This window comes from Paenibacillus endophyticus (assembly GCF_014192395.1).
Classification (GTDB): Bacteria; Bacillota; Bacilli; order Paenibacillales; family Paenibacillaceae; genus Pristimantibacillus; species Pristimantibacillus endophyticus.
This window is the reverse complement of sequence record NZ_JACHXW010000003.1, coordinates 354,397-469,739: the sequence shown is the minus strand read 5'-3', so window position 1 is coordinate 469,739 and position 115,343 is coordinate 354,397. Positions and strand designations below refer to the sequence as shown.

The window sequence follows — 115,343 nt, the reverse complement described above, 5'->3', positions numbered from 1 at the left end:
TGCTTGGGGAAAGCCGTTTTGTGCTATAATGGAACGTATGAAAGCTACATAAAGAAGGTGTGATTCCTTATGGAAAAATGGATGCTCATTGATGGAAACAGCATCATATACCGCGCGTTTTTCGCGATCCCGCCGCTGACGAATTCGTCCGGCAGCCATACGAACGCGATATTCGGATTTACGACGATGCTGCTCAAGCTGCTTGAGCAAGAAAAACCGACGCATGTGCTGGTTGCGTTCGATGCCGGGAAGGTTACGTTTCGCCACGAAGGCTACGCAGAATACAAAGGCGGAAGGCAGAAGACGCCGCCAGAGCTGTCGGAGCAATTCCCCGTGCTAAAAGAGCTGCTGGGTGCTTTTAATATTTCGCAGTACGAACTGGCTGGTTATGAGGCGGATGACATTATCGGCACGCTTACGAAGGCAGCTGACGACAAAGGCGTCGAGACATTCGTCGTAACCGGGGACAAGGATATGCTTCAGCTTGCTTCCGAAAAGGTGACGATTGCGGTTACACGCAAGGGTGTCAGCGAGGTTGATCTGTACACGCCAGAAGCAATCCAAGAAAAATACGGACTGGTGCCGATGCAGATTATTGATCTGAAGGGTCTGATGGGCGATGTCTCCGATAATATCCCTGGCGTTCCGGGCGTTGGAGAAAAAACGGCGCTGAAGCTGCTGCACGAGCACGGCACAGTCGAGAACGTCCTTGCCAACCTGGACAAGCTGAAGGGCAAGTTGAAGGAAAACATCGAGACGCATAAGGACGATGCGGAGATGAGCAAGAAGCTGGCGACGATCTTTCGCGAGGTGCCGTTCGAGAAAAGCATAGACGAGCTCAGCTATGCGGGTTATGACGGGCCAAAGCTGGCTGAAGCGTTCCGCAAGCTCGAATTCAAGTCATTGATTGAACGGCTGCAGCTTGGCGCGGAAGCAGGCGATATGGAAGAAGAAGCTCAGGCTGCAGCGGCTGATCTGTCGATTCACGTGATCGAATCCGAGCAGCATAAGGAAGCGCTTGACCGACTCGTGGACATACTCGGCAAAACAGATAAAAACGGCCTATACATCGAAGCGATTGGCGAAAACCCGCATCATGCCGAGCTGATCGGTCTCGCGATTGCAGCAGAAGATGCCGTATTCGCGATGCCTTACTCGGTAATTAAGCAGCCTTTTGCCGCTAAGCTGCGCGACTGGCTTGAGCAAGCGGATAAGCCGAAATACGGCTTTGACCTGCATAAGGTTGAGCTTGCGCTCAAGTGGAGCGGGATTGGCTTCGAAGGCTCAGCGTTCGACGTTCAGCTCGCCGCATACCTGCTTGATCCAACCGAAGCAAGCCAGACGCTGAGCGGCATCAACGAGAAGCAAGGACTGTCCCTGCTGCCGCCGGATGAAGCGGTATACGGGAAGGGCGCGAAGTTCAAAGTACCGGATGCGGATACGCTATATCGGCACTTGTCACTGAAGGCGGAAGCGGTTCGAAAGCTGGTGCCGCTGTTAACCGAAGAGCTGAGCAATACGGGGATGAGCAAGCTTTATTTTGACATGGAGCATCCATTGTCCCGTATCCTAGCAGGTATGGAATTTCAGGGGATTAAGGTGAAATCCGAGGAGCTGGAAGCGCTTGGCCGCAACCTGGAGGGGCAGCTTACGACGATCATTAGCAACGTGTACAAGCTCGCCGGGATGGAATTCAACATTGGTTCACCAAAGCAGCTTGGCGAGGTCCTGTTCGAGAAGCTGGGACTGCCCGCCAAGAAAAAGACGAAAACAGGTTATTCTACGGATGCTGAGGTACTAGAGGAGCTCGCGCCTTATCATGACATTATTCCGCTCATCCTGCATTACCGCCAGCTCTCCAAGCTGCAGTCCACTTATGTAGAAGGGCTGCTGAAGGAGGTACGCAAGGAAACGGGCAAGATCCATACCTATTACCGCCAGACGATTGCAGCAACGGGCCGTCTAAGCAGTCAGTTCCCGAACCTGCAGAATATCCCGATCCGCTTGGAGGAAGGACGCCAAATCCGCAAGGCATTCGTGCCGTCTGAGCCTGGCTGGTCCATTGTCGCAGCCGACTATTCGCAGATTGAGCTGCGCGTGCTTGCGCATATTGCAGATGACGAGAACATGAAGGAAGCTTTCATACATGATATGGATATTCATACGAAGACGGCGATGGACGTGTTCGGAGTTACAGCCGAAGAGGTCGATTCCAATATGCGCCGCTCAGCGAAGGCGGTTAACTTCGGTATCGTATATGGCATCAGCGATTTCGGTTTGTCGCAGAATCTTGGCATCACGCGTAATGAGGCCGGAAAGTTTATCTCGGATTACAAGGAGGTATTCAAAGGCGTTCGCCAGTATATGCTTGATATCGTGCAGCAAGCTAAGCGTGACGGCTATGTGGCGACACTTCTGGAGCGCAGGCGTTATCTGAATGACATTAATGCTTCCAATTTCAACCTGCGTTCCTTTGCGGAGCGCACGGCGATGAATACGCCTATTCAAGGTACGGCAGCCGATATTATCAAGCTGGCGATGGTGCATATGGACGCGACGCTGCGCGAGCGCAAGCTGAAGAGCCGCATGCTGCTGCAGGTACACGATGAGCTCGTATTCGAGGTGCCGCAGGATGAGCTGGAGCTGATGAAGACGCTGGTGCCGGAAGTCATGGCAGGCGCGCTTAAGCTGGACGTTCCGCTTAAGGCCGATATGAGCTTCGGTGACAATTGGTATGAAGCAAAGTAACCCGCTGGCGCGCTGTTTCGGGTATAATGGTTGTTGAGGTGAGGAGAATATGCCTGAATTGCCAGAGGTAGAAACCGTAAGAAGAACATTGATCGAACTTGTCGCGGGAAAACGAATCCAGTCCGTTACGGTTAAACTCCCGCGTATTATACAGCGCCCTGCAGAGACTGAACAGTTCGCAGATGCTTTGGCTGGACATACGATTCAGACCGTTGAGCGTCGCGGCAAATTTCTGCGGATCATATTGGACGGACTCGTTCTGGTCTCGCATTTGCGCATGGAAGGCCGCTACGGCGTATTCCCTTCGGACGAGCCGGTCGAGCTGCATACGCATGTGATATTCCATTTCGAGGACGGCACAGATCTCCGCTACAAGGATGTGCGCCAATTCGGCACAATGCATCTGTTCACAGCAGGGCAGGATCTGGAGCTGCCGCCGCTGAACAAGCTGGGCATAGAGCCGCTTGAGCCTGACTTTACTGTTGAATTGCTGCGAAGCAAGCTGGAGAAGCGGGCTACGAAAATAAAGCCGCTGCTGCTTAATCAAGAGCATATTGTCGGACTTGGCAACATTTATGTGGATGAAGCGTTGTTTCTGGCTCGCATCCATCCCGAACGTTCGCCTAGTTCATTGAAGCCGGCAGAGTGGAAACGTTTGTACAAGGCAATACGGTCGACGCTTGCGCATGCGGTAGAAGCGGGCGGTTCATCAATCAAGTCTTACGTGAATGGGCAAGGCGAGATGGGGATGTTCCAGCATCAACTGCTCGTCTACGGCAAGAAGGATGAGCCATGCCCGAACTGTTCGAGACCTATTTATAAATTTGTCGTAGGCGGAAGAGGCACGCATATTTGCAGTAAATGCCAGACATTGGAGGAAGCAGGACAGCTCAAGGCAAAGTAGCATTTTGGATCGACATGCACAGACAAATACTCCCCGCATATGATAAACGTGTTACGAACAATAGGCGAATGACTACTCGGAGCTTCTGAGTGAGCCGGATATTCGCCGTGCGGGGAGGGACTTTACGATTGTTCGCGCATGTTGCTTCACTGTTAGTGCTTGCTTTTGCTGTTAGCTTGGATGGATTTGGTGTTGGCGTTACGTACGGCTTGCGGAGAATTCGCATCCCTATGCTGTCGGTACTTATCATTGCTTGCTGCTCGGGTTTAATTATTTATTTATCCATGCAAGTCGGCGGCTTGCTAACCAGCTTTCTGTCTGAATTCGCAGCGCGGCTCATCGGTGCTTGTGTGCTTATTCTCATCGGTGGCTGGGCGCTGCTGCAGCTTAGAAAAGGAAAGCATGCTGACGAGTCAGGCGATTCTACAGTTGCTTCGCGGATTGAGAGTGCCGCTGCGGCTGAAGGCAGTCCACATGCCCATGCTGGCGAGATTGCGAGTGCTGCACTCGTTGTCATGGTTGAGCTGAAACGGCTGGGTCTAGTCATTCAGATTCTAAAAACGCCGCAAGCTGCCGATGTCGACAAATCAGGAACGATCTCCGCATCGGAAGCGGTCATGCTTGGCGTGGCATTGTCACTCGATGCATTCGGTGCTGGACTTGGCGCAGCATTGATCGGCTTGCCTTCCTTGCTGACGGCTTTGACGATCGCGGCTGCAAGTGCCATCTTCTTAATAGGCGGAATGCGTTTCGGCTTTCGCTTCTCGGCCTGGAGAGGCATGCAAACATTATCTTTGCTTCCTGGCATATTATTGATCATGATGGGAATCATGAAGCTGTTATAATTAGAGGTGAAATGGATGAGAATCGGATTAACCGGCGGTATTGCCAGCGGTAAGAGCACTATCGCCAACATGCTGGTGGAACGCGGTGCGCTGCTGGTCGATGCCGATCAAGTCGCAAGGGAGGTCGTGCTTCCGGGCCAGCCGGCACTGGAGGCAATCGCCTCTACGTTTGGACAAGCTGTGCTTGAAAGCGATGGCTCTCTTAACCGCAAGGAGCTTGGAGCTATCGTTTTTCAGGATAAAAGCATGCTGATGAAGCTCGAAGCCATTACTCACCCGGCCATCCGTGCAAGCATGCAGGCGACTATACATACCTTCGCGGAACAATTCCCAAACCGGCTGATCGTAGCTGACGTGCCGCTGCTGTATGAAACCAAGCAGGAAGAGCTGTATGACGGCATTATGGTCGTTTACGTGCCTGCAGAGCTGCAGAAGGTTCGATTAATGGCGCGGAATCAAGTTACGGAAGAAGAAGCCATTCGCCGGATCGCGCTGCAGATGGATATTGAACGGAAGCGTGCGCTGGCTGACTTTGTCATCGACAACAGCGGATCGCTAGAGGATACGAAACGCCAGCTGGATGCATTCTGGGAAAGTCAGTGCTTGTTATGAAAGTGCTGCTGAAGAAAAGAGTTCTTCTGGTGCTGTTGCTGGGGCTGCTGACGATTATGTTTCTGAAATCGGACTGGCTGGCCACTGTGATGTATCCCGTGAAATATAAAGATGATATTCGAGCCAGCGCATCCAATTACAAGGTTGAACCACATTTGGTTGCCGCGATTATACGCAGTGAAACGAATTACCAGACAGGCAAGGATTCAAAGAAAGGCGCTTTGGGCTTGATGCAAATTATGCCGGATACGGCAGAATGGGTCGTGCAAAAGGCTGGCTTTCAGGATGTTACGGAGGATACGCTTCGGCATCGCGCGGATGTCAGCATCGAGGTTGGATCTTGGTATTTGAAGTCGTTGAATCAGCAGTTTGACCAGAATATGGTCGCTGCCGTTGCTGCCTATAATGCTGGGCCGGGCAATGTTCGGAAATGGCTGGATACGGGCGTGTGGGATGGATCGATTGAAAAGGTAAAGGAAATCCCATTCGGTGAGACGAGGCACTATGTACAGCGGGTTATTTATTATTATAATAAGTATAAGGAGTTATATCCTAGCTTTTAAGTCAAACGAGCAGTTGCCAATTCGAAAATACAATGAAGCCTTGGTGGCCCGTCGCTTCTTGGACGGGCCCAGCCAAAGCTTCCGTTATTCATACAACTTTTAATGAATCATTATTTGTATTGACCAGCAAGGGATTGCTCGGCAATTTGCACTAGGCGGCGGGTAATGTATCCCCCGATGGAGCCTGCGTCTTTTGTAGCCATGTTGCCGTAGTATCCGTCTTGCGGAATTGCGATGCCTAGCTCTTGAGCAACTTCATATTTCATTTGATCAAGGGCAGCTGTCGCTTGTGGCACTACCAATTGGTTACTGCTGCGGGATGCGCTCATGTATGTTCACCTCCTTGCGGTTGGTAAAAGTATTATGTGCAAAAATCGAAACTTCATTACAGGAATTACATGGAAATTAAAATTTTTTTTGAATAGCCGAATTATAAGGCATTCAGCGAATAGGAAAGGAGGCAATATCGTTATGAAATGCCCATACTGCGACTATGCCGGAACGAAAGTATTAGACTCCAGGCCAGCCAACGAGAACAAATCAATCCGCCGTCGCCGCGAGTGTGAGAAGTGCAGCCGCCGATTCACAACTTTCGAGATGATTGAAGAAACGCCTCTTATTGTGATCAAGAAGGATGGAAGCCGTGAAGAGTTCAGTCGCGACAAAATTTTGCGAGGTCTCATCCGTGCCTGCGAGAAGCGGCCAGTGCCTGTTGAGCGTCTCGAGGTTATCGTATCCGAGGTAGAGAAGGAGCTGCGCACGACGGCTCATGCCGAGGTCGACAGCAGCGATATAGGAGCTATCGTTATGAATGAGCTGTATCCGGTTGATGAGGTAGCATACGTCCGCTTCGCGTCCGTTTATCGTCAATTCAAGGACATCGATATGTTCATGAAGGAGCTTAACAACCTGTTGTCCAAGCACCCCCTCAACAGTATGATAGATAAGGATTGACAGATATTAGCACGATATGCTAAGATCAATCTTGTCGTTATTTAGGGCCTTAGCTCAGCTGGGAGTGCGAGCTGGCTAATTATAGACCCATAAGATTTGCATACCTGAGGAATTAGAATTAGCACGGGGGCTTAGCTCAGCTGGGAGAGCGCTTGCATGGCATGCAAGAGGTCAGCGGTTCGATCCCGCTAGTCTCCACCATAAAACAACCGCGTAACGCTTGGTTTTCCAAGCGTTTTTTTTTTGAGTCGTTTACCCGCAAATTCCACCGAAGGTGGAATACTCCATTACGGAATACGGCATGAGCCTGGCTCCGGTTATAGAAGCCTTGCACCAATGGGGAGCGGCCCATATCGAGCGTAAGAAGCTCGGAGAAGCAGAAAATGAGCGAAAAGAACTGGACTAGCGTTCGAGATAGTCCGGTTCTATTTTGTAGCTGAGCATATGTGCAGGCGGTCGGAACCAATGTGTGTGAGCTTAAACCACTTCATTCGAAGTGGTATTTTTTTTGTTTGGTAGAGCCAATCTGCTTTGGAAGTTTATTGGAGGAATTGAAATCTCTTGGAGGTAAGATTGAAATCAAGCTTCGTTTGGCCAATCATTGGAATGAAACAAATAGCATGCCTTATCTTTATCGTCGTACTCTTCATGTGTTAACTACCTGTAAAGTTTAGCGAGACAACGTTGTTTTTTCATTAAATTAATATTGCCCCCGTAAAGGATAAGACTGCCTCATTGGAACTTTATTGCAACACTCGTATGATAAGATTAGTCCACAATATCCAGATTGTGTTCCGGGATTTTATTACAAGGTTAAAAGAAGTAGTGAGATTACGTATTTGCACGTACGCTTATCGCTCTTTGAACCCTGTTATTTTTTAAACTTGTGAAAACGCTAACATCGAGTCGATTGTGGACGGATGCGCTTTTACAAGATTGTACATATGGATGAGTAGAGGTGATGCGGCGGCGGGCATAAATGCGAGAATATGTGTGAGTCCATGAGTGGCTCATATCAAGATGAAAGCAGCATAGCTGAGGGTAGTAAAGGATTTATTTTTTGTGCACTACATAAATCATAGAAAATTTGAAAATACAGATCGCTTATACGCAATGCTAGAGGTTTGGTATGTAAGTGAAGAAGGTTTTGAAAGCTTTAAGCTAATCTTCAGAAACTAAAAATATTAAATATGGAGGAAATTTGAGAATGATAAAAAGACGGCTATTAGCCTATTTACTTATGACGTCGATGCTATTTACTTTGGCTTCTCCGCTAGCGTCAGTCAGCGCGGCGTGGGGAGATGCCGTATCTCTTTTGACCGTAAATGCAGGTGCAGATGGCAATACGGCGACTTACGCCGATGCGCCGGACGGGCAGAAAGCGTGGAGCTTAAACACGGGAACCTCAAAGGGCGGTGGCCCTTGGGATAACCTCTTCACGCCGAGCGTGGCGCCTCTAAAAGATGTATCCGCTTACAAAGACGGCTATTTCGCTTTTGAGATGTATATTCCGAGTGCCAGCTTTAAAAATATGCAAGGAAATAACTGGCTCGTCATCGTAAGCGACAGCAATCCTGCCGCAGATAAGTTTAACGCCGATTCTCGTCTCCAGCTTGATGTAAGCGGCGTTACAAACGCTGCGGTGGGCACATGGGCGACGGTCTATGCGAAGTTATCGACGTCAAGTGCAGTAGCCGGGAACTTCAATGACGCCTGGCTAGACAAAGTAACTAGACTGGCCATGCATTTGCAATGGGATACGAGTGTCCCTAGCACTGACGTGTTCATAAAAAACCCGCGTTTCCAGAAAAGTGCGTTAGGCGTTCCGGCTTCACCGTCAACGGCTCCCGCACTTGATGCAGCAACAAAAACAGTAACGGCGAACGCACCCGCTAGCGGGCAGGCTGTGGAATTCGCAATAAGCGAAGATGGTATCGCTCCTGCGTCCGGTTGGGCGGATGGAAGCAAAACCGGTAATGTTTATTCGCATCAATTTTCCACATTACCTTCGGCAGACACCTACTATGTATTCGCGCGTGCGAAAGCAGACAGCAATTACAACTTCATCGGCGCATCTACAAGAATAACCGTAACCTCTATTAACGAACAAACTTTGGTAAATGAAGCGGCGTCGTCTCTGACTTGGGATTCGATTAAAGGCAGCAATACTTCGAATAACGATGTGAAATCACAACTTATTCTTCCGACATCAATTGGAACAACTAACGTAGCATGGTCTTCGGACAACTTGGCGGTAAGCAACGCCGGAAGCGTAAATCGCTTATTTAATAGAGAAGAAGACAAAACGGTAGTACTCACGGCGACAGTAACCAAGGGGAATGCAAGTGCTACGCAAGCGATTACTGTGACGGTGAAAGCCGTGCCGGCGGCGGTAAACGCGCTAGCTGCGACGTATTTTCCTAATATAGAAGAGGGGACGGACAACGCTATTGCGCCGGACGGAAATAAAGCGGTTAAGCTGGGCGCTGGGAAAATAGGCGCCGGCGCTGAACGGCTTTGGGATGCGCGCTTTATTAATGGCAGCGGCAATCAGGATTTATTAGCATACGCGAATCAATATTTTGTTTTTGATATGTATGTTACGCATACGGATCTATTGAAATTGAATGGAAATAACTGGGTCGCTATGGCGTCTGGCAGCAACAATGTTGACACCAATTCGCGACTTAATCTTAATGTTAACGAAATCAAAAATGGAAAAGTTAATGAATGGATTACCGTTTATGCGCAATTATCAGCGGCAAATTCTCCGAATGGTTTCAATCCCGTTCATTTGGACACGGTGCAGGCAGTGAGATTGCAAATGCAATGGTCTTCTGTGCCCCAAGGCGACATCTATATCAAGAACCCGCGTTTCCAGAATAACGTGGATTCGCCGAAAGCTGTACCCGCTGCTGTTGAAACAGGCGAAATCGTGACTGTATCGTCCGCAGCGCCGACAAACGGCCAGGCTGTGCAGTTCGCGATAAACACTACCGGCAACGCTCCAGCAGAGGGCGATTGGACGATGGGGACTGTTCAATCAGGTGTTTATACTGCGGCACTTGCAAAACCAACAGGCAGCACCTATTATACATTCGCACGAACGGCTCAAAATACGCAATATCCTTTCGCAGGAACGCATACAAGAGTTAAAGTGGAGCATCTTGACGACAATCAGGCAGTAGCGGACGCGAAAACGAAGCTAACCTGGGACTCGATCAGGAACTCGAATGCGATTCAATCCGAAGTCAGAACGGAGCTGACGCTCGTGGCAACGGGTGCGAATGATACAGCAATAGTGTGGTCGGCTGAACCGGCAGGTATTATCGATACCGCGACTGGCAGCGTAACCCGCGACCCAGACGTAGGAAAAGCCGTAACCCTTACGGCGACAATATCCAAAGGCAATGCAGCACCTGTTAATGTAATTTTTAATTTGACAGTAGCCAGTACGACTAACGAGCTTGCAGAAGTGTTTATTGACTTCAACGATCCTGAAACATTTGATGCAGTCGATACAATTGGAAGCGGATTAAGCGATGGTGGAGATCCGGCTGGACCGTTTGAAGGACTTCAAGGCAACGGCATAGGCATCAGCCTCATCGGAGACGGCGGTACCGCAGTGGATATAGTGACTCAAAGCGGCGTAGATGCTGTGAAGGTTGGCAACTTTATGTACGTGATTGTAGATGACCTTAAACTTAAGCAAGCAAACAAGGTCGAATTAGCGGTCACATACTGGAGACCGAGCGCAACGAGCGGTATTTCGTTACAGTATAACACTATATATCCCGGCAATTTCTCTGGGTTTGAAGCGTATAGATCAGCGAGTATTCCGGCGAGCGGAAGCGGAAACGCTTGGGTGACTTCAAAGGTTATGCTTAACGGAGCGAATTTCGCAATAGGAGCACAGAATCAAGGAGCACACTTCCGAATCGGTACATCCGGAGAAATCATACAGAGCATGCGAATAACGGAAATTCCCCCAACAGATGAAGAAGCGGTAAAGCTTGTTTCGGACGCGCTGACTTGGGACGCTATCAAGGGTACGAATACAAGACAGGATCTGGTTGAAACTGGTTTGACTCTTGCTAAGGCGGGTTCAGCGAGTACGAACATTGTGTGGACATCTACCAACAACGCGGTAATCAACAGCGACACCGGCGCAGTAGCCCGTCAAGAAGCGAGTACAGCAATAACCCTCACGGCGACAGTAAGCAAAGGAACGGCAACACCAGTTGTTAAAACATTTAATATAGTGGTTCGCGGAACAGGCACCGGGACCGACGAGGATGCGGTAAACGATATGTTGAATAAGCTGACATGGGATTTAATTAAAGGCGTGAATGCGACTGAGGCTAATGTGACGACGAACTTAGTTCTTCCGTCAATGGGTGAAAATATGACGGATATTACTTGGACGACATCCGCTAACACCCTCATAACCGCTGCAGGCGTAATACCGACTAACCGTCCAGACGGCGGCGGTGAGGTAACGCTCACGGCGACGATAAAAAGAGGTCCTGTAGCTGCTCCCGTAACGGAGACGAAAACCTTTGTACTCACGGTTCCAGATAGATACGATTACGCAAAACATATTAGAGCAGCAATCGTTCAGGAAAATGATGCGAAAGATTGGGCGATTTCGGACTTTAACGTACTCGCTTTCGGCGCGAAAACAGCAGAGATGGCAGAAGTGGAAGGCATCGTACAATTCGACAACAGAGAAGCTTTCCAGGCGGCGATTGATGCGGCTTATAATGACGGCGGCGGCGTAGTCTACATTCCGGCGGGAACCTATGCATTCTATACGGAAACGACCGGCACAATAAGCGTTCAAAGCACGACTGGCAGTACAAACTACGAATATAAACAAGTTTTAAATTTGCGGGCAGGCGTACAGCTGCGCGGCGAATGGGATAACCCGGATGCGGATGGTTACGACGGTAAAATCGACGGCACGATTCTCGCAGTCTATGCCGGACATAATTCCGCCAATTATGACACATATGTTGACTCTGACGAGAGAGAAAATCAGACAGGCGGCAAAAAAGTAGCTAACGTATCCGATCGTTTCATTGACATGGAACAAGGCACAGGTGTAACGAACCTTTCGGTATGGTATCCGAATCAAGATATTAATGCGACAACCACTGTTGAAAAGAGAAACGAAGATGGTCAGAAGACAGGGGAATTCGAGGACATAAAAGGAATTCCGTATCCGTGGACATTCTATCAAAGAACTGGAAACAGCGTGACGCTTGATAACGTCACTCTCGTAAATGCTTGGGGAGGATTCATCTCGCTGCCGAGCGAAATGCATTATGTTTTGAACAGCAAAATGACGGCTCTCTACAAGGGCATCGTAATTCACACATGCACAGACATCGGACGTATCGAGAACGTTGACATGAACCCGAAATACTGGGCGAATTCCGGACTTGACGGCGCACCGTCTCTTTCGGACACCAGAGCGTACACAAGAGCAAATGCTACCGGATTCATGATGCACCGTTCGGACTGGGAATATGTATCTGGACTGAATATTTCCGGGTATAAAACGGGTATGTGGATCGGAAGAGAACCTGGCGGCGACGAAGCTCCGAACGCGCAGTTTTACGGATTGAAAATCGAAGACAGTGAAACAGGTATATATATTGACAACGTTAACGGTTTCGGTTTGCTTCTCTCAAACTCGGAATTCGGAGGCGACACGGCAGTATATTTCAACGAACGTTTCGACACTTCTGTTCAATTCAACGGAGTTGACTTCAAAGGTCCGATTGTAAGCAACGCCAGAGGCGGAGTCATATCATTCGAGGATTGTACATTCGATGAATATGACAATTTTGCGCTGAACTTCCTAAGCCGAGGCAACGCATTAGTCAGTCAGAGCGACTTCAAACAGGCTGGCAACCATGTAAATCTCGGAACAAACTTCGGAACGTTCAAATCGGTGAATTCCGGATACGATCTTAACATCGAGAGCGCTAACCTTGACGCTCACATCGATAGCCTCGAACTTGATGTTAAGGGTGGCGGTAATACCACCACGGTACAAATCGTTAATGATGTTGATTACCTATTTGAACCTATTCCGAAAGACGTGAAAACAGATATTGACGTACACCCGAGACCGACATCAAGCGCAGTGCTTAGACTTGACTTCCCGCGCTCACTGACAGGCAACGCACCGACCGTGGATATATCTGCAAAATTGCAGGAAGCTCTTGACTATATGAAAGCTAATCACGGCGGCGGCACGATCTATTTGCCGGGTGGAAGATATAGGCTGAATAGTCCTGTCATCGTTCCCGAAGGTGTTGAACTCAGAGGAACATGGGACGTACAGCATCATACACAAGGCGGCGGCACAGCGATATTTACTGCATACACCGGCGGCGCTCAAGGAGAGAACGGAGCTTCTCTCATACAGCTTAAGGCAAACGCAGGTCTCAGAGGACTTAACATTACGCAATCCAATATAACGAGCGTCAACCTCAATAACCCTGACCAAACGCTAAAAACTCCGTTTTTGGTACAGGGACAAGGTGCAGGCGTATATGCAATCAATTTAACCATCCCAATAGGGGATAAAGGAATAGACCTGGCTTCGTATAAAACCGATGGTCACTATGTAGATTACTTAGGCGGCACGCTCCTTAGAGCAGGCATCTGGGTAGGAGGCGGCGCGGAAGGCGGATTTATTAGAAATATGCAATTCAATCCGCATTACGCTTTGAGGCTTCCGGGAGGTCAAGGATATTCGGCACCTACAGGCGATTTGTACGGATTCGTGCAAAGATACATGAGTGCGCTCAAATTCGCCGATGTGGAAGACCAGACTATTTTCAACAATTTCGTTTTCGGTTCGGTATACGGCATACATTTCCTGAAAAGGGATTTGGGGAACGGCGAATTCGCATACCCCGGCAAAATGACGATGATTGGTCACGGCTCGGACGGAACCACGTACGCGCTCTATGTGGAAGATGCGGACGAACACACCAAAATAATCGCGATCAACTCGGAATTGGTTAATACAAACATCACGACGGAGCCTAACAGAGCGTACGTCAGAATGGGCGATACGGCTAATACCGCAAAAATCCACGAAGACGCTGAACTTGTTCTGTACAACAGCGCGTTCTGGGGAAGCCCGACCGTAGCGGGAGCGATCGTAAATAACGGTAACGTTCGTTTACAGCAAGCAAACTTCACTCAGCTGCCGGGCAACAATCCGGGCATAGATGTCCAAGGCGGTAAAGCGCATGTATACACTTCTTACTTCCAACCGACCAAGAACGGCCAAAATAATAATGTGTATGCCATGCTGCGCGAAGGCGGTACGTCGATAGAACTTAGCAACAATTATTATACCTCCGGTTTGAGAAACAGCACACCTGCCAGCAATCCGTACGGCATTTACGGCTCAGATTTAATTGCGGAACCGTTTGTGTTTAACCTAACCAAAGACGGAGATACACAACAATTCACTGTTAAGTATAATGTCGGAGGAAGAGCATCTGCACCCGGGACATTGACAATCGCTTCACCGGCTGCCTATGCAGAAGATTTTACTCCCGTTCCATTTAACGCGCTTGCGGCAGGCGAATCCGTAACCGTAGATTTACCGCATTATGTTGCGGGTCTGATCACATTCGAGATTCATCTCGAAGACGGAAAAGCATATACCTATACGGCAAAATTAGACGCGGCGTATGCTGAACAGGTAAGCTCTGCCGACGCGGAAAACCCTGCAAAAAATGCAGCAACTCCGGCATATGTCATGGATACAAAAGATTATGTGACTTCGGGAACGTGGGATAATCCGCAAGACCTCAGTGCAAAATCGCATTTCGCATGGGATGACAGCAATTTATACGCGTACATAGTCGTTACAGACGATGTGCACTTCAATAGCCAGACCGGAGGTAATATATGGAGAGAGGACAATTTGCAGTTAGGCATTGATTTACGCAATCCTGCAACCGACAGTACGATGCGGAATGAATTGGGATTCACGCTCACCAATAACAACGAAGTTATCGTATTTCCTTGGACTCGTCCCACAGGCGTTAATGCCCCGATTGCTCCGGTAACGGATATCGTGGCAAAGATTACGAGAGACGCAGATTCGAAAACGACGATTTACGATTTGAAAATTCCGTTTAATACGGTCCATCATAATGCTGCTCCGGAGCTCGCTGACGGAAGAATCGGACTATCAATCATGCTCAATGAATCTGACGGCTCGCATGAATCCGACAGCACCAGAGGCACATATGAAGTGGAAAGTGGACAATTGAAAAACTCGAGTTTATTTACAGATTTATATCTGATAAGCGCAGGCAACTACAATGAAAAGCTTGAAGCCTCCGCAGAGGCTGCTGTTTCAAAAGCTGTCGCATCTGGATCTGCTGCCGATATCGCTATGGCGCACAACTTTGTCACTATTATGGCGGACGGCGAAGTTAAAACGGATCTTCTTAACAGACTCGAAGGTATCAATCAGAGTAGTGAAATTAGCCCAACTGCCGCTGAATTTGATTTGAACCCAAGCAAGCATCAAGCAGCTGCGATAAAGCTGGAGCTTAAAGGGCATACACTATCAGCCATTAAGAACGGCAGCGAATTGCTGCAAGCTGGAACTGATTACATTGTGAATAGCGATCAGATTACGATTTCGGCGGCTTACTTGGCGAGATTGCAAAAAGGTACTGCGCAGCTAACGTTTGAGTTTAGCGCAGGCCAGCCGCAGGTGCTGACGATTACAGTAGTTGATACAACGCCTGGCAATAACGGCGGCAACAACGGTGGCAACAACGGTGGTAACAACGGAGGCAATACTGGAGGTAACGCTGGCGGGAATAACGGAGGCAGCACCGGCGGAAATGAAGAGAACCAGATTGAATTAAAGGATATTGCCGGACACTGGGCAGAAGCCGCGATTCGTAAGGCAGTGACAAAAGGTTTTGTGGTTGGCTACAAGGATCAGAGCTTCAAGCCAAATGCGGCGGTAACCCGTGCAGAATTTGCAGTGATGTTAACCCGCGCTTTGACTGTGCAAGGCGATGAAAAGCAGCAAGCCTTTAAAGATGAAGCTGACATTGCTTCATGGTCAAAGGAAGCGCTTGAGCAAGCAGTAGCAGCGGGAGTATTAAGCGGGTATTCGGATGGAACGCTGCGTCCAAATAGCGGTTTGACGCGCGCTGAGCTTGCGATTATGATTGCGCGTGCTTTGAAGCTGGAAGACCAAAACGACAATGCAGCAACCTTTACCGACCATGATAAACTGCCAGAGTGGGCAAAAGGCGCGATCGGCGCAGTAGCTGCAAAAGGGATTATGCAGGGCAAGGAAGGCGGCAAGTTTGACTTCCATGCAGTGGCAACCAGAGCGGAAGTCATTACAATTCTGCTCCGAATTTTGGAGATGGATGAGAAATAAGAAGGTCCGTCAGCAGAATTGCAGCAAGCGGATTGTAGCGTTTTAATCAGTGAGGATGTCAGCGGCGATTAGCCAAGGCTGGCATCCTTTTTATTTGGCTTTGTATGGTTAGGCATTGAAGCGCCATTGCAGTGGTTGCGCGTACTTGACCTGAACACTTAATTATCGCCAGGATGATTCATGTTTTTGTCTCATTCCAAAGTGGGCTTTTTAATTATGGTTCAACTTTTTATAGTCAATTTGACATGATTGTAATGGGGAAAAAGAATAGATTTAAACCAAATATTTGGGTAGTGTAATACAAAACGGTGGGAAAGCGTATCGCTGGCAGTGTTGAGGTCAGGGGTTCGATCCCATTACGCTCCATACAAAAAAACGTCACCGTATAACGAAGCCCAGTGAAGAACTCTCTTTCATCACGGGGCTTCATATTATGCAGCGGCGTTTTTTGTCATACGTTTAACGTGAAAAAGGAGCGAGATTCACATTTAAATTCCATCAATAAATTTTCTTCAGCAGCTCGAAAACTTCTTCGATCTCAAGCCCAAAGGATTTGTAATAGGAAGCGTCTATCACCATCTGCTTGAGTATCATTTCATTTCGTTTTTGAAGCATTTCATCCGATGAGAGATCGGTGACAAAACAGCCTTTGCCGGTAACCGTGTAAATTAATCCGCATCGTTCGAGCTCTTCCCATGCCTTTTTGACGGTGATGATACTGACACGAAGCTCCGTGGCTGCTAGTCGGATAGGCGGCAAGCTATATCCGTTTTCGAGCTCGCCCTTGAGTATTTGAGCGCTAATTTGTTCAAAAAGCTGTTGATAAATGGGCTTATCGGAGGTATTCGAAATTGCAATGTTCATTACATTTCCACTTTCTCAAATCGTTTGTTGGCAATATAATAAGCGATTATCGTACATATTGCAAAGACTGCAATGCCAGAGAGCAAGAGAGTAATTTGTATGGGCAAACTTTCAGCACCGGCTCCCTTGAACAGATCATTAACGAACGAGTTCTGTATGCCAAGCCATTCTGCACCCACGGCAAACAGGATAGCGGCTGTAATAGATGCAATCGATGCTGCGCCGTATTTATAAGCCGTCTTGTAATACATAGGTATAAAGATGATATTGAAAATGGCCAGCATGACGAACGATAATCCCCAAAAACCAAAAGATGGCGCAAAGAAATAGTAGGTCATATTTGGATATAAACGAATGCTAATCAGTCCATATATAACGGCGGTAACAATATGCAACAATTCCAGTATAACAATAAAGGATATCTTTGCTTTTACCATATCTGATTTTTTGACAGGCAGCATGCTCGTGAACATTAAATCGTTCTGGCTTTTGTATCCCCCGAACAAATTCGGCATCGTAATAAAACAAAAGTAGAGGGTGACAAGGAAATAAAGCCACGCGGGAATCAACATTAAGGCGCCTGTCAAAAAGGGCAATACATAAAAGAATGGACTTATGCCTAACTTTAATTCTTTGATCAATAAGTTATACATCCTGATCCTCCTTTCTCGAGAAATAAATCATAATTTCCTCAAGGTTGGGAGTGGATGATTTGATCGTTAAAGAAGGATCAAAGTCTTTCGTATGAATGAGGCCTGTAAAGCCGAAAGAATTTATTTTATACGAAATCAACCGGTCCTTAATCATGTCCAACTGCTCTTTTTTACCATTCAATAAGCGATACGTATCAACAAATTCCTCTTTCTCGGCACTGTTGATAATTTGCCCGTTATGGATATAGGTAATATAGTCGGCGCATTTCTCCAAGTCGGATGTGATATGGGTTGAAAAAAGGATGCTGATTTCGCCGTCTTGCACCAACTCTTGGAATATATCGAGCAGATTGTCACGGGCGGCCGGATCAAGCCCGCTTGTTGGTTCATCCAGAATAAGAAGCTTCGCGCCGTGTGACAAAGCAAGGGTCAAGCTGTATTTGACCTTCATCCCGGTTGATAACTCGGCTATTTTTTTATCTTCGATCAATTTAAATTTTTTCATATATTTGTGATACGTGTCATCATCCCAATTGCGATAAAACGTTTTGATCACATTCGTTAACGTTTTGATTGTGCTGCGGGTATAAAAATTGATGTCGCCGAATGCTGAGCCAATTTCTTGTTTCAACTCGAGTTCGTGCTCGGCCATATTTTTGCCCAAAATACTGATTTCGCCGCTATCCATACGGACTAGGTTCAAAATGGCTTTAATAGTGGTTGTTTTACCTGCGCCATTCGCTCCGATAAATCCCATAATATAACCTTTTTCCAGTTGAAAAGATATGTCTTTTAAACGAAAGTGTTCGTATTGTTTATTTACCTTTTTTAAATCCAACGCCAGCATATCGTTTCCTCCACCTCCGAATTGTGTATGTTGTATATGCACAATATATCGCCAAGGAAACACCATGTCAAGATATTTTTGCTAACGAATGATTGAAGCCTGTCACTGCACGGGGAATAAATTCAGTTTGGTTTAGGCTGGTAGGCTATCCCAATAGTCTTGAAGACATTTGAAATGGTACAATGTTTTAATATTCATTAAAATGACTATGTAAAAACGTTAAATCCCCCGTATAAAACTAAAATATCTTAACGTATACTTCCGTGTAAACGAATACAAGAACAAATATCCAAGGCGAAAGGGCATGTATATGGAACGTAAAAACTGGTTGCAAAAAGCAATATCGTCGATTAAAAACATGAGGTTTCAATACAAATTATTAATGGGTTATTTGCTCGCCTGCGTTGTTCCGTTACTATTTGTAAGCGCCATCATATTTCATGAATCGGCAGAAGGGCTTGAGGATTCCTCTGAGGAGTTTGCCTCCTTGTATACTTCGCAGATCAGGACAACTTTGAGCGAATTCATACAAGAATACGACACAGTGACAAAGTCGGTTCTGGTAGACAACGATCTGATCAATAGTATTGGAGAAGAGGGGAAAATGCCCATAGACGAGTTAATCATTCAAAAAGTCGCAGTCCAACGGCTGTTAATGAGGGTGACGCTGCTTAAACCGGAGATCGGCTCCGTTATGCTCATCAGTCGCGAAAACAGTGTGTATCAATATTCGACCACGGCAAGCAGAGTAAATGAGCAAATCTTGTTATCTCGCGATTGGTACAAGCAGATCCGAAGCGCTGATGATACGTTTTTCATTACCGGGCTGCATGATCGTTCTTATTATGATGATAAATCAGCTGGTGCTATGGTAACGGTAGGAAGAGTGTTATTCAATTACGACGGGGCATATGCAGGCATTCTTCTCATGGATCTAGATCCGTTCGCATTGCTTCGGCTTGATCATGAATTCGTTTTGGCTCGCGATAAATACGGCATTAGCGTAATCATAAGCAATAGCAAAGGAGAAATCGTCTACCATTCCGATGCGGCAAGCGGTCGATTATCTTGGCAGCATGTCCTTGAATCGGGAGATCAGTATAGGGCGGACGATAGCAGCAAGGACAAAATTATACTATCGGGAAGCACTACACAAGGTAATTTGTTCGTAAAGACCGAGATTCCCCGTTCGAAGCTGCTGCACAAAATCAACCAAATCAAGGGCGTGACGGTGACGGTTATCGTGATGAGCTGTTTGGTTATTACCCTGATCTCGGTAGGCTTGAGCTATACGATTACGAGACCGATTAAATCTCTGCGAAAAAGCATGAAACAGGCGGAGGCGGGGCAATATTTGCCTATTGAGAGAAAACAGGCCAATGATGAAATCGGAAGCCTTGTGCATAGCTACAATAAAATGATCATCACGATTCGGACCTTGATTAAAGACGTTTACATTGCGGAAATCAAACAGCGGCAAGCCAAATTTATCGCGCTTCAGAATCAAATCAACCCGCACATGTTGTATAACACGTTGGAATCGATCCGAATGAAGACGCTTGTAAAAGGGGACGAGGAAACGGCCGATATGATTAAGATATTGTCGCGCATGTTCCGGTTAGCCTTAAATAAAGAAGGCAAACATCATTCGATAAATCATGAATTGGAGTATACCATCAACTATTTGAAGCTTCAAAACATCCGGTTTGAAGACATGTTTAGACTCCATGCCACAATTCCAGAAGATATGCTGCATTGCAGTATCATACCGCTAATTTTCCAGCCAATTGTTGAAAACAGCATCAACCATGGCTTTAAAGATTATAGCCATCCCTTGAATATCGAATTGGAGGGCATTTGGACGGAAAAAGGAGATATTCTTATCCGTGTGACTGATGACGGAGGCGGTTTTTCATTGCAGAAGCAAGAGGAATTGCGTGCGTTGCTGGAAGACGCAGAAACGGATAAATATAAGCTCGAACAAACAGATTCAACTGAGAGTAACGGAATCGGCCTTAAAAACATCGCCGAACGAATTAAGATCCAATATGGAAACCGGTACTATCTGTCGATACAAAGCAGATTAGGTCATGGTACTACGGTCGAACTATTAATTCCTAAGCGATAGCCTGAACAGGAACGAAAAGAGAGGGGGCATTCGATTGAAAATTGTTCTAGTGGATGATGAGAAAGTTATTGTGGAAGGGATCAAATTTATCATAAACCGATATATTCCGGAATGCACGGTTGTAGGGGCAGCGTACAATGGCTTGGAAGGCGTTAAACTCATTCACAAATTGAAACCGGATATCGTGATCACGGATATTCGAATGCCGCAAGCAGACGGACTCGAGATGATTAATCGTTTAAAAGAGAAAGGCTGCCAGACGAAATTCATTCTTTTAAGCGGATATACTGAATTTGAGTATGCACGTAGAGGCTTGAATCTTGGGGTTCTGTCCTATATCAATAAACCGGTGGAAGAAGATGAGCTGCAGGCTTGCGTGTACCAAGCCATGAAGACGATTCGAGACGAGAAAGCAAAGTCGAGGGAAGTAGACGATTTGAAACAGAATATTCATAGCCGAATGCAAGAGCGTGCCCTTAGGGATATTCTTGATTTCGGTAGCGATAATATTGAACTAATGGAGGAATCGCTTGAGATTGCCCAATTCCAGACCGAGGGATCCTGGTTTGCTTGCATCATATTGGAATTTGATAGTAATAATGATGCATTGAAGGAGTCGGGCCTTCAACAGGTGTATGCCTTAATCGATCAGACGTTTGGCCAATTTCGGGCCGTACATCGGTTCCGTTACTCAGCAACTCAAATTGCAATGGTGGTGTCACAGGGAAGTCCCATCGGATACGCGGATTTGGTTCGTTCGATGCATCGGTTAAAGGAAGAAGTATATTTACAAACGGAATGGACCACGACCGTCGGTATCGGAACGGTGCAGAAAAAAGCTGCTGGAATCAGTCAATCCTTTGAGGAAGCCCGGTATGCATTAAGTTATAAAGTGGTCAAGGGAGCCAACGCCATCATCGAGTATACTGAGATCACCAATCAATCTGGACGTCGTCAACCTGTTTCGGACGAGATGATCGCTAAGCTGGAAACGGCCCTCGACAATGTGAACGAGAAGGAGTGCTTAGGCATCATACGTGAAATTTTTCGGATGATGGATGCCGAGTCCGGCTTGAATCCCGCGGATATCCAGCTACAGTGCCTGAACATCCTGTTAGCGAGCATTCGAAAGATGTCCTTTCAACAGCTTCAGCAGAATGATTTCTTAGGCCGTCATATTTTATCGTTGGAGGGAATGTCCAAGTTCCGAACGATGGAGTTTCTAGAGGAATGGATGACTGAGGTCATAAGAAGGATCATTCAATTCAAGCTGGAGCACAATATTCCCCAAAAAAAGGACATCATTGCAGAGGTCAAAGAATACGTGAAAGCACACTACAGCGAACCGATTACTCTTACGGATTTGTCTGCTCGTTTTTTTATCAGTCCCTATTATTTAAGCCAGTTTTTCAAGCAAAAGACGGGAGAGACCTATGTGAATTTTTTGACACAGATTCGCATCGGTAAAGCGAAAGAGCTTCTTGAGAAGACGGATTTAAAGGTATATGAAATATGCCAGATGGTGGGCTACACGGATACACAGCACTTTGCGCGCGTGTTTGAGAAGCTAATTGGCTTCAAACCAAGGGAATACCGGAAGAATTTGCCTAATGAATAATTTCATCGGACCACTCCATGAGGGAGTGGTTTTGTTTTACTTAAAAATGACCTTGTTTATCCTTAAAAATGCCTAATTGAGCGACGCTATCCTTGGTTGTATAGTATCACTGTAAGCGAATACAACAACTAGATAGTGGGGGGATAAATTTGAAAGCATTTGCAAATCTTCGATTGAAGGTTTACTGGCCGCTTTATGTAATGGCCATTCCGGGGATCGCGTTCCTCATTGTATTTAAATACATTCCGCTGGCCGGAGCTGTAATCGCCTTCAAAGACTATTCCGTATTCAAAGGGATTCTCGATAGTCCATGGGTAGGATTGAAGCACTTCGAGACATTGATGCAGCATCCCGACTTTGCCCGTGTGTTCGGAAACACGTTGATGCTTGGGTTTCTCAAGTTGGCCTTGGTGTTTCCGGTACCCGTGCTGCTCGCGCTGATGATTAATGAGATCCGAAAAACGGCGCTCAAAAAAGGGATTCAGACCGCATTGTATATCCCGCACTTTTTGTCTTGGGTCATCGTTTCTGGTATCGTATTCGACTTTTTTTCCTTAAACGGCCTTTTTAACATCGTATTGGGATGGTTGGGTAACGAGCCGCTGCTGGCGATGCAAGAAAGCGGGTACTTTAGACCGATTTACGTCTTATCCTCCATCTGGCGCGATGCCGGTTGGGGAACCGTGGTATATATCGCCGCCATCAGTGCAATCGACCCTCAGTTGTATGAGTCGGCGATGATGGACGGAGCATCCAAGTTCAGGCAGATGCGCCACATTACTTTTCCGCTTCTGTTGCCAACTGTTCTAGTCCTTTTCCTTCTTGAAATCGGTAACTTCTTGGATCTCGGATTCGATCAGGTCTACAATTTAATTACCCCTATGACCTATAGCGTAGGAGATATATTAGATACGTATGTATTCCGGACAGGCATTCAGCAAGCACAGTACAGTTTCGCTACGGCCGTTGGTTTGTTCCAGTCGATTATCGGACTTGTCATGGTATATATCTTTAATAGAATGTCGAAGAAAGTTTCGGATGGGGGGCTTTGGTAGACATGTTTGAAGCGAGAAGAGAGAAAATATTCGTATTTGGCATAACCATTGTTCTTATCTTGTTCTCCATAATAGCTCTGGTACCGCTCCTGTCCGTAATCGCAACCTCTTTCAGTTCAAAGAGCGCCGTGGATATGAATCTGGTTACCTTATGGCCCAAGCAGTTTACATTAGACTCTTGGGGGTATATCATTGATCGTCCCGATTTGTGGAAGTCGTTTTTCCTGACCTTGGTTACTACGTTGATTGGAACGGCATTGGCACTTTTAATGACCGCGCTGCTTGCGTATCCGCTTTCGAAGCCGGAATTCCGATGGGGATCTGTCATCATGATTGGTGTAGTGGTTGCGATGATATTCAAAGCGCCTATCGTTCCTTATTTTCTGACGGTACGCGCTATAGGGCTTTATGACAATCCATTGGTACTGATCATACCGCATATCCTAAATCCATTTAACCTAATCATCATGAGAACGTTTTTTAAGCAATTTTCCAAGGAATTAGAGGAAGCCGCCTTCCTTGAAGGCTGCGGATATTTCCGAATGCTGTTTCAGATGGTACTGCCGCTCTCCAAGGCCGTACTTGCGACATTGGCTTTGTTCTATGGCGTGGTGTTGTGGAATCAGTTCCAGCATCCGCTCTTCTTCTTGCAGAATCCAGACTGGTTCCCGCTGCAAATTAAAATACGGCAGTTTATCACGGACGATAACGTCATCTTAGCCGGCGTGACTTCCATGATCGATCAGAATTATAATGAGCGGACCTTAAGAGCCGCGACAGTTATTTTTGCCATCGTTCCGATTATTATGGTGTACCCTTTCTTGCAGAAGTATTTCGTCAAAGGGGCGATGATCGGTTCTGTAAAAGGGTAATGCGTGCAATCCAATGACATGTATGTTGTAAATCAACTTGACTACACGGAGGAAATCTGATGATTCCAAAAAAAACGGCGCTGCTGCTTGCGGCAGTCATCTTAGCGGCCATAGCCTTATCGGGTTGCAGCGGGAATGCAAACCAATCCAAAAATACAAACCAGAACCATACAAACAACATAGATGGAGTGGTCGATATCGAGGTTTGGGGAACCAATATCGGTTATAAACCCATAACCAAGGGCAGCCCTTTGTATGAATTTTATAAGGAAAAGCTCGGTGTCGGCGTCATCCATCCATATGTGGAATGGAACGGGGGCACCAACTACCTGAATCAGCTGAACTTAAAGATCGCAGCCAATGAAATGCCAGACATGTTCACTCCCCAGCAAGGCATTGAAGACAGCTTGGCCAAAAACGGAGCCATTGCAGATCTGACGGAATTGCTGCCGGAGTATGCCCCGAACGTATGGGAAGCGATTCCGGCGGAGATGTGGGATGTTGTCAAGGCGAATGACCCGACCGGCCAAGGCCACATTTATTACATTCCGGGTTCGGTGGATTACGGCAGGTACGCAGGCATGATCCGTCAGGACTGGCTGGACAAATTGAACCTGCAGATGCCGACTACGCAAGACGAATATGTTAACGTGCTGGAGGCGTTCCGGGATCAAGATCCGAACGGCAATGGTCAGAAAGATGAGATTCCTACCGGCGGCCGTCAGGAAACACGTTGGATGGACCATATCTTCGCAATGTACGGCGTTGCGATGTTCGAAGGGTATCCAGAGTGGGATTTGTATGGCGGCGAATTGACTTACGCAGCGGTGACTCCGAATATGAAAGCGGCACTGGAGTTCGCTGCTAAGCTGTACAAGGATGGATTAATGGACAAGGAAACGCTTCTGAACGACAAAGCGAAGTGGGATGGCAAGATTACGTCCGATAAGGTGGGGAACTACTTTCACTGGGTGGAGCATTTGAATCTCAATCTGGAAAACTTGGCAAAGAACACGGGCGTAAAGGCGGAATTCTCCATTCTCCCTATACCTAAAGTCGAGGGCTATGAGGGCTTTTATACGTGGAAGCGATTTGCTCCTCCGCAATGGGTTGTCAAGAACTCCAAGGATGAGACGAAGCTGAAGGCTACCCTTAAGCTATTAAATAATATGTACGACAAAGACAACTGGAAAGATTTGTACCTCGGCGTGGAGGGCATGCACTACACGATGAAGGACGGCAAAGCAATCAAGCTTCCGGATGACAAGAGCACGATGGAGAATCAAGTCTTAAATCCTTACTCGAGCTCCGCGACTCTAGCATTCACAAAAGATCTCTATAACGATACCGCATCGGATGACAGCAAGTGGGCAATCGAGCAGCTAACCAAAAATATGGATGAAGCCCAGAAATATGCGAAGGTCATTGCCGGCGACGGCATATCGGCCAGCATCTATGAAGGCTTCCCGGATATTAACAACCGTACGTTATTTGTGGAATACGCCGCGAAAATCATCCTTGGACAATACCCGATCAGCAAGTTCGACGAATTCGTGGAGAAGTGGAACAAATCGGGGGGAGAAGAAGTAACGAAACGGGCCAGGGAATGGTATTCCAAGGTGCATCAATAATTGACCAATGAATGAAACCTATCGGTTAAGAGAGCATGCTCTTCTTTGTATCAGTCATGCACAGACGCGCGCCTTTATGGGTGCGCGTTATTTGTTTCATCTCCCCCATAAAGCCAATGAACGGTATCGTAAACGAAGATGGAATTGAATTAGGAGGCTATGATGAATATTCGTTTGAAAGATGTGCTGGAAGGTCAGGAACAAAACTATATTCTCCCCTTTCTCTGGCAGCAAGGAGAGGAAGAGGGAGCGATTCGGAACGAGATCGCTCGTGTCCATGAATCTGGAATCGGAGCTATCTGCGTAGAAGCAAGGCCTCATCCGGATTTTCTTGGGCCGAAGTGGTGGCTGGATATGGATATCATAATGGACGAAGCCCGACGTCGCGGAATGAAAGTATGGATGCTCGATGATGATCATTTTCCTACAGGGCATGCCGCTGGCAAGGTGAAGGAAGCGCCTGAAGAGCTTCATCGCACATTTTTGGGCGAACGGCACATCGATACGATTGGTCCTGCGCAAGGAACCTCTCTACTGCTGGATACTTTACTCCTGAATGGGCTTCGGCCGACGTATTCGTTAAGCCAATACGCCAGCAGCAGCAGCAAGCTGCTTTCAGTCGTCGCGGTACGTCGTGATCCAATGACAGGAGCGTTAACCAGTGACTGCGTTGACATCACCGAACTCGTGCAGGAGGGCATTTTGTATTGGGATATTCCTGATGGGTATTGGCGGGTATTTATCGTTTCCGAGAACAAGGACGGCGGCAGTAAGCCGCAGGAGGATTATCTGAACCCGCTCGTTCGGGACTCGGTTCGAATTTTGCTTGATACGGTTTATGAGGCTTTTTACGAGCGGTATGAAGATGATTTTGGAAAAACCTTTGCTGGTTTCTTTTCGGATGAACCCGGATTCTATAACGATAAGACGACCTTTGACTTTCATTCGAAGCCAGGGAAACAAGGCGTGTCCCTTCCTTGGAGCAGTGAAATGCCTGAATTGCTCGAGCGTGCATTAGGGGAGAACTATCGTAAAAGTCTTCATCTTCTCTGGCATGATGCCGGAGAACAGTCGAACATCATTCGTTATGCGTATATGAATATAGTTAGCAAGCTATATGGCGATAACTTCTGCACTCAAATCGGGGACTGGTGCAGAGACCGCGGGGTGGAATATATCGGGCATGTGCTCGAAGACAATAACGTTCATGCAAGGCTTGGCTCCGGTGCCGGCCACTTCTTCCGTTCGCTGTGGGGACAGGATATGTCAGGTCTCGATGTCGTGCTTTGGCAGATCGTTCCCGGCTTCGACGAAATGTCGTTCCGCTGGCCTGCAGGGGAGACGGACAGTGAGTTTTTCCACTATGGTCTCGCCAAGCTGGGCGTGTCTCTCGGACACATCGATCCGAAAAAACAAGGCCGAACGATGTGCGAGGTGTACGGCGCATATGGTTGGGCAGAAGGGTTAAAGCTGATGAAATGGCTTACAGACCACATGCTGGTCCGGGGAGTTAACTATTTTGTCCCGCATGCTTTCAGCCAAAAAGCATTTCCGGACCCCGATTGCCCGCCCCATATGTACGCAAACGGGAAAAACCCGCAGTATCGGTATTACAAGCATTTGAATCATTATATGAATCGGATGAGTCACCTGATATCGGGCGGAAGGCATATGGCGACTGCTGCCGTCTTATATCACGCTGAAGCGGAATGGGCGGGAGAATCGATGTATTTCCACTTGCCCGTTAAGGCTTTAATGCAGCATCAGATCGATTGCGATGTCATTCCCGCGGACGTTATATTAGCAGCTGCAAGCGTGCAAAATGGCAAGCTGCTTATCAATCAAGAGAATTTTCAATGTCTGATCGTACCTTACGCGGATGCGCTGCCCGTCGAGCTGATACGATGTTTGGCCGCTTTTGCAGACCAAGGACTTCCCATCCGTTTTGTAGGCGGACTGCCGACACGTTCCAGCGAAGGCCGCGATGCAGCTTCCGAACTGTCCCTTCTTGCCGGTCACAACAATGTTAAGCTTGTGACGCTCAACCGACTGGCTGAAGTATTGCAAGATGACGGACATTACGATATTAAAATCGGCCAATACGAACCATATCTTCGGAATTATCATTACGTTCATGAAGGACTGGATCTCTTTATGTTCTTTAACGAGCATCCGAATCAGAGCATTCAGGCTGACATTTCATTATCCATTCAAGGCGATGTATATGTCTACGATGCTTTCTTAAATGGCTTAAGCTTATTGCATGCAAGCAGTGAGCCCGGCACGGTGCGCCTTGATCTCCATCCTTATCAATCCGTGGTCCTTCTCCATGGCGCTGAGCTTGAGCAATATGCTGCGCTTACACGGCAAGTAAAGGGGACAATCAAGGAGTTGGGAGACGAATGGACCATCTACATCGCGGATGCTGAACATTACCCTAACTTTACGGAATGGGGAAGTCTGCTTACATTAAAAAATATGAGCGGACCACAACTTTTACCTCGATTTTCAGGCACTTTTCGGTATGAAACGGAATTCGAGTGGAAAGAAGCCGGCAGTCGCGCATTATTGGATTTAGGCGATGTCTATGAAACGGCGGAAGTGTGGATAAACGGCGAGCAAGCAGGCGTTCGCATCTGTCCGCCGTACCAATTGGAGATTCAGGGCCTGATCAAGCAGGGGAGAAATAAGCTTGTCGTAGAAGTGACGAATACGTTGGCAAAGGATAAGCGCGATTACTTATCGGCTTTTGCGCAGCAAGAACCAAGCGGGCTCATTGGACCCGTCCGATTGACAAATATCGATACGGAGAAATGAAATTGATGTTCGTGGCAGGAGCTGCTGAAACTAGGCGGCTCCTGTTTTTTATGATCTAACTTATCCGCGAATAATCATCCATGAGGTCGAAGATATATGAACATTTTCCTTAAAAATGACCTTGTTTATCCTTAAAAAAGCCATATTGAGAGGCCAAACTCCGGGATGTATATTTACATTGTAAACGAATTCAATCAAAAAAAATGAAATGAAAGCGATTTCGAACTTTTCGGTTTATTGGCTAAAAGCCTTAAACATATAACTACAAAAAAAGAGGGGGCAAACAAATGAGATTCAAAAAAATGGGGATAAGCTTGGCGGCAGGCATACTTGCGGTCACGGCCATAACCGGCTGCGGCGGAAACGGAAACAATGCCGAACATGCAGACCAAAATGATACGAAAAAGAATCAAACGGAAAGCGTGAACGAAGCTGTCGATATCGAAGTATGGGGAACGAACATCGGTTATAAACCGATTACCAAGGGCAGCCCCTTGTATGAATTCTACAAGGAAAAGCTCGGTGTCGGCGTCATCCATCCCTATGTGGAATGGAACGGGGGCACCAACTACCTGAATCAGCTGAACTTAAAGATCGCAGCCAATGAAATGCCAGACATGTTCACTCCCCAGCAAGGCATTGAAGACAGCCTGGCCAAAAACGGAGCCATTGCAGATCTGACGGAATTGCTGCCGGAGTATGCCCCGAACGTATGGGAAGCGATTCCAGCGGAAATGTGGGATGTTGTCAAGGCGAATGACCCTACGGGCCAAGGCCATATTTATTACATTCCGGGTTCGGTGGATTACGGCAGGTACGCAGGCATGATCCGTCAGGACTGGCTGGACAAATTGAACCTGCAGATGCCGACTACGCAAGACGAATATGTTAACGTGCTGGAGGCGTTCCGGGATCAAGATCCAAACGGCAATGGTCAGAAGGACGAGATTCCTACCGGCGGCCGTCAGGAAACACGTTGGATGGATCATATCTTCGCAATGTACGGCGTTGCGATGTTCGAAGGGTATCCAGAGTGGGATTTGTATGGCGGCGAATTGACCTACGCAGCGGTGACTCCGAATATGAAAGCGGCACTGGAGTTCGCTGCTAAGCTGTACAAGGATGGATTAATGGACAAGGAAACGCTTCTGAACGACAAAGCGAAGTGGGATGGCAAGATTACGTCCGATAAGGTGGGGAACTACTTCCACTGGGTGGAACATTTGAATCTTAATCTGGAAAACTTGGCAAAAAACACAGGCGTGAAGGCGGAATTCTCTATTCTTCCTATACCAAAAGTGGAGGGCTATGAGGGCTTCTATACGTGGAAGCGATTTGCTCCTCCGCAATGGGTTGTTAAGAGCACCAAGGATGAGACGAAGCTGAAGGCTACCCTTAAGCTGTTAAATAATATGTACGACAAGGACAACTGGAAAGAAATGTACCTCGGCGTGGAGGGCATGCACTACACGATGAAGGACGGCAAAGCCACCAAGCTGCCAGATGATAAGAGCACGATGGAAAATCAAGTGCTAAATCCGTATTCGAGCTCAGCGACTTTAGCATTTACAAAAGAACTCTATAACGATACCGCCTCGGACGACAGCAAGTGGGCAATCGACCAGTTAACCCAAAATATGGATGAAGCCCAGAAATATGCGAAGATCATTGCCGGCGACGGCATATCGGCCAGCATCTATGAAGGCTACCCTGACATTAACAACCGTACATTATTCGTGGAATACGCTTCAAAAATCATTCTTGGCCAGTACCCGATCAGCAAGTTCGACGAATTCGTGGAGAAGTGGAACAAATCGGGCGGAGAAGAAGTAACGAAGCGTGCTAGAGAATGGTATACGAAAGTAAAAGGTTAGTCACGGAGTGACATGACCATTGATCATGAAAGGAATAGTTTTTAATTGCTTTAAGCAGGAGCACCTTGTTATCAAAAGGCGGCTCCTGTTTTTTTAAACCATTTGGCGGTTATGCGTAGAGCTCTGATGGGACTTTTGTTGCAAATGCAACAAAAATGGAGTACTATTTTTTAATCACACTTGAAAAATAGTATTGGAGTTGCGAATATGACGGAGATTTTACGCGAGATCGGAATGATAGCTAGAGCATTGGATTCCATTAGCAATATCGAATTTAAAGCATATGATCTTACTAAAGGACAGTACTTGTATCTCGTGCGAATATGTGAGAATCCAGGGATTATTCAAGATAAATTAGCTGAAATGATAAAGGTAGACCGAACAACGGCTGCCCGGGCGATTCAGAAACTGGAGATTCATGGTTTTATCGAGAAGAAAGACGATCCTTATAACCTGAAAATTAAGAAGCTATTCCCTACAGTGAAAGGGAATACGGTTTATCCTTATATCAGAAGTGAAAATGATTACTCCAATAGGATCGCATTATCCGGATTTTCCGAAAGCGAAGCGGAAACGATTTCCAAATTACTGCAAAGAGTCAGAATAAATGTGGAAAAGGAATGGGATTTCGTGAAAAAGGGAAACAAGAGAAACTATTAAAAGGCGGGTAAATAAAATGGCTATGCATATAAAAAATGTTTAAACGAAGATCTGGAATTACTTCAGAAAATTAGTATTGAAACATTTACGGAGACATTTAAGAAGCAAAATTCGGCTGAAAATATGAAAGCTTATTTGGAAAAGGCATTTAACTTAAAGCAATTAGATACGGAATTATCCAATAGCTCATCGGCATTTTATTTTATTTATGCAAATGAAGATATTGCCGGGTATTTAAAACTAAACGTGAATGATGCTCAAACTGAAAAAATGGACAACCATTCACTTGAAATCGAGAGAATTTATGTGAGAGAAAAACATCGTAAGCAGGGACTTGGTAAATATTTAATAAATAAAGCGATAGAAACGGCGACAGCACAGAATAAGGAAAAGATCTGGATAGGCGTTTGGGAAAAAAATGAGAGCGCAATTGCCTTTTATACAAAATTGGGTTTTGTTCAAACAGGAGCCCACTCTTTCCAAATGGGTGATGAACAACAGATCGATTTTATAATGGTCAAATCACTCATTTAGCAGCGAGAACAAGATTCTTTCTCCAGAAAGTCGTTTAAGTTCCATCGATATAGTCGTCAAAACGTTAGTGAGCTCTCTTTGCGATCATTACAATTATGTAAGGGCTAGGTATTTTTTCAAAAGAGGAGTGTTTTTTCACAATGAGAAGACGTATTGAGATGAACGATGCTTGGCGATTTATTAGAGAGAATGAAGAGCATGCGGACAATGAATCGTATAACGACCAGCATTGGAGCATCGTGAATATTCCGCATACATGGAACGCGATCGATGGTGCAAACGGCTATGAATATTATCAAGGGGCTTGCTGGTACAGAAAGACGTTTGTGATTGAATCTTCTTGCGAGGGGAACAGACTGTTTATTGAATTCAATGGTTCTAACAGTATAACGGATGTATACGTAAATGGCCTGCATATGGGCCAGCACAAAGGAGGATACTCCACGTTCAGGTTTGACATAACGGAGGCGGTTCATTACGGCGCAGACAATGTGCTTGCAGTAAAAGTCGACAATAAGGTCGCAGATGACGTCTACCCTCAGAAAGCAGACTTTACCTTCTACGGAGGGATCTACCGAGATGTCAACGTAGTGGTAACGAACTCCGTTCATTTGGATGTGATGGATTATGGATCTAATGGCGTCTACGTCATTCAGGAAGAAGTAACGAAGGAAAAAGCTAGCCTGATCATTCGTTCAAGACTAGTCAATGACAGTAATGAAGAGAAGAAGGTTCGACTTTGGGCAAACATTCTCGATGCGGATAATCAGATTGCAACCTACGCTGCGAAAGAGGTTGTATTGGCTGCAGGAGAAAGCAGTACGGAAGAAATGTGTTGCATCATAGACAATCCGACCTTGTGGCATGGCCGGAAAAATCCTTATCTCTACCGGGTAAATGTTTCATTAACCAGCTTTAATGACACCATCGATGAAATTTCTGTTCCTTTTGGAGTGAGGTACTTTCATGTCGATCCGGAGCAGGGCTTTTTCTTGAATGGCGAACATCTGCCTTTGCACGGCGTATCCAGACATCAGGACAGAAAGGATATGGGCTGGGCCATAACAGAACAAGAACAAGTCGAAGATATGGGATATATAAAAGAAATCGGGGCGTCTTCTATCAGGCTCGCCCATTATCAACATAGCCAGTTCTTTTACGATTTGTGTGATCAAGAAGGTATGGTCGTATGGGCGGAAATACCTTTCATCTCGATCATGTCACAGAATGAATGGGAAGGGATCAATGCAAAGCAGCAAATGTTGGAATTGATTAAACAAAACTATAATCATCCATCTATTATATTCTTGGGAGTGCAAAACGAGATTCAAATCGGCGGAGAACGGCCTGAGGTCAGAAAGCTCGTTAAAGAGCTGAATGAGCTGACTAAAAAGGAAGATCCTACCCGAATTACGACGATGGCAAATGTTCTGTTTGTTAATGAGGAAGATGAATATAATCGCATGACGGATGTGATTGGATACAATAAATACTACGGTTGGTACCACGGAAAGCCCGAGGATTTCGCCCCTTGGCTTGACAAGTTTCATCTTATTAATCCTGATGTACCGCTGTGCATATCCGAATATGGGGCAGAAGGTATTGTCCAATATCATAGTTCCGATCCTAAGATGAAAGATTATACGGAAGAATATCATACCCTTTTCCATGAGTCCGTTTGGAAGATTTTTGAGAAGAGACGTTTCTTATGGGCTACTTATGTGTGGAACATGTTTGATTTTGGAGCCAATATCAGAGACGAAGGCGGCGTTAAAGGGAGAAATAATAAAGGTCTTATTTCCTATGATAGAAAAGTGAAGAAGGATGCTTTCTATATGTATAAGGCTCACTGGTCCGATGAGAAATTTGTTCATATCGCGAGTAAACGATTCATAGACCGAGCAGAGGAATCCATTTCAATTAAGGTCTATTCTAATTGTTCTGAAGTGACGCTATTCGTCAATGGCGCCAAAGTTCAAACGCTAACCAGCGATGAGAAAATCTTCTGTTTTGAGGATGTGAGGTTGGTTGATGGGTTGAATGCTATTCGTGCTGTAGCCATCGATGGACAAGTTCAATACTCGGATGCTGCACAGTTTAATAAGGTGGATGAGCCGAATGCAAGCTATGAAGCCCCGGTAGAGGACAAGGGCGAGGAGGTCAGCAACTGGTTTGAACTGCCCGAACTAGATGGGAAGACCATGGAGGATCTGCAAATTACCAATGATGTATACTCCACCAGATGTACCTTTAAAGAGTTATATGAGAGCGATGATGCGGCAGCGGTGCTGAATCAATTTCTAGGAGAAGGCTTTAGAGAGAGGCCTACTTACAGCATGACTCAAGGATTCAAGATCGATACGTTGGCGGAAATGGCACCGGAACACTTCACTGAAAAGCTGTTATACGCGCTCAATAAAAAATTAACGCAAATCAAAAAGCGGCACTAACGACTATGGGTCTTGATTTTAGTTCGAGAGGGAGTGATTCAAGATGAAATACATCTGCAATCCAATCAACATGGAATACAAATATCAGTTTATCGAAATGAACGGAATGAAAGTCAATAGAGAAGCAGCTGACCCGAGCTTGATTTCGTTCGACGGAAAATACTTCCTGTTTCCTTCCATGACGGGTGGATTTCTGGTCAGTGATAATCTCGTGGACTGGGAATTCCATTCGTTAAACGATGTACCGATTTATGACTACGCGCCAGACGTAAGGATTATTGGGGATTATATGTATTTCACGGCCTCGAACGCGGAGAAAAATGGTTCTTTTTACCGGACGAAAGATCCTATTCATGGGCATTTCGAAGAGATCGAAGGCACCTTTCCCTTCTGGGATCCGAATCTATTCGTGGATGATGATGGACGGGTTTATTTTTACTGGGGATGCTCGAACGCTAAACCAATCTACGGAATTGAACTGCAACCGGAAGGCATGAAGCCGATTGGTGAGCCGGCTGAGCTGATATTCAGCAATCAAAACGTCATTGGGTATGAGAGGAACGGAGAAAATCATATTCCGCCTAAAACTCCCGAGCAGATCGAGCAGACTCTTCAAATGTACGTTCAAAGCAAGCCGGATGCAACAGAAGAAATGATAAATTATATTCGTATTGCGCTGGGGAATGATCCGTACATCGAAGGAGCATGGATGGATAAGCATGAGGGCAAGTATTATCTGCAATATTCCAGTCCCGGTACGCAGTATAACGTATATTCCGATGGCGTATACGTGTCGGATCATCCACTGGGCCCTTTTACGCTGGCTAAAAACAATCCATACTCCTTTAAACCAGGCGGCTTTATACCGGGAGCTGGACACGGGTCCACGATGGAAGATCGCTACGGTAATTTCTGGCATGCCTCGACGATGAGGATCAGCATGAATCATATGTTCGAAAGGCGCTTAGGATTGTGGCCTGCAGGCTTTGATCAGGACGGTGAGCTGTACTGCAATCAGCGATACGGCGACTGGCCGATGAAGATTGAGCAGGCTGAAAGCGACACATGGTCCAATCCCAGGTGGATGCTGCTCTCTTACAACAAGCCAGCGAGAGCTTCCACTCATGTGCAGGGGAAGGAGGCAGGGAAAGCAACGGATGAAAATGTCCAGACCTGGTGGAGAGCAGCAACAAACGAAGCGGGGCAATATTTGGAAATCGACTTGATGAATCCATGCGAAGTCCATGCGATCCAGATCAACTTTGCAGACGATCAATTAGATCTTTCGCTTCCAGATGGAGCGGAGTTGCGCGTAAGCGGACATACACCTCGCTATATTGATCATCGCAAGCATGTTACGAGGTGGCTTCTGGAAGGCTCGCTAGACGGAAAATCATATTTCGTCATCGAAGATAAATCGAATGCGGATACCGATCTAGCGCATGACCTGATCGTCAGGGAAGAGGGCTTGAAGGCAAGGTTTATCCGGTGCACAGTGATAGAACTGCCATATCGCCAACAGGCTTGTATTTCCGGTCTTAGAGTGTTTGGAATGGGCATTGGTGAACGTCCTATTCAAGTATCCGGAGTTAAGACCGACGTTCGAAACGGACTTGATCTTACCGTTGCATGGAACCAAGATACTGCCGTGGACACTGCCGCAGACACTGCCGTAGACACTGCCGTGGGCACTGCTGTAGGATACAATGTATTGTGGGGGTTTACGCCGGAGAAGCTGTATCACAGCTACATGGTTTTGGGGAAATGCGAGGTCAGCATAGGTGCGTTAATAAAAGGCGAGCCCGTATATGTCAGGGTGGATGCTTTTAATGAAACGGGAATTACGGAAGGCGAAGTTATGAAAGTCATCTAATTGAAGGATTGGGGTATTCATTTGCTAGACATACAAGCAGCCGGGGCCGAAGAGGACCCGGCTGCTTTCATATCTGGAGGAAAAGTCGGCAAAGCTTCATTCAACTAGTCGCCAAAACGTTAGTTGGCTTTGACGGCTTTGATTACAATGGGATGAAGCTAGTTTTTTAAAATATAGGAAAGTATATGATTTCGCCAACTTTCTCTATATTTCTACGCGAAACGTAAGCTTAGCCGCCAGAGGACGGCAACAGCCGTTTACGCTTGTTTGATAGTAACGACTAACTACGATAGGTAAAGGAGAGGAATCCATAATGTCGAGACAATTTCCCGAAAGCTTCTACTGGGGAGCATCTACTGCGGCACACCAGGTGGAAGGAAACAATGTAAATTCCGATTTTTGGTTAATGGAAAATTTGGAGGGGACTGTGTTTAAGGAGCGATCTGGCGAAGCGGTCGACCATTACCGTTTGTACAGGGAAGATATAGCGCTTATGGCGGAATTAGGCTTGAATTCGTATCGTTTTTCCGTCGAGTGGGCACGAATTGAACCGAAAGAAGGTCAGTTCGATCAGGAGGCTATTGATCATTACCGCGATGTTCTAGCAGCCTGTAAGGAGTTTAATATTATGCCGATCATAACCCTCCATCATTTTACTTCTCCGCAGTGGCTGATTCGTGCCGGAGGTTGGGAGTCCATGGAGACCCCAGCAAAGTTCGCGCGATACTGCGAGCATGTCATGCGCGAGTTAGGCGATTCTATTCCTTACGTATGCACGATTAATGAGGCGAACATTTCCATCGGAATTACCAAAATCATAAAGCGTCATCAGACACAGAATGCTGCGCAAGTTGGAATTAATACCGGGACGATGGAAAGCATGCAAAAGTATTTTGCCGCATTAGGTCAAGCATTCGGCGTGCCTCCCCAAGAAGTCCATGCCTTTTTAGCCGCAAGATCGGAGAAAGGGTTGGAAGTGATCTTCAAGGCGCATACACAAGCTAGAGAGGCGATACGAAAAGTTAGCCCGCAAACCCAAGTTGGCATAACGTTGTCCTTGTATGACATTCAGTCCATCCCGGGCGGCGAAGTGCATGCAGCGCATGCCATGCAGGAGGAGTTTCTTCAGTTTCTTCCTTATCTAGAAGAAGATGATTTCTTCGGTTTGCAGAATTATACAAGGTACGTATATGGTCCAGAAGGATATATACCACCTGCCGAGGATGCCGAGAAAACGCAGATGGGCAACGAGTTCTACCCGGAAGGACTAGAGTCCGTAATCCGGTATGCCTCGATGCATTTGAATAAGCCGATTATCGTTACGGAGAACGGCATTGGTACGGAGAACGACGAGCGGCGAATTGCTTTTATCGATCGTGCGCTGCAAGGGGTGCATAATTGCATCGGTGATGGAATACCGGTACTTGGGTATATGCATTGGTCGCTGCTCGATAATTTCGAATGGCAGCTCGGATACTCCAAAACCTTTGGGCTGCTCGCAGTGGACCGATCCACTCAAGAAAGAAAGCCCAAGCCTAGCGCATACCATTACGGAAATATTGCCAACACGAATCTATTATAAAGTGAGGTTACAGAATATGATTGAAGTGGTGTCGTTACGTACAGAGTATCTGGAGAATCCCTTGGGTCTGGACACGAAACGACCGCGTCTCGGCTGGAAGCTGCGCAGCGATGGCAAAAACGTCATGCAAACGGCCTATCAATTGCATGCATCCAAAGCGGATGACTTCGCTATCTTAATATGGGACAGTGGCAAGTTAGAGAGCGGCGACTCGCAAGGTATTTTGTATGCGGGCCCTGTATTAAATTCGATAGAACGTATCTATTGGCGAGTCAAGGTTTGGAGCAATCATGGAGTGGAGTCGGCCTTTAGCAAGCCCGTCTTCTTCGAAACAGGTTTGCTGCAAACGTCGGATTGGGAAGCGCGATGGATTGAACCGGAGAAGGAAGTAGACATCGATGCTTATAAACCGGCTCCTTATATTCGGAAGGACTTCACCGTAAAGAAAGGACTCGTTGCCGCGCGAGCTTGCTTTACGGCGAAAGGTTTGTACAGGTTTTATTTGAACGGTGCGGAGGGTACGGATCATCTGTACACGCCTGGGTTCACTTCTTATTATAACCGGCTGCAATATCAAATATATGACGTGACCTCCTTTGTGCATGAAGGCATGAATACTCTTGGGGTTATTCTAGCAGACGGCTGGTGGAGAGGGACAACCGGCGGCGCAAGCTTGAAAAACAATTTTGGATACAAGGTTGCTTTTTTGGGGCAGCTCATGCTGGATTATGAAGATGGGAGCCGCGAAATCATTGGTAGCGACAGCTCTTTTAGAACCTCTCAAGGTCCTTTGCTGAAGTCGGATATGAAGGCCGGAGAGCTATACGATGCCAGATTGAACATAACGGGCTGGAACCAACCGGAGTATGACGATGCTGCTTGGGCGCCAGTGCAGATGGTCGAGGATCGATTCGATCATTTAATTGCTACCCGCAGCGTACCGGTTAGACAGAAGGAAAGGTTCATACCAAAGGTATTGCATACGCCAAATGGAGATACGATACTGGATTTCGGGCAAAATATCGCAGGTTGGGTCGATATGAAGGTACAAGGAGAAGAAGGGGAAGAGGTCGTTTTGATTCATGGCGAAGCCTTGGATCGGGATGGTAACTTCACATTGCAGAATCTTGCGGCACATGGAGGGATAGAGGATTTTCAAGAGGTTCATTATATTGTGGCAGGAAGAGAAAGGGAGAGCTACCGGCCGCAGTTTGCTATCTTCGGTTTCCGATATGTACGGGTGAAGAAGTATCCTGGGGAAATAATGGCAGAGAACTTTACGGCTGTAGCCGTATATTCCGATTTAGAGGAGACTGGCGATTTCAACTGTTCGAATCCATTGATTAACAAACTTGTATCTAACTCGAGATGGAGCCAGAAAAGTAACTTTATGGAGATTCCTACCGATTGCCCTACAAGAGAAAGAGCAGGGTGGACCGGCGATGCACAACTCTATTGTAGAACAGCTTCAGATTTTATGAATGTATATCCTTTTTTTGAGAAATGGATGGCCGACTTGGCGGCCGAACAATTCCCGGACGGTTCGGTCGGAAGCACGGTGCCAACCGTGATTGGGCACCACAGCATGGAAGAATGGGAACGCTTTGCGAAGGTGAATACCGATCCCATGCTGGCGCTTCGCAGGCCAAAGCCCGGAACTGCCAGCATGCTAGACGGCTCTTCGGGCTGGGGAGATGCGGCGGTTATTATTCCATGGACCCTCTATCTTTGCTACGGAGACAAAGGGATTCTGGAGAGGCAGTTTGACTCAGCGAAAGCATGGGTGGATTATATGGCTGCCTGCGCGAAAACCGAAAGCGAGGAGTTTAAAGATTCACCGTTTTATCACAATTATACCGAAGGGGAGCTTGATGCCCATTACATATGGGATAGTAAGTTCCATTGGGGCGAATGGTTGGAAGCGGACACGAATTTTAACGATATCGTATCAGCTATGACTAGCTCCAGAGGATCAATCCCATTTGTTGCAACGGCGTATTTCGCGTATTCTAGCCGCCTGCTCTCTGAGATGGCATTTGTCCTTGGGAACACCGAGGAAGGCGAGAAATACAAGGCGCTCTATGAGAAGGTTAAACGAGTTTATAATAAATATTTCATTAAAGAAGATGGGGCCATGATCGAAAATAGGCAGGCTCCTAATGTCCGAACGCTTGCATTCGGGTTAGTGGAAGAAGATAAAAAACAAGCCGTTGCAGACAGGCTGGCACAGTTAGTTGAAGGACAGAATGATCACTTGAATACGGGATTCCTATCGACGCCCTTCTTACTTCAGGTATTAGCGGATAACGGCTACGCCGATCTGGCTTTCCGGCTGCTGGAGCAGGAGTCGAGTCCGTCCTGGCTGTTTGCCGTCAGTAAGGGGGCTACGACAATTTGGGAAAGCTGGAGAGGCATCTCACCCGAGGGGGAACTGTCTGGATCATTAAATCATTATTCATATGGGGCTGTGTGCGACTTTCTCTTTGCCCGTATAGCTGGCATTCGGCCTGTTTGGGAGAAGCCAGGCTACAAGCATTTTATGTTGAAACCATTGGCAGGCGGTTCGTTGACTCGGGCGGCTGCAACGTTTGAGTCCAGCTATGGAACCATCCGGTCAAGCTGGGAGAAGAAGGACCATGAAGTAAGCTATCGATTTGAGGTTCCTGCCAATACGACGGCAACGATTGTGCTTCCAGGCCGTCTAGAAGATTTGAAATATGGATTCAACGAGTCTGCGGATGCCTACAATGAAGGGGAGAGCATCGTATTGACAGTGGGGAGCGGCGAGTATATGTTTACGATCTAACCATGCTTGCCATGCGGGATAAAGTCTTGAAAGCAATAGTCATAAAGTCGTCAAACTGTTAGTTATGCGGGATATGGGAAGATATACTCAAAGTGCTAGCAATCAAATATATAGGGGGAATACGATGAAAAGGACATTCAAGTACACCAGGATTCTGCTTGCGTTAGCGCTTATGACAACACTGATCGCCGCATGCTCTTCAAACAACAACGGAAATAAGACTGGCGAGCCAAGTCCGACAACGGGAGCAGGAAATGCTTCCGAATCTTCTGAAAGCGCTGAAGATGCAATGAAAGAGCCCTATGCATTAACGATGGCGTTGCCTATATTCGGAGCAGTTCCGGCAGATATGAAGCTGGTTGAAGCTGAAATTAACAAGCTTACACAGGAAAAGCTGAATACAACCGTAACGATTCTCCCGCTTAGCATTGGAAGTTATGACCAGCAGATGAACCTGATGACATCCAGCGGGGAAAAGCTGGATTTAATGTTTACCTTCGGCATTGGAAGCAAATATGCCACAGATGCGATAAGCGGCAAACTTCTTCCGATCGATCCGCTATTGGAGAAACATGGACAAGGCATCGTGGAAGCTATTGGAGCGGAATATATGGAGTCCGCTAGAGTGAACGGACAAATTTACGGTGTTCCTACTATGCATTCTTTCGCGTCGCAGCCAGCCGTGTTCATGAGAAAAGACCTGGTAGAAAAACATAATATTGATGTTGATGCCATCCATTCCTTGAATGATTTGGACAACGTGTTTAAAACGATTAAGGACAATGAGCCCGGAGTGGTTCCGATTGCTTCCGGTTTATCGAAAACGATGGATTTTTACAGGAGCTATGATAAGCTAGGAGACGGTAATGGCGTATTGCCGGGATTCGACAACGATTTGAAATTAGTTAACTGGTATGAATCTGACGAATATGCACAGTTACTGAATAAAATGCACAATTGGTTTAAAGAAGGTTATGTCAATAAGGATGCTGCAACTACGAAAACGAATACAGCTGACTTGCTTAAGGCGAATAAGGCTTTTTCTTACATTACGATGAACAAACCCGAAATTAGAGCGCAGGAAGAGCGTCTTATCGGTCAAGAATTGGTGGTTGCAAATCTCGATATCGATGCGTACGCGGTCACTACTGATGTAATAGTCGGGTTATGGGGAATTGCCCAGCAGTCTGAAAGTCCGGAGCGCGTCATGAAGTTCCTGGAGCTAATGTACACAGATAAAGACCTTGTCAATCTTATTATTTGGGGAATCGAAGGCAAGCACTATGTTAACGTATCGGATAATGTAATCAAATATCCAGAAGGCGTTGACATATCGACTGTCGGCTATACGATGAATGCGCTAACGACGAGCAATCCTTTCATAGCCTATACATTCGAAGGCCAAGACCCGAAGCTCGGCCAAAGCGTTATGGAATTTAATGGTGCAGCGAATAAGTCAAAAGCATTAGGGTTTTCATTCAACCCAAGCAATGTACAGAATGAATTGACGGCGATTACGAATGTTACGAACCGGTACAAATCAGTTTTGGAAACAGGCTCGGTGGCTCCAGATTCCGTTCTTAAGGAATTTATTACGCAATTGAAAGCGGCTGGCATGGATAAAGTGATTGAGGAGAAACAAAAACAGTTAGACGCTTGGGCAGCATCCAAATAAGCAAAGCGTTAAGCTTGAGCCATAAGCCTTATAATAACAGCAGCAAAGTCGGGTCTACAAGTAGATCCGGCTTTGTTTATTGGAGGTTTATCGTGTGAAATGGACTAGAGTTAAATCGCTTAGGCGAAGGGGAGTTTGTCACTTATAATGTAAGAAAACAAATCAACAAGGAGTCGGAGAGCATGAAAAGGCTTACATTAAAGAGGCTTCACCTAAACTCATTACGAATTCAGATTACGTTAAGCGTACTGATTATGACGCTGCCTCTGACTGGAATGCTGCTTTACAACAATTTTTACGCGATTGACGTAGTCCGCGAACAAGTGGCTGATTCTTATAAAAATACGTTATCGCTCTATATGAACCAGATTGATTCGAACTTGAATGATATCGATTCCTATATCAATACGATTGCCGGAACGGGCTATGATTTAATTGCCCTTAAACAGGCTGAAACCGATGATCAGTATTATATGTCGAAAGCCTATATTTTCAACAAATTATCGTTCGATATGGCTTTATTTAAATTATTGGGTTCTTTTTTTGTTTATGTCGAGGAAAGACGCGACTATATGGATGTATACGCTACCGGTGTTTCCTATGAGGAAAAGGAAATTGTGCAAGCTCATATCACGAACATGATCACTCAACAAAAATTACCCAAAGGAATTAGGACCAAAAGATGGCAGCATACCCAAATCGGGCAAGAGCATTACCTCGTTAATATCGTGAAATCAGGAGATGTCTACCTAGGTGGCTGGGTTAAAACGGATGAATTGCTAAAGCCTCTTAGCGCTCTAAAACTAGGGGAGGGGGGGACTACGCTGATTGCTGACGATCAAGGCGAATCGATTACAAATCGCAGCCTTGTAGACAACGATGGAATAAACCTGAGGAAGAACGTAAATGAACATTATTTATCGGGATCGGATCGCAAATATCTTGTCGTCGGGACAGAATCCTATAGAGGCAACTTTAGCTTGGTTGCGGTTATTCCGGATCGCAACATTCTAGCGAACCTTCCCTATCTTCAACGGCTTATTTGGCTTATTACCATAAGCTCGTTCATAGTTATTCCGATTGGTCTTTATTTAATGAGGCAAGTTTTTCTTATTCCGCTTAAACGGATCTTACTTGCTATGAGCAGAGTCCGCGGGGGGGATTGGGGTGTCCGTGTGAATGCCGAACTCGGCGCAGAAGAATTTAAAATATTGGGTTTTTCCTTTAATTCGATGATGAATGAAATCCAGACGCTTCGAGTCAACGTGTTTGAAGAACAATTGAATAAGCAGCGAGAGGAGCTTCAGCGGCTGCAGCTGCAAGTAAATCCACACTTCTTCTTGAATGCTTTGAATATCGTTTATAATTTAGCTAAAGTCAAAAACCACCAATTGATCATGGAAATGACCATGTCATTGATAAAATATTTCCGTTTTTTATTTCGCAGCAATACATCCTTTGTTAGGCTAAATGATGAACTGCAGCACACTCGTCATTATTTGAGTATACAGGAACTGCGTTTTCCTGAGAAATTGACCTGGAAAGTAGATGCACCAGATTATTTAACAGATATTCCGGTTCCTCCTCTCGTTATTCAGTCGTTTGTTGAGAATTCGATTAAACATGCGGTAACGATGGAGGAATCTATCCACATCACGGTATATGTCGGTTTCGAAAATGAAGTAGACGGCTCTATGATGAAAATAAGCATAAAGGATACGGGGAAAGGATTCGAGGATAAGATTCTTCGTGACCTGCAGGCTGGCAAAAACATAGAAAATGAACAAGGTGAGCGAACGGGGATTTGGAATGTTCAAAGGCGGCTAAAGCTGCTTTATAACGAAACTGTCAGCATTTATTATGGCAACGATAAGGATACAGGAGGCGCCGTAGTGGAAATCATTGTTCCAACTCAACCTGTAATGGAGGGGAAACGATGACTTATCAATTGTTGCTTGTCGATGATGAATTGCATGCTATTGAAGGAGTCAAAAGCGATCTGAATATGGATAAGCTTGGGCTATCCAGGTTATTCACAGCTTATAATATGAAACAGGCGAAAGCAATAATTGAAAGTGAAAGAATAGACATTATGTTGTGCGATATAGAAATGCCGCAAGGGAGCGGTTTGGAGCTGCTGTCATGGGCAAGGGAGCAATATCCGAATCTTATCACCATATTTTTGACGAGCCATGCCGATTTCAAGTATGCAAAGGAAGCTATTCAGTTAGGGAGTCTGGATTATTTGTTAAAGCCCGTGCTTGCGGATGAATTAGAAAATGTAATCCGCAGAGCTCAGGGCATCATTGACCATAACAGTGAAATGATTAGGAATAAACAATCGCATCAATTTTGGATGAAGCATAGATCACTTGTCATTGAACGGTTTTGGTTGGACCTTATTAATCACACCATACCAAGTAATCCGGAAGCGATTCATAACCATGCGGAGTATCATCAACTGCCTGTATTAGATGACGCGATTTTTTTCCCATTGTTAATTTCAGTGAAAAAATGGAATAAACCATTAAGTCGGCGTGATGAAAAAATAATGGAATATGCGCTTAAAAATTCGGCTGAAGAAATCATAACGGGCAGCCATTTGAATGGGGTATTCTTTTTTCTTGACCGCGGAACAATGATAGGAATTTTTGCTGCGGATATGTTGGAAGACGGAAACCTAGATCTGCTTCCTCAGGCATGCAATCGCTACTTAGATCTGTGTAGAGAGTTTTTTTATTGCAGTGTATCTTGTTATTTAGGAAAGCCTGTTGAAGCTCAAGGAATTGCAGGGATGGTAACAAGCTTAAAGCAACGCGATCGAAATAACGTAGCCTTTTACAATGAGGTTTTTCCTTACGTTGAGAGGATGGATACGAATCAATCAATCGGGCTGCCAGATTTGAATATGTGGTTATCACTGCTAAAAACAGGGACAAAGGACGAGGCTATTCGCGAAGTAGAGAAGTCTCTCAATCAGCTGGTACAAAACCAAATCGTGGATGCCAATATTTTGCATCAGTTTCATCAGGATTTCATGCAGGCGCTGTATTCGTTTTTGAATATGAACGGCATTCAGGCGCATCAGCTATATGGGGATGAAGCATCTAGAAGGCTGTCGGAGTTAGCGGGACACTCTGTGGCTGATTTATTAGCTTGGGTTCATCATACACTGGACAAAGCCGTGCAACAAACGAAAGCAGTCGAAGAAACCGAAACGGTCGTCCAGACCGTCCAACGCTATATCGACCAAAATATAGGCCACGACATGTCGCGAGATACGATTGCCAATCATGTCTATCTGAATCCTGATTACCTATCTAGGATATTCAAAAAAGAAACGGGATACTCGATCTCTGATTATGTATTAATTGAAAGAATCAACTTGGCTAAAGAGCTGCTATCGCAAACCAACATCCCGATTAGTTCGATTGCATCGGCCGTAGGGCATACCAATTTCTCGCATTTTGCTAGAATATTCAAAAAACATGCTGGGCTGGGACCAACGGAATTCAGGAACCAATTTGGAAAAAATGACAAATGATCTGACTCAAAAATCAATGAAGCAGCAAGCCTTAAGCTAGAAATGGCGGTACAGGGATTACTACCCTGGCACCGCTATTTTTTTTTGTAAACCATGATCTGCTCACGACAATAGTCGTGAAAGTGGTAGATAAGAAGTCGGCTTAACGTTAGTTGAACTTACGTGAATTTCTTATGATAGGTCTATAAACAATAGACGAAGACAAGGATGTGAGTGTACATGAATCAGATTTCACCGGCGAATTCGACCGCCTTGCCTCAAACGAAATCGGAAAAGAAAAAGAAAAAGTATGATTATCGCAGGTACTCGCCGCTACTGGTCATGATGATACCAGGGTTATTGTATCTCTTAATCAATAACTATCTGCCAATGTTCGGGGTTGTCATTGCTTTCAAGGAAATTAACTTTGCGAAAGGTATTTTCGGAAGCGATTGGGCTGGATTAAAAAACTTTGAATATTTGTTCAAAACCTCGGACGCATTTATTATTACCCGCAATACGATTCTATACAATTTGTTATTTCTAGGTTTAGGAACGATTTTGTCCTTATGTGTCGCTATCCTGCTTAACGAAATTAAACAGAAGGTTTTTCTAAGAACTTATCAAGCCATTATTTCAATGCCTCACTTGATTTCTTGGGTAATTATCAGTTATCTGGTGTACGGGTTTCTAAGCGTCGAGAATGGCTTGATCAATCGAACGATTCTTCCGATGCTCGGAATAGAGGAGGGAATCATGTGGTATGCCGAAGCGAAGTTTTGGCCTGTAATCTTGACTTTCGTGGATCAGTGGAAGGGAGTCGGATATGGAAGTATTGTTTATTTTGCGGCATTGCTCGGGATCAACGAGGATTATTACGAGGCTGCGAGGATAGATGGCGCCAACCGCTTAAAGCAGATTATATACATTACACTTCCAATCGTAACACCAGTAATCCTTATGATGGCCCTGCTCCAGCTGGGAAGGGTGTTTTATTCCGACTTTGGTTTATTCTATCAGGTAACACTGAATTCTGGGGCACTTTTCGAGACTACGGCCACAATCGACACTTATGTGTTTAACGGTTTGATGGGAAGCGGCAATATGGGCATGTCTGCTGCGGCAGGCTTGTACCAGTCAGTTGTAGGATTTGTTCTCGTCATTACAGTAAACTATCTGGTGCGTCGCAAAAATAAAGAAAGTGCATTATTCTAGGGGGAAACGACGTGAAAAATGAGAGCCGAGTCATAACATGGTTTAGTCATACCGTTCTGATCATATTAAGCGTAATCTGTATCATTCCGTTCATCTTGCTGATCTCTGCGTCGTTGACGGATCAATCCTCACTCATAGCAAATGGATATTCTCTCATACCTAAAGTGTTCAGTACCGCGGCATATGAGTATTTATTCGACAGTGGATCGAATATTATTCGAGCTTATGGCGTATCGATATTCGTAACGGTCGTTGGCACAACGGTTGGCATATTCACCACCCTGTTGATGGCCTACCCGTTATCCAGGCCAGAAACGCCGCATCGCGGAATTATTTTGTTTCTCGTATTTTTTTCAATGTTGTTCCACGGAGGGATGATTCCTTCGTACCTTATTTATGCGCAAATATTAGAACTGAAAAACACCATCTGGGTATTAATTGTCGCTGGGGTTCTCACGAATGGTTATTACATCATGATGATGCGAATCTTTTTGCAAGGATCGATGTCGAAAGATTTGATCGAATCAGCGCAATTGGATGGAGCGAGTGAATACCGGATTCTGGGGAGCATCATTATTCCTACTTCCACGCCAATATTAGCTGTAATCGGGCTGTTCACGGCAATCATGTACTGGAACGATTGGCAGACCGGGATGATCTATATAACGAAGCCAGAGTTGTTCAGTATACAGAATCTCCTTCAAAGGATTATGCAAGACATTCAGTTTATTCAATCGAATATGAGTGCAAACGCAGGCGATGCCATGTCTCAGATGCCCTCGGATACGGCAAAGATGGCGATCGCGGTGTTAGGATCGCTTCCAATCTTGATCGCGTACCCATTCTTCCAGAGGTTTTTTATTAAGGGCATTATGTTCGGTGCAGTGAAAGGATAGTGGTCTCAAGGTAAAGCAAAGTAAGAACGAACAAAGGACAGCAAGAATGCCAATCCGGAAGGAGAGGATGGTTCTTGCTGTCCTTTTCGGTTTACCGATAGGTAACTTCAAAGATTAGATCAATTTTCTTAGAGATATCAAATTGGCCTTGTTCGAGCTTCCACAATACAATGACCCCAATGACACCAGCGACAAACGTATCCAACAAATCCTTAGGTGTCCTCGTTGAATGAATTTCGTTATTTTCGATCGCCTTTTGGATGAGATCGATGGACAGGCCTTCCGCATTGAAATAGGTATGAAAGTGCTTGCCTTGAAGTTCGAATTCCGCCAAGAGTATGTGGTACATAAAATCATGGCCGACTTTTTCGATGATATTTGCGTAATCGAGCGCATGTTTCTTTAAAATTTGTTTTGGAGAGCCTATGTCGAGCGCTAGCTTGATATGCATCCTAGCCTGTGAGGAGAACCAATATAATAGCAGATCGCTTTTACCTTCGAAATGATGATAGAAAGAACCGCGAGTGACCTGAAGTCGATTACATATCATGTTGATACTGATGTTCTCATAGCCATGTTCTCTAAACATTTGAATAGCCGTTTCGCACATGTTCTCTTTGGTCGTAATCATGTCTTTCAACTCCTCACATGCATTATAGCATACAAAGAAAAATAACTTCCGCTAGGAAGTTATGAGGGAGAGAGACGATTTACTCCAAAATTTCAGGATGAGCCCATTGTACAGGAGTAATTTTGCCTGCGCTCGAGCCAGCATCTATCGAGATAGCTGAACCGCTTATATAACGTGCCAAGTCCGATGCTAAAAATAGAGCCAGATGGCCGATTTCTTTTGGATCGCCTAATCTTCCGCTTGGCGAGAATATTTTTGCATATTGAGTGACGATTTCTTCAGGTGTTTCTCCCCAGATCGAAGTTCTGAAAGTTCCCGGACAAATCGCGTTAACGGTGATGTTATAAGGGGCGTAATCCAGCGCAGCGCTTTTGGTCAAACCTACAACGCCGTGCTTGGCGGATGAATAAATGCCCATGGAGCTGTTTCCCAATATTCCGGCTAATGAAGCAACATTAACAATGAATCCCCCAGACGATTTAGACTTTAGTATGCCTTCGACTCCATATTTCGTTCCTAAGAATACGCCTCTCAAATCAATAGACATGAGTCTGTCGAACTCCGCAGTAGAATATTCGTGAATAGGCCTATTGTCGGCGGCGATGCCTGCGTTATTGACAAGCCCGTCTAATCGTCCAAATGTCTCGATTGTAAAGTCTATAAGGTTTTTTACTTCTTCTTCATTACTTACATCAGCTTTGAAGAATGTTGCATCTCCGCCGGCAAGTTTAATTCCTTCTACAACCTGTAATCCTTTGTCGGTATTGATATCTGATATAACGACCTTCATGCCATTGTCCGCATAACATTGTGAAATCGCTTTGCCGAGGCCATCAGAAGCACCTGTTACTATAGCAACTTTGCCCTTAACGCTTGAGAAATCCGTCATGAAAAATCCTCCTTTTTTAAAACATACATGTGTATGTTTTTATTAGTCTAAATTTGATAGGCGTGCTTGTCAACCATAATAATTGCTAATCTGGCTCTCATTCCGAAATAGTCGTTAAAGTTCCATTGATGAAGTCGTCAAAACGTTAGAGGTGTGCAGTCATCATACATTAGGATGGAATTACAGTTCCTTTGGAATTCGAGTTCAGTAACATTCCAAACTAGGAAACATGCTGTAAATAGGATGAAAGTAGGGATGAATTTGAAGCTTACAGGGAAAGTGGCAATCGTTACCGGAGCTGCTTCTGGTATGGGGAAAGCCATAGCCGAGTTATTCGCAGTTGAAGGGGCTAAAGTCGTCGTTTCTGATCTTCATTTGGAGAATGCCACCCAAGTGGTGAAAGAAATCAAGGAAAAGGGAGGCGAAGCAATTGCCGTTCAAGCAAACGTAGCGATGGAAGATGATGTGCAACGTCTGTTCAACGAGACGACAAACTCGTACGGAACAGTTGACATATTAGTGAATAATGCTGGCATTATGGATAATTTCGTGCCTGCGGGTGAACTTACGGACGAGCTATGGGAACGAGTTTTCGCGGTCAACTCGACAGGACCGATGAGAACCATTCGGAAGGCGCTCGCCATTTTCTTGCCGAAGAGCGCGGGTGTCATCGTTAACATCGCTTCAGCTGGCGGTTTATTCGGATCACGTGCCGGTACAGCATATACGGCTTCTAAACATGCTGTAGTGGGGCTGACCAAAAACGTAGGTTTTCAGTATGCGAATAAAGGAATTCGCTGCAATGCAATTGCGCCGGGCGGCGTGATGACCAATATATCCGCTTCGTTGACAGCACCAAATCCTTTTGGAGCGGAACGCGCGATGGCGGGAATGGCAATCAACCCGCGGGTAGGGGATGCTGAGGAGATCGCTAAGGTGGCATTATTTCTAGCCTCGGACGAATCAAGCTTCGTCAATGGCACGATTATTACGGCAGATGCCGGTTGGACGGCATATTAAGATGGGTGAGGTCTCGGCAATGCTGTAGCTGGGATATTGTGTAGACGTTTTTGCCTAGGTAATCATCCTTCTGATATAATGAGGTGCATTCCCAAACATGGACGTTGGAGCATAGTTCTTCATGATCAGCCAAAGGCTGGACATGCGACGCTATGAGAAACCAAAGTGGAGGCAAGATCATGGGCAATACAGATATTTTTGAAGCAATGGCAAATGGTTATGACACTTCTGAAAGAATTCAAATCGCAAACATTGCATCAAACGCCATTCGTGAATTCATAGAAAACGGTAAAGATAAAAGGGCTATTGATTTTGGATGTGGAACAGGGCTTGTCGGGCTGAATTTGCTTGATGCATTCCAACATGTCGTTTTTTTGGATACGTCACCAAATATGCTTGAACTAATCAATCAAAAAGTCGCTAACGCTAATGTTTTGAATGCAGAAACGATTTGCTTTGATTTTGAAGCGGGAGCGAGATCCGACCTACATGCCGATTATGTTTTTATGGCTCAAGTTTTACTTCATATCAAAGAAATAGAGCCAGTGTTATCACGATTATATGAAGTGCTGAATCCGGGAGGCCATTTGCTGATCGTAGATTTTGATAAAAATGAAAACGTCATAACAGATATGGTCCATAATGGATTCGATCAGGGAAATCTTATTGCGCTTTTGAGCAAGATTGGATTCAAAGAAACGAAATCTAAAACCATTTACACTGGCAATAACATATTCATGAACCAGGATGCCAGCTTATTTATAATGGATGCTAAGAAATAAGCTAGCTAATGATTAGGGAGGTGCCGGATCTGCTGCTCGGTCAAATCGGCTCATCTATTCCAAAGGGGGTAATCCGACAACGGAAACGTTGTTGGATTACCCCTTTTTTTTTGAATGAACAATGAGCTGTGAAGCTTTTCATTCCATCCATTAAATATTGCTTTACAGGACACCTAATGGTGTTATATGATGATTTAGGACACTGAATGGTGTCCAATAATAAATGGATAAGGAAGATGACTCATATGCACATTCTAACCATCGTTCTTCAAAGCTGGCTGCTGTTCTCCATGGCATTCTTTGGTGGAAGCAAGCTGGCAGGAGCTAAACATCAGATCGAACTGTTCGATTCGATTAAGCTTCCTCAATGGTTCCGGGTTGTTACAGGCTACTTTCAAATTGTTGGATGTATAGGACTTATTATCGGCTACTGGTATGCTAGTGTTGCCGCTTGGACCGGCATAGGGATCGGCATTATGATGCTGTTGGCATGCCTTTCGCATTTCAGAGTCAAACATCCGATCGGGAAAATCATACCTGCCTTGTTAAATCTAGCGATAGCTATTGCATTAGTACTCTTATACGCAGACGAATTGCCCCAACTTTTTGGCTAAGTTCAAGTGCAGCATACTTAGGTAGAGAATGCTTGAATGGCAAGCAAGCGCTTGGGAGTTCGATCCCAATAGGCTCCAACAATCAAACCATTCAATCACGTTCTGAAGAGCACCCCCTATAATAGACATTGGTTAAGCCCCTGAGGCAAACTGATGAAATTATAGGGGGTGCATTTTGTTATTTTATGAAGCCTAAGACGGGACAATGCTCAGTGATCATTTTGCACGGATGTATCGAAATAAACCATATGATTCAGAGGGAGTTATCCGTTTGCTCGAATCCATTAATGGCCTGAAGCATTTCGATAAATGCTTCGAGCTGCCGGTTATCCCATTGGGCTATGCGTTCGTAAAAAAAGTTCTCTTTTTCGCGCAGAGCCTCAAACGTTTTTTTTCGTCCAAGCTCTGTGAGAGTGAGAAGTATTGCCCGGCGATCATGGGGAGAGCCATCTCGGCTAACATAACCTAACCGTTCAAGTTGCTTGACAAGACGGCTGACCGAGCTTCGGTCCATTGCGGTTGAATCTGCTAATTCCGATGCGCTCGTTGGACCGTGAGCATATAACCAACGGACGATATGGAAAGCCGCAGGTTGTATAGAAGAGTCGAAATAGGCTGAGGTTTTGACATTTAGCGCATGCGCTGCACTAATGAGTGCATTGAGCTGTACGCCGAGCTTCAGCTCCAATGGCCCTCTCGACATATCTTTATGTTCAAAATGCATAATGGCTACCACCTAACCTGGATTTTTAGAGAAGCTTATTCATCATATAGTTGACATATATCAATTAACCGCTATATAGTTGATATATATCAATTATATGATTTGGGTATGAAGATGTCAAAACACGTATAAACACATAGGTCCCATTTAAAGGAGAATGAACATAATGGCAAATCCAATCATTGTAATTACTGGCGCTACAAGTGGTTTGGGGCAGCTCGTTGCATGTGAAATGGCTAATCGTGGCGCTCATTTGATTCTCACAGCGAGGAGCAAGAGTCGCGCAGAAGCAACAGAAAACAGGATAAAGGAGCGGATGCCTTCAGCCCCAATAAACTTTTTCTTTGGGGATTTGTCCTTAATGAAGGATGTCAAACGAATAGGCCAAGAAATATCAGAAAAGTTTCCTAAGATAGACGTGCTATTGAATAACGCAGGCCTCCATGCATTTGAACAGCGGATTACTTCAGAGGGATTTGCGGAAATGATGGCTGTGAACTATTTTGCGCCATGGTTATTAACACATTCCTTGCGTCATTCCTTGCAAAAAGCGGGCAGCGCAACTATCGTGAATGTTGCTTCTGAAGCATCCCGTCGACATGGCAAATTTCAAATACCGGCGGATTTGCTTGATACTGCTCCATTTACTTATAGAGGCTCTTCAGAGCTATACGGAAAAACCAAATTGCTAAATATTATGTTTACTGCTGAACTTGCACGCCAGTGGGGTGGGACGGGAATTAGCGTTCATGCGCTGAATCCAGGTTTTAACGTTACTGGTCTCGGGAGGGAACTTTGGTTTGCCTCACTGCTTGAGCGCTTGTTGAATTTTTTTCGAATTGGCGATCCGCGTAGAGGAGCTGATAGTATGATTCGTTTAATGACAGATTCGAAGTATCAAGGCGTGACAGGGGGTTATTATAATGTAGGATCTGGCGATCTCATCGTACCCATAAATCCTGGGGGAGATAAGGCGATGCAGCGTCTATTATGGAACGAAACAAGCGCCATTCTACGAGAAAAAGGATTTTTTGAAAGCTGATCGGCGATTTGATATGGTTCATTCCAAGAAAAGCTCCCTGCATGCAAAAACGAGCCATAGAAGCAATTCTATTGGCTCGTTTTTATGTAGGATTCGAATTTTACAAATGGCTTCATAAAATGATGGCTATTATTGAACTAAAATCTAGCACCAGCCGCGCTCAGGCCAATCCTCCGCATAAATTACTGGACCGGGATAGTCCTTTGCACTTACGGCACCCGCAAACGTTAGAAACATACTGACAGCTAAAAACCCTGTTATGAAGCCTAGTCTTAATTTTCTCATCCATTTTAGTCTCCTTTTTGTTTGAGTAACGCGACAAATCATGAAAAACATATTTTAACAGGAATAGGTAAATGTTTACTGGTGATAAATAGACTATTACTTTATGCCCTAGGTTAGATGAAAATCCATTTGTTTGTGGTAAAAATTACCTAACGTTGACGGATAATTGCCTGCCATCCTTTTGCTTTTTTTTTCCTCTGTATTGGTTGTTTCAGATGGACGAAAGCGGCTTGGATAATAGACAAAGGGGATGTTGAATAATCGCCACTTATTTATGACCGAGTTGCTCCGCCAATCCGATTAGATGTCCTTCATTTCCTCGAATGTAGCAGAGCCGATACGAATTCTCGTATTGAACCACTTCGCCAACGAGCTGAGCACCATGCTTCATGAGTCGGGCTACCAATTCGTCCATGTCTTCAACGGTGAACATGACGCGTAAATAACCGAGGGCATTGACAGGAGCAGATCGGTGATCTGATATAGGAGCTGGGGTGAGAAATCGCGAAAGTTCAAGTCGGCTATGACCATCAGGGGTAACCATCATAGCAATCTCTACATGCTGTGAACCGAGCCCGGTTACGCGTCCAGCCCATTCGCCTTCGATCGTAGCTCGCCCTTCGAGCTTCAAGCCAATCTCCTCGTAGAATGAGATTGCATTATCAAGGGATTCTACAACGATGCCAACATTGTCCATTCGCAGCAATTTGTTTTTTGCCATAGTTTTATCTCCTTATGTGTACAAATGTATGATCTGATCATCTTCCTATTTATTCTATCAGCAATTACTAATTCCTTCCAACCGATGGGGACAGTAATGAAAAGGAAACAATGAATAAAAAAATACAGAGACTCAGCGGTCAGCTCTCTCCAAATGGTCTACGTATTCTTTTGCTTCTTTGAGGCCAACGCCGCTCGCTTTTCTAAACTCTTTGATGGCTTGCATTCTTTTTCCCGAAGCAGTTAGCATACGCAATCGCTCATCGATATTTGATAGCGAGCCGGCATGGTTCATATTCGGTGAAGAGGGAGAACTAGATAAGCTGGACTTGGGCGATGCAGATGAATCGGCTCGGTTATTGGACCAGTCCATGGTTAATTTCATTTCATTAAGCTGTTTTTGCAGGCTGATCACCTTTAGCAGCAGAAGTGACAGAATTAAAGCGCTTGAAGCAACAAACTCCACGATATCCACGTGCAATCCCTCCATCCTGTTTGTGCATTGATAATATCACATCAATGATTAAGCTCAGGGAGAAATGGCCTCTCACAGGCTCTTGCCGGAAAAGCGTCTTCGATCGGCTTATGGAAGTGGAAAAGTTTTGATAATGAGAATGATTATTACTATAATAAGAGAGTTGGAAGGTGCAAATAGATATGGAAGGTGAACATGATGACGTTACTGGAACAATTGCCACTATGGAATCATGCGGCTATTAGGGTGCTTGATATAAGGCGATCCATATTGCAAGCGAGCGAGAGCGTTCAAGGGTTTCGATTGCCAGCGAGTGCATTCTTGTTTGCAGTGAATGGGGAGGCGAGGATTCTTATCGATGGAATCGAACACCTCGCAGATCGCTGTTACGTATGCCATGCTGGCAAAGGCGCGACAATGGACATTATTCAAGTGGAAGAACCATTCGACTATTATTTTATTTTTTATAAAGCGGCTCTCGTTTTGCCATCTCGCAAGGAATTGTTACATGTATTTAAAAGCAATAATCCATTTCATATGCAATACGGTTTCGCTCCAGCCTATCCGCTGGGACTCCTCACGAGAATCGAACAGATGCATGCCTATTGGCTGCTCGACGGCGAGCTTGAGCGGTTTCATGTAAGAGCCTTATTTCATCAATTGGTGTATGACCTTCTGCAGCAGCTCCACGCGCGGGAGGGAACAGCCGCCATTCAGCCCGATTATGTAAGACAAACGATCCGCTTCCTAGAGGAGCATTATGCAGAAGCGATAAGTGTGCAGGATCTTGCTCTAGCTATGCGATGCAATGAGAGAAAGCTGCAGAGGTTATTTAAAGCAAAGCTTCGGATAGGGCCAATGGAATATCTCATTCAAGTTCGGATGAATCATGCACAAGCGATGTTATTGAACACGAACGTACCGCTTAAGACCATCGCAGAATCGGTAGGTTACGGAGATAGTTATTATTTCAGCCGCGCTTTCAAGAAGCATTGCGGCGTTTCTCCTCTTTATTTCAGGCAAAACCGTCGGATAAGTGCATCCTACATGTCGCGTTATTCCATTGGCTCGGCTAACAATGTCTCTTATAATAATGATTGTGATAATCATTATCAACAAGTTGACGGGGGAGTTTTTGGAATGAATCGGAGTAAGAGATCGGTATTGGCGGTTAGTTTGATGTTGAGTGTGATTCTGTTGTTGAGCGCATGCTCGACTGGGAACAGCGTTGGCAACAATTCGGGAGGGGCTAGTCCTACAGCAGCTTCAACTAATGTTTCTTCAAATACAAATGCAGCACCGACATCGCAGCCAGCGTATCCTGTCGTGATTAAACATATGAAGGGTGAAGAAACACTGGAGCAGCATCCTTTGAAGATTGCGGTGCTCGATACCAAATTCGTGGATCAACTCGTTACTTTAAACGAGCAGCCAGCGGGCAGCGTGAAAGCAGCAGCAGATAAATCGGACTTTCCTGCCTATTTGATGGATAAGCTTACAGACGTTAAAGTGCTGGGTACGAGGGATGAACCGAACCTGGAAGCCATTACGGCCATGGAACCGGACTTAATCATTTGTACGGAATTTCAGGAGGAAGTATACGAAAGCTTATCTAAGATCGCACCGACCATTATGCTGGACTTTAACGAGGATTGGCGGGATACACTCGCTACATTCGGGAAAATCGTAGGGAAATCAGAAGAAGCGAGTGACGTCCTCGAACAATATAACGAGAAAACGACTAAGCTGAAAGCGGAACTAAAAGCTAAGCTTGGTGAACAGACAGTGGCATTGATACGCCCGCGGGATGAAGGCATTCGCATCCATACGCCAAGCCACCGCGCAGCATCCATTCTATACAATGATCTTGGCTTGTCTGCCCCGCAGCAGGTACTAGAGGAGAAGGACACGGCCTATCAAGTTCCTTTAGAAGCTTTGCCGGGTGTAGGTGCGGATCATTATTTCCTTGTACAAGATGATATGTTCAAAGCGATTGTTGAAGAGTTCCAGCAGACGGAAACTTGGAAAAACGTCGAGGCTGTGAAGAACAATCAAATTTATGATGTGGATTCGAATGTATGGATTGCTTATTATGGGCCGATTGCCATCAACATGGTCGTAGATCGAGTTGCGGAAGTGTTCCTGGGTACGCCATAATATGACGGTTACATTATCAGCATCCGAGTGGGGCGATTTAGGCAGCAGATATCACCTAACGCCAAGTGATGATGGTTTGCCCGCTGATCGCTTCATCGTATCAAGCGAATTGCTGGATCGGGACAAATGCGAGTCTTATTTGGATCAGCTGGCTGCGGAAATTGGCTCGCCTTCGAGAAGAGTGACAGCATCCATGCTCGCGAAGCGTTATGCTTTTCTAACCGTTGCCCCTGTCCTCTATGCAATGACGGTAATGGATAAGGGCTTGGAGCTTGCGCCGAGCCACTGTCGGTTGGTTTCGCCTAGCGACAGCGAATATCTTCAAAGCCATTCTAGATTTCCTCATTTGAGCTTAGACGGTTGGAATGTCACTGAACCAGAAGCAGGGAAGCGGGCAGAGTGGCGGGATCAAGTGATGCGTCAACTATTCGAGGAGCATCTCACCCCATTATTTCATTCCTTGTCTATAGTTGGGCAGGTGCCTCGGGCAGTGCTATGGGAGAATGCAATGGTCAGGATTATCCCATTGTATGAGGATGGGTTAGAGGATGAAGAGGATCCGTTCATCTTAATGAGGCTGCATGATGATTTTAAGTTTATTACAGAGAAGGCATCTCCAAGCTTATTCGGAGAACGAAGGAATCCACTAAAGATGTTTATTCGTGGAAAGAGCACAGACCAGACCGGCAAACAGGCAGCCTATAAGCGCAAAACCTGCTGCTTTTATGATGAGATGTCTCCAGAATGCTGCAGAGCTTGCCCGAAACCAGTTAGCTGAGAAGGATAGCATTCGTGCGAAAATGGACGGCCAAGACGCAATAAAGCCTGTCAAGCTTGTCTCGACAGGCTTTATTGCGTTGAACGCCAAATTGAATAGGAAGGACAGCGAAGCTGTCTCCTTAGTATACAAATCGGAAACCTATCGTTTTGAAAAAATGTCGGTTTCTAAGCATGCGGAGCACCCTTCGGGATGCTCCTTCCTTGTTATGCGGTTTGAAATACCTGCCCTAACTGGATTATAACGATCGCCATTCGGGCAAATTTATTTAAATTTCTCAGGGAACTGCTTCACAATCCCTTCAGCAAGGGCGTCAGCAAGCATGATAATATGATCTTCCCCTTTGTCGAAGGCAATGATATCCGCTTTCCAGTCCTTCGATATCCTTGCCGTGACCTGATCCGTCAGCAATTGCAAATGGGTGTACAAAAGCTCTTGCAGTTCTTTCTCTGACCAGTTCGGGTTGGCGCTGCTTAGGAACTTGGCGATATCGTCGGCGTTCCGGTACCACTCTTCATTATGTTTTTTCAAATCGGCTTGATTACCGCTTTTTGCCGCATCGACAACCTTTCCTGCAATAAGGATATGCTCCTTCAACAGTTCAGCGAGCTTGTTGCCCGCCTCTTCCCCGTAATAAGGCTTGATCGCGTTTCCGATGTCTTGCTGATTTTGTATCAGTCTCGCCAGCACGTCCTGTTGATCCATTAATCCTGCAAGGGCGCTCACGATATAACTCCTTGTCCAAATCGCGTGATCAATCCACAGCTTCCTTAGATTTTGCTGAAGCTGTACTTGCTTAGGCTGTAAACATGACCTGGCGCCTTGCTCGGTTCCATAAGCTTGTGCGCTTAATGGGGACAAGCTGAATACGAGTAACATAATCAGTAACATCGACACTGGGAATCTTTTTTTCAAGTTTAGTAACTCCTTTGTATGTGGACTAGCCTTATTAATGTGGACAAAAACAACTATTTTATTCCAACAAGCAAACCCAATTGAATGTGACAAAAATGTAATAGTAGCCCCTTGGTTTATCATCAGATTCGTACGACAGTGAGGGCTGCAAGACATACAATTAGACACGAGTCGATGCCAGCCACTCCACCTTCCGAATTGCTTCTATTTCAAAAGTGTTCACAGCGGCTGCGATAATGCAGCTTGTCGATCAAGGGCAAACTTCACTGCAAGATAATATTGAAAAGTACCTCGATGGTTATCGATTAACGAACCCTTTCGGTACGCCTGTTACGATCGAAAATGTATTGACGCATACGACCGGCTTTGAAGTGCGTGAGCCAACAGATGCTAGCTATTTATTGGATTCATCCAGGCGTCCGATTTCCCTGAAGGAAAGTGTCTTCGATGTATTCCCGCCAGTGGTACGCATGCCCGGAGAGTCGTACATGTACGATAATTTCGCATCAAGGCTGCAAGGGTACATCGTTCAGCAGGTAAGCGGAGAGCCTTTTCAGAGCTATATGCAGAAGCATGTATTCGGACCGATCGGTATGACCTCCAGCAGCTTTAAGCTTAATAAGGGGTTAGTTGAACGGCTCGTTACTTCCTATGATATGGAAGGAAGTGTGTTGCTTTATTCGCTGTACTTCTCGGCTGAAAATGAGTCGCGAGTCATGCTGCCCTACGATATCATTTTTGAGAATAAGGAGAACAACTCCCTAGCCTTCCGCAAGCAATTGGAGAAGGACGGAATTGAATTTGTTCATTACCCAGTCGAAGCGATTCGTGTGACAGGCGTGTTTGGCAGCGGTGGTCAGGAAGGACGCAGCCTATTGCTGCTTCCAGCAGAGCAGTTGAGATCGAGTGATGCAAAGATGGATATACCAAGGCAAGGCGAGGCAATCTGGTATAAAGGCCAGAAGAAAGCTGTAAGCATCGAGCAGGGAATTGCCCATTACCCACAAGAGGTTCATGTCGGATCAGGCGGGTCTGATAGTGTCATCCATATTGCAGAGGGAATTGATCGGTATGCGGTTAACTTTCATTTGAGCGGCCGACAACTGGTCATGAGAGAGGCAGAACTGCATGCCATTCGTAAGCGGATGCCGGCTTCATCTGGGCAGGATGTTGTTCGATTAGATGCGTTTCAGATTGAAAATGCGAGCGAGCGTGCAGCGGCATCTCGTTTGTATGCGAAATTTGCGAAGACATACTCGGCGTCCGCTCCAGATTTTTACGCGTATTATCAGGAGTCGCTGCGAAAGTTCGGGCTAATCATTTTTATTGCCGGTTTTCTAGGACTCATCTTTCTAATCGCCACGGGCAGCATTCTGTATTTCAAGCAAATGACGGAGGCGGAGCAGGAGCGTGGCGTTTATACGATTCTGCGGCAGCTCGGATTCTCAGAGCGAGAGATCATGGGAGGCATTGTCCGAAAACAATTGTTTGTATTCACAATACCGTTGGCGATTGGACTGGTACATTCCAGCTTCGCCGTGAAAGCGGCCTCCGCTCTGACGTTGTCAGACATTGCCTTTCCGGCGGCGATGGCTATGGCGATATACACGGTTATTTATTTCGCGTTTGCTATTCTAACTATAGGCTATTATCGCCGTGTAGTTAGGCTGGCACTCTAGCTCCTCATAGATATGTCACATTACGCTTTCCTAAATCGTTATACAGGCACAAAAACGAATTTAGGAGTGAAAAGCATGAAGACATTAACCTGTATTGTCATTGGCGCGGGATACGCGGGTATCCATGCAATGAATGAAATCCGCAAAAACGTGAGTCATAGAAATAAAAGCCAGTCTATGAAGTTTATACTCATCGACAAAAATAAGTATCACCTTCGCAAGGTTATGCTCTTCAAGCCAGCGGTAACGGATGAAGACATTCGTACACCACTTACTCAGTTGTTTCCTGAAGGGGTCGAGCTTCTTCAGGGGACTGTTACGGAAATTAAAGAAGCAGAGAGTAAGCTGCTGCTGCGCGATCAAATGGATGTCGTACAAGAGCTGAGTTACGATATACTTGTAGTTGCAGCAGGAAGCAGGATCCGTTGTCCGGATGAATCACAAGGCGGACTGCCGCTTGCTTCATTGGAAGATGCCTTAAGCATCCGGACGGCATGGTCTGCTAATATGAGGCAAGCTGCCAAAGAAACAAATCCGACCGAACGAGAGCGCTTAATGACAATTGCTGTAGCGGGAGCAGGTATAAGCGGTATTGAAACAGCCGCGGAGCTAGCTTATCATGTACGGACAGATGCCGAGCATTTAGGATTAAACCCCGATCAGGTGCGCATCCGTTTGTACAATGCGCATGAAAGATTATTTTTAGATGGTCCTGACAAAGTTGCCGTGAAGCTTGAGACTATCCTAAAGGAAAATGGTGTAGAGGTTGTGCATCGTAGTCGTGTGCTTCTAGAGGAGAAGGGGAGACTTAGCTTGTCTGACGGAACAGAGCTGCCGGTAGGCTTGTGTGTTTGGACTTTAGGACTAATGCCCAATCCGATCGTAAAAACATGGGGCTTGCCGGTAACACAAGACGGATTTGTGAAAATTGATGCAAGCTACAGGGTACAAGGAGCTCGCGGTATTTATAGCATTGGAGATTGCGCGAAAGTTATTAATCCAGCTACGGGCCAGACGGATGGCATGACCTGCAAGGAAGCTATTCCTCAAGCCGCTCGGCTAGGCAAAGTGGTTGCAGCCGATTTGGAAGGACATCCAGCGCCTACGCATACTAGCTATATGGATAGCTTTAGTATCGGTCTTGGTCCAAAGAATGGATTGACGTGGGTAAATAAATGGGGGTTGGATTTTATGATCACAGGCAAGATGGGCTATCGAATCAAGCAGCTGGTATGGAATTTAGGCAGCTCAATTAAATAAACCTACCAATTCTAATAGAAGGGAGTGATGGAATGGAGCATTTATATGAGCAATACAAAAGGCTGCTGCTATCACTTGCCTACCAGCTGACCGGATCTTTCTCGGATGCGGAGGATGTCGTTCAGGACGTTTTTTTAAAGGTTTATGATGCAAAGCCGCAGGGACTAATCGAAGCCCCTCAAGCCTACTTGTGCAGAATGGTAACTAATCGCTGCAGTGATCTGCACAAATCAGCGGCCAAGCGAAAAGAAAAATATTTTGGCGAATGGCTGCCCGAACCGGTGCCTACCTCAACCGATGAAACATTTGAAATGATAGCTCGCAATGAAATGTTGTCTTATGGCATGCTGGTGCTTCTAGAACAGCTGTCTGCTGCCGAAAGAGCCGTATTTGTACTGCGCGAGGCGTTTGGGTTCAGTTATGCAGACATAGCGGCGGTCATCGATAAAAGTGAGGCAAACAGCAGAAAGCTGTATAGTCGTGCAAGAGTTAAATTAGGTCCATTCGATCGGGAAGAGGCAGTTGAGCTTGAGGCAGAAAAAGCGGTATGGGTGAAACAATTTCTGTCTGTGCTCGGTCAGGATGACGTGGATCAGGTATTGGCGATGTTAGGCAAGGATGTGGTGTTGATCTCCGATGGCGGCGGGAAGGTATTTTCTGCAGTTAATCCGATTGTAAGTCCAAATGCGGTTTCCCGTTTCCTTCTGGGGCTTGTTCGCAAAAATACGCAGCAAGGAGGAGCATGGACATTTACACTCAGTGAAATCAATGGTCAATTAGGTCTTATTATTCATTATGGGCAAAAGGTGGATTCAGTCTTTATGTTCCAAGTGGAGAACGGGCTTATACACCATATTTACATTGTCAGAAACCCGGACAAATTGAAACGCTTTTTATAGGGGGATGGATAAAGCGAAGGAGGACCTTATAATCAAAATTAAAAAGCGCAATCCTATATTTCTGATTATAGAAATCGTTGTAGCACTATTCGTTATCTTCTTTCTTTATTTCTCGTATAAAAATGATAATGATATTAACTTTGTTATGTTCTTTCTTTTAATGTCCTTATTCTCGTTCATTAGAACGATTGAAACAAAAGCGAAAAGTCATTTAATCGTTTTTTCAATATTTGTCATTGCAGCAATCTTCATGTTCGTAAGTTGAAATGCTTTTTGAATTTTCCATAGCTCAATACAACGATAAACGATTAACATGATTAGAGCAGCCTAGGTAGAAATGGATAGTTCGGTAAAATCAAACTCATAGAAAAGGGATGGATCAGGTATTAACCCTGCTCCATCCCTTTTTTGGGCAATTGCTGCATTTGGCCTCTTTCATAGGATTAATGTTCTTGTCTTTGAAGGAGTACGCACGGTCTGAGGCGAACAATATCTTTGGTGAGCTGCAGTCCTTCGCTGCGGAAGTATATTTCATGAGGACTTAACGGTTACGAATATCGTCGCGATGCCGAGCTTGCAGACATGGACGATCTATTGCTTGATTAGAATGAGGGGGAGCTGTGTTGGGGAAATGGATTTTTTAACGGAAGCTTATATTGCACAGGCGAACAGATTGCTGCGCCTGCCTCCAACGGTTTTGGATGCGTTGTATGAGTCGGCCGTCATTGTACGGGGACATGAAGGTTTGCTTGAGCTGCTGCGGCAATGCAAGCTTGATGCCTTATCAGAGACCGATGTCGATACGTTTGCGGCAGCGGTGGAAGGTTATCCCAAGTTTGTGGCGGATCAAGAGACATACTTAAGATCGACCATGGGGGACCATGCAGGCATGTTCAGCGTTATTCTCCTGCTCGGCCTGCTGGATTGGATGTCAGCCTATTATCGCTCACAAGGTATATCAGAGGATGTTCAAATGGACACGTTGGACGATTTATTAATCTGGATGAAGCATCATTACGAGGAAAAAGGAGCTTGGGGTCTTGGCAACTTAGCCTGGCTGCTTAACCATATGGGAGGGAAGCTACATCGGCTCGGACGGCTGCAATTTATACGGAAGGCATTCGATCAAGCTGTTATCGGACTGCGCAATGTGAACAATGGCCAAGTGATCCTCCTATCCGAGCAGGGAATCGCTTATCGCCAAGACGGAAGAGTGGACGGCACGAACGGGCAGTGGGAAGCCGAGCAGGGCTGGACCTCCAATTACGAGCAGACGCATGACAGCTATACTGGAAACCCTATTCTTCCAAGCGGCTTCGCAGAGAATACGACTGTAACGCTATCCACCGACGAGTGGCGTATCGTCATTCAACGAGGAGATTCCGCGCTGGAAATTCACATTCCGGAGGGGAGCCCAATGACACCGCAGTCATGCAAGGAATCGGTTGCTCGTGCGATTTCATTCTATCATGATAGGATGCCGGAGCAGTCGATTGCCTCGTTCGTTTGCGTTTCGTGGCTGCTGGACCCTCAGCTCGCCCAGCTCGTTCCCGAAGCTTCTAATATTTCTGCTTTCCAGAAGATGCTTCATTTGTTCCCGGTGCGGTCGGATGATCGTGAAACGTATGAAAGAGTGTTCGGAACAGACAAGCTTGACCTGTCAACAGCAAAAAAGGACTCAGGATTGCGGCGAGCAATCATCCTGCATGTCGAGAGCGGCCACCGTCTTCATGGCGGCGGCGGATTGCTGCTTGTGGAGGATCTAAGCAGTATTCATTAGACCATCACTTTTGATCTAATCGCATTGTAGAGAGAGACTGAGTGGAGTGAATGCATGTTTCACCTATTAGAAACAGAAAGATTGCTGCTAAGAGAGATTGCAATGGAAGATGCGGCTAGCCTATTCGCTTGTTTTTCCAATGAAAATGTGACGCGCTATTATGGACAAGAAACTTTAGCCCATATCGAACAAGCAGAAGCATTTATTGATTTTTTCGCAAATAGTTACAGGGAAAAAAGAGGAATACGTTGGGGAATTGAAATAAAAGGTTACGAGGGGTTAATTGGTACGATTGGGTTTAATGCTTGGTCCTCCAAGCATAAACGGGCTGAAATAGGGTATGAAATTCACCCTGGTCATTGGAGAAAGGGCTATAGCTTGGAGGCATTAGCCAGAGTTATTTCATACGGATTTGATGAGCTTGGCCTTACTCGAATAGGCGCCATCGTTTTTACAGAAAATGAAGCATCTCATCAATTGCTCGCCAAAGCCGGTTTTCAAAAAGAAGGAATATTAAGAGACTATATGTATCAAAATGGTAAAGCGCACGACACCTGTGTATATTCACTCCTTAAAAATAATCAATAGAAAACGAGCTCCCGTTATGTGCGAATCGCAAATGACGGGAGCTTATTTTAGTTTTCATAACCTATTTGCTTTCGCAGCCGGCGCGTATTATAACCGATGCTGCTTCGCTTTTAGATTCGATATGATACCGATTAAACCTAAAGCATCGTTCGTTTAACCATGTCATATGAAATACTTAGTTATAGAACTTGGCCATCTCGGATCAACCGTTCACGCAGTTGTCCATAATGCACGGCCTGCACGCTGCAGCCTGCTTTGACCGCAAGCGCCGCTGCGGTTGCCGCGGATTGCCCGAGCGCCATGAATACCGGCTCCATCCGAATCGAGCCATAGGCGATATGGGAGGAGGACAAGCAGACAGGTACGATTAAATTAACGCACTCGGATTCCTTGGGCACAATCGAGCGATAGCTGATCGGGTACGGTGCGTTCAATCCGATTTGCACATCACCCTCATTGGTGACGAATCCAGCTTCATTCACATGGCGCTGGACATTGTGCGAGTCCATTGTATAGGATCCCATGGCGACGCTGTCCGCGACAGGCAATCGGAGGAACAGATGATTCTCATTCATTACGAGATCGCTGACCATTCTTCTAGATTCCCGGATGTATAGCTGCGGAGTCCAGTGGGCGTTATCCGTAAACTCATCGAGCGGAAGTCCCCATTCCTTATAAAAGTCGCGAATGCCTTCAGGTATGCGCGGATGATTCTGCAGCGTCCAGACGAGACCCTTTTGATAGGCTTCATGGGCAGCAGCGATACATGCTCTTTCTGAATATTCAGCCTCGGGATAATCGTAATTGAAACCGATGTAGTCCGTGGAAAAACCTTTATCGTTGTTGGAGTCTGTCTTACGGTTAGGCAGCATTCGCAATTTGAAAAAGATGGTTTGCCCGCATTCCGCAGCACGAAACATTAACTCGTATTGCCGTTCGTCGTATTGCATTGGTTTATCAATCATGACGCGATTGCTCGGATCATCTGTTAGACACATGCGATAGCAGTAGGCTTGAAGGCGATGGTCGCCTTCTCCGTCTTCACCGCCGGCATCCGGATTGACACCTGGCAGAAGGCCGCTAGCTGGGTTTCCTTTCACGATATAAGGATCGATGCCACTCGGCAGTTGATTCTTCAATGCTGTGGCTGTCTGTATGCCATTGTAGGTTTCCCCGTACACATTGCCCGCTTCACGGCCGGCAGCATAAGAAACTCCGGCAGCTTTCATCAGATCGCCTTCATAGGTAGCGTCGATGAACATGCTGCCTGAAATCACTTTTCCTGATTCCAATCGAATGGACTCGATGCGAGAGGCAGACGTTGCAGCGCCATTCGTTTGCAGGAGCCGCTCGTGATAAAGGACCTCGATCCCTTCATCCTCTATCCAATCTAAAAACACAGACAGCGCTATTTTGGGTTCAAACATCCAAACGGGGTTTTGCTGCCCGTACTTCCGCCCAATATCCTCGTAAAACGCCAACGAAATGCCGCCGATTGCTGCTGTTTGGCCAAAGTCGGTATCGCCAAGCCCTCCGCTGCTTAACCCGCCAAGCCGTCCAGTAGGCTCGATGATGACAGTGGCTAGCCCCATTCGTTTGGCCTGAACGGCTGCAGCAATTCCCGCAGACGTTCCGCCGTAAATAACAAGATCATAGTTCATCATATCCGTCCTCCGATTCATTTGTATATATCAATGATCAAATATAAGCCTTACTAGTGGCGGCTATGCGAGTAAGACAATAATTATGCTAGAATCATTGTATACGAAGCTGCTATGGCTAGACGATTAACGAATCTATTATGTTTGTATAAATCTACACTCGAAATCGGAGAGGTGGCGATGAGCAGAAATGATTGAACTATTCGGAGCAGGCTTTGATGACCGGGATCCAAGCTGGAAGCGGCAACGGTCAAAAACAACGGCATGCGCATTAGCGCTGATTATTTCAGGCAAGCTTGTTTATCGCATTGATGGCGTAACCTTGCATTTAAGCAAGGGAGATCTGCTTTTCATTCCAGAAGGAAGGATGAGAGAAGCTTTCCATTCGGATCAGGATCATCATCAGAAATATTGGGCTACCTTCGTGATGGACGAAGCGGGTGCGGGGATGCTGCCGATGCTTCATCAGCAAGTTCCTATTGTCGTGAAGACGGGGCAATACGAATATATGAAGCAGCGATTCGCGCAGCTCATTCAGCAATGGATGGGCAAGCTGCCCTACTACGAGCCGATAAGTGCCGCTACGCTAACCGACATGCTGGGGCGTATGAATCGCGAGCTGGATGCGAAGCAATACCCGTCGCCTATGCTGAAGATCATTGCCCGCATCCAAGATTACGTGCTGACTCATTATCGCGAAGACATCCGGGTTGACCAGGTGGCGATGCTAGTTGGCCGCTCGCCAAACTATATATCTACGTTGTACCGAAGGCTGACCGGCAGCTCATTGAAGGAATATATCCACCAGGTGAAGGTGTCCGCTGCGCGTGATCTGCTCTATCACCATCAGGTGACGGTTGGGCAAGCAGCCGATTATGTGGGCTTTTGCGATCAGGCTTATTTCAATCGTGTATTTAAAAAAGTGTATGGTTTCCCGCCGTCCATTCTATTGAAGGAGCGCAATCGTGCTTTGAAGCCGAAGGGGGACAGTATAATCGAGTAGGAAGAAGGCAGGAGCATAGACGAGTGCCTCGGATGTACAGCGGGGGCAGCGATTGACAACGGCCGGGGCGACTTCGGAGCAAGGCTGATTATCTATACAAGCATGGATGAACTAATCCATTATCATACTTAAGTAGCTATAAAACGGAGAGGTGCGGCAGTTATACTATTTGCAAATGAAAGCAAGGAGGAAAGTCATGAAAGCAATCATTTGCACGGAATATGGCTCGCCTGATGTTCTTAAGCTCCGAGAGGTAGAAAAACCTGTTCCTAAGGATAATGAAGTATTGGTGAGAGTATTTGCGACTACGGTTACATCAGGGGATTGCAGAGTAAGAAGCTTTAAAAGCCCGGTTTTGTTATGGCTGCCCATGAGAGCCGTATTAGGCTTCAAGCGGCCGCGAAAGCCGATTCTTGGAGTGGAACTGGCTGGTGAAATTGAAGCGATTGGCAAGAATGTGACACGCTTTAAGCAAGGTGATCACGTATACGCACTAACAGGGATGAGATTCGGTGGATATGCCGAATACGTCTGTCTTTCAGAATCCGGGATGGTGGCTGAGAAGCCGGCTAATGCGACCTGCGACGAAGCGGCTGCCTTAGCATTCGGAGGTACTACCGCACTTCATTTCTTTAGAAAAGGGAATATCAGAAGCGGTCAAAAAGTGCTAATTTATGGAGCTTCCGGTGCGGTAGGAACCGCTGCGGTACAACTGGCGAAGCATTTTGGCGCACAGGTCACAGGAGTATGCAGCGCCTCGAACATGGATTTGGCAAAATCCTTGGGAGCTGAAAGAGCGATTGATTACACAACTGAGGATTTCACGAAAAAGGGCGAGTCTTATGATCTTATATTCGATGCCGTTGGAAAGCTTTCGAAAGCAGCAGCCAAAAAAGCCCTTGCTCCCAATGGGGCATATGTGTCTGTCGTGGGGCAAGGGATGGTAAAGGAACGGGTTGAAGATTTATTGTTAATCAAAGAGCTGGTGGAGAAAGGGGAGCTGAAGCCTGTCATTGACAGGCGTTATTCGCTCGCCGAAACGGCGGAGGCCCATTATTATGTAGAACAAGGACGCAAAAAAGGTAATGTAGTGATTACAATCGTACAATAAGGAGTTGCCTGAGCCTGATCAGGACATCGGTGCTTGGTTTCTTTCTCTATTGAAAGTGACGAAAGCAGCAAAGATCAGCAGGACGATACTTGTAAATATGAACCCTTCGGTAATGTCGAAGTGCAGCCATCCGAGCGTAGAAGATCCGGCAACAACGCCGAGGGAGAAGAAGGCGTAGAAGTAGCCATAAGCTTTCCCGCGCAGCTCGGCTGGCACGGCCTTGATGAGCATCGTATTGATCGATGGGAATAAGAAGGCAAATCCCACGCCATATAAGCCTAAAACAAGGTAAAGCGCTAATGTTGTCGTCGATTGGCTAATCAGAAGCTGGCTAACGCCCATTAATCCCATACCGATAGCCATCGTATGCGATGAAGCAACAAGGTCGAAGATCCGATTCGTGGGAAGTACAAAAATGAGCACGGCAATAATCCCGAACGTGCTCATAAGCGTGCCGCTTAATTTCGAATCATAACCAAGCGTTTGAACGTGTAAGGGCAGCAAATATGCAATGACGCCTTGTGAAAACATTAAGAAAAAGGCACCGCCATAAGCCTTGAGTACACCTGCGTTGAAGAGAGAGGCTCTTGAGGCAGGGACGGCAGTGTTTTTTTCTTTCCGAGAAATGGTATAAGATCTAAGAAAAACAGCCGACAGGACCGAGAGGGAGAATCCCAATAGGGCTACGCATGTAAAGACGAAGGGCACAGAGGTTTTACTTGCCATTATCCCGCTGAATGCTGGGCCGATAATGGCTGCAAGTCCAACAAAAGTGCCGGTAAAGGCGACTTTTTTCCCTTGTTGGTCATTCATAGTCGTATTCGCTGAGAATGTGAAAGCAGCGGGTACGATGAGACCGGCGACAAAGCCATGCAGAATTCGAACAAAGATAAGAACGAGCGGTTGATCAACGAGCTGATAGAGAAGCAGAGCGCCGCTTGACAGCAGCAGACCGACCATAAGAATTTTGAAAGGTCCAACTTTGTCGGTCATAATGCCCGATAAAATATTGCCGGCCGTATTGGCTAGCGAATACAGTCCAATTACAAAGCCCACAACAAATGAGCTGGCACCGACGGATGCGGCGAACGTGCTCATGACAGGCAGCTGCGAGAATAGATCAAAAAAAGAGAAAAATACGATGCTGTATACTAGCAGGGCATAGTTGAAGGGCCTTACCTTATATTTGGCAAGCGCCTTCTTCAACTGCCAATCCAGTAAAAAGTTGCCGAAGGGCACAAAAGCTGCGATAACGGCTGCAGCAGGCCAAAGGATACTCCATCTAACCCGAATGGCTGCGTAAAGTATAGCAAGCGCATAGCAGCTGAAAATGCCGCCGTGAATGCTGCCGACAATCGTTACCGCTTTTTCGATTCCCCATATGTATTTCAACGGCATGGCGATACTCAGCAATACTAATAATGAAATACCATCTAAAAGACCCGTCATACGTAAAATATTGATTGGATGTGCCCGCACTTTATATGCTCCTAGTTTATATTTTGGATTGGAATACTCTATTCTAACATGATATGAGCCGACTAAATACGCTCCGAAATGGGAACATTTTAAGAACGCCTTCTTTATGCGCGAAATTCAAATGCGTCATGTCATTTCCAGCCGCTGCTTCTAGATGGTATGATAGGAAGCAGGGGGGACAAGCTGATGAATAATGAGACTACTAACGAGGAAATAAACAGCAAGCAAGAACCGATGACCGAGGAGAAATGGGCCGAGCTGATAAAGGCTGTTCACCATAACGGCATTATTGCTCTAAAGATGCACTTTAACGAAGTTGAAGGGCAAGTGCTGAATATGGAAGCGTACGGCCCTGTTTTTGTTTTTCATGTGAAAGATGAATCGTCGAACGTATATGCCTGCGGCTTTTTTCTGCGCGAGCTGATCGCAAGATTCCAATCGGGCAATGCACCTGATGTATGGATGTCTTCATTCTTCACCGATCTGATGGAAATCGAGGGCGGGAAAGCACTTCCAAAGCCGGCTACAAGCGAAGATGAAGCAAAAGCAATCATCGACAACATTCTCGTACCGCAATGCATTAAGGCAGTCCGTGAGGAATTTGCTCCTGAACAGGTACATGCAGGTTTAGCATGGAACGAAGAACACGGTCCAGTCTTTGAAGCCGGATTCCCAGCTATTACTGAAGGAAATAACGTATGTGCAATTCCTTTGCATCTATTGTTGACGCACTTGCAGTTGAACCGAGATCCAGCTGAGCTTCTGCTGCAAGGCTTGTATGGTATCCGAGAACAGCATGGAATAGAATAAAACATGAAATCCGTTGAGTAAATATTTTTAAAAACACGCCACGCAACCTTTAGAGGTTGCGTTTTTTATTGTTACTTGATCCCGTCCATGGTGGTCGCATATGCGCTCGTACCAAACGTATGGCCTCCTGTAGAATGGATTATTATGGAATCGCTCATGGATGGTTCCCTCTTGCTCCATATCGCTTCTAATTGAAAATGATTATCACTTCAATTATAAATCGCCACGGATTTTGCTGCAAGCTATGACCTGGAAAACGAATAGCTCCATCTTTGCCAAAAACGGCTTGGTTGTTGACGCTATAGAAACGGGGTCATTATAATCAGCTTATGAACATACCCATTATATCTACGAAACTGTATATCCCGCCGCAAAGGCTTAAGGCAGCTTCCCGTTCCCGATTAATCGAAAGGCTGAATGAGGGTCTCCCTCGTAAGCTGACACTGATCTCCGCATCTGCCGGATTTGGTAAAACAACGCTGGCAACAGATTGGCTTGCAACCTGCAAGCAGCCTGCAGCATGGCTATCACTAGATGAAGCGGACAATGACCCCGCACGGTTTTTTACATATGTATCCGCTGCATTGCAAACCGTGGGGGTACATGCTGGAGCAGGCTTGCTTGCAGTGCTCCAATCTCCGCAATTGCCGCCAATCGAATCGATTCTCGTATCCTTGCTCAATGAAATCGCGCTCGCACCGCATCCTTTTATCTTCGTTCTTGATGATTATCATGTGATTGATGCACCATCCATTGAACATGCGATTGCTTATTTGATCGAGCATATGCCGCCGCAAATGCATTTAGTCATCGCGTCGCGTCATGCTCCTCGCCTCCCATTGGCTCGGCTGCGCGCCAGTGGACAGTTGACTGAGCTGAGCGTGCAGGACATGAGATTTACGTCCTCAGAAGCAACAGGGTTTCTTACCAAGGTGATGGGTCTTAAGCTATCGCCGACTCATATCAGCCAGCTAGAAACGAAGACGGAAGGGTGGATTGCCGGTTTGCAGCTAGCTGCGATTTCGCTGCAAGGTCATAACGATGCTGCCGGATTTATTCAATCATTCACGGGCAGCCATCGCTTCGTACTGGATTATCTAATAGAAGAAGTCCTTGAGCGGCAATCGCCAAGCATTCAAAGGTTTCTGCTGAGTACGGCGATCCTAGAGCGGATGTGCGGCTCTTTGTGCGATGCGGTGCTGAGCCATGACTCATCTGCACCCCAGCAGCACACACTGGAGGAGCTCGAACGTGCGAATTTGTTTATCGTTCCGCTGGACAACGAAGGGCGTTGGTACCGTTATCACCATCTATTTGCTGATTTGCTGCGGAAGCGGCTGACCAATAATCAAAATTCAGCTGTCAGTAAGATCGAGGTGGCTGCAGCAGAGCTGCATACACGCGCCAGTATTTGGTATGAGAATCATGGTCTAGATAATGAGGCGTTTCATCATGCAGCCGCCGCAGGCGATATGGAGCGGGCAGCCCGATTAGTAGAGGGAGCAGGGATGCCGCTGCATTTTCGAGGTGCTGCCGCTGCTGTACGGAGATGGTTGGAGTCGCTGCCAGCCCAAGCCATGAATGAGCAACCCTCGTTATGGGTGACATATGCTTCGGTTTTATTGTTCGATAGTCAGATTAACGGCGTTGAAGCGAAGCTGCGGTCTGCGGAAGCTGCGCTTCGGAAGGCTGAGCCGAATGCCGCAAACCGGGATCTTATCGGACATATTGCTTCTATACGTGCGACATTGGCTGTCAGCCAGCATGACGCAGAAGCAATCATGAACCAGTCTCTGCTGGCGCTCGACAATCTGCATCCCGATAACTTGCCGGTTCGAACCGCGACAACCTTTGCGCTTGGATATGCTTATCAGCTCCAAGGCGACCGTGCGGCGGCGAGGCAGGCTTATATCCATTCCCTATCGACAAGTGAAGAGATTGGACATTTCATCATCAGCATAATGGCTGCAATTGGTCTTGGCAGCATACAGGAAGCAGACAACCAGCTCTATTTGGCTGCCCAATCTTATCGGAAAGCATTGCAGCTGGCAGGAGACCCGCCCCTTTCGGTTGCATGTGAGGCGCATCTTGGGCTTGCCCGCGTTCTGTATGAATGGAACGATTTGGCTGCCGCTGAACAGCATGCAATCCGCAGTGTTGAGCTGGCGAAGCTGATTGAACGGTCAGATCGATTCGTTGCCAGCGAGGTGCTGCTCGCACGCGTGAAGCTTGCGCAAGGAGATGCCGCAGCTGCGGCTGCCATTGCAGCTCATGCTGCGAAACATCACTTTGAGCACCAAACGATTCAGGTTGCTGGAGCTCAGGTGCTTGGACTGCTCCGCCAAGGCAATCTAGCTGAAGCAGAACGGCTGGCCCAGACTCAGGATATTCCGGTCAGCCAAGCAAGAGTGCTGCTGGCTAAAGGGAATACGGCAGCTGCGCTTGCGCTGCTGGAGCGCTTGCTGCTGCAAGCAGAAGCAAAGGGGTGGCAGGATGAACGGCTTCAGGTCATGGTATTGCAGTCTGCTGCCCTCTATTTACACGGCGATACAAGCAAAGCCATTTCCATGCTGCGTGCCGCGCTGGCGATAGCGGAGCCCGAAGGATTCATGCGCATCTTTATCGATGAAGGCCAAGTTATGGCAGCGCTGCTGGCTGAAGCGGCTGCCCAAGGGGGCGTAACTGACTATGGGCAGAAGCTGCTAACCCTATTCGATGCGGGGACCAAGGCGCAGGTGAACCACAAGCTTAATGCCAGTGCTCGAACGAGCCTGACTGCCGCTCAGCCGCTTGTCGAGCCGTTGAGCGAGCGAGAAATGAACGTTCTGCATTATATCGCTTTAGGTCTGTCCAATCGTGAGATCAGCGAACGGCTATTCCTTGCTTTAAGTACGGTTAAAGGCTATAACCGAATTATTTTCGACAAATTGCAGGTGGAGCGTCGAACAGAAGCAGTGGCTCGTGCGCGTGAGCTGGGACTGCTATAACTTAATGGCCAGATGATCTTCATACTTCATAGTTCATACTTATTAGTCGTTCAGTCATGTCCAGCTCATTCATGTTACCATTATAAGTGTAACTATTCGATTTGGAGGGATGTTCAATATGAACGCGTATCATGCTGCTTCCGATGTTTCGAACCCCCGGGGAGGGCTAAAGCTTGCCGATATTCCTGCCCATGATCCATTCGTCGTTGCAGACGGAGCCACGCAAACCTATTATCTATATACGGGCGGAAGCCCAAAGCTGAACGGAATGGAGCGTTATGGCGTGCTCGCCTATAAAAGCCGGGATCTAGCGGAGTGGGAAGGGCCATATGTCGTCTTTACCATTCCGGACGGCGTATGGACGAACCCGCAGCACGGCGCATGGGCTCCGGAGGTTCACGCTTACGGCGGCCACTATTATTTATTCGTGACGCTCCACAATAACGATAAGAAGCTAGCCGGAGAGGGATACGGAGGTTATCCGCTGCAATGGCGTGGCACTGCCGTTGCAGTGTCAGACTCGTTGGATGGGCCATTCGAACTCGTTAAGAAGAATGCTCCGATTGTTTCGGAGCAGTTGATGACGCTTGACGGCTCGCTGTTTATAGATAATGAAGGCAAGCCATGGATGGTATACTGCCATGAATGGGTGCAGACAGGCGACGGCACGGTGGAAGCTGTTCAGCTGAATGCGGAGCTTACCGACAGTGAATCTGAGTCCGTTCATTTGTTTGATGGTTCGGAGGCGCCATGGGATAATGGCGAACATCCGCCTGACGGCTCGAAGTCGGTGTACGTGACGGACGGGTGCCAGCTGTACCTCACAAGCGGCAACCGGCTAATCATGCTCTGGTCAACGTACGACAACGGCAGCTATGTCCAGACAATCGCGCGCTCTCAGACAGGCAAGCTGGAGGGGCCATGGGAACAGCTTGAGCCGCTGGTTTACGACGACAGCGGGCATGGCATGCTCTTCCGAACGTTTCAGCATGAGTGGATGCTCATCCTTCATTCCCCGTTCCGGATGCCCGATTCTAGATGCAAGCTTTACGAAATGACCGATACCGGAGAAACATTTATCGTGAAAACGGCAAGGCGCGATCTCGATGGAAGTAATGATGTAAGCGCTGCCGAATAAGGTGCTGAATTCGCCGATGAACCATCTCAATTGAGATGGTTTTTTGTGTTTTCAGGGCTTTTTTATATTTTTTTTGTGTAATTCTGTGAAAATGTTAATCCTACAGGCGTATTTAGCTGTGTTATAATTTTGCCCAGAGGTAAGCATTGGCAGTTTAGACCAACTTGTAGTGCTGGGAGGTACGCATGATCAGAGAAGGCCGAAATGTTAACAGGCTTATTATCACAATGGTTTTGGGCATGCTTTTGCTTTGCAGCGGACCATTGTCTATCGTCTCGGCGGGAGAAGCGGTGTCCACGAATGCTGTGACGATCAAACAAAATGGCAAGATCGTGAAGATGACCGATCCTGCGTTCATGCAGAATGGGAAGTTATACGCCCCTGCAGCTCGCATTGCCGAACTGCTCGGAGCCACTTCGAGCTGGGATAAGATCAATGAGGAAGCAACGATACATACTGCTTTAGGCGATACTATTATAATGGGTAACGAAGTTCCCATTGTGTATTTTAACGAAAACCGTTACCGTCTGGATGGAGCTCCTGTCTTGAAAGATGGCAGGTTATACGCGCCATTGCGCCAGCTGTCGGAATTGCTGCACGCTGACGTCCAGTTGAACGCCGAAGCGGATGTTGTGGATTTGATCACCGTGCAGCCAGTGGTCATTTCGCAAGAATATGGGCTAGATGCCATTAGCAAGGAGCAAGGAAGCAGCAAATCAGAGCTGTTGAAACGAAATGAGCTGGATGGGAAGGCAGTCATCCAGTCCGGAACGAAGCTGAAGATCGTCATCCCTTCCGTTTTTGACAAGCCGGTTAAGCCTTATACGGAATCGGATCTTCAATTGCTTGCCAAGATTACGATGGTTGAAGCAGGCTACGAGTCATATGAAGGGCAGCTTGCCCTTGCAAATGTGATCCTTAACCGAGTGAAGAGCGCAAGCTTCCCGGATACGATACGGGATGTCATCTATTCAGGCAAACAATTCCCTCCTGCCCACAACGGCTTGCTGGATAAGAGTAAACCGAATGCAAGCGTGCTGCGCGCCGCGAAGGATGCCCTTAATGGGAAAAACAATGTTGAGAACGCCGTCTATTTCTTTAATCCAAATGTATCCAAAGGCGCTTTCTGGTCAAGTTTGGATGTCATTGCGACAATCGGCCATCATAGCTTCGCAAGATAGGAAAAACCGTTATGGCGAATAAGCCATAACGGTTTTTTGTATGCATAATAATGTTGGCAAGACGCTCTTATAATGGGCATCGTTCCCTCATATATAGATATAGAGGGGGGAAAAGAAATGTGGATAACGATGCTCCTGCTGCTCGGCTGTCTATCTGCTTTTATCGTGTTCAGGAAAAATACAATACCTGTAGTGGACGAAACCGATCATAGGTCGAGAAAGCTTTCTGTTATCATTCCCGCTAGAAATGAACAATTTAATTTGCCTTATCTGCTGGATTCCCTGCAGTCGCAAACGTACCAGCCCTTCGAGATTATCGTCGTGGATGATTTCTCCACTGACCGGACGAGGGAGATAGCGGAAAGCTACGGGGTCAAGGTCATTTCGGGCAAAAGTCTGCCACAGGGCTGGACGGGTAAAAGCTGGGCGGTATGGAACGGTTATTTGCATGCCAAAGGAGATGCCTTCGCTTTTTTGGACGCGGATATTAGGCTTGCGCCACAAGCGCTGGCATTGTTAATGAAGGCAAGGGAGCGCTCTAAGGGAGTCATATCGGTCGTTCCGTTCCATCAAACGGAGAAGCTGTATGAGAAGCTTGCGCTCGTTATGAATATATTGGGCATATTTGCGTTCACGTCCGTTTTCGAGAAAAGCAATCCTCAAAAAGGCGTTTATGGCTCGTGCATCCTAGCTTTAAGAGAAGATTACGAGGCGATTAATGGGCATGAGAGCGTCAAATCCGAGGTTTTGGATGACTTGCTTATCGGATCGAAATTTATGGAGGCGGGCATTCCCGTCACCAATTTCATCGGATATGGATTGGTCTCCTTCCGGATGTATCCAACAGGCATTCGAAGCCAAATCGAAGGCTTTAGCAAAGGCGCTATTTTAAGCACAGGTACTCTTAGCCTTTGGACGGTCGTTCCTATTGCGATTTGGACGATCGGTCTCCTGCTGACGAATGCGGTATGGCTGTTCATTAATACCTCATGGGCGTTGCCTTTAATGATCGGCTACCTCATTTACATGCTGCAATTGTTTTATTTCGCTAAGCACGTAGGCGTTTTTGGCATTCTGATTCCGGTGTTCCATTTCGTTTCTTCCCTTTTCTTTCTTATCGTGATGGGTTATTCACTATATCAGGTCGTTGTACTCGGCAAAGTGAAATGGAAAGGCCGGTACGTCAAAGTAAGAGGCAGGCGGGGATCATGATCATCGTGCTGACCGCATGCTTGTTTCTTTCCGGCTCCCTTATGTTCTCCTATTGGATCGCTCTGCTGCGCAAGAAGAACCTGAGAGCCGTAGGTGACGGAAACCCCGGAGCGATGAACCTCTGGAAGTCTGCCGGTTATCAATTTGGCGCTGCCGGCATGCTGCTGGACTTTCTGAAGGGATATCTTCCTCTGCTGTTCATCATTGGAAGTGGCTACAGCGAAGGCATGCTAATCGTTCCGCTTGCTTTGGCACCTATAGCTGGGCATGCCTTCAGCCCATTCCTTAAAGGAAAGGGCGGCAAGGCGATTGCAGTCACCTTCGGGGTATGGAGCGCCATTACGGCGTTCGAGGCCGCGCTGGCATATGCGATCATTCTCGCGCTGCTTGCGGCAGCGATACGCTGGCTGTACCGCAGCAAGCAGCATTCAGCGCATACCGACGGTTTACAGGTGGTCTTTGGCATGCTGCTTCTCTACCTCTATTTGTACGCAAGGGCGTTCCCTGCCGCCATACAATGGGTATGGCTCGGAAATATGGCTATTCTCGTATATACCCACCGGTCTGAAATTAGGGCTGGGCTGAAAAAAGTGCTCGTTAGGGGCAAGTGAGGCAGGTACTGTCGGCAGCAATCGAGCATGGCTTTCGGATAAAGGCGCGAGGCAAGAGGCAAGAGGCAAGAGGCAAAAGGAACAAGAAGAGCAAGAAGAGCAAGAAGAGCAAGAAGAGCAAGAAGAGCAAGGAGAGCAAGAGGCACAATAATAGCAAGATGAACAAGAAGAATAAACCCAGTCGCAAGCGGCCTGGGTTCATTCTTCTTGCAGTTGATGCTTATGCAGGTTTGAGCACTGTGCTAACCGTTCTACGATAAACAAGCAGGATGTAGAGGATGTCCAATATAAAAATCAAAACATACATAATCATGAGCAATACTGATTGCGGATCAAGCGCAAAGCAGATGACGGATGCACAGAGCGTTCCAATCATTTTGAAATAAGCGATTGAAAGGGACTGACCTTGGAGCTCTTTGGCAAGCAGCAGCTTAATAAACAGGATGGACATCAATAAGTTGATGAAAAAGGCCGAATAAATACCCATTTCGTCATCGAATTCAATCGCGCTACCGTAATGCAGCAGAAACGAAATGACAAGCAAGCCGGCGACGGAAGCATATATCAAGCGTTTGGAATATGGTGCTTTGACATACATGAAATATTGGAGCAGGATGACGCAGTCGAGTAAAAACCAGATTAAGGTTACGATTTGTTGAAGCGGATGAAACGGCATGATGAAAGTAAGCAGGAACTCCCAAGTGATGTTGGCGCAAATGCAAGCGAGCGGCATTCCGCAAAACTGATCCTTGAATCCTCTATAAATGACGAGAACATAGGCAGCTGTCCAGAATAAGGCAACTCCGAGAAGCAGAAGAAACGTGACAACTAGCGGCAGTTGAAGCTCCATTGGGTAATGAGCACATCCTTTCCGGGCGTGATTGACATGTATAAGAATTTATATGTTTTCACATATAAATGTGCTTATCTATCTCCGCGTAACGACTGCTTTTGCCAAAGAGGACGGCAACAGCCGTTTAGACTTTCATACAAGCATGCTTTTTGCTTGTCTATGTATATGAAACAAGCTATTCGAGTAGACCATGGCCGGAAGGCGAGTTACGGGGATACGTTTAGTTGTGATATACTGTCTATCAGGTATACAATTACACGGACGGTTCGTTTTCGGGGGGCAGGCAGTGATGCAAAACAATGAGTATCTTGATCAGGAACAACTGAAGGGTTTCCCTAATGGGGCGAAGCTCAGCTGGGGAATCGTGCAGCAGTCGAAACGGGGGCCTAAAGGCGAGCTAAGCATCAAAAAGATAGTGGATGCAGCTATTGCCATTGCCGACAAGGATGGGCTATCCGGCGTATCGATGAGCAGGGTTGCAGCTTCACTCGGTTTTACGACGATGTCCCTATATAGATATATTGCCAGCAAGGACGATCTGCTTCTGCTCATGCAGGATGCGGTATGCGATGTTCCGATCCCTCCGCAAGTGGCGGAAATCGATTGGCGGGCAAGTATGCGGGAGTATGTGAAGGTGTGCATTGCTGTTTTTTGCAAGCATCCTTGGTTTGGCGACATTCCGATTTCAAGCGTTCCGATAACGCCTAACAACCTGCAGATGGTCGATTGGATGCTTAGGTCCATGCGCGACTTTCCCTTGAACGAATACGAAAAAATGTCAATTCTCCTCCTGCTAAGCAGCTATTCGCGTTCAAGCGGAATCATTCAGCGTGACATGCAGCGGATGGTTCAAACGGGAGGAACCCCAGATATTTTTAGCGGTCTAAGCTACAGCAAGGCGCTTAAGCAGCTGGTTAAGGCAGAACGATTTCCAAGCTTGCATCCGCTTATCATGTCAGGGGCATACACAGGAGAAAATGAGAGCGAGAATACGGTAGGAGATGATTTCGATTTCGGTCTAGAAAGAATTCTGGACGGTATTGAGCACTATCTTGAGCGCAAGCAAACGCTGAAGCCGGACTGAACGGAATCGGACATGCCAAAGGGACTGGCCCACATGTCGGCTTTTGAAATCTCAGCTCCCGTTTGGTACATATATTGAAGATGAAAAAACCTTCAGCTCCACTATAAAAGTGGCGTTGAAGGTTATTTGTGCATGTTAGGGGATTGACCATTCGCATTTACTTTTTCGGAACAGTGCTTCGGAACAGTGCTGCAAGGAGCTTATCTCCGAGCCGTTTTCCGCTGAAAGGCCCAATTACACCAGATTAGGGAGATTAGAACAATGAATAAGCACCAGCCAATCGCAAACCAGCCGCTATTTAGAATGGGTGTGCCGGTAAGGAGACCGCGAATCGTTTCGATCACGGGTGTAATCGGCTGATGATTCGCAATGCCTTGCAGCCAGCTCGGCATGTTATCCGTTGGGACGAAAGCGCTGGACAAGTAAGGCAGAAAAAGCAGGATGAACCCGTAAGCACTGGCTGAGGAAGGACTGCCGGCCATCAATCCGATTGCCGCGAATAGCCAAGTGAAGGAGAGGATAAACAAAGCAATGATGCCTATGGCTGCCAGCCATTCAAGCAAGCTTGCGGAAGGCTTGAATCCGACAAGCAGCGCAACCCCGACAACAACCCCTGTTGCGAATAGGTTGCGTGCAAGGCTCGCGACGACATGGCCGGTAACTACGCTCATGCTCTGAATCGGCATAGTCCGGAACCGATCGACGATACCGTTAGTCATATCCATGGACACATCAACTGCGGTACTGGATGAGCCGAATCCGGCGCAGAGCAGAATAATGCCGGGAACGACATAGTTAACATAATTTCCGGTTGGGTCAATGGACCCGCCGAATACATAGGTGAAGAGCAGCATGAGCATGACAGGGAGCATGATCGCCATAATCAATGCTTCAACGTTGCGTAAGCTATGCCGTATGCTGCGTCCGATAAAGACGGCATTCGTCGTGGCAAAAGAGGCTCTCTTGATTGAGGTGCTTGCATTCATCATGATGGGGCCCTCTCCATTTCTTGGGAAGTCAGTGCGATAAAGACATCATCCATGCTCGGTTTGCGGATGCTTACGCGCATAGTAGGCGAGAGACTTTGCGTTAGCTCGTTCAAGGCTTGGTTCATGTCCAGCAGGGTACCGCTAGTAGCTGCGGTGCGGACTATTTCATCCTTTTCGTTGCGGATTTCAATGACTTCGCCGCCGATGCTGGACTTTAACGACTTAGCCGTTCCGGTCGCAACTACGCGTCCGCTGTCAATGACGGTGATGATATCAGCGAGCTGATCAGCTTCCTCTAAGTACTGAGTCGTCAGAAAGACAGTGATGCCTTGTTCTTTCAATTGAAGGATGATCTGCCACAAGGAGCGCCTGCTTATCGTATCAAGCCCTGTCGTCGGTTCATCCAAAAACAGAATGGGGCGCTTGACCACGAGACTGATCGCAATATCAAGCCGCCTTCGCATGCCTCCCGAATAGGTTTTTACGCGTTTTTTTGCCGCTGCTGCAAGATCGAAATGGCGCAGCAGCTCCTCTGTGCGGCTGCGTGATTCCGCAGCTGTTAAGCCAGAGAGCCGGCAGAGCATGCGCAAATTTTCTTCGCCCGTTAATACTTCGTCGACTGCGGCGAATTGCCCGGTTAGACTGATCGATTGCCTCACCATATCCTTGTCGGTCGCGAGATCATAGCCGGCAATCTTTACAATGCCATCATCCTGATCGTATAGCGTGGATAAAATGTGAATCAAGGTTGTCTTGCCTGCTCCGTTAGGTCCCAGAAGAGCATAAATCGTGCCGGCGGGAACTTGCATGTCAATTCCGTCAAGCACGACCTGATTGCCGAATTTTTTGCGCAGTCCAATCGTTTCAATGGCGAGCTTACTCATGTTTTCCTCCTCTAAAAATAGTGTATGATATAAACAGTATATGAGATACTCAGTTATAATACAACTATTCAAGGGTGGTATTTTTAAAAGAGCAAAAGGTGCTATAGGCTTACAAATAATCGCTCCGTTTTCAACAAGCCCTGCTGTCGCGTCTCCAAGCTTCGATTTTCCATGCCGGTGTAGTTATACCATTTGAGATTTCTTACTCCTATTTTACGAAAAGTACCGCGGAACATGATTTTGGTTATTGGATTTCCGAAAGCAGCTCCAGAAACGGAAGTCGCCAACGATGTGTTATCCATAATTTATTAAAAAATAATATTTGTATGAATTTACTAGATTTCTCAATCATGCTATATTTGAACTCTGTTTGCTTAAAACGCAGGCAGCCGAGTGGTATGAAGGGGGAAGAAACATGTTGAAAAAAGCAATTGCAATCTGGTTTGCAGCTATGCTCGCTATATCAGGCTGCCTTCCTGCTTTACCAGGAAGTATGGCTAGTGCAGCGAGCCGCAGCACGACTCCATCGGGTATTCCGATATCAGGCCTGGAAGCATTTGTCGATCAATACGTGGACGCATATATCGGCAAATCAACGGTAGGAGCAGCTATTGTTGTTGTCAAAGACCATAAGGTAGTATTGTCAAAAGGATACGGCTACGCAGATGTTCAGAACAAAGTACCCATCAGCCCGGAGAACACCGTTTTTGAATGGGGATCGATTAGCAAGCTTGCCGTTTGGACAGCAGTCATGCAATTAGCGGAGAACAATCAATTGGATCTTCAAGCGGATATTCGGACCTATTTGCCTGACCATTTCTTGTCCAAGCTCAAATATGACGAGCCCATTACGATGCTGAATTTAATGAATCATAATGCGGGCTTCGAAGAGTATATGTTCGATATGGCTTATCAATCCCCTGGGGAGGTTCGCCCGCTGGAAGAAGGATTGCAGCTTGCCGAGCCTGCACAGGTAAGAAGGCCAGGAGAGACAGTCGCTTATTCCAATTACGGGACCTCTTTGGCAGGATATATCGTTGAGCGAATTACCGGCCAGAAATTTCATGAGTATGTAGATGAGCATATTTTCTCCAAGCTCTCCATGCAACAGTCGACCGCGCACCCAACGCTAGAGAATCGCCCAGATCTGATAGCTGTCAAAGCACAAGGCTATCTGCACGCCGGCCCATCATCTTTTACGCCAGCTTCATGGAATTACATGTCGATGTACCCGAACGGCGGCAATAACGGCACGGCTGCAGATATGGCTAAGTTTGCACTGGCATTTATGCCACCAGCCGGTGATCAATCTCCTCTTTTCGCTCAGCCAGCTACGATTAGCGAGATGCTCTCTACAAGCTATGCGGCTGATGCAGATATGCCTGGCATTGCGCACGGCTTCTGGGAATACGCAGGCGCGCATAAGGGAGTCGGGCATGGCGGGAATACCATTGCATTCTCCAGCAATCTTCAGCTTGTGCCGGAGGAGCAGTTCGCTGTCGTTATTCTAACGAACCAATCGGCTGAATCGTCTATCGTTCATGGCTTGATGAAGGAGCTGCTAGGTCAGCGAAGCTACGCGCAATCAGTAGAAGAAATGCCTGACCCGCAGGAGCTGGAAGGAAGTTACGTGACGGCAAGGCGACCTTATAAAGGCTTTATGAACGTATATGCCTATCTCACGCTGCTCAAAGTGGTTCCTTTAGAGTCCAAAGAAATTCGGGTTTCGCTGGCGGGAATGAGCGCGGATTATAAGCAGGTAAAGCCTTACCTCTATGAAAAGGTTCGCGGCGATTCTTCGCTTGACGTGTTTATGCAGCTGCATTTCAAGGTTACGGATCATGCTGTTGACAATATAACCGCTTATACAACCGAATACCTCCCGCTGCCCAAATCTAAATCGACACCGGTGCTTGCCGGTTACGCCGCACTGGCAGCCGTTTCAGTGCTTTACTTTGCCGTGGCGCCAATCGTTATGCTTATCCAGTCATTGTTGTTTAGGAATAAGAATCGATTGAAATCGCGGGAGCAAGCTTTCTTCGGCCATATCGTTAGAGGGTTAACCTTGGTTGGAACCGGACTTATCGCGAATAATCTTATTCTTGCCCTTCGCATGCTAAGCAATTATGAACGTGCATATTCGGAAATCATCGTTCACATCATCATGAATGATATATTTGCCGTTTTGGCTGTCCTGCTGGCAGGCTTACTGTTTATGTATAGGTATAAAAAGCATCCGAATGTAACGCTTAAAGAAGCTGCTTTTGCTTGGCTATCTGTTATTTTACTGGCTGTTTTAATGGCATTGCTCGTGATTTGGCAGTTTTATCGTTAAATGAGCGGAGCCCGCTTTCGAAAGAGGGCGACCTGTAAAAGCAAATGACGTTTTATACAAAAGGTTGTTTGCTTTTTATCCATTGTCATCATTGTTTGCTTCGATTATATTGATAATTGTTCTCAATACAATCGATAAAGGGGTTTGACCAATGTACAAAAAACACGCTAGACTTTTACTTCTTTGCTTCTTGTTATTATCCGTAAGCGCCTTGGCTGCTTGCGGTTCAAAGGCTGACAACGAATCGGCGGCATCGAATTCGGAACAATCTACCACTCGTGTATATAAAGATTTCAGCGGTCATGAAGTGACGATACCGACTAATCCTCAAAAAATCGTCATGCTCGGCGATATTCCAGGCGATCTTCTTGCACTTGGCATTAAGCCGGCGGGCAACGATTGGCTGGGAGAGCCTTATGTTTATAAAAGTGAGCTGGAAGGCGTAGTCGATATCGGTTACCCGCATAACATGGAGAAGATTATTGAGCTTGCGCCGGATCTAATCCTGCAAGCGGGATACGGCGGGGATGACGAGGAGAAGATTTTCCAGGATATGTCCAAAATTGCGCCAACGGTCGTATTCAACCGAGATGCCGTCACGTATGACCGGATTCGCGAAGTGGCAGACATCGTCGGCAAGAAGCAAGTGGCGGAGGATTGGATTACGAGCTATGAGAGCAAGGCGAAAGCGACATGGGACAAAATTGGCCTGAAGCCGGGGGAAACCGCGACTGTTTATCTAAGTCTGGGAGGCGATTTCTATGTCATGGGCCATTTCAGCCTGACGATGTCTTTGTATCAGCCACAGGGCTTTAGCGCCAGCGAAAAGGTACAGGCGCTCATTGACAAGGCTGAGCCATTCTCGCTCATATCCCAAGAGGTTCTTCCGGATTTTGCCGGTGATCATCTGTTTCTGCTAAGCGCACCAGGCACGGAAGACGAGAAAGCGGCGAAGGCGCTGATCGACAGCCCGCTATGGAAATCGATTCCAGCCGTTAAGAATAATCGTGCTTATCTGGCCAGCATTTCCTGGAACGCCAGTGACCCGATAACGATGGAACGCTTCTTGGATGAACTGCCAAAAATAATGGGCATAAAATAAAGAGGAATGGGCAAGCGATATTTCAACGAAACAGTTGAATCGCTTGCCTTTTTTGTATACAATATTGATAATAATTCTCAATTAGAGGCAGGCATCATATGCAGCGTAAATCATCGAATTCAGCTTTATCGCTAATGTTCTCGCTTGCGGATTATCGGTTTCTGCAATGCGATATACGTCAAGATTTAACAATTAGCTGCGACAGGCATACGATTATTGCATTTTCTTCAGGAGAAGGCATGTATCAGATTGCGGATACCAAATGGAGCTTCAAAGCAGGAACATGCATTCTGCTCCCTCCGGGGAGTGAAATGAAATGGCATGCAGGCGAAACGGTGATTGAGGGTTATGTGGTTTCCTTTGATGCATTCGGCTGGGGTGACCGGACGCCGTTGCCGATTGTGGATAAGCAGTGGCCATACTATCGGCCGCTCATTGGTTCTCCGGCATCCCGGCTTCTCGAGCCGATCAAACGGCTTCGCCCTCTATCAGCGCAAGCAAGCCAGGCTGGGAGAATGCGGCAGCTTATTTGGCTGCAAGAGATGATTTGTCTGCTTCTGGAATTGAACGAGCAAGCGATTAAGCTATCGTCTGCCGAAGAGTCGGATCGGCTTCGCTTAACCGTCGGCTATTTGAATGAACACTATTTAGATCAAATTACCGTCGACCAGCTCGCCCAAATGGCGGACATGGGACGTTCGAAATACAGTATGGCGTTTCAGTTGGCGATGGGGAAGAAACCGCTGGAATACTTGAACGATTTGCGGATCGAGAAAGCGAAGCAGCTGCTGGAAGGCAATGAGCAGCCGCTTCGAGAGATCGCAAGGCAGGTTGGGTTTAACGACGAATATTATTTCAATAGGCGCTTCACGAAAAGGATCGGAATTCCGCCCGGCTTATACGCAAAGCTAAGCAGAACGCCGGCGGCTGATATCGGTGCTGTTCCGTCTGCGGTGCTTCCATCCGCCAGAACAAAACGAATCGTGGTAACCGGCTATACGCTTGGGGAGCTTCTGACACTCGGAATGAAGCCTGTCGGCGCAGAGCTTACGGTTATTGGGAGACAAGTTGTATTCGGCGATCTTCTGCATGGGGTGGCCGATGTTGGCTTGCTGGGGGACCCTTCCATCATAGATGGGCTTCGTCCCGATTTAATCATCTTAGGCAGCAAGCTGCATCGCCATCATGAGAAGCTTGGCTTAATCGCTCCAACTGCTATTATTGACAGCAATCTGGAGACCAAAGCGCGGCTGCTTGCAGTCGCGGAATTGCTAGGGATGACCGAGAAGGCATCGGAGTGGATTGAAGGCTACGAGAGACGATGGGAGTCGATGTGGGCGAATCGTGCTTCGGAAATACGGCCAGGCGAAACGGCTTCCGTCGTGCTTCTGCATATGGGAAAGCTTTATGTGATGGGGATGTCGGGGTTCGCAGCAAGCTTGTATCATCCGCAGGGCTTTAAGGTTTCAAGTACTGCTTGGGGTATACATGACTGCGGCGAAAGTTTCCGGAAGATCGAGGTGGACAACCTTGCGGAATTAGAAGGCGACCGTTTATTTCTGCTCTCGGATCCCCGGGAGATCAATAACAAACATATGCTTTGGTTAATGGATCATCCGAAATGGCAGTCGCTCGAAGCCGTTCAGAAGGGCCGGTTTCATATAGCGGACAGCTCTTGGAATTTCGATGATCCGGTTACGCGTGATCGGCTGCTGTCTGCCATGCCAAGTATTTTGCGCGCTCGTTCCGAAGCCGGCGACAACGTCTCAAGGCCTTTGATCGGCTAATAAAAATAGTGAGGATAACGTAAAACCAAGCTTCGTCATGTTGAAGCTTGGTTTTTTGTGCGAATTTGATTATAATCATTTACATACGTTCTGTATGTATGTTAATTTGTATTGAGGATATCATCTTTTATAGAGGAGAATGAAGGCATGAGAATGAACGGTTTCTATCCAGTTATTTTGACAAAAAACGTAGCCCAGAGTACAGAATTTTATCAGAAGCATTTCGAATTCCAGTCTGTATATGAGTCGGATTGGTATGTTAGCCTGCGCAATGGAAACGGTTATGAGCTGGCCTTGCTTTCGGCAGACCATCCTACGGTTCCTGAGGCTTATCGCAAGAAAGCTGAAGGATTGATTTTAAATATGGAAGTTGATCATGTAGATAAAGAATATGAGCGCTTAATAACCGATGCGAAGCTGTCGCTCGTACAGGATATTAGGGATGAGGATTTCGGGCAGCGCCACTTCATATTGTCCGATCCCGGAGGCGTGTTAATCGACGTGATTACGATGATTCCGCCTTCGGCCGAAGAGAGCTCCCATTACGTGGACGCGGCCTGGAAGAAAGAGGAATAGGCAAGGAGCTGCACCGGAATGCAGCAGAGGCAGCTTGAAGGAAACATAGGAAGCTTAAAGGAGACAGAGGCAGCTAGAAGGAGACATAGTCAGCGAAATGAAAAGAAATAAGCAGGATACGGCAATTACGATAAATAAGATTAAGCAGATTGCTCGAGAGCATTTCACCGATCATGGATATGCCGAATGCTCATTAGAAGAAATTGCTAGAAGCGTAGAGGTTACCCGGGGCGCTTTGTACCACCATTTCAATAATAAAAAAGGCTTGTTTCAAGCTGTGCTTGCATCCGTTCAGGAAGAAGTTGCGCAGCGTGTCGAAGAGGAAGCCTCTCAAAGCGAGGACATGTTCGAGCAGCTGTACCTTGGCTGTCGTGCCTTCGTGACGGCAGCTACTGAGCCGACAAATAGGCGAATCATGCTGATCGATGGGCCGGCCGTGCTTGGATGGGAGGAGTGGCGACAGCTTGACGCCAAGCAATCCATGAGACTTCTGCACGGTCAGTTGGAACTGATGCAGCAGAAGGGCACACTTAAGAGCATCCGGCTTGATGCAGCAACGCATTTGCTGTCAGGGGCACTAAATGAAGCAGCGCTCTGGCTCGCCCAAAAAACGGACGTGGAAGAAGCGGATGCAGCATTGGATGATTGTTTGTATACGCTGAGACGGCTGCTAGACGGCCTGAGTTAATGGAGTCTGAACAAGATACATCCATCGGAAGCAAAGCATTAGCGAGAGGAAGGCTGCCTTATAATCCAAGGCAGCCTTCCTTGCGCTAAATAAGCGTTTAACATCGTTTTGAACCGAGCGACTTCACTTTTTTCAACCATTTTGCCCGAAGCTCCGCGGTTGAAGGTTTGACGGGCCCGACCTCGGTTATGCGAACTGGGGTAATGCCGCAAAATTGTAGAATGTTTCGCTTCATTACGTTATGGCCGGCACGTCTGTAGATGAGTCTGTTGTACCAGGAGGGGGTATCAGCTGTGACGATAAGATGCGCGGATTTCCCTTTTAGCAGTTTATCCCATAGGCTGGAATTTTCACGGTATTTGAAGGCGAAGCCAGGCAAGAAAACCCGGTCGATAAAGCCTTTTAGAATCGCAGGCATTGCGCCCCACCAGGTAGGGTATACGAACACGATATGGTCGGACCAGCTAATGAGCTTCTGTGCTTCCAATAAATCCGGCTCCAGCTCCGTTCGTTGGCGGTATCCGTATTTCAAGTTCAACTCAAATTCTAGCTTGCTGAGGTCAATTGTGCGTACCTCGGCGCCGCTCCCCTGTGCGCCTACAGAATAGGCTTCGGCAAGTGCCGAGCAGAAGCTTTGGGGATCAGGATGTCCGTTAACGATGAGAATTTTCGATTTCATATGGATATCTCCTTTGTGTTTAGGCTTTTTAACAGGATGAACGCTGTCCATTAGGCTTGTTTTCGATATAATATAGTGGTGCAACCCTACAATTAGCATAAAGCGATAATGTAAATAAATGAATGATCAACAGCGCAGAAATGGTGATGATTCGCGCAAAGGAGGAAAAAAGCTTGAAGAGCCACGGAGTCGCCGTTTCAATGGTGTATCCAATCATGAAATCTATCGTTCACAAGGGATTCGAGACGGATCGCTATTGCAGCTATGCTTCATTCGATGCAAGCTTGCTGCAGGACGTGGAAGGGCGAATTGCGGGCGAGGAATTGGAGCGTTTAATGATTGCGGCTGCCGATTTCACGCAGGACGACTATTTTGGACTGCATCAAGGCGCTATGACTGAATTCGTAGATTTGGGTATTCTAGGTTACGTGATGATGCATTCCGATACGATCGCCGATTCACTCGCTGCGTATCAGAGATACAATGTCATTCTTTGCAGCGGTTTCAATCTGAGCTGGGAAGTTATGGGGGACGAAGTGGTTATAAGGTTGTATTTGGAACATCCGGGAAAGATGTCCCGCCATTGCGTAGAGGATATGGCCAGCTCGCTTTACCGATTGATTGGAAGGCTGAGCAATCGGCGTATTCCGGTTTACGGCATTGCATTTGAGCATGACGCTCCGCCGGATACGGCGCCGTATCTCCCCGTATTCGGAATGATGCCCCAGTTCGGTTCGACGAGCAACGTTATTCGAATGGGCAAGGAAATACTCGATTATTCCGTTTTGTATTCCGATGCAAGGTTAAGAATCGTATTTGAGGCTATTGCGGAAGAAACGCGGATCGAGCTGACCGAGGAAAGCGTGTTATCCGAGCAAATTGTGCAGTGGATGAGGAAATCCATGCCTGCCTTTTTTCCTTCGCTGCGGCAGACTGCCGAATCGTTCGGGACGAGTACAAGGACTCTTCAGTCGAAACTAAAGGAAGAGAAAACGACCTTCAACGATTTATCCACTCTCGTTCGCAAAGAAATGGCGATGGGTTACTTGAGAAAACGCGAATATTCCGTTGGTGAAATTGCTTATGCCTTGCATTTCTCGGAGCCAAGCGCTTTCCAAAACGCGTTCAAGAAATGGACGGGGTTGACGCCAAGTCAATACCGCACAACTCTGGTCCAAGAGCAAACGAGCAAGCAGTAAGGAAGGAGCCGGATCGCTTGACGAATACACGGAAGAGAAACGTGACCTGGCAGCAAGGCACGGTCAACCTAGACAATCATGCGTCATTAAAAGGACATCGAGGCGCTGTTATTTGGCTTACGGGGTTATCCGGGTCAGGGAAGTCTACGGTGGCAAGCGAGCTGGAGAAACGATTATTCAGGCATCATATACATACGTTTATACTGGACGGAGACAATCTGCGGCATGGGCTAAACCGTGATCTTGGCTTTAGCCAGACAGACCGCAAGGAGAACGTCCGCAGGCTTGGCGAGGTGGCGAAGCTGTTTGTTGATGCAGGTTTAGTCGTAATCGTAGCCGCGATTTCCCCGTTTCGAATCGATCGGGAGCAAGCACGTACATTACTGCCGGCCGACCGATTTTTTGAAGTTTTTCTTTCTTGCCCATTGAAGGTTTGCGAGCAAAGAGACTCGAAGGGACTTTACAAAAAGGCAAGGGCAGCAGAAATAACGGATTTTACCGGTATCTCGTCTCCTTACGAGGAACCGCGCGACCCGGAGATTATCGTGAAGACGGATGAGCTGAGCATCGATGAAACAGTCGATACGATATGGAAGAAAGTGATGTTAAGGGGATTCGCAGCGGAAGGGTAGGTCGGGATAGAAATGCTGCTTGACAGCTGTCCTACCTGCTATAACAAAGATTTATACGGAAAGAGGCGTCCTATGTCAGTCGAGAGCAGCAAAGCCAAGCTATTAGGTGCTTTTCTGAAGTCAAGAAGAGATCGGCTTCAGCCGGAGCAAGCAGGCATCCATCAATCATATGGCAAGCGAAGGGCGATCGGGCTGCGGCGAGAAGAGGTTGCTACGCTCGCAGGCGTTAGTGCAACCTATTATACATGGTTGGAGCAGGGCAGAGAGGTCACAGCCTCCAAAGTGGTGATCGAAAGCCTTGCGAAGGCGCTTCAACTGACGGCAGACGAGCGAAACCATTTCTTAAAGCTGTGGGATCCGAATGATACAGGTACCGCCCCCCCAATAAGCACTACGCTTAATCCACAGTGGCGCAATATTATCGATCAATTGTCTTACCCTTCTTTCATTTCCAACGAAAAGGCAGATGTGCTAGCTTGGAATCGCGGGGCGGCTGAACTGCTGGCTGATTTCTCTGCGCTCCCTGAAGGAGAACGCAACATGCTCCGCCTTTTATTCACAAGCTCCGAGCTTCGCCGCCGCATGCTCAACTGGGAGGAGTTTGCTTCGCATTCGGTTGCTGTTTTTAGAACCTATTTTGATAAGTATATCGAGGATCCATGGTTCAAAGAAATAGTGGAACAGCTGTGCGAGGAAAGCGCGGACTTTACTTCAATGTGGCGACGCCATGATGTGCAGCTTAAAAAAGTAAGCCGGGTGACCATTCAGCAATCCGATGCTTCAAAGGCAATTACTTATGAAATACAGTCATTAGCTAGCGCAGCTGATTATCCGGATCTGCACTTCTGTATCTATACACCGATACAAGCTTGAGATAAGAAGCAAACGCAGCGGCAGCTTTCCAACTTTGTTTTTCTGCCTAGTAATTCTATTGCTAGCATAAGCCTACTGTGGCTGTCTCTTCTTCCAATGGATACAATGAGTGCATGTTCTATTGCATGAGAATCAAGCGGAAAGAAGGAGTAGAGATGAAGAAAAGAAAGCTGGGGAGCGAAGGATTGGAAGTATCGGCACTTGGCCTTGGCACAATGATGATGCCAAACAATGATGAATCTGTGCGTGCGATCCAAGGCGCGCTTGATCTTGGTGTAACGATGTTCGATACGGCGGATCTATACGGCGAGGAATATCTTTTGCACCGATTCGGTGGGAACGAAAAGCTGATTGGTCGCGCCCTAAAGGGTCGGCGTGACGAAGCGATTATTGCGACCAAGTTTGGAATAACGCATAGTCAAGGTCCTAAAGGAGATCCAGCTTATATTAAAAAATCAGTGGATGCGAGCCTCTACCAGCTTGGTGTTGATTATATTGACCTTTATTATCAGCACCGCGTTGATCCGAATATACCGATCGAGGAGACGGTAGGAACGATGGCGGATCTGGTGAAAGAAGGGAAAATTCGCTATATAGGTCTCTCGGAGGCGCCTGCTGCTATCATTCGCCGAGCCCATGCGATCCATCCGATTACGGCAGTGGAAACCGAATACTCCCTATGGAGCAGAGAAGTGGAGGATGAGGTGCTGCCGACGCTGCGTGAGCTAGGCATCGGATTCGTTCCCTATAGTCCGCTTGGAAGAGGGTTTCTAACCGGTCAGATTAAGAAATTTGACGATCTCCCGCTAGATGATTACCGGCGTTTTTATCCGAGGTTCCAGGGCGATAATTTCGTTAAAAACGTAGAGGTTGTTACTCTCATTGAAACAATGGCCGCCAAGAAAGGCTGCACCGCCGCCCAGCTTGGTCTCGCATGGCTGCTGGGACAGGGCGACGACATCGTACCGATTCCAGGAACGAAGAGATTGGAACGGATTCAGGAAAACATAGGGTCTCTTCAAGTGGCATTGACGGCAGACGACTTCGCGGAAATTGAACGCATTTCGCCGAAAGACGCAGCCGCCGGCGGTCGTTTCCCCAGCTTCAACTAAGCATCAGACCGTTTCTAGACGTTGCTAGGCAAGACAAGCGGCTTCTAATGAAACGGTCTTTTTTTAAGTTCGGCAATAGAATTTCAGTAATCAGCATGTGCTCTAATGCAGCAGGGTAAGCGTAACCGTAATTGCATTGCTGATCAAAGAAGGCTCGGGGCGTGATTTCAGCAGCACGGTTAGTCCGATTAAGGCGATAAGCAGCGATTGCGCGACAGCCTGTGCGTTCATTTCCTCGCTTAATTCTCCCGAGCGAATTCCGCGTTTAATCGTTTCTTCGAAAAGCGCGGCCAAATAGTTCTGATGCTCTCTGGTCAATATTTCAAACTTGGCATGGTGGGGGGCAAGCTCAACCATTGTATTGATACAGAAGCAGCCACGGCGTCGCTCCGTGCCTGATTCCTGCGCGACAATCTGTTCAAAATATTCGCGAAACGCTTCCTTTACGGAAGCGCTTCTGCTCAGCTGGGCACGTGCAGCAGAAGCATGCATTTGCGTGTATTTGCGAAGAGCAGTCTCGAATAGCTCTTCTTTATTTCCGAATGCGGAATAAATGCTTGGCTTCTGGATGCCCATTGCTGCCGTTAAATCGTTTAACGAGGCAGCCTCGTAACCCTTCTCCCAGAACAAATGCATCGCGGTATCGAGTACTTTATGCTCGTCGAATTCACGGCTTCGCACCATAAGCTCATCCTCTTTTCATAACGATCAGTTTATAATTATTTTATGTGAATAGCTTATTAGTTGTCAAACCGTTGACTTTATAACAACTAAAACGTATATTAATCGTTATTATAACATACTGATCGGTAAGTAATGAATGACGATAAGGTTTTAGAGGAGTGTGGAGTTTGGAATTTTCAAGTCAAAAACAAAGCGAGCAGAATGTGCCGCCATCTGGCATGCAGGCGGCTGCGCTGCCGCGCATTCTGACGTTTATGTTTGCTTTCGCCGCCGGTCTTGCCGTTTCAACGATTTATTTTGCGCAGCCATTGCTGGAAACGATTGCGAATGAATTCGGCATCCCTCATTCTTCAATCGGGATAGTCATAACGGTTACTCAGGCATGCTACGCATTGGGACTGTTTTTACTCGTGCCTCTTGGCGATATGCTGGAACGGCGTTCATTGGTAATCGCCTTGCTGCTGTTGTCCGTCCTTGGATTATTGACGGCAGCTGCTGCCAATCACCTTATGGTCCTGCTGGCTGGGGTGGCAGTTATTGGATTGTTTGCGGTAGTCGTTCAAGTAATGGTTGCATTCGCAGCGGCGCTTGCTGCTCCAGCCGAGCGTGGCAGGGTACTTGGCACGGTTACGAGCGGCATCGTAATGGGCATTTTGTTAGCAAGAACCTTTGCTGGCGTTTTAACCGATCTAGCGGGCTGGCGGTCTGTTTATTTGGTATCTGCGGGGCTTATGCTAACGGTTGCATTCGTCATGTACCGGATGCTTCCGATGCATCGCGAAAATGCAGCCATGCTATTGCCCTATCCGAAGCTGTTGCAATCAATGTTCCGCTTATTCATGGAGGAGCGTGTGCTCCGAATTCGCGCAGCACTGGCGTTTCTCTTGTTTACCGCGTTTAGTATTTTGTGGACAGCGCTTGTTCTTCCGCTTAGCGCTCCGCCTTATTCTTTGTCCCATAGTGCGATAGGAGCGTTTGGCCTTGCAGGCGTTGCCGGCGCGCTTGCAGCTGCGCGGGCAGGCCGCTGGGCCGATAGAGGGTACGGACAGCGAACAACGGGAATAGCGCTTGCCGTGTTGTTAGCATCTTGGCTGCCGATCGGTCTTACCGGGCATTCCATATTTTTTCTAATTATCGGTGTTGTTGCTTTGGACTTTGCGGTACAAGCGGTGCATGTGACGAGTCAAAGCATGCTTATGAATATTAGCCTTGAATCGCGCAGCCGGCTGACCGCTGCATATATGATTTTCTATTCGCTCGGCAGCGCGGCTGGCTCTATATCCGCAACGGCGATTTTCGCGCATTGGGGATGGATGGGGGTGTGCATGCTAGGCGCAGCCGTTAGCGCATTGGCTTTGCTGTTCTGGGCTTGCACGAAGCAGTCGGGATCAGACGGGTAATCGAATAAGCTGTTTTTTCACGTTGAAGCACGGATATCCATTACTCATCGATGAATTAGCCATATTTAAAGTAAACGCTTACTGAAAAACGAGGGAAGAACGGCTATAATAGATTTATCTAATCGTCAATCTATCCATCCTTTCATTAATCTAGCAATTAAAACGAAATAACTGGCCGATTGTCGAAACATCGGCAAACAGGGAGCGACGCCAATGGAGACGAAACGCAAGCTGATTCCGGTACAAGAGGGGCCGTGGCAGCTGCTCTTTCAGCCGCAAATGACGGGAAACTATGTGAATGACCATAGCTTGGTTGCGGCGGCAGACGGCAGCTGGCATCTGTTTGGCATTACGAGCTTATTAGAAGGAATAAATCCTGAGCATGAGCGCTATTTCGTGCATGGGTGGGGGAGCACTCTTCTAGGCGGGCTTACGAATGAGGCCAAAACGATGGATCATGGGACGAGGGCATGGGCGCCGGGCGTGATCGGCCATGGCGGCCGATATTTCATGCTGTACGGGCCGTCCCCGACGAAGCTTGCGGTATCAAGCGACCTTCATCATTGGATGAACCACGAGCCGGAGCTGGTCGGAGAACCGCTCGAAGCCTGTCATCGCGACCACATGGTGATGCAGCTAAATGAGGAAACGTGGCTCATGTACGCAGTTGGGGTAAAAGAAGGCCGAGGCTGCGTGTCGGTGTTCGTCTCCAACAATATGATTCAATGGCGTTTCGTTCAATACGCGCTCGTAACGGAACAGTCTGCTCCGTTACGCCCTGCTTGGGGAGCCGTTGAATCTCCTTTTGCGTTCAAGCATGAAGGTTATTATTATTTGTTCATCACCTATACGGATTGCAGCAAAGATAATTACAATGACACGGTTGTGTTCCGGTCATCGAATCCATATGATTTCGGCTCCTATGACGGAGCGGGCGGCGGATTGAAGATGATTACCCGATTGTTTGGGCACGGTTCCGAGGTGATTCTGAATCAAGGTGACGGACACTGGTATATGACAACGTGCGGCTGGCGAGGAATGGGTACGCCGCATGAAGGAGCGGTATCAATAGCCCGTCTCGCTTGGAAAGAAGAAGGCTGTCCGTAATGCAGCGTGAAATGAATGCGGTAAGCGAATTAGGCATAGCGCCATTTACTGAAATAGAAGAGGAACGGAAGTTCCGTGAAAAGCTGGCGTCAGTCTGGAAGATGGCATAGCTGGAAATAAATATTTTAAATCCAAATAGAGGAGCTGCGCATTATGCAAAAGATTTCACCGTTCCTATGGTTCAATGACCAAGCGGAAGAGGCCATACATTTCTACCTGTCGGTATTCAAAAACGGGCGAATAATCAGCGTATCCCGTTATGGTGAGGCTGGGCCTGGACCAAGCGGCTCTATGATGTCGGGTACGTTCGAGCTTGAAGGCCAGACGTTCATGGCGTTGAATGGCGGGCCGCACTTTCCGTTCACGCCAGCGATTTCTTTATTTGTTAATGGTGAGACCCAGGAGGAGGTAGACGAGCTGTGGGATAAGCTCTCCGAAGGGGGAGCGAAGGAAAAGTGTGGCTGGCTGAGGGATAAATATGGTTTGTCATGGCAGATCATCCCGGCAGGAATGGGGAAGCTGCTTCAGGACAAGGATCCTGTTAAAGCGGGTAGAGTCATGCAGGCTATGCTGCAAATGGAAAAGATCGATTTAGCTGTTTTGATGGCAGCTTACGAGGCTGATTAAACGCATACGAGTCATATAGCAGCCGGGTGAGGCTGCTTTTTGCTTGTTGAGGAATCTTCCAGCTTTGTGTACGAATTGTCACGCCGGATACGTTTATTTATGGTGCATTATGCGCTGTTTGATTGGTAGCAGGCTGTTTTTATATTATAATACCTAGTAAGACGCTTCAGATTCAAATGGCTATGTCACGATAATCATCATATTTATTTATAGATTGGAGCATTAAAATGATCTATCGCAATTTAGAAGAATGTGTCATCGACTTGGAGAGAAATGGTCACTTGATCCGGATTCATGAAGAAGTCGATCCTCATCTGGAGATGGCTGCCATTCATATGAAAGTTTTTGAAGCGGGCGGGCCGGCCTTATTATACGAGAAGGTAAAGGGCTCCAAATTCCGGGCGATATCGAATTTGTTCGGTACGGTGGAGCGAAGCAAGTTCATCTTCCGCGATACGTGGGAATCGGTACAGGATGTCATTGCCTTGCGGAATGATCCGATGAAGGCGATGAAGAACCCGTTAAAGCATGTCGGCGCGGGATGGGCTGCCAAAAATGCGCTTCCGTTGAAAAAGAGCGGCGGCCTGCCTGCTGCCATGCACGAAATCAGCATTGCTGATCTGCCTTTGATCAAGCATTGGCAGGGAGATGGCGGCGCGTTTGTGACGCTGCCGCAGGTGTATTCAGAGGATCCGGACCAGCCGGGCATTATGAATTCGAATTTGGGTATGTACCGCATTCAGCTCGATGGGAACGATTACGTGCTGAATAAGGAGGTTGGCGTTCACTACCAGATCCATCGCGGCATCGGGATTCACCAAGATAAAGCGAATCGGCAAGGCGCGCCTCTTAAAGTAAGTATTTTCATTGGCGGTCCTCCTGCGCATACGCTGTCTGCCGTTATGCCATTGCCTGAAGGCATGAGCGAGCTTACCTTTGCGGGATTGCTGTCTGGCCGCCGCTTTCGCTACAGCTACATCGATGGTTTCTGCGTAAGCCATGATGCCGACTTTGTCATCACAGGTGAAATTCACCCCGGAGAAACGAAGCCGGAGGGACCTTTTGGCGATCATTTGGGTTATTACAGCCTTACCCATCCATTCCCTGTTATGCGGGTACATAAAGTATATGCCAGGCAAAACGGGATTTACCCGTTTACGGTAGTAGGCCGCCCGCCGCAAGAGGATACTGCGTTTGGCGCGTTGATCCATGAATTGACAGGAAGTGCTATTAAGCAGGAAATTCCAGGCGTAAAAGAGGTTCACGCCGTTGACGCCGCGGGCGTACATCCGCTGCTGTTTGCCATAGGCAGCGAGCGCTATACGCCGTACCAGCAGGTAAAGCAGCCCGCAGAAATTCTTACGATTGCCAACCGCATATTAGGGACAGGCCAGCTTAGCTTGGCTAAATATCTATTCATAGCGGCGGAAGAGAGCGAGAAGCTGGACACGCATCATGTCGAGGATTTCCTCAGTTATCTATTGGAACGAATCGATCTGCGCCGTGATATTCATTTCCAGACGAATACGACGATCGATACCCTTGATTATTCGGGCACCGGTCTCAATACCGGAAGCAAGGTCATATTCGCCGCCGCGGGGGAGCGCAAACGAGAGCTATGCAAGGCTGTACCCGATGCGTTAATAAACCTGAACGGATACGGTAAAGCTGCTTTGGTTATGCCGGGCATAGCAGCCATTCAAGGCCCTGGCTTTATAAGCTACGAGGAAGCGCAGCATGAATTGCAAAGCTTATGTGATGCCATTGCGGATAGAGGCGAGCTGGCTGCCTGCCCGATGATCATTCTCTGCGATGACAGTGCGTTTATGAGTGAAACGACAAACAACTTTTTATGGGCTGCTTTCACGCGAAGCAATCCCTCGCATGATATTTATGGCATCAACAGCTCTTATGCCTACAAGCATTGGGGTTGTGACAATGTGATTATCGATGCGCGAATTAAACCGCATCAGGCGCCGCCCCTTATTCCCGATCCTGCCGTTGTGAAACGGGTGGAGCGCTTGTTCGCAAGCGGTGCAAGCTTGGGCGGGATATTGAAAAACTAATGCAGCCGGCAGGCTGCTGGCTGTTCACATAAAAGCGACTGAGATCGATGGATCTCAGTCGCTTTTATGTATTCTAAGGTTCGTCGCACAAGTGAATAATCCCTAATATCCCTCGCTAGCGTACGATTTTACCCCTCCGCTCAGACACATTTCCCCCTGATTTTGACAGTGGAGCAATTGAATTCGATGAACGATTTACCTAAAATTTAGGTAAAGATGGGTAAGTCAATGGATGCAAAGAAAAGACCGGCACGGAGCAATGAAGCTGAATGCCGGTCATTCTAATGCTGATGCTTAGGCGAGTTACTTCAACAACCAAAGCGCAGGGACGATCGCAGGTTCCCAGGTTGCAATGGCTGTATGGGCTTGGCGGCATTCGTATAAGGAGCCGTTATAGGTCACGAGCGTGCCGATTGTGTAAGTCGTTCCCGCTGACCAAGCAGGAGCTGTAGAAGCGGATGCAGTCGTGCCATTAATGCTGCTTGCTGCCGATTGATTGTTTGCTGCGTCGATTGCATATACGCTGAATGAATAAGTCGTACTGGCAGCAAGGCCGGTAACCGTGTAGGAAGTTGCGGATGCAGGGACGGTAGCAGCCAATGTCGTACCGCGGTAAATGTTATAGCCGGTTACCCCGACGTTGTCTGTCGCAGCGTTCCACATCAGCATGAGGCTTGACGATGTTGGAGCGCCCATCACATGCAGACCGCCTGGAGCAGTCGGAGCCTGAGTATCAACGCCTCCAGAGGCATTCGTGGTTACCGTGATCGCATTGCTCGCGCTTGATTCGTTGCCGGCGCCATCCACTGCTTTGACGTTAAAGGTATAAGCGGTATTTGCCGCTAAGCCGGTCGCTTGATAAGCGAGCGTCGTTCCGGAAACCGTTGCAGCAACCGTTGCGCCTTTATAAATTTTGTAGCCGGTTACGCCTACGTTATCCGTTGACGCGTTCCATGCCAAGGATACGGTTGTAGCTGTTTTGGCTGGGGACGATAGGGATGAAGGCACTGTAGGCGCTTGTGTATCTACCGGATTGGTGCCGCTGAAATTGACATCGATAACATTGTAGAAAGCGTTGGCCGTGTCAGCTACTTCCCAAACGGCGAGAATGATATGATAGCCGCTGCGCTGGGGAACATTACAGCTGTTCGAGTAGGAGAACGGCGGCTGGGCGCCGCCATAGTTGACGGAACAGAATGGCGCAAGGTCGAAGGAATCGCGTGTCAGCACGGCGTTCGGATTCCAGTTGGTTTTTGTAATATAGTATTTCCAGCTTGCCGTTGAATGGTTGGCTGTCAGCTTCCAAGTAAAGGTGTTCTGGCCGGAGGAGAGGTTCACCTTTGCCCAGCGGGTAGCGGATTGCTCATCGAGCTTAGGGAACGCGCCGTTTGCGCTGGCGATCTTGCCGTCAGCAGGACCAGCGGCAGGAAATCCTTTTGGCGCTTCTAGGCTTTGAGGCTCGTAAACGATTGATCCGCAGTCCGTATTTTGACCTGATTTGCAAAGGGCTGCGCGGCTTGCAGGTCCTTCGACATATCCATGCGCAGAAGCGAGACCCGAGAATAGCGTTAAGCTAAGCGCTGCAATAAGTGCGATGGCACAGTAAGTAAAAAGTTGTCTAGCCTTCATTTGCTTGAAACGGATGGTTGTCAATATCATTGCCTCCTTCGAAATGTGGAATTGCCGATTGCTGACTGCAGGGATGTAACCAAATGGAAATGATTTTCGCTAGCTTAGCTCTAGTTAAAGGGGACATGACTCCTTTCTTCCCAATTTGTATATATAAACTCAAAGAGTTCATACCCAGCTTTGGTTTTAAAGGCAATCGTTGTGGCAGGATAGCGTCTAGAGGGGAGACAGTGAGTAGCGTTCATTTAGAATGAAAGCGTCAACGTGAAGATCTGTGTTCAGTGTATAACATTTGTTAAAAAAATATGAGGGTACTTTGGATTATTTACTCAATTTTGTGATTTAATAGTTCATAAATATGAATTTAATTATCATATAAAAGATCAAAATAAGTGTAAATCTTGGGTTTACAGTAAAGTTGGCAGCACAAAAGCTTGCCGAAGCAAGCTCGAATTAGTTTTTTTGAGTCTAGGCCTTTGGAATTAACCCCAGTCATTGCATGTTTAAGTTGCAGGGGGCGCGGCGCTTTTTCGGTACTCACCGGGCGATTGGCATATTTCACGTTTGAATAGGTTGTGAAAGGACGTTGCGCTCGAATATCCTACGCGTTCAGCAATGTGCTCAACCGCATCGTCCGTTGTTTGCAGCAAATGCTTGGCGGCGTCCATGCGAAGGCGAATCGTATATTGTATCGGGCTCATGCCGGTTGCCTCTTTGAAGAAATGGCTTAAATATGAAGGGCTTGTCCATACCGATCTAGCGATCTCAGCCAGCGAAAGCGGCTTGTTATAATGCTCCGCAATGAACCTCTGGGCAAGCTTAACGGCATGGTTGCGGTTGCTCTGCTCTTTGGCTGCGGCATGGGGAGCATAATACAAATGTCGGCACAACCGGGCAATCAGAATCGCAAGCTGCTGTTCAGCAATGAGGCTGGACTCCGGGGCACCGCTGCTCATTTCCTCATACATTTCGCGAATCATTGCAAGCGCTTCCGAAGTGTGGGAAGGCATATGAAATACGGCAGGCTTTTCAGGATCAAGCAAATAGTTAGGGGGAAGTCCGGATAGCTGCAGATCGGAGAAGCTCAAGCAGAAAAACTCGATGCCTTCGCTTGGCAAGCTCCATTCCTCATGCCACAGTCCTTGCTGGAAGAGAACAAAATGATGTTTTTCCGCGCCGTAGCTTTTACCGTCAATGACGTATTTCGCTTGGCCGTCAACAATAAACAGCAGTTCGGTCTGATCGGAATGGTGATGCAAAGGGTAATGCATGCCAGGCTGGGCGGAATACGTGAAGTGGGAAATGAAATGTAGTTTTGGCAGCGTCTCAATGATAGATCGGTACATGAGAGTTCTCCTTTAGGAAAGCAAGAATGAAGAGCTGAAATAGCAAGAAAGAGCATAAAAACCTTTTACATTATAGGATATAGTAGGGATGTGACATATGCAATATAAGAAGAAAGGAGATAGTTAGGATGCTTAAATTCCGTAAAAGAAAGCTATCCGACGAGCGTTTTGAGGCCTGCTCGGTATTTGATGTCAATGGTGATGGCGTAATGGACATCGTTAGCGGGGCGTATTGGTATGAGGGGCCCGATTACGTTAAAAAGCATCGAATATGCGATATTGCAGAAATAGACGGCTATCATGATGATTTCTGCGATTACCCTTTGGATGTTGACGGTGACGGCAGAATGGATATTATTACGGCATCCTTTTGGAGTCTCTCCGTTCGGTGGAGAAGAAACCCAGGAGAAACGGAAACGTTATGGGAAACGGCAGAAGCGGGACCCACGGGACATACGGAAACGCTGCGTTTCTATGACATCGACGGATGCGGCATTCCAGAAATTTTTCCCAATGCGATCGACGAGCCGCAAGCATTTTTCAAGCTTGTTTGCGATGCCTCGGGCAAGGGCACAGGCCAATTCACGAAAATAGTAATCGGCAGCGAGCATGCCGGACATGGAATGGGCTTTGCCGATATAAACGGAAATGGGAAAATGGATATCGTCCTGCAAAAAGGATGGTTGGAGCAGCCGGAAGATCCTTATGCCGGGCCGTGGGTATTTCATCAGGAATTCGACCTTGGTGCTGCCAGCATTCCGATTCTGGGCTATGACGTAAACGGAGACGGGCTTTGCGATCTGATTTACGGGGCGGCACATGATTATGGGTTATTTTGGATGGAACAGCAGATTGGGGCGGATGGAGCTCGCGTATGGAAGAAGCATGTGATCGAATTGGACGGATCGCAATTCCACGATATGCAGCTAGCCGACATCGACGGAGATGGACAGCTTGAGCTTGTAACGGGAAAACGTTATCGGGCGCATAACGACGGGGACCCGGGTGCTTTCGATCCAATTGGCATGTATTACTATCGAATCGATCAGGGGCGCTTTGAAAAGCATGTGATCGACTTTGGGAACGCGGAGGAAGGTGCTTCCGGCGCAGGTATTTATTTCTGGATGCAGGACCTGACAGGCAATGGGTACTTGGATATTGTCGCGCCAGGAAAAGAGGGGCTTTTTCTATTTGAAAATCTTGGATCGGAGGCCGGCTGTGATGGATAAAGTAAAGGTTGTTTTTGTTGGTACGGGCGGCTTGGGACAGCAGGCGCATCTCGCGAATTATGCAGCGCTCGATGAGCTTTGCGAAATTACGGCCATCGTTGAGCCGCGCCCCATGCTGGCGGCGGCAGTGGCGGCCCGATATAACGTTAAACAGGTCTATCATGATTACGAAGCCTTGCTGGAGAAGGAGAGCTTTGATGCGATTATTGCGCCGCAGCAATACCGAAAGCATAGCATTATCATCCCGGATTTATTGCGAGCAGGAAAGCCGATTCTTACCGAGAAGCCGCTTTGCTTGACCGTAGAAGCAGGCGAAGAGCTTGTACGCATTGGAGAGCAGCAGCAAACGCGGCATATGGTTGGCTACCATAAAAGATCGGATCCGGCAATGGAGTACGCCAAAGCATGCGTAGAGGACTGGAAAAAATCCGGCGATTACGGCAAGCTGCGCTATATCCGTATTTCGATGCCGCCAGGTGACTGGTGGATGGGCGCAGACAAGCCACTTATGACCGATGAGCCTTACCCTGAAGGGGAGTGGGAGCCATACTCGGCACAATTCTCTGAGCAGCAAAATCGCGATTATGACAGCTTTGTCAATTATTACATTCATCAGATTAATGCGATACGGTATGTGCTGGATGAGCCCTATCAATTGACGTTCGGGGATCGATCGGGCGTTCTATTGGCTGGCGAAAGTGAAAGCGGCGTATGTGTATCCCTTGAAATGGCCGCTTACCATACCAGCATAGAATGGCAGGAGACCGTATTCATTGCTTTTGAAAAAGGCTATATCCAAGTCGAGCTGCCTGCCCCGTTAGCAAGGCAATTGGCGGGGAAGGTGTCGGTCATGACCGATAACGGCCATGGTCAGCCTGCATTAACCCAGCCGATAATGCCTAACTTATCGGCGATGAGAAAGCAAGCAATCAACTTTTTGGCCGCCGTTAAGGGAGCCCCGACGGGCATTTGCACGGCCAAAGAAGCGCTTGAGGATTTGAAGCTTGCCGAACATTACATTCATCTTATGTCTGCATATTCCGCGCGTTGAGCGATATACGAGTATTGCTGGCAAAACCTTATCATTTCACTATGATGCGGCTCATCCGATGTGATACTATTAGGCTAGCAGATCAATTACGAGAGAGCAGGTGCTGGTCGTGGTATCACAAAGGATGGACAAAAACAAAGCTGGAGGCACGGGAGCCGAGAAGTCTTTATTTAACAGCACAGCAGGCTCCCAGTCAGCTGAAGTCGCGCCTGCGCAGCAGGTATCGGGGATGCAGCCAAGTGCGCTTCTGCAATTGCAGAGTAAGATTGGCAATCGCGGCGTTACGCAATTGATGAAAGCGCAAACGGGCAATCAATCACAGCAAACGATTCAGAAAAAGGATAATCACACCGGCATGCCTGATGGTTTGAAGAGCGGTGTTGAGAATCTTTCGGGGCTTGCCATGGATGATGTGAAGGTGCATTATAATTCCGCAAAGCCTTCGGGCGTAAACGCACTCGCGTATGCCCAAGGGTCGGACATACATATCGGGCCGGGACAAGAGAAGCATTTGCCGCATGAGGCATGGCATGTTGCTCAGCAGAAGCAGGGCAGGGTAAAACCGACTGTACAGTTGAAGGATGCCGTCATTAACGATGACGCTGGATTGGAGCATGAGGCGGACGTTATGGGAGCAAAGGCAGCCAAGACGGCCAGCAGCAAGTAATGGTTTGTTAGACGTTGTGTGAGCAGTCGGAGCTGGCTGCTATTGTTGGATTCGTAAATTTGGAATCAATCGGTTTTTCATAGCGTGGGGAGAAGACGGAAGCTGCGAATTTTTAGGTAAAAAAAGTGGCCGTACAGGTGTTAGCCTGCACGACCGCTTTTTTGGTTTATAGATAGTATGAAGTATGCTTGCTGTCTTATTTTACAAGGCCTTTTTCTTGCTTGAATTTCTCCCACTGTGCTTCTGTTTCTGTCTGGATTTTCTCTTGTCCGGAAGCAATCATCTTTTCCTTATACTTCGGAAGCTCTTTGGCTGGATCAACCGAACCAGATTCAAGCGCAACTTGGTATTCGTTGTTAACGGCTGTGATGTTCGCGATCTCTGCTTTAATTGTTTCTTCGTTTACGCCGAAGCCGCTCGTTGCTGGGACAATCGCGCTTTCATTAAGTGCGATGGTTCTCTCCCATGTGTCCGCAGCCTGGCCTGGTTTCAAGAATGCGTTGAATTGGTTGCCGAATACCCAGTCGCCGTTTGGCGCATAACCGGAATCCTTGATCGGCTCGATATTTTTATCGTCAACCTTGTTGTAGTGCTTGCCTTCGATGCCGTTACAAATGAGATTGTAGAGATAGCTGTCCGTATTCAGCAGGTTGATCAGCATAAGCGTGCGTTCTGCGTTTTTGGAGCCTTTGTTGATGACGTGCATAGCGCCGGCAATACCTGTGAAGTAGCTGTCAGAGATTGGTACGTAAACGACCTCGTTGCCGCCGTTCACGGCCATTTCTCCAATTTCCCCGCCTGGCTTGGAGGTGAATTCTAGTGTAACAGCTACATTTCCTTTGCTTTTCAAATCATTAATGTTTTGAATGATGGGAGCATCCTCGTTAATATAGCCGGCTTGGTACCAGCGGCGCATATCATCATAATAAGCTTTTTTCTCGTCAAGGATTTGCAGGTTGCTAATATACTTGAGTGATGCATCGTCTTTAGCGTAGCTTAGCGGAAGCCCCTCGCCAACCTTTGTGCGGTCTGTGAACAAGCCCCAAGAGTTTTGGGCAAGACCGAGCGGAATAATGTCAGGCTCGCTTTCTTTAAGCGTTTTCAGGAATGGCTCGATATCCTTGTAAGTTTGAATCGTGCTTACGTCAAGATTGTATTTCTCGATAAAGCGTTTTTGGATCGCCAAGCTTTTGGATTTGGCAGCAACCTGATAGATGGGGAAGCCGTATACTTTCCCGTCAACCGCAAGCATATCGGGCCAAAATTTATCAGGAATGTTAGCGCGGGCTTCCGGCGCGAACTCGTTGATCATTTCGTCTGTAATTTCTAGGTAAGCGCCTCGGTCGATATACGGCTGGTAATTGCCAAGCCATCCTTTGGAGCTCCATGCCAAGTCGAAGTCCTCGCCTGCAGCAAGCATTGCGTTCAGCTTAGGCTCATATTCGTCGAAGGTAAGAGGCTTAAGATCAACCGTTGCGTTAATTTTTTCTTTCAAATATTTGTTGATTTCATCGTTGACAAGCTTTTGGTCCGGACCTGGATTGGCAGAAACCGGGTAGATAAAGGTTAGCTTGGCTTCGGGCAGCGCAGGCTCTTCTGAAGCTGCTGCTTCAGGAGATTTTTCGGCGGCGTTGCTCGGCTCGTTTGTATTTGCCGGCGTATTGCCATTGTTGGAGCATGCCGCGATCATTGCGAGGCAAAGCATAAGCGCGAAGCATTTAATCAGTAACGCTGTTTTTGTTTTTTTCACGTTTGAACCCTCCGTTTATATAATGTTTTTTTATATGGCACAATAGTCGCTCCTTATCCTTTCAAGGAACCTACTGTAATACCCTTCACGAAATACTTCTGAAAGAAAGGAAATATGATAAGCATAGGACCGCCTGCGAGAATAGCCATGGCCATTCGGACAGATAAGGTCGGGAAATTCGCGTAAGCCAGCTTATCAGCGACCTGGGCAAGCGGTGAATTAGCCAAAAACTCGATCTGTGACAAAATGCGTACGAGCAGCAGCTGTAAAGGGATGTATTTGTCATTGTCAATAAATAACAGTGCATAGAACCATTCATTCCAATAGCCAAAAGAGATGAATAAGCCTAGCGTAGCTAATGCGGGTGTAGCGAGCGGCAAAATGATTTGGAAGAAAATCCGGAATTCCTTGGCTCCGTCAACCTTTGCCGATTCGATGATTTCTTTACCGATTTTGTCCAAGAAACCCTTCATAATCATAATATTGAAGGGACTCAGCAGCGTCGGAAGAATGAGAGCGAGCAGCGAGTTTTTCAAATGCAAGTATTGCGTCATCATGATGTAGAACGGGATGAGACCGCCATTGAAGAGCATGGTGAAAAAAATATAAAACGTAATCGGCCTGTTGTAGCGAAAGTCCATGCGTGAGATGGGATATGCGGTCATGGCTGTCAGAAGCAGCGAGAGCACGGTGCCGACAACCGTAATCAGTATTGTAACGAGATATCCTTTAATTAAGGGATCAGGCTTTTGGAAAACGATGCGATAAGCCTCAAAGCTCCATTCCTTAGGCAAGAATTGATAGCCATTCTGGACAAGGCTGTTCTCCGAGGTTATTGATATGATGACCACGAGTACGAATGGAAGGGCAATCATCAGGCAAAGCACGGTTAGAAAAACATTGATGACCCCGTTCATCAGGTTGAATTTTTTGGTAGTTGGCATAAATGATTCCTCCATTTTTAAAAGAGCGCATTATCCTTGTCTGTTTTGCGCACCAGATAATTGGCGGATACAACTGTGATCAAACCAACTACTGATTGCAGGAAGCCGACCGCCGCCGCGGAATTAATGTCGCCTAGCTTAGTAAGGGCGCGGTATACATAGGTGTCGATAATATCGGTTGTTGGGAAGTTCGGCCCAACGTTGTTCGGCACGAAATAATGCAAGCCGAAGTCGCCGCGGAATATGTTGCCTAGTCCCAGTATGAACAATATAATGACGAGCGGTTTAAGAAGCGGCAGCGTGATCCGCCACATCATCTGAATGCGGGAAGCGCCGTCAAGCCTAGCAGCCTCGTAATAATCGGTGCTGATGCCTGTAATGCCGGCATAATAGACGAGCGTAGAGAAGCCAATGCCTTTCCACAAAGAGACGAGCGGCAGAATGAAGATCCAAGGCGCCGTTTCCAAATACCATTTGTGGGGATCTAAGCCAAACCAGCCAATAATCGTATTGAGGTAGCCGCCTTTATGATCGAGAAAGGCGTTCGTAATATAGCCGACGAGCACAAAGGAAATAAAGTAAGGCAAAAACATCGTGGTCTGATAAATTTTGATGAGCTTGCCGCTCAGCTCGTTAAGGAGCAAAGCGAGCAGCAATGCGGCTACGGTTCCAAGGATGATGTACGACATATTGTAGAGAAGGGTGTTGCGGATAATACGGACGGCGTCCTGTGCTTTGAATAAAAACTCAAAGTTGTCGAAGCCGACCCATTTGCTGCCGAAGATGCCTTGATCATACCTGAAATACTTGAAGGCTAGAATGAGCCCGATCATAGGGATGTAGGCGATTACAAACTTAAATAATATGCCTGGCATGGCGAGCAGCAGCAGCTCCCGATTTTTTTTCAAATGCTTCCATTCCGTGCGAAGCCAGCCGGGTTTGCTCTGTGCGCTTGCTGCTTGTAGACCCGAAACTCCCGGTTCTGTTTTGGCCACTTGTGATCTCCTCCATCTGATGCGTTCCTGTTATGATGCCAATCATGCCATGAAGCTAAGGCTGTGGGTAGAATAGGTTTTGCGAATAACTGTATTCCAAAGGTGTAAAATATTCGAATTTGTGAATATTCGTAGATATGGCGCCAAAAGCAAAGACCCTTCGCTCACTGCAGGCAGTGTGCAAAGGGTCTATTCGGCTATAAATAGCAGCTTATGAGATCGATTTCTTCATCCGGTATTCCTTCGGCGTGCTGCCAACCTTGCCTTTGAAAAGGCGGAAGAAATAGCTTTGGTTGGCATATCCGCATTTGTCCATAATTTCGGTTATCGTATAGTTGTTCTGCTCAAGCAGCACTTGAGCATGAGTGAGGCGAACCTCATTGATATACTCCGTAATGGACAGCTTATAGTTCTCTTTGAACAGCTTGCCGATATAGGCGGAGGACAGCTTGACGCTCATCGCGATGGATTGCTGGCTTAGGTTGATGTCGGAAAACTTCTGCTCGATAAGCTCTTTCACCGTTTCAAGCATCATTTCGTTCCGTTCCATGTTGGCTGGGCGCTGGCCTTCGCAAATTTTGGCGCATAGCGACAGGAGGGAGAGATACATTTCCTCAAGCGTTTCCTTCTCCTGCGTAATTTGATGAATATAATCCAGATCGACAGAGAAGTTCACGACACGGTTCTCGTTTATTTCACTGGCTGCGTTTTTGATGACCCAGGCAAGATTGGATACCGCGCGAATCATATCGTCATATTGGAAGCCTGCGATTAGCGAAAAAGCTTTCTCCAGCTCATTGCCGGCGTTCGTCAGCTGTCCTTTCTTAAGCGCTTCTGCCAGCTTCTTCTCCGTTGCGTCTGGAAGCGAGACTTGCTTGCTTGACAGATTGCCTTTAATATCCTCCGAAGAAATAATAGCTTTATGCCCCTTTACGATCATATATTGGCTGAAACGGAGTGCCTGTGTATAAGCGGTCGACAGAAACGAATAATTGGAAATGACATCGCTAATGCCGCAGGACAATGAAATGCTGTAAAAGCGCTCGATCGTCTCTTGAATCTCTTGAAGCTTTGGTACGGCTTGCTCGAATCGACTGCCTGAGTCAGTCGCGTTTGGCGATAAAATAAGGACGACATGGTCACCTCTTATCTCGACGGCTTCGCAGGGATAGTGGCTGCCCATGATCTCTTGCGCGATGTTGATAATGGCAAAATTGTAGAGCTTGTTGGACGCTCCTGCCATATTGCTGCCGAAGGCTGAGAACTGGTCGATCTTGAGTACGCAGACGAGCAAATGATCCTTGACCGATATGTTGAGATGATGCTTCTCGATCAGATGCTGCATGTCATGGTCGGAGAACAGCTGGCTGTCGGACAAAAACCTTCGAATATAATATTTGCTTACAATTTGCTCGGAGCTGATTTCGCTCAACTGCTCAGACAGCTTCATATAATTGTCGCTCATAAGCAGAAGCTCATCTCCTGCGCCATTGCCGTCTTGCTTGCCATCAGGAAGATGGGGCCGGATTCGTTTCAGCATATTTTCAATCGGATTGTAAAGCTTATAGGACAATCCCACCGACAATCCGATCGCAAGCAGCAGGAAAAGGCCAGAGATCAGCAAGGATTGATTGCGTGTATGGTTTACTGCTCCCATAAGCTTGTCATAGGACTGGATATAAAGAATCGTCCAGGCGCCAAGGCCGTCATCCATGAAGGTAACCATTTCCTTCTCGCCGGAAAGCTGGCCTATAAAAAATCCGGAAGAGCGGGTTTCTTCTGCTTTATGAGCTTCTACAAGCTTTTTAACCTGCGTTTGAGCCTGATCGGATACAAAAGTAGCTTGAGGATCAGACGATAGCAGTGTTCCATCCTGTGTTTGAATGTAGATTTCGCCTTGATCCCGATCACTGGCTACATTCATTTTTTTCAAGCTTTCGAATACCCAGTCGGACTTAATGAACAAAATAATGGCAGATTGCGTGCTTGTGAACGGTTTCAAGGAATCCGTTACGATAAAAGCAAAGGTATCGATGCGTCCTTCTTGTTGTCCGAGGCTCATCGGAATGAGTCGATTTGTTGGCTGCGGATTCTTGGCATCTAGAAGCAGGCTCCTGATTCGCTGGTCCGTTTCGCCGCCGTCGAGCAGCAGGCTGCTGCTCGTTCCATACAGCTTCGACTGTGATTTGTTGTAGATGACCATTGAATGAAGAAAGGAAGAGCTCTCCATAATATTCGACATTTGACGATGGCCGCGGATCAGATCCATTTTGGGCAAATCATCATTAAACATAAGCGGGATTAGAAAATGGTCACGGTATACGAAATTGGAAAGCCTCGTAATGATATCGTTCATATAGGAAAGATTGTATTGAATTTGCGAGAGCACCTTCAGGTTGGATTCCTCTTGAATGCTTTTGACCGATTTCTCTAGAATATACGTATTGGATATCGATGACGCAACGAGTACGACCACCATGGATGCCATAATGGAGAACATGACCCGCTGCAAATATTTTTTGGATTTATAGAATCCGAATACCTTCATCTGATCCAAGCCCCCTGTGTCAACGATCTGTTTATTGCGGACCGATCTTATCGAATTCGATATCGCTCCAGCCAAGAAGATAGGCGGGTGACTTCGGCTGCAGACGGTAATCAGCCTTCTCGGCAAGCAGGAACGAAGGGTCCTCATGCAATGTTTCTTCGTCGTATTTGCCGTTTGCGAGTGACCGCCACTGCGCCCAGCCGTATTCCTCTCTGCCAAGAACGTCATCCCCGCTAGCGGTAAGCGGCAGGCAGCCAGCTATTTTGCAAGGCGCGCCGTTATTCCAATAAAGGTTGCGGTCGGCAGATGCGAATCTCGCATCGCTATAGTTAACAAAATAATATAGATAGCCTGAATTGTAAATGATATTGCGCGCAATTTCGATATCCTTGTTTTCTTCGTCAGCCATTTCCTGTGACCCGATTGCGGAGATAGCAGCCGGATTCTGGGCAAGGAGATTGTTAAAGATTCGATTCCCAATGCCCTTCGAGAAAATAAGCATCCAAAGCTTGCCTTCGCCTGTGCTGTATAAGCGGGTTATGACATTGTTAGTCACCGTGAAATCATCGGCTGCATCATCCAAATAAATGCCAAACCCAAAGGAGAAATGGATGCCGCTGTCATGCAGGTAATTGCTGTGAATGACGTTGCCTCTCCCAACTCCCCAAGCCTCAATCAACCCGCCGTCCTGACTGTCTGTCATAACCTCCGAAATATCGTTGTAAGCAATGAAATTGTTTTTGCTGTGCAGGAAATCCCAATGGTTCTCCCAAGTAACCGGAATGCTGTAAAGCTCGGAGGGCATCGCCTTGTGCCGAAGCCCCTTCATGGAGATGCCGTACCTAGGCATATTGGCAATGATATTGTGTTTTATTTGGTTATGTCCGCTCTGATAAAGGAGAATTCCGCAGCCATGTCCGACGAGCTGGCCGCCATTCTCGATTCGGTTATTCGTAATCGTATGGTAACCGTTCGTGAAGGAAGCGTCTGCGCTGTTGAATGGTCCTGCGCCAGGAGCAAATCCATTCAAGCTGATACCCATATAGCCGAAATGGCTAATGACGTTTCTGTCGATCGTTATGTTTTTGGCATAGCGGTCCAGATAGATGCCGCAGGTTCCGGATTGCTCAAGCCTGCAGTCTGCGATTTGAATGTGCTCGGCATGATTGCAATAAATCAAGCCCTCGCGATGCGCCTCCTGCTCCACATTGTCGTTCATCATGCGGTATTCGCGGAAGAAATCGGTGCAGGTGAGGCGAAGTCCTGCAAATTGCAGATTACGGACCGGCTCATTGGCACTTTTGCCATTGATTTCGAGCAAGCGCGTGATTCTTGGCGCGATTATGATCTGCTCGTTTGGATCTGTGACACCATCTTGAACAAAGTAGTACAGTGTGTTCGCAGCTGAATCCAAGTGGAATTGCCCTGGCGCCTGAAGGAAGTCCAGCGAGCCTTGAATATAATACCGGGAACCAGCACCAATTGGCCAAATGGAGGGACTCTCGAACAGTAATAGCTGCTCATCGGTATGAACCGAAGCGACTGGCTTCGTCTCGGAGAACCAATTCCATTCGCCTTCCCCCGGCCAAACAAATACTTGGGCACTCGTCAGATCATAGTGAGCGGGCAGGTCCTCCGTACGATAGCGGATGCCGCTTTTGTTCGCCTGTTCATGATCTTGCTCAATCAGGCTTGTCGTTTCAAAATAACCGACTGCGGGCAGTCTTGCCTGCTGAATTCGTTTGCCGTCGGCGTAAAGCGTGTGGAAGTCGAGGCCCGCATCCAGCTTTGCTGACCAAACCCTTCCTTTAAATGGGGTCCATCCGGTTATGCGTTTGCCGCCTGCTATAATGGCTTCTTCTCCTGGAAAGGACGCGTAGCGGATAAGACAGCTGTCACTCCCAGAATCTCTATCGTCAAACTGGAGTGGAGATTCTAGCTCGTATAGCCCGCCTCTAATCCATACTGCTACGTCTTGGTTCATTCCATTTTGGATAAGCCGGCGAACCTCTTCCTGTGCTTTTTTTATCGTAAGGAACGGTTCCTCTCTTGTTCCCTGCGCATTGTCGTCCCCGTTTGCCGCTACATAATAAACAGTGCTCATCCTTAAAAAACCCCCTATTTAGAAACTGTACATTATAGTTATAAAACCGATGCAGCACTGGGTGCAAGTGCTTTCAAATAAAGTACACTTAATCGTTTTTTTCACAGTAGACTGGTATCCGCTCCCGTGTTAACTTAACCTTCGATCGATAGAAATGAAGGATTTTGCTTATGTCCAAGTAGCATGCGAATGGAGGAAAAGGAAATGACAGATGGAGCAAGAAGCAGACAATATTTCGATGAAAATTGGTTTTTTCACAAGGGTGACTTGTTCATTCCATATGCGGTTAAAGGAGGGATGACGGGCGGCTTGACCGATTGCGGGAACCGAGAGGAAGGCGAATGGCTCGACATCGCCTATGTTGATAAAGAAGCGCAGCAGATGCAGGAAGGATGGGAGCCTGTTCAATTGCCGCATGATTGGTGCCCGGAAGGGCAGTTCATCAATGATCCCAACATGGGCTCGAGAGCAGGAAGCCATGGTTTTCTGTATGCAGGAATTGGCTTTTACCGCAAAAAATTCACGATTCCAGCTGGGCAGCTGGGGAAAAAAATAGAAATCGGCTTCGATGGCGTTACGGGCAGAAGCACCGTTTGGGTGAACGGGCATCTGATCGGCGAGCGTTTTGGCGGTTATACGAGCTTTACGTACGATATAACCGATGTGCTCCGTTACGGCGAGGAAGGGGACAATATCGTGCTCGTGAAGGTGGATGCCACCGACCATGAAGGTTGGTGGTATGAAGGCAGCGGCATCTACCGGCATGTGTGGCTGCAAGCGACTGATTTGCTCCATATCGCACCGTATGGAACCTATGTGACAACAACGATTGGTCAAGAGGGCACAGCCGTCGTTTCCCTAGAAACAAAGGTGATGAATGAGGGGGAAGGCAAGCGCGTATTCACATGCCATACCCTTATTAGCGAGCGCGCAGGCGGGCGGAAGGTTGCAGAGCAATCTAGCCATGCCGCTCTTATTGGACTAGAGGAAATAACGATAGGGCTTACACTCAAAATGGATGCGCCTGAGCTGTGGTCGCCAGAGCATCCCTTCCTATATATAGCGACGACCGAGCTGTACGAAGAAGATAAGCTGGTCGATCGGGTCGAGACGCGTTTCGGGGTAAGAACGATTGTATTTGATAAAGAGCAGGGCTTTTTATTAAACGGAAATCATTATCCGATCAAAGGAACGAGCAATCATCAGGACTTTGCAGGGGTTGGCGTTGCCATGCCTAAGGCATTGATTGCTTATAAGCTAACTCTCTTGAAGGAGATGGGCTGCAACGCTTACCGAAGCGCCCACCATCCGCCATCACCCGAGCTGCTTGATTTGTGCGATGAGCTGGGCATGCTCGTCATGGATGAGAATCGGAAGCTGGACAGCTCTGCAAGAGGCATGGATGAATTAAAAGCGATGATTCTGCGCGATCGCAATCACCCTTCCGTCATTCTATGGAGCTTGGAGAATGAAGAGGTGCTTGAAGGTACGGTTATGGGAGCCCGCATACTGCGGTCGTTGTCTCAGCTTGCACATAAGCTGGATCCTACGAGACCGACGATGGCGGCGATGAACCATGGCTGGAGCAGCGGCGGTTATGCGGAAGCGATCGACATTGTCGGGTATAACTACGGCCATCGCGGAGCGGACGTGGACGGGCGGAGAAAAAATCCGGATCGGCTTATACTTGGCAGTGAATCCGCAAGCTATACAACGACTAGGGGCATATACGAGGATGACCCGGTTAAGGGCTATTGCACGGAATATGGAACGAATATTCCTTCCTGGGGCTGCAGTCCAGAGAAATCATGGACCGATGTGCTTCGCCATCCGTACCTTACCGGTATTTTTGTCTGGACGGGCTTTGATTACAGAGGCGAGCCTACGCCATACGAATGGCCATGCATAAGCTCGCATTACGGCATGATGGATACATGCGGGTTTCCCAAGGATGTCTATTATTTGATGAAAGCGTTATGGGTCGATGAGCCAATCGTCCATTTGCTGCCGCATTGGAACTGGCCAGAGCGCGAAGGGGAGCAGGTTAAGGTGGCGGCTTACACCAATTGCGATTCCGTAGAGCTGTTTTTGAACGGCAGATCGCTTGGCGAACGGATGGTGAAGCCGCATTACAGCATGGAGTGGGCGGTAGCGTACGAGCCTGGGGAGCTTACGGCAGTTGGTAAAATAGGCGGGGCAGCAGCGGCAGAGAGCAAGCGGAGAACGGCAGGTAAACCGCATGCCATTCGTTTAGAAGCGAATCGTATTGCACTTAGCGGGGACGGTGCGGATGTAGCGGCCGTGAGGGTAACAATTCTGGAT

At 47.1% G+C, this 115,343-nt stretch carries 86 protein-coding genes, 1 tRNA gene and 2 pseudogenes (1 of these 89 running past the window's edge); 64 read left to right on the top strand and 25 right to left on the bottom strand.

The features are described from left to right. Positions 1-69 precede the first annotated feature (69 nt). The 5 genes from polA to FHS16_RS07495 all read left to right on the top strand — a co-directional run bounded on the left by polA (position 70) and on the right by FHS16_RS07495 (position 5,672). Positions 70-2,748, top strand: coding sequence for a DNA polymerase I (gene polA / locus FHS16_RS07515; RefSeq protein WP_183560466.1), 2,679 nt, complete (start codon positions 70-72; stop codon positions 2,746-2,748). A 49-nt stretch (positions 2,749-2,797) separates the two neighbouring features. Further along, entirely contained in the window at positions 2,798-3,652 is an 855-nt protein-coding gene (gene mutM, locus FHS16_RS07510; protein ID WP_183560464.1) for a DNA-formamidopyrimidine glycosylase, read from the top strand. 128 nt (positions 3,653-3,780) lie between these two features. After that, positions 3,781-4,497, top strand: coding sequence for an MntP/YtaF family protein (locus FHS16_RS07505; protein ID WP_183560462.1), 717 nt, complete (start codon positions 3,781-3,783; stop codon positions 4,495-4,497). Between the two features lie 15 nt (positions 4,498-4,512). Next, a complete protein-coding gene (gene coaE, locus FHS16_RS07500; protein ID WP_183560460.1) occupies positions 4,513-5,109 on the top strand; it encodes a dephospho-CoA kinase in 597 nt (198 codons plus the stop codon). Beyond that, positions 5,106-5,672 carry a lytic transglycosylase domain-containing protein gene (locus FHS16_RS07495; RefSeq protein ID WP_183560559.1) on the top strand — a complete coding sequence of 189 codons (567 nt, stop codon included), beginning with the start codon at positions 5,106-5,108 and terminating at the stop codon, positions 5,670-5,672. Before coaE ends, FHS16_RS07495 begins: the two co-directional genes overlap by 4 nt. Positions 5,673-5,782: 110 nt before the next feature. Here FHS16_RS07495 and FHS16_RS07490 read toward each other — a convergent pair whose 3' ends face one another. Continuing rightward, positions 5,783-6,001 (bottom strand): alpha/beta-type small acid-soluble spore protein, encoded by a 219-nt coding sequence (locus tag FHS16_RS07490; RefSeq protein WP_053377233.1) that lies wholly within the window; start codon positions 5,999-6,001, stop codon positions 5,783-5,785. Positions 6,002-6,143: 142 nt separating this feature from the next. On the opposite strand from FHS16_RS07490, the gene nrdR reads away from it, so the two are divergent. The 4 genes and pseudogenes from nrdR (at position 6,144) to FHS16_RS07470 (ending at position 16,077) form a co-directional block, all read left to right on the top strand. Continuing rightward, the gene (nrdR, locus tag FHS16_RS07485; protein WP_183560458.1) at positions 6,144-6,626 is read left to right on the top strand and encodes a transcriptional regulator NrdR; all 483 of its coding nucleotides are present in this window, start codon (positions 6,144-6,146) and stop codon (positions 6,624-6,626) included. A gap of 125 nt (positions 6,627-6,751) precedes the next feature. Continuing rightward, a tRNA-Ala gene (locus tag FHS16_RS07480) sits at positions 6,752-6,827 on the top strand. A 46-nt stretch (positions 6,828-6,873) separates the two neighbouring features. After that, positions 6,874-7,032, top strand: a pseudogene (locus FHS16_RS07475) (winged helix-turn-helix transcriptional regulator); the annotation flags it as partial. Between the two features lie 801 nt (positions 7,033-7,833). Further along, entirely contained in the window at positions 7,834-16,077 is an 8,244-nt protein-coding gene (locus FHS16_RS07470; protein WP_183560456.1) for an immunoglobulin-like domain-containing protein, read from the top strand. A 498-nt stretch (positions 16,078-16,575) separates the two neighbouring features. Here FHS16_RS07470 and FHS16_RS07465 read toward each other — a convergent pair whose 3' ends face one another. The 3 genes from FHS16_RS07465 to FHS16_RS07455 are packed head-to-tail and all read right to left on the bottom strand — an operon-like array spanning position 16,576 to position 18,441. Further along, a complete protein-coding gene (locus tag FHS16_RS07465) occupies positions 16,576-16,941 on the bottom strand; it encodes a GntR family transcriptional regulator (RefSeq protein WP_183560454.1) in 366 nt (121 codons plus the stop codon). Continuing rightward, positions 16,941-17,594: an ABC-2 transporter permease gene (locus FHS16_RS07460; protein ID WP_183560452.1), complete on the bottom strand. Its 654-nt coding sequence runs from the start codon at positions 17,592-17,594 to the stop codon at positions 16,941-16,943. Before FHS16_RS07460 ends, FHS16_RS07465 begins: the two co-directional genes overlap by 1 nt. Beyond that, the gene (locus FHS16_RS07455) at positions 17,587-18,441 is read right to left on the bottom strand and encodes an ABC transporter ATP-binding protein (RefSeq protein WP_183560449.1); all 855 of its coding nucleotides are present in this window, start codon (positions 18,439-18,441) and stop codon (positions 17,587-17,589) included. Before FHS16_RS07455 ends, FHS16_RS07460 begins: the two co-directional genes overlap by 8 nt. Before the next feature lie 304 nt (positions 18,442-18,745). Between FHS16_RS07455 and FHS16_RS07450 the strand changes: the two genes are divergently transcribed. The 18 genes and pseudogenes from FHS16_RS07450 to FHS16_RS07365 all read left to right on the top strand — a co-directional run bounded on the left by FHS16_RS07450 (position 18,746) and on the right by FHS16_RS07365 (position 47,650). Beyond that, on the top strand, positions 18,746-20,569 hold the full coding sequence (locus tag FHS16_RS07450; protein ID WP_312890795.1) for a sensor histidine kinase: 1,824 nt from the start codon (positions 18,746-18,748) through the stop codon (positions 20,567-20,569). Between the two features lie 34 nt (positions 20,570-20,603). Further along, positions 20,604-22,187: a response regulator gene (locus tag FHS16_RS07445; RefSeq protein WP_183560447.1), complete on the top strand. Its 1,584-nt coding sequence runs from the start codon at positions 20,604-20,606 to the stop codon at positions 22,185-22,187. 149 nt (positions 22,188-22,336) lie between these two features. After that, positions 22,337-23,242, top strand: a complete 906-nt coding sequence (locus tag FHS16_RS07440; RefSeq protein ID WP_183560445.1) for an ABC transporter permease — start codon at positions 22,337-22,339, stop codon at positions 23,240-23,242. 2 nt (positions 23,243-23,244) lie between these two features. Continuing rightward, positions 23,245-24,114, top strand: coding sequence for a carbohydrate ABC transporter permease (locus tag FHS16_RS07435; RefSeq protein ID WP_183560443.1), 870 nt, complete (start codon positions 23,245-23,247; stop codon positions 24,112-24,114). A 59-nt stretch (positions 24,115-24,173) separates the two neighbouring features. Beyond that, the gene (locus tag FHS16_RS07430) at positions 24,174-25,745 is read left to right on the top strand and encodes a type 2 periplasmic-binding domain-containing protein (protein ID WP_183560441.1); all 1,572 of its coding nucleotides are present in this window, start codon (positions 24,174-24,176) and stop codon (positions 25,743-25,745) included. A gap of 162 nt (positions 25,746-25,907) precedes the next feature. Further along, positions 25,908-28,562, top strand: a complete 2,655-nt coding sequence (locus FHS16_RS07425) for a glycosylhydrolase-like jelly roll fold domain-containing protein (protein ID WP_183560439.1) — start codon at positions 25,908-25,910, stop codon at positions 28,560-28,562. A 287-nt stretch (positions 28,563-28,849) separates the two neighbouring features. After that, positions 28,850-30,436 (top strand): type 2 periplasmic-binding domain-containing protein, encoded by a 1,587-nt coding sequence (locus FHS16_RS07420; RefSeq protein WP_183560437.1) that lies wholly within the window; start codon positions 28,850-28,852, stop codon positions 30,434-30,436. A 207-nt stretch (positions 30,437-30,643) separates the two neighbouring features. After that, positions 30,644-31,096, top strand: coding sequence for a MarR family winged helix-turn-helix transcriptional regulator (locus tag FHS16_RS07415; RefSeq protein WP_183560435.1), 453 nt, complete (start codon positions 30,644-30,646; stop codon positions 31,094-31,096). 30 nt (positions 31,097-31,126) lie between these two features. Then, positions 31,127-31,630 (top strand): annotated as a pseudogene (paiA, locus tag FHS16_RS07410) (spermidine/spermine N(1)-acetyltransferase); the annotation flags it as partial. Positions 31,631-31,770: 140 nt separating this feature from the next. After that, entirely contained in the window at positions 31,771-34,080 is a 2,310-nt protein-coding gene (locus FHS16_RS07405; protein WP_183560433.1) for a glycoside hydrolase family 2 protein, read from the top strand. A gap of 43 nt (positions 34,081-34,123) precedes the next feature. After that, positions 34,124-35,953 carry a family 43 glycosylhydrolase gene (locus tag FHS16_RS07400; protein WP_183560430.1) on the top strand — a complete coding sequence of 610 codons (1,830 nt, stop codon included), beginning with the start codon at positions 34,124-34,126 and terminating at the stop codon, positions 35,951-35,953. Between the two features lie 313 nt (positions 35,954-36,266). Beyond that, positions 36,267-37,535 (top strand): glycoside hydrolase family 1 protein, encoded by a 1,269-nt coding sequence (locus tag FHS16_RS07395; RefSeq protein ID WP_183560428.1) that lies wholly within the window; start codon positions 36,267-36,269, stop codon positions 37,533-37,535. Between the two features lie 16 nt (positions 37,536-37,551). Beyond that, positions 37,552-40,341 carry a family 78 glycoside hydrolase catalytic domain gene (locus FHS16_RS07390; protein ID WP_183560426.1) on the top strand — a complete coding sequence of 930 codons (2,790 nt, stop codon included), beginning with the start codon at positions 37,552-37,554 and terminating at the stop codon, positions 40,339-40,341. A gap of 124 nt (positions 40,342-40,465) precedes the next feature. Beyond that, positions 40,466-42,016: an ABC transporter substrate-binding protein gene (locus FHS16_RS07385; RefSeq protein WP_183560424.1), complete on the top strand. Its 1,551-nt coding sequence runs from the start codon at positions 40,466-40,468 to the stop codon at positions 42,014-42,016. A 182-nt stretch (positions 42,017-42,198) separates the two neighbouring features. Next, positions 42,199-43,956: a sensor histidine kinase gene (locus tag FHS16_RS07380; RefSeq protein WP_183560422.1), complete on the top strand. Its 1,758-nt coding sequence runs from the start codon at positions 42,199-42,201 to the stop codon at positions 43,954-43,956. Continuing rightward, positions 43,953-45,560, top strand: coding sequence for a response regulator (locus FHS16_RS07375; protein WP_183560420.1), 1,608 nt, complete (start codon positions 43,953-43,955; stop codon positions 45,558-45,560). Before FHS16_RS07380 ends, FHS16_RS07375 begins: the two co-directional genes overlap by 4 nt. A gap of 219 nt (positions 45,561-45,779) precedes the next feature. Beyond that, positions 45,780-46,754 (top strand): ABC transporter permease, encoded by a 975-nt coding sequence (locus tag FHS16_RS07370; RefSeq protein ID WP_183560417.1) that lies wholly within the window; start codon positions 45,780-45,782, stop codon positions 46,752-46,754. 11 nt (positions 46,755-46,765) lie between these two features. Beyond that, positions 46,766-47,650, top strand: a complete 885-nt coding sequence (locus FHS16_RS07365) for a carbohydrate ABC transporter permease (protein WP_183560415.1) — start codon at positions 46,766-46,768, stop codon at positions 47,648-47,650. 91 nt (positions 47,651-47,741) lie between these two features. On the opposite strand, the gene FHS16_RS07360 is transcribed toward FHS16_RS07365, so the two are convergent. Continuing rightward, entirely contained in the window at positions 47,742-48,281 is a 540-nt protein-coding gene (locus FHS16_RS07360; RefSeq protein ID WP_183560413.1) for a TetR/AcrR family transcriptional regulator, read from the bottom strand. 79 nt (positions 48,282-48,360) lie between these two features. Beyond that, positions 48,361-49,170: an SDR family NAD(P)-dependent oxidoreductase gene (locus FHS16_RS07355; RefSeq protein WP_183560411.1), complete on the bottom strand. Its 810-nt coding sequence runs from the start codon at positions 49,168-49,170 to the stop codon at positions 48,361-48,363. A gap of 255 nt (positions 49,171-49,425) precedes the next feature. Between FHS16_RS07355 and FHS16_RS07350 the strand changes: the two genes are divergently transcribed. From FHS16_RS07350 to FHS16_RS07340, 3 genes are all read left to right on the top strand, one after another. Beyond that, a complete protein-coding gene (locus tag FHS16_RS07350; RefSeq protein WP_246431644.1) occupies positions 49,426-50,190 on the top strand; it encodes an SDR family oxidoreductase in 765 nt (254 codons plus the stop codon). Positions 50,191-50,369: 179 nt separating this feature from the next. Next, on the top strand, positions 50,370-50,972 hold the full coding sequence (locus FHS16_RS07345) for a class I SAM-dependent methyltransferase (RefSeq protein ID WP_183560409.1): 603 nt from the start codon (positions 50,370-50,372) through the stop codon (positions 50,970-50,972). A gap of 245 nt (positions 50,973-51,217) precedes the next feature. After that, on the top strand, positions 51,218-51,586 hold the full coding sequence (locus tag FHS16_RS07340; protein ID WP_183560407.1) for a DoxX family protein: 369 nt from the start codon (positions 51,218-51,220) through the stop codon (positions 51,584-51,586). A gap of 253 nt (positions 51,587-51,839) precedes the next feature. Here FHS16_RS07340 and FHS16_RS07335 read toward each other — a convergent pair whose 3' ends face one another. After that, positions 51,840-52,310, bottom strand: a complete 471-nt coding sequence (locus FHS16_RS07335) for a MarR family winged helix-turn-helix transcriptional regulator (protein ID WP_183560405.1) — start codon at positions 52,308-52,310, stop codon at positions 51,840-51,842. 163 nt (positions 52,311-52,473) lie between these two features. Here FHS16_RS07335 and FHS16_RS07330 point away from each other — a divergent pair, with 163 nt between their 5' ends. Next, positions 52,474-53,352, top strand: coding sequence for an SDR family NAD(P)-dependent oxidoreductase (locus FHS16_RS07330; RefSeq protein WP_376769660.1), 879 nt, complete (start codon positions 52,474-52,476; stop codon positions 53,350-53,352). A 144-nt stretch (positions 53,353-53,496) separates the two neighbouring features. On the opposite strand, the gene FHS16_RS07325 is transcribed toward FHS16_RS07330, so the two are convergent. The 3 genes from FHS16_RS07325 to FHS16_RS07315 form a co-directional block, all read right to left on the bottom strand. Next, positions 53,497-53,637: a hypothetical protein gene (locus tag FHS16_RS07325; protein ID WP_183560401.1), complete on the bottom strand. Its 141-nt coding sequence runs from the start codon at positions 53,635-53,637 to the stop codon at positions 53,497-53,499. Between the two features lie 268 nt (positions 53,638-53,905). Then, positions 53,906-54,358 carry a VOC family protein gene (locus FHS16_RS07320; RefSeq protein WP_183560399.1) on the bottom strand — a complete coding sequence of 151 codons (453 nt, stop codon included), beginning with the start codon at positions 54,356-54,358 and terminating at the stop codon, positions 53,906-53,908. Positions 54,359-54,490: 132 nt separating this feature from the next. Beyond that, positions 54,491-54,832: a ribosomal protein L7/L12 gene (locus tag FHS16_RS07315; protein ID WP_183560397.1), complete on the bottom strand. Its 342-nt coding sequence runs from the start codon at positions 54,830-54,832 to the stop codon at positions 54,491-54,493. Between the two features lie 195 nt (positions 54,833-55,027). Here FHS16_RS07315 and FHS16_RS07310 point away from each other — a divergent pair, with 195 nt between their 5' ends. Both FHS16_RS07310 and FHS16_RS07305 read left to right on the top strand, forming a co-directional pair. Next, positions 55,028-56,989 (top strand): AraC family transcriptional regulator, encoded by a 1,962-nt coding sequence (locus FHS16_RS07310; protein WP_246431643.1) that lies wholly within the window; start codon positions 55,028-55,030, stop codon positions 56,987-56,989. A 1-nt stretch (position 56,990) separates the two neighbouring features. Then, entirely contained in the window at positions 56,991-57,767 is a 777-nt protein-coding gene (locus tag FHS16_RS07305; RefSeq protein WP_183560395.1) for an IucA/IucC family C-terminal-domain containing protein, read from the top strand. A 264-nt stretch (positions 57,768-58,031) separates the two neighbouring features. On the opposite strand, the gene FHS16_RS07300 is transcribed toward FHS16_RS07305, so the two are convergent. Further along, positions 58,032-58,682 carry a glycosyltransferase gene (locus tag FHS16_RS07300; protein WP_183560393.1) on the bottom strand — a complete coding sequence of 217 codons (651 nt, stop codon included), beginning with the start codon at positions 58,680-58,682 and terminating at the stop codon, positions 58,032-58,034. A 197-nt stretch (positions 58,683-58,879) separates the two neighbouring features. Between FHS16_RS07300 and FHS16_RS07295 the strand changes: the two genes are divergently transcribed. From FHS16_RS07295 to FHS16_RS07275, 5 genes are all read left to right on the top strand, one after another. Then, positions 58,880-60,361 (top strand): serine hydrolase, encoded by a 1,482-nt coding sequence (locus FHS16_RS07295; RefSeq protein WP_312890799.1) that lies wholly within the window; start codon positions 58,880-58,882, stop codon positions 60,359-60,361. Positions 60,362-60,436: 75 nt separating this feature from the next. Then, the gene (locus FHS16_RS07290; protein WP_183560389.1) at positions 60,437-61,621 is read left to right on the top strand and encodes an NAD(P)/FAD-dependent oxidoreductase; all 1,185 of its coding nucleotides are present in this window, start codon (positions 60,437-60,439) and stop codon (positions 61,619-61,621) included. A 32-nt stretch (positions 61,622-61,653) separates the two neighbouring features. Beyond that, entirely contained in the window at positions 61,654-62,520 is an 867-nt protein-coding gene (sigJ, locus tag FHS16_RS07285) for an RNA polymerase sigma factor SigJ (RefSeq protein WP_183560387.1), read from the top strand. 631 nt (positions 62,521-63,151) lie between these two features. Continuing rightward, complete coding sequence (locus FHS16_RS07280; RefSeq protein WP_183560384.1) at positions 63,152-64,300, top strand: acyltransferase domain-containing protein; 1,149 nt, start codon at positions 63,152-63,154, stop codon at positions 64,298-64,300. Between the two features lie 54 nt (positions 64,301-64,354). After that, on the top strand, positions 64,355-64,888 hold the full coding sequence (locus FHS16_RS07275) for a GNAT family N-acetyltransferase (RefSeq protein WP_183560382.1): 534 nt from the start codon (positions 64,355-64,357) through the stop codon (positions 64,886-64,888). A 179-nt stretch (positions 64,889-65,067) separates the two neighbouring features. Here FHS16_RS07275 and FHS16_RS07270 read toward each other — a convergent pair whose 3' ends face one another. Further along, the gene (locus tag FHS16_RS07270) at positions 65,068-66,552 is read right to left on the bottom strand and encodes an FAD-dependent oxidoreductase (protein ID WP_246431641.1); all 1,485 of its coding nucleotides are present in this window, start codon (positions 66,550-66,552) and stop codon (positions 65,068-65,070) included. Positions 66,553-66,739: 187 nt separating this feature from the next. On the opposite strand from FHS16_RS07270, the gene FHS16_RS07265 reads away from it, so the two are divergent. Further along, positions 66,740-67,552, top strand: a complete 813-nt coding sequence (locus tag FHS16_RS07265; RefSeq protein ID WP_183560378.1) for an AraC family transcriptional regulator — start codon at positions 66,740-66,742, stop codon at positions 67,550-67,552. Between the two features lie 196 nt (positions 67,553-67,748). After that, on the top strand, positions 67,749-68,663 hold the full coding sequence (locus FHS16_RS07260) for an NAD(P)-dependent alcohol dehydrogenase (protein ID WP_183560376.1): 915 nt from the start codon (positions 67,749-67,751) through the stop codon (positions 68,661-68,663). A gap of 18 nt (positions 68,664-68,681) precedes the next feature. Here FHS16_RS07260 and FHS16_RS07255 read toward each other — a convergent pair whose 3' ends face one another. Continuing rightward, positions 68,682-70,142: an MFS transporter gene (locus FHS16_RS07255; protein ID WP_183560374.1), complete on the bottom strand. Its 1,461-nt coding sequence runs from the start codon at positions 70,140-70,142 to the stop codon at positions 68,682-68,684. Positions 70,143-70,328: 186 nt separating this feature from the next. Here FHS16_RS07255 and FHS16_RS07250 point away from each other — a divergent pair, with 186 nt between their 5' ends. From FHS16_RS07250 to FHS16_RS07225, 6 genes are all read left to right on the top strand, one after another. Further along, entirely contained in the window at positions 70,329-70,952 is a 624-nt protein-coding gene (locus FHS16_RS07250; RefSeq protein ID WP_183560372.1) for a hypothetical protein, read from the top strand. A 329-nt stretch (positions 70,953-71,281) separates the two neighbouring features. Next, the gene (locus FHS16_RS07245; RefSeq protein WP_183560371.1) at positions 71,282-73,939 is read left to right on the top strand and encodes a winged helix-turn-helix domain-containing protein; all 2,658 of its coding nucleotides are present in this window, start codon (positions 71,282-71,284) and stop codon (positions 73,937-73,939) included. Positions 73,940-74,057: 118 nt separating this feature from the next. Continuing rightward, entirely contained in the window at positions 74,058-75,077 is a 1,020-nt protein-coding gene (locus FHS16_RS07240) for a glycoside hydrolase family 43 protein (protein ID WP_183560368.1), read from the top strand. A 185-nt stretch (positions 75,078-75,262) separates the two neighbouring features. Then, the gene (locus tag FHS16_RS07235) at positions 75,263-76,258 is read left to right on the top strand and encodes a cell wall hydrolase (RefSeq protein ID WP_183560366.1); all 996 of its coding nucleotides are present in this window, start codon (positions 75,263-75,265) and stop codon (positions 76,256-76,258) included. A 117-nt stretch (positions 76,259-76,375) separates the two neighbouring features. Then, positions 76,376-77,470, top strand: a complete 1,095-nt coding sequence (locus tag FHS16_RS07230) for a glycosyltransferase family 2 protein (RefSeq protein WP_183560364.1) — start codon at positions 76,376-76,378, stop codon at positions 77,468-77,470. Beyond that, positions 77,467-78,081, top strand: a complete 615-nt coding sequence (locus FHS16_RS07225; RefSeq protein ID WP_183560362.1) for a glycerol-3-phosphate acyltransferase — start codon at positions 77,467-77,469, stop codon at positions 78,079-78,081. Before FHS16_RS07230 ends, FHS16_RS07225 begins: the two co-directional genes overlap by 4 nt. Before the next feature lie 220 nt (positions 78,082-78,301). Here the strand turns inward: FHS16_RS07225 and FHS16_RS07220 are convergent, their stop codons facing one another. After that, complete coding sequence (locus FHS16_RS07220) at positions 78,302-78,931, bottom strand: transmembrane-type terpene cyclase (RefSeq protein WP_183560360.1); 630 nt, start codon at positions 78,929-78,931, stop codon at positions 78,302-78,304. A gap of 292 nt (positions 78,932-79,223) precedes the next feature. Between FHS16_RS07220 and FHS16_RS07215 the strand changes: the two genes are divergently transcribed. Beyond that, the gene (locus tag FHS16_RS07215) at positions 79,224-80,018 is read left to right on the top strand and encodes a TetR/AcrR family transcriptional regulator (protein ID WP_183560358.1); all 795 of its coding nucleotides are present in this window, start codon (positions 79,224-79,226) and stop codon (positions 80,016-80,018) included. A 200-nt stretch (positions 80,019-80,218) separates the two neighbouring features. Here the strand turns inward: FHS16_RS07215 and FHS16_RS07210 are convergent, their stop codons facing one another. Both FHS16_RS07210 and FHS16_RS07205 read right to left on the bottom strand, forming a co-directional pair. Continuing rightward, positions 80,219-81,007 carry an ABC transporter permease gene (locus FHS16_RS07210; RefSeq protein WP_183560356.1) on the bottom strand — a complete coding sequence of 263 codons (789 nt, stop codon included), beginning with the start codon at positions 81,005-81,007 and terminating at the stop codon, positions 80,219-80,221. Then, a complete protein-coding gene (locus FHS16_RS07205) occupies positions 81,004-81,891 on the bottom strand; it encodes an ATP-binding cassette domain-containing protein (RefSeq protein ID WP_183560353.1) in 888 nt (295 codons plus the stop codon). Before FHS16_RS07205 ends, FHS16_RS07210 begins: the two co-directional genes overlap by 4 nt. 415 nt (positions 81,892-82,306) lie before the next feature. On the opposite strand from FHS16_RS07205, the gene FHS16_RS07200 reads away from it, so the two are divergent. The 5 genes from FHS16_RS07200 to FHS16_RS07180 all read left to right on the top strand — a co-directional run bounded on the left by FHS16_RS07200 (position 82,307) and on the right by FHS16_RS07180 (position 88,379). Further along, on the top strand, positions 82,307-84,226 hold the full coding sequence (locus FHS16_RS07200) for a serine hydrolase domain-containing protein (protein WP_183560351.1): 1,920 nt from the start codon (positions 82,307-82,309) through the stop codon (positions 84,224-84,226). Between the two features lie 151 nt (positions 84,227-84,377). Beyond that, positions 84,378-85,328, top strand: coding sequence for an ABC transporter substrate-binding protein (locus FHS16_RS07195; RefSeq protein WP_183560349.1), 951 nt, complete (start codon positions 84,378-84,380; stop codon positions 85,326-85,328). 98 nt (positions 85,329-85,426) lie between these two features. After that, positions 85,427-87,115 carry a helix-turn-helix domain-containing protein gene (locus FHS16_RS07190; RefSeq protein WP_183560347.1) on the top strand — a complete coding sequence of 563 codons (1,689 nt, stop codon included), beginning with the start codon at positions 85,427-85,429 and terminating at the stop codon, positions 87,113-87,115. Positions 87,116-87,262: 147 nt separating this feature from the next. Continuing rightward, positions 87,263-87,691: a VOC family protein gene (locus FHS16_RS07185; RefSeq protein WP_183560345.1), complete on the top strand. Its 429-nt coding sequence runs from the start codon at positions 87,263-87,265 to the stop codon at positions 87,689-87,691. Positions 87,692-87,788: 97 nt separating this feature from the next. Further along, positions 87,789-88,379, top strand: coding sequence for a TetR/AcrR family transcriptional regulator (locus tag FHS16_RS07180; protein WP_183560343.1), 591 nt, complete (start codon positions 87,789-87,791; stop codon positions 88,377-88,379). Between the two features lie 97 nt (positions 88,380-88,476). Here the strand turns inward: FHS16_RS07180 and FHS16_RS07175 are convergent, their stop codons facing one another. After that, positions 88,477-89,058: an NAD(P)H-dependent oxidoreductase gene (locus tag FHS16_RS07175; RefSeq protein ID WP_183560341.1), complete on the bottom strand. Its 582-nt coding sequence runs from the start codon at positions 89,056-89,058 to the stop codon at positions 88,477-88,479. 173 nt (positions 89,059-89,231) lie between these two features. Between FHS16_RS07175 and FHS16_RS07170 the strand changes: the two genes are divergently transcribed. The 4 genes from FHS16_RS07170 to FHS16_RS07155 all read left to right on the top strand — a co-directional run bounded on the left by FHS16_RS07170 (position 89,232) and on the right by FHS16_RS07155 (position 92,874). Next, positions 89,232-90,257 (top strand): AraC family transcriptional regulator, encoded by a 1,026-nt coding sequence (locus FHS16_RS07170; RefSeq protein WP_246431640.1) that lies wholly within the window; start codon positions 89,232-89,234, stop codon positions 90,255-90,257. A gap of 17 nt (positions 90,258-90,274) precedes the next feature. Next, positions 90,275-90,889 carry an adenylyl-sulfate kinase gene (cysC, locus tag FHS16_RS07165; RefSeq protein ID WP_376769658.1) on the top strand — a complete coding sequence of 205 codons (615 nt, stop codon included), beginning with the start codon at positions 90,275-90,277 and terminating at the stop codon, positions 90,887-90,889. Positions 90,890-90,961: 72 nt separating this feature from the next. Beyond that, the gene (locus FHS16_RS07160) at positions 90,962-91,762 is read left to right on the top strand and encodes a helix-turn-helix transcriptional regulator (RefSeq protein WP_183560338.1); all 801 of its coding nucleotides are present in this window, start codon (positions 90,962-90,964) and stop codon (positions 91,760-91,762) included. Between the two features lie 155 nt (positions 91,763-91,917). Continuing rightward, positions 91,918-92,874, top strand: coding sequence for an aldo/keto reductase (locus FHS16_RS07155; RefSeq protein WP_183560336.1), 957 nt, complete (start codon positions 91,918-91,920; stop codon positions 92,872-92,874). A gap of 102 nt (positions 92,875-92,976) precedes the next feature. On the opposite strand, the gene FHS16_RS07150 is transcribed toward FHS16_RS07155, so the two are convergent. After that, entirely contained in the window at positions 92,977-93,558 is a 582-nt protein-coding gene (locus tag FHS16_RS07150) for a TetR/AcrR family transcriptional regulator (protein WP_183560334.1), read from the bottom strand. Positions 93,559-93,776: 218 nt separating this feature from the next. On the opposite strand from FHS16_RS07150, the gene FHS16_RS07145 reads away from it, so the two are divergent. From FHS16_RS07145 to FHS16_RS07130, 4 genes are all read left to right on the top strand, one after another. Further along, a complete protein-coding gene (locus FHS16_RS07145) occupies positions 93,777-94,958 on the top strand; it encodes an MFS transporter (RefSeq protein ID WP_183560547.1) in 1,182 nt (393 codons plus the stop codon). Positions 94,959-95,171: 213 nt separating this feature from the next. Continuing rightward, positions 95,172-96,065 (top strand): family 43 glycosylhydrolase, encoded by an 894-nt coding sequence (locus FHS16_RS07140; protein ID WP_183560332.1) that lies wholly within the window; start codon positions 95,172-95,174, stop codon positions 96,063-96,065. Positions 96,066-96,218: 153 nt separating this feature from the next. Then, positions 96,219-96,692, top strand: coding sequence for a VOC family protein (locus FHS16_RS07135; protein ID WP_183560330.1), 474 nt, complete (start codon positions 96,219-96,221; stop codon positions 96,690-96,692). 227 nt (positions 96,693-96,919) lie between these two features. Continuing rightward, complete coding sequence (locus tag FHS16_RS07130; protein ID WP_183560328.1) at positions 96,920-98,758, top strand: UbiD family decarboxylase; 1,839 nt, start codon at positions 96,920-96,922, stop codon at positions 98,756-98,758. Between the two features lie 303 nt (positions 98,759-99,061). On the opposite strand, the gene FHS16_RS07125 is transcribed toward FHS16_RS07130, so the two are convergent. Together FHS16_RS07125 and FHS16_RS07120 are read right to left on the bottom strand one after the other, a co-directional pair. Further along, entirely contained in the window at positions 99,062-100,411 is a 1,350-nt protein-coding gene (locus FHS16_RS07125) for a lytic polysaccharide monooxygenase (protein ID WP_376769657.1), read from the bottom strand. A gap of 479 nt (positions 100,412-100,890) precedes the next feature. Beyond that, positions 100,891-101,733: a helix-turn-helix domain-containing protein gene (locus FHS16_RS07120; protein ID WP_183560326.1), complete on the bottom strand. Its 843-nt coding sequence runs from the start codon at positions 101,731-101,733 to the stop codon at positions 100,891-100,893. A 128-nt stretch (positions 101,734-101,861) separates the two neighbouring features. Between FHS16_RS07120 and FHS16_RS07115 the strand changes: the two genes are divergently transcribed. From FHS16_RS07115 to FHS16_RS32410, 3 genes are all read left to right on the top strand, one after another. Further along, complete coding sequence (locus FHS16_RS07115; RefSeq protein WP_183560324.1) at positions 101,862-102,962, top strand: FG-GAP repeat domain-containing protein; 1,101 nt, start codon at positions 101,862-101,864, stop codon at positions 102,960-102,962. After that, positions 102,955-104,013 (top strand): Gfo/Idh/MocA family protein, encoded by a 1,059-nt coding sequence (locus FHS16_RS07110; protein ID WP_183560322.1) that lies wholly within the window; start codon positions 102,955-102,957, stop codon positions 104,011-104,013. Before FHS16_RS07115 ends, FHS16_RS07110 begins: the two co-directional genes overlap by 8 nt. 109 nt (positions 104,014-104,122) lie before the next feature. Beyond that, complete coding sequence (locus FHS16_RS32410; protein WP_221226277.1) at positions 104,123-104,680, top strand: eCIS core domain-containing protein; 558 nt, start codon at positions 104,123-104,125, stop codon at positions 104,678-104,680. A 196-nt stretch (positions 104,681-104,876) separates the two neighbouring features. On the opposite strand, the gene FHS16_RS07100 is transcribed toward FHS16_RS32410, so the two are convergent. From FHS16_RS07100 to FHS16_RS07080, 5 genes are all read right to left on the bottom strand, one after another. Next, positions 104,877-106,430, bottom strand: coding sequence for an ABC transporter substrate-binding protein (locus tag FHS16_RS07100; RefSeq protein WP_183560320.1), 1,554 nt, complete (start codon positions 106,428-106,430; stop codon positions 104,877-104,879). A 53-nt stretch (positions 106,431-106,483) separates the two neighbouring features. Beyond that, complete coding sequence (locus tag FHS16_RS07095) at positions 106,484-107,374, bottom strand: carbohydrate ABC transporter permease (protein ID WP_183560318.1); 891 nt, start codon at positions 107,372-107,374, stop codon at positions 106,484-106,486. Positions 107,375-107,391: 17 nt separating this feature from the next. After that, complete coding sequence (locus FHS16_RS07090; protein WP_312890791.1) at positions 107,392-108,369, bottom strand: ABC transporter permease; 978 nt, start codon at positions 108,367-108,369, stop codon at positions 107,392-107,394. A 211-nt stretch (positions 108,370-108,580) separates the two neighbouring features. Continuing rightward, positions 108,581-110,917: a helix-turn-helix domain-containing protein gene (locus FHS16_RS07085; RefSeq protein ID WP_183560316.1), complete on the bottom strand. Its 2,337-nt coding sequence runs from the start codon at positions 110,915-110,917 to the stop codon at positions 108,581-108,583. 31 nt (positions 110,918-110,948) lie between these two features. Further along, positions 110,949-113,021, bottom strand: a complete 2,073-nt coding sequence (locus FHS16_RS07080) for a right-handed parallel beta-helix repeat-containing protein (RefSeq protein WP_183560314.1) — start codon at positions 113,019-113,021, stop codon at positions 110,949-110,951. 204 nt (positions 113,022-113,225) lie between these two features. On the opposite strand from FHS16_RS07080, the gene galA reads away from it, so the two are divergent. Then, on the top strand, positions 113,226-115,343 hold the 5' portion of the coding sequence (gene galA / locus FHS16_RS07075; protein WP_183560312.1) for a beta-galactosidase GalA. Its footprint extends 252 nt past the window's final position; the window shows 2,118 of its 2,370 coding nt (coding positions 1-2,118); it begins with the start codon at positions 113,226-113,228; the stop codon falls past the right edge of the window.

Bases quoted from the DNA above. Each gene is read 5' to 3' on its own strand.
- coaE (WP_183560460.1), top strand. From the start codon at position 4,513: ATGAGAATCGGATTAACCGGCGGTATTGCCAGCGGTAAGAGCACTATC.
- FHS16_RS07265 (WP_183560378.1), top strand. From the start codon at position 66,740: ATGATTGAACTATTCGGAGCAGGCTTTGATGACCGGGATCCAAGCTGG.
- FHS16_RS07310 (WP_246431643.1), top strand. From the start codon at position 55,028: ATGATGACGTTACTGGAACAATTGCCACTATGGAATCATGCGGCTATT.
- mutM (WP_183560464.1), top strand. From the start codon at position 2,798: ATGCCTGAATTGCCAGAGGTAGAAACCGTAAGAAGAACATTGATCGAA.
- FHS16_RS07210 (WP_183560356.1), bottom strand. From the start codon at position 81,007: ATGATGAATGCAAGCACCTCAATCAAGAGAGCCTCTTTTGCCACGACG.
- FHS16_RS07420 (WP_183560437.1), top strand. From the start codon at position 28,850: ATGAGATTCAAAAAAATGGGGATAAGCTTGGCGGCAGGCATACTTGCG.
- FHS16_RS07250 (WP_183560372.1), top strand. From the start codon at position 70,329: ATGAATAATGAGACTACTAACGAGGAAATAAACAGCAAGCAAGAACCG.
- FHS16_RS07395 (WP_183560428.1), top strand. From the start codon at position 36,267: ATGTCGAGACAATTTCCCGAAAGCTTCTACTGGGGAGCATCTACTGCG.
- FHS16_RS07275 (WP_183560382.1), top strand. From the start codon at position 64,355: ATGTTTCACCTATTAGAAACAGAAAGATTGCTGCTAAGAGAGATTGCA.
- polA (WP_183560466.1), top strand. From the start codon at position 70: ATGGAAAAATGGATGCTCATTGATGGAAACAGCATCATATACCGCGCG.
- FHS16_RS07260 (WP_183560376.1), top strand. From the start codon at position 67,749: ATGAAAGCAATCATTTGCACGGAATATGGCTCGCCTGATGTTCTTAAG.
- FHS16_RS07320 (WP_183560399.1), bottom strand. From the start codon at position 54,358: ATGGCAAAAAACAAATTGCTGCGAATGGACAATGTTGGCATCGTTGTA.
- FHS16_RS07370 (WP_183560417.1), top strand. From the start codon at position 45,780: ATGAATCAGATTTCACCGGCGAATTCGACCGCCTTGCCTCAAACGAAA.
- FHS16_RS07175 (WP_183560341.1), bottom strand. From the start codon at position 89,058: ATGAAATCGAAAATTCTCATCGTTAACGGACATCCTGATCCCCAAAGC.
- FHS16_RS07235 (WP_183560366.1), top strand. From the start codon at position 75,263: ATGATCAGAGAAGGCCGAAATGTTAACAGGCTTATTATCACAATGGTT.
- FHS16_RS07185 (WP_183560345.1), top strand. From the start codon at position 87,263: ATGAGAATGAACGGTTTCTATCCAGTTATTTTGACAAAAAACGTAGCC.
- FHS16_RS07305 (WP_183560395.1), top strand. From the start codon at position 56,991: ATGACGGTTACATTATCAGCATCCGAGTGGGGCGATTTAGGCAGCAGA.
- FHS16_RS07195 (WP_183560349.1), top strand. From the start codon at position 84,378: ATGTACAAAAAACACGCTAGACTTTTACTTCTTTGCTTCTTGTTATTA.
- FHS16_RS07180 (WP_183560343.1), top strand. From the start codon at position 87,789: ATGAAAAGAAATAAGCAGGATACGGCAATTACGATAAATAAGATTAAG.
- FHS16_RS07400 (WP_183560430.1), top strand. From the start codon at position 34,124: ATGAAATACATCTGCAATCCAATCAACATGGAATACAAATATCAGTTT.
- FHS16_RS07425 (WP_183560439.1), top strand. From the start codon at position 25,908: ATGAATATTCGTTTGAAAGATGTGCTGGAAGGTCAGGAACAAAACTAT.
- FHS16_RS07215 (WP_183560358.1), top strand. From the start codon at position 79,224: ATGCAAAACAATGAGTATCTTGATCAGGAACAACTGAAGGGTTTCCCT.
- FHS16_RS07190 (WP_183560347.1), top strand. From the start codon at position 85,427: ATGCAGCGTAAATCATCGAATTCAGCTTTATCGCTAATGTTCTCGCTT.
- FHS16_RS07085 (WP_183560316.1), bottom strand. From the start codon at position 110,917: ATGAAGGTATTCGGATTCTATAAATCCAAAAAATATTTGCAGCGGGTC.
- FHS16_RS07405 (WP_183560433.1), top strand. From the start codon at position 31,771: ATGAGAAGACGTATTGAGATGAACGATGCTTGGCGATTTATTAGAGAG.
- FHS16_RS07150 (WP_183560334.1), bottom strand. From the start codon at position 93,558: ATGGTGCGAAGCCGTGAATTCGACGAGCATAAAGTACTCGATACCGCG.
- FHS16_RS07290 (WP_183560389.1), top strand. From the start codon at position 60,437: ATGAAGACATTAACCTGTATTGTCATTGGCGCGGGATACGCGGGTATC.
- FHS16_RS07080 (WP_183560314.1), bottom strand. From the start codon at position 113,021: ATGAGCACTGTTTATTATGTAGCGGCAAACGGGGACGACAATGCGCAG.
- FHS16_RS07495 (WP_183560559.1), top strand. From the start codon at position 5,106: ATGAAAGTGCTGCTGAAGAAAAGAGTTCTTCTGGTGCTGTTGCTGGGG.
- FHS16_RS07120 (WP_183560326.1), bottom strand. From the start codon at position 101,733: ATGTACCGATCTATCATTGAGACGCTGCCAAAACTACATTTCATTTCC.
- FHS16_RS07415 (WP_183560435.1), top strand. From the start codon at position 30,644: ATGACGGAGATTTTACGCGAGATCGGAATGATAGCTAGAGCATTGGAT.
- FHS16_RS07455 (WP_183560449.1), bottom strand. From the start codon at position 18,441: ATGCTGGCGTTGGATTTAAAAAAGGTAAATAAACAATACGAACACTTT.
- FHS16_RS07355 (WP_183560411.1), bottom strand. From the start codon at position 49,170: ATGACGGATTTCTCAAGCGTTAAGGGCAAAGTTGCTATAGTAACAGGT.
- FHS16_RS07095 (WP_183560318.1), bottom strand. From the start codon at position 107,374: ATGCCAACTACCAAAAAATTCAACCTGATGAACGGGGTCATCAATGTT.
- FHS16_RS07390 (WP_183560426.1), top strand. From the start codon at position 37,552: ATGATTGAAGTGGTGTCGTTACGTACAGAGTATCTGGAGAATCCCTTG.
- FHS16_RS07280 (WP_183560384.1), top strand. From the start codon at position 63,152: ATGGATTTTTTAACGGAAGCTTATATTGCACAGGCGAACAGATTGCTG.
- FHS16_RS07115 (WP_183560324.1), top strand. From the start codon at position 101,862: ATGCTTAAATTCCGTAAAAGAAAGCTATCCGACGAGCGTTTTGAGGCC.
- FHS16_RS07270 (WP_246431641.1), bottom strand. From the start codon at position 66,552: ATGATGAACTATGATCTTGTTATTTACGGCGGAACGTCTGCGGGAATT.
- FHS16_RS07245 (WP_183560371.1), top strand. From the start codon at position 71,282: ATGAACATACCCATTATATCTACGAAACTGTATATCCCGCCGCAAAGG.
- FHS16_RS07130 (WP_183560328.1), top strand. From the start codon at position 96,920: ATGATCTATCGCAATTTAGAAGAATGTGTCATCGACTTGGAGAGAAAT.
- FHS16_RS07350 (WP_246431644.1), top strand. From the start codon at position 49,426: ATGAATTTGAAGCTTACAGGGAAAGTGGCAATCGTTACCGGAGCTGCT.
- FHS16_RS07360 (WP_183560413.1), bottom strand. From the start codon at position 48,281: ATGATTACGACCAAAGAGAACATGTGCGAAACGGCTATTCAAATGTTT.
- FHS16_RS07200 (WP_183560351.1), top strand. From the start codon at position 82,307: ATGTTGAAAAAAGCAATTGCAATCTGGTTTGCAGCTATGCTCGCTATA.
- FHS16_RS07470 (WP_183560456.1), top strand. From the start codon at position 7,834: ATGATAAAAAGACGGCTATTAGCCTATTTACTTATGACGTCGATGCTA.
- FHS16_RS07225 (WP_183560362.1), top strand. From the start codon at position 77,467: ATGATCATCGTGCTGACCGCATGCTTGTTTCTTTCCGGCTCCCTTATG.
- FHS16_RS07240 (WP_183560368.1), top strand. From the start codon at position 74,058: ATGAACGCGTATCATGCTGCTTCCGATGTTTCGAACCCCCGGGGAGGG.
- FHS16_RS07155 (WP_183560336.1), top strand. From the start codon at position 91,918: ATGAAGAAAAGAAAGCTGGGGAGCGAAGGATTGGAAGTATCGGCACTT.
- FHS16_RS07375 (WP_183560420.1), top strand. From the start codon at position 43,953: ATGACTTATCAATTGTTGCTTGTCGATGATGAATTGCATGCTATTGAA.
- FHS16_RS07135 (WP_183560330.1), top strand. From the start codon at position 96,219: ATGCAAAAGATTTCACCGTTCCTATGGTTCAATGACCAAGCGGAAGAG.
- FHS16_RS07460 (WP_183560452.1), bottom strand. From the start codon at position 17,594: ATGTATAACTTATTGATCAAAGAATTAAAGTTAGGCATAAGTCCATTC.
- FHS16_RS07385 (WP_183560424.1), top strand. From the start codon at position 40,466: ATGAAAAGGACATTCAAGTACACCAGGATTCTGCTTGCGTTAGCGCTT.
- FHS16_RS07450 (WP_312890795.1), top strand. From the start codon at position 18,746: ATGTATATGGAACGTAAAAACTGGTTGCAAAAAGCAATATCGTCGATT.
- FHS16_RS07220 (WP_183560360.1), bottom strand. From the start codon at position 78,931: ATGGAGCTTCAACTGCCGCTAGTTGTCACGTTTCTTCTGCTTCTCGGA.
- FHS16_RS07140 (WP_183560332.1), top strand. From the start codon at position 95,172: ATGGAGACGAAACGCAAGCTGATTCCGGTACAAGAGGGGCCGTGGCAG.
- FHS16_RS07110 (WP_183560322.1), top strand. From the start codon at position 102,955: ATGGATAAAGTAAAGGTTGTTTTTGTTGGTACGGGCGGCTTGGGACAG.
- FHS16_RS07160 (WP_183560338.1), top strand. From the start codon at position 90,962: ATGTCAGTCGAGAGCAGCAAAGCCAAGCTATTAGGTGCTTTTCTGAAG.
- FHS16_RS07340 (WP_183560407.1), top strand. From the start codon at position 51,218: ATGCACATTCTAACCATCGTTCTTCAAAGCTGGCTGCTGTTCTCCATG.
- FHS16_RS07325 (WP_183560401.1), bottom strand. From the start codon at position 53,637: ATGAGAAAATTAAGACTAGGCTTCATAACAGGGTTTTTAGCTGTCAGT.
- FHS16_RS07145 (WP_183560547.1), top strand. From the start codon at position 93,777: ATGCAGGCGGCTGCGCTGCCGCGCATTCTGACGTTTATGTTTGCTTTC.
- FHS16_RS07430 (WP_183560441.1), top strand. From the start codon at position 24,174: ATGATTCCAAAAAAAACGGCGCTGCTGCTTGCGGCAGTCATCTTAGCG.
- FHS16_RS07465 (WP_183560454.1), bottom strand. From the start codon at position 16,941: ATGAACATTGCAATTTCGAATACCTCCGATAAGCCCATTTATCAACAG.
- FHS16_RS07205 (WP_183560353.1), bottom strand. From the start codon at position 81,891: ATGAGTAAGCTCGCCATTGAAACGATTGGACTGCGCAAAAAATTCGGC.
- FHS16_RS07380 (WP_183560422.1), top strand. From the start codon at position 42,199: ATGAAAAGGCTTACATTAAAGAGGCTTCACCTAAACTCATTACGAATT.
- nrdR (WP_183560458.1), top strand. From the start codon at position 6,144: ATGAAATGCCCATACTGCGACTATGCCGGAACGAAAGTATTAGACTCC.
- FHS16_RS07335 (WP_183560405.1), bottom strand. From the start codon at position 52,310: ATGCATTTTGAACATAAAGATATGTCGAGAGGGCCATTGGAGCTGAAG.
- FHS16_RS07230 (WP_183560364.1), top strand. From the start codon at position 76,376: ATGTGGATAACGATGCTCCTGCTGCTCGGCTGTCTATCTGCTTTTATC.
- FHS16_RS07435 (WP_183560443.1), top strand. From the start codon at position 23,245: ATGTTTGAAGCGAGAAGAGAGAAAATATTCGTATTTGGCATAACCATT.
- FHS16_RS07345 (WP_183560409.1), top strand. From the start codon at position 50,370: ATGGGCAATACAGATATTTTTGAAGCAATGGCAAATGGTTATGACACT.
- FHS16_RS07490 (WP_053377233.1), bottom strand. From the start codon at position 6,001: ATGAGCGCATCCCGCAGCAGTAACCAATTGGTAGTGCCACAAGCGACA.
- sigJ (WP_183560387.1), top strand. From the start codon at position 61,654: ATGGAGCATTTATATGAGCAATACAAAAGGCTGCTGCTATCACTTGCC.